Raw genomic sequence first — 115343 nt, 5'->3', positions numbered from 1 at the left:
TTAAATCAACAATGGCTGCTGCTGCTTCTCTTGGCATGAATTCAATAGTTACCGGCAAATGCTGATCTATCACTTCATTTACTCGCCGTTCAATTTCCTGCATTTGTTCGGGGGTAGGAGCTTCCGGTAATTCGTAATCGCATTTACTCTTCTTCCGTTCTATGTGGGCATTCCTCGACCTCGGGCAACCAAACATCCTAACCATAGTCTGGTTTAGAATATGTTCTGTTGTGTGCATAGGAGGATATTCCTGCTTGTTATGTTCGTTCAATTGAATTTCCTGTTCCATAAATAAAATCAACTGTTTCTAATAAAAAAAGAGATTATCAGGAATCTCTTCATTGATTCCCGACAATCTCTTTCTTTCAGTCTTAATAAATTGAATATTTCATTCCTTTATCAATGTATCAAGTCAACACTGCGTTTGATGAAGTTGCTCAAAGCTTCGCCTTTCAGTAAGCCGTTGCTTAATAAGGCTAAGTCAATCAACTGACTAACTTTCTTGTTGCTAGCTGCATATTCGGCAATAATCTTATTGCACTCAACACGCAATTCTGCAATCTTTTTATTTGTATTAGTCATGTCTTCTTTTTCAGCTTCCGTGATTTCCTCTTCTTTTTTACTATTTTGAGTTTCACGCAAATCTGACTGACGAGCTTTCCATCCCTTCATATCGGCCAGAATAGGCTGTAATTTTTCATTACATGCTGATTCTTCACTTGCCAAAATGTCTTTTACTAAGGCGTGATCTGTATTAATTACCAGATTATAGCTATCAGGCATTTCTCCGTAGAAAGACATTCCCGGCTGCATAGCCGACATCTCACGCATACGACGCATATATTCACCTTGTGTCAGTACAACAGGATTAGAATTTTCTCCTAAAGCTTCCAAAGTGACCATAAACTCAGTCTTTTCCAGTTTAGGCAATTGGCTCTTGAAGATTTCCTGCAATGCTTCCCGCTGTTGTTCTTCCAATGAAACTTTTCCGACGTCTTCTTTAGCAATCAAACGGTCGATTGTATCACTATCTACACGAACGAAACGGACTTTATCCAACTTTTGTTCCAACTGGCCAATAGCATGAACATCCAACTGACCATTCATAACCAATACGCTGTATCCTTTATCCTTGGCGGCCTGGATATAACTGTATTGTTCATTCTTATTCGTCGTGTACAAATAAACCAGTGTACCGTCTTTGTCTGTCTGATTGTCTTTAATTAACGTCTTGTATTCATCAAGCGTATAATATTTATCATCAATGTCTTTCAGCAAGGCAAACTTAACTGCACGATCATAGAATTTTTCATCTGTCAACATTCCATACTGAATGAAGAGCTTCAGATAATCCCATTTTTCTTCGAATTGTTTCCGGTCTGTTTTGAAGATTTCTTCCAAGCGATCGGCTACTTTTTTCGTAATATGGCTTGAAATCTTCTTTACATTCTGGTCGCTCTGCAGATAGGAACGTGAAACATTCAATGGGATATCCGGTGAATCGATTACACCATGCAGCAATGTAAGGAATTCAGGTACGATTCCTTCTACAGAATCTGTGACGAATACCTGATTGCAATACAACTGAATCTTGTTCCGGTGTAAATCAATATTACTCTTGATACGTGGGAAGTAAAGAATACCTGTCAGATTAAACGGATAATCCACATTTAAGTGAATCCAGAAAAGCGGTTCGTCTGACATCGGATAAAGTTCCTGATAGAACTTTTTATAATCTTCATCTTTCAAATCAGCCGGTTTACGAACCCAGGCCGGTGTCGTATCATTAATAATATTATCCTCATCGGTATCCACATATTTACCGTCTTTCCATTCCTGTTTTTTACCGAATGCGATAGGAACAGGCAAGAAACGACAGTATTTCTTCAGCAGGTCTGTAATTTTCTGTTGATTCAGAAAATCTTTATTTTCATCATCAATGTACAGAATAATATCAGTACCACGGTCTGCCTTTTCAGTTTCTTCCAAGGTATAAGTAGGAGTACCGTCGCAGCTCCATTTTACAGCTTGTGCGCCTTCTTTATATGACTTGGTAACAATTTCTACCTTCTTTGATACCATGAAAGAGGAGTAGAATCCCAACCCGAAATGACCGATGATTGCTGCTGCATCATTCTTATATTTCTCAACAAATTCTTCAGCACCTGAAAAGGCTATCTGATTGATATATTTATCGATTTCTTCAGCCGTCATACCAATACCTCTATCAGAGATGGTAATCGTCTGATCGTCGAATTTAACACGAACTGTCAGATCACCCATTTCACCTTTGAATTCACCAACTGAGGCCAATGTCTTCAATTTCTGCGTGGCATCGACTGCATTTGAAACGAGTTCACGTAAGAAAATTTCGTGATCACTATACAAGAACTTTTTGATGATCGGGAAGATGTTTTCACTTGTAACCCCGATATTACCATTCTTATTCATATTTATATTTTTTATTGTTATCTGATTAATTTAGCTTGTTTATTCAATCGTGCAAGCCATTAATTTTTCTACAAATTAAGTACCAAAGTCGTTTATAGAGACAAAAAGAAATATTATATGACATTTCTTCAGTTTGTCAATAGAGCTACTGCCAAATTTTCTTATGTAAGACAGGAGCATTAAAAAGGAATCCATAAAATGTAATTGAATACTTTGATCACAAAATAAAAGGAAATAGATAACGAAATAAACGAGAAATAAAAACGATTCTCGTTAGTTCTGTTTCCATAGTACTGCACTTTTACAAATGAAACCCTATTGATTTATAATTACGATTATGTTAAATAGAAAATATATGAAATACCTGTTTGGGTTCTTCCTATTATAATTATACTCAGAATAACTGAATTTACTTACTTCTCTGTGTTGATATTGAAGATGGCTGGAAACAAATATGAACTTGAGTTCCCTTGTTTAATTCTGAATTGATTTTTACACGAGCGCCGAATGATTTTAGAATCCGAACAGATAATGTCAAACCAATGCCTTGTCCTTCAAAACCTCTTGCATTTTTACCCCGATAAAATGGCTGGAAAATACGTTTGATGTCATCTGAAGAAATACCAATTCCTTGATCTTCAATATATACATTGTAACCTTTAGTACGTATTTCGACTTCTTTTCCTTTCGAATATTTGTAAGCGTTGTTGATAATGTTTTGAATAGCAATACCTAATAAATGTGGATTGGCTTCAACAATTACCTCAGGGCCCTCCTTTTTAAAACGAACTGGATCAGTTACTAATGTTTGAAAAAAATCCTGTAAATGAATAGGTTCGATAGCACTATTAATGATTTCTTTGTCTCCTCTAGAAAGAAATAGCAAGTGTTTCATCAGAATAATCATTCGTTGGCTTTCAGACTTAATACGTTCTAAGGCAGATGCATATTCTGCTGGAGTTCGTTCCCGCAACAGCGTTATTTCGCATTCTCCTTGAATGGCTGTCAACGGATTATTCAGTTCATGAGAAGCATTACTAATAAAAGATTTCTCATTTTGATAAGCTTCGTCTATCTGGTTCACTAAACGTCCGGCATATAATTTACCAACTCCATAGACAAGGACAGCTGTTAGTCCAAAGGCTGCAAGCAGTAACCAGCCCATGCGAGCAATAATGTCCGCACCATATTGATTATTGGATCGAATTAAGACGATAAAATTCCCTTCATTATCTGGATAATAAATGGCTACACCATATTGATGTTCTTTTCCTTCAAAATGTACGATATGTTTTGAATACAATTCATTTATGTCTTCGTCCGATAAATAACGGGATAATGACTTTCTAGCCTTAATAATGGAATCTGCATTCAGAATTAACTCCTTAGCAATTGGTAATGCCTGATCATAACGCTTTTGCACCAGATCGTAGCTTGCATCATCCAATTCATCCCGTTCCCAATATTTTTCAGCTGTAGCGATTGCTCGTTCAGCCAGATACGATTCATATACTTTATTAATAGATCGTGCTGTGAGGATATAGAATAATACCACCACGAACACAACCAATCCCATGATAAGCCATGTATATACCCAAACTATCTTGTTTCCTGTTTTCATGCTTCCATCATATAGCCGACTCCTACTACCGTATGAATCAATTTTTTGTCAAAACCTTTATCTATTTTAGAGCGGAGGTAATTGACATATACATCTACGATATTTGTATTGGTATCAAAATTCTTGTCCCAGACTTCCCGCAAGAGCTGCATCCGGCTCAGTGCAGAGCCTTGATTGTGCATAAAGAATTCCAACAACCGGCATTCTTTTACTGTCAGGTCGATCGGCTGTCCGTTCCGATAAGCTCTCCGGGTAGCTGTGTTTAATTGCAGGTCTGCACATTCCAGGATTGCCGCAGAAGGGTGAGGCTCCCTCCTACGCAGCAATGCCCGTAATCTGGCCTGTAATTCGGCAAAACTAAAAGGTTTAGATATATAATCGTCGGCTCCTGCATCCAATCCAGCTACAATGTCATCAGTAGTTCCTAAAGCCGTTACCATAAGGATTGGAGTAACATATCCAAATTTCTGGCGGAACAGCTGGCAAAGTTGCAGGCCATCCATCTGGGGCATGATAATGTCAAGCATCAATAGATCAAATGATTCTTGGCAAATCATACCCCAAGCCTCTTCCCCATTGCTGGCCGTTACGACAGTATAACCGAATTCTTCCAATCCCCTTTTAATGAAGGAAGCAATGTTTATCTCATCTTCTGCCACTAAAATTTTAGCCATATTTCTCGCATTGAATTTTCACAAAATTAAATCATATCAACCGTCTTCACAATTTTCTTTGTTTTAATTTCCCATTTTTATCGAATAGAACCATTCTGTAGACAGCTTCGACCATCAACGGGAATATAAATAAAGTGAAAATGGTTGCTGTCACCAAGCCTCCAATGATGACAATAGCTAGCGGACGTTGACTTTCGGATCCGATACCAGTACTTACAGCTGCTGGCATCAAACCGATAGTTGCCATCATAGCCGTCATCAAGACAGAACGTACCCGGACTTTTACACTCTGGTGAATAGCGTCTTCCAGTTTTAATCCGTTCCACAGGTTTTGCTTAATATCAGAAACAACAATAACTCCATTCTGAATGCAAATACCAAAAAGAGCAATGAATCCAATACCAGCAGAAATGGAAAAATTAAATCCGGTAATTAACAAAGCACCTATTCCTCCAACTGCTGCATAAGGAACATTCAATAAAACCAGACCAGCATCTCTTGAATTTCCAAAAAGAACAAACAGAATAATAAAAATAATAGCTATACTGATAGGAACAACTTGCGCCAATCGTTTACTGGCTCGTTGCTGATTCTCAAAATCGCCGGTCCATTTCAAGGTATAACCCTCAGGGAGAGAAACCTGTTGAGATACTTTCTGTTGAGCTTCTTTTACGGCACTTCCCATATCCCGCCCCCTGACAGAGAATTTCACCGCACAAAAGCGGGTATGATTATCTCTGTATATAATCAACGGTCCGGTGATTGTTTTGATATCGGCCAGTTCTTGGATTGGAATCATTGCCCCATCTTTAGCCGGAACTAAAATTTTACCGATTTCTTCCTCATTTCTTCTGAATTCTTCCGCATAACGAACCATGATGTGAAATTTCCGTTCATCTTCGTATAGCAAAGAAGCACTTTTCCCTCCTATCGCCATTTCAATGATCGACTGAATATCTTCTTTAGCAACGCCATATCTGGCTAAACTGGCTTCGTTTAGTTCAATCCTCAGTTCTGGTTGACCAATATTCCTGATAACGCCCAAGTCTTCAATGCCTTCGACTGTCTGCAATACATTATATATCTTATCCGCCGTTTGCTCCGATTCATATAGATCTTTACCAAATACTTTGACGGCGATGGACCCTTTCACTCCACTGGCTGCTTCTTCAACATTATCGGTTATCGGCTGGGAAAAATTAAAATCTATCCCTGGATATACTTTTAGGTCGTTTTGCAGTTTCTCTATCAGTTCACTCTTGGTAAGCTTGCTTTTCCACTCCTTTTCGGGATAAATATCTACATGAAATTCTATATTGTAGAATCCAGTCGCATCTGTTCCGTCGTTTGGACGCCCGGTTTGTGACAAAACTTTTCTTACTTCATCATATGATAGTAATTTTCCTCGTATTTCGTTGGCTAACTTGACGGATTCCTGTAAAGATATGCTTTGTGGTAAAGTTGCCCGGATATAAATTGAACCTTCATTCAACTGCGGGAGGAATTCTGTTCCTAACCAGGTAAAGCTCCATAAACCCAAAATAGCAACAAGAGTAGCTATTGTTATAACTCGTTTCCGACATCGATGACAGTACTCAAACACGTTTGAAGCGTATTTATTTACGACATTCAAAAACGGATTGTGTTTTTCTCTGACATTTGTCTTTAACAAGATAGATGACAGGAGAGGAACTAAAGTCAGGGTAAAAAGAAGAGCTCCCAATAAAGCAAATCCTAAAGTATAGGCCAGTGGACTGAACATCTTCCCTTCTACTTTCTGGAAAGAAAAAATGGGAATGAGAGCCGTGATGATAATCATTTTGGAGAAGAAAACAGACTTCGCTTGTCTTTTGGCAGTTTTTCTGATGATTCCCATCTTACTCATTACATTGAAAGCCGGCATACCGACTTCCCTCGCTTTCTTGTCAAGCATGACAAAAAGTCCTTCTGTCATGACGACAGCTCCATCGACAATGATACCAAAGTCTATAGCTCCCATTGAGAGCAGATTGGCACTCATCCCCATGACATGCAAACAAATAAACGCAAACAATAATGCCAATGGGATGATAACAGCAACAATAACGGTCGTTCTCCAGTCTGCCATAAAGATCAGAATAACAAAGATGACGAAAACAAGTCCTTCCGTCAGATTCTTCGTAACCGTATGTACAGCCAGGTGTACCAGATCTTCCCGATCGTAGAAAGGAACTATGCGGACATCATCCGGCAGTTCCGATTGTATTTCCTTGATTTTATCTTTTAAGGCATTAATAACCAGTTCTGGATTTTCACCTTTCCGCATGACAACAATTCCTTCTACTACATCATCTTTATCCATGCAGCCAACCTGACCTAAACGTGGCAGGCAAGATTCTTTAACGGTAGCTAAGTGTTTTACTAAAATGGGTGTTCCGTTGATATTCTTTACAACGATATTCTCAATTTCCTTGATATCGTTTATTAATCCAATTCCACGAACAACGTAGGCTTGTGAACTTTTAGTAATAATATCGCCACCTACGTTCAGATTACTTTTGGAAATGGCTTCATACAATTCTAATGTGGAAATCCCGTAACTCATCAGCTGATTGGGATTTACACTAACTTCGAATGTCTTTACTTCTCCTCCGAAACTGACAATATCCGCTACACCAGGAACGGCTCTCAGCTTTCGCTCGATGGTCCAGTCCTGCCATGTCTTCAATTCTCTGACAGAACGTTTGCTACTTTGCAGTGTGTACCGGAAAATTTCCCCTGTCGGTCCATACAGCGGTTGTACTTCTGGAGTTATGCCTTCGGGTAAATCAGCATCATTTAATAGATTATATACCTGCTGCCGTGCAAAGAAATCATCTACATGGTCTTCAAACATTACGTTGACTACAGATAGGCCAAATAAAGTTGAACTACGAATATCCGTTTTCTTCTGCACCGAATTCATGGCAATTTCAATAGGGATCGTTATGAACTTCTCTACTTCTTCGGCACTGCGTCCTGGCCATTGCGTGATGATCGTTACTTTTGTATTCGTCACATCCGGAAAGGCGTCTATGGGAGTATGGGTGAAACTGGCGATACCAATAAGGATACTTAATCCCGTACAAAAGAATATAAAGAATTTATTCTTCAGTGAAAATGTAATTATCTTGTCAATAAATGAATGCATGGTCAAACTATTTTAAAGCATTGTAAACTAAAAGGGAATTATGATTGACCAGAACATCTCCTTGTTCAAGTCCTTTATCTACAAAACATACTGTTTGGTTCTGCTTGTAAATACTTATTTCCCGCTTTTGGAATGATCCTTGTGCAGATACAATAACCACGTATTGATGGCCATTCTCAAAAATGACTGAGGTTGCCGGAATACAGGGTAACATTTGCTCGTCTTCTTGCCGGGTAACATATACATTCGCGAACATACCCGGTTTCAGCAGATATTTTGGATTGTCAAGTTTGATTCGGATGCGCATCGTTTTGCTTTCCTGGTCCAATACTTGGTATATACGATCCACTTCTCCCGCAAATTCCTTATCTTTATAAGTCAAAGTTGTTATTCTGACAGGCTGTTTTTCTTTTACCTTATTAATATCGCTTTCATAAACATCTGCTGTAACCCATACTTTTTCTAAACCTGCAATTGTAAATAGCTCTTCTTCCTGATCTGGCCGGATTGAGCGATTGGCATTGATGTTCCTTTCTGTAATAAAACCAGATACCGGAGCCTTCAGTAAATAATAGGTATCATGATCGGTCGGATACAAATCATACAATTTATGTATTCGTTGTAATTCCGCATTCGCATCCGATAAAGCCTGGCTTGCTTCCAGTCTGTCGCGATCAGAAATCATACCTGATGCGTACATATCTTCTGCCGCCTGCAGATTTCTTTCAGCTACCCGTTTTTGTTGTTCGGCTGCCTGGCGTTCTTTAGACAGTTCAGCGATTTCCTGACTTCGTATTGACGCCAAGACACTACCCTTTTCTACATAATCACCAACTGCGGCATTGACAGTCACCACATTGCCACTTAACATCGAATAGACCGGAGTAACTTTATCCATATCAAAATCTATTCGTCCGTTCAATAATAGTTCCCGTTTTAATGGCTGGCAGAAAACAGTATCTAAGCTAATGACTTGTTTCAAACTATCTGTCAGGCAGAATAATTCACGCTCGCTTTCTTGTTCTTCTTTCCCAGTTTTTGTACACGAAAAGACAAAGGGTAAGACCAACAGGCAAACCCATAAATTCTTATATTCCATAATTTATTTCTTTATTTGTATCCTATTAAAATGAGAAGTCAATAAACGAATACATTGTGATCTGTCACGATATTAATATCTTCTACTGCCAAAAACAGATCTTGCTTGATCTGATTCATCTGCAAGTAGATTTCTTTGTAGCTGTTATAATAATCAATGAATTCCAACAGACTGATATTCCTTTTCAGAAAATTCTGATTGACTCCACGAATTATCTCAGACAGTCTGTCGGTTAGTTCACAATTCGTCTTTTTGTACAGTTCAAGGGCTTTGTCTAAGCGAGAGTAAGTTGAAAATAATTCATTTTCGGCTTCTCTTCTGGCCTGTTCTTCTTGTTTATGAGACTGTTTTACGGCAAATCGTGCAGCTTTTATATTTCCTTGATTTCGATTGAAAATGGGAATGGATACATTCACGCCGATTGCCCAATAGTTATTGATAAAGTTTCCTGCTTTGTCGTACGTCCCTTTTATACTTACTTCGGGGAACGCTAATGATTTCTGAAGTTTCTGGTTTGCTACAGATGTTTGTATCTGGGCTTCAGCCAGCTTGACGTCAGGCCTGACTTGCATGAATTCCAGTAAATCAGAGAAAGGAATATGTTTCAGATCAACAGATGGTAAGAAGGATTCATTCAGGAAAGGAACGAGGGGTTGGTCGGCTGGCATTCCCATCAGGAGCTTAACGGCTGCCTGCAGATCAATAATCTGACTGCTAAGTTCATTCTTATCCTTCTGGAGTGAGAGTAATAACGCTTCCAGTCGAGTTCGCTCAAGTAAGGAAATATTCCCTTGTTCGTGTTGCTGGCCGACTGTTTCAATAACCTTTGCCAACGAGCTGATTTCAGTTTCATAGATCTGTTGCGACTGGATTGCATAGAAAAGACGGATAAAGTCTTTCTTGAGCTCGCTACGCAAAGTTCTAACCACTTCCTCAAACTGATATTGAGCTATCTCTTTATTGGCTTTTTCCAGTTTTATGCGATTGTTGTATTGTCCGGCAATATAAATCAGTTGTTCCAGTTCTACTGCCGTTTGTCCGTCTTTTCCAAAGTCAAAATAACGCCCGTTTAGCCGGTTATAAACATTCTGCTCAAACGAAATTACAGGATTCTCAAACAGTCTGGCCTGGATAATAGCCGCGTCTGCTTTACTGATTTCATAGTGTGCAGCCAGTAATTGCAGATTGTTTGTCATAAAACACTGTTCAGCCTCTTGAAGTGTCACCCGCTGTTGCGTAATCTCTTGTCCGTAAACAGATAGGCAGACTGACGTAAACAGCGATAAAATCATCATCCTTTTCATGCTCTCTTATTCATTTAATGTGCAGCAAAAATAGATGATGCCAGTTACAGTGCCGTCATGAAAGCAATTAGAAAAGGCTTAATGCAAATTAGAAGTTGATTAAAATGCAGTCGTAGATTCTGTTTTTAGTGTTGTGGTTTTGTCAAATAAAAAAGCCCGCCCTTCAAAGAAGAGCAGGCTTTCTGTTATTGAATGATCAATATAAAATTACTTGTTCATTTCTGCTTCGATAGCATCAAACTTATCACCCATATTCAAGTTATAGTAGATACCACGTAAAGCTGTCATGTAATCTCTTTCTTCAGGTTTCATCTGGTGTGCCTTTTCGAAATATGGCATAGCCTGTTCAAACAAAGCTTTAGCTTTAGCTGATTCTTCCTGATACTTCTGAGTATCTGTAATTGAGTTAGCTTCACCCAATTTATTTACACCCTGATTGTAATATACACGACCTAAGTTAGCCAAGATATCCGGATTTTCACCATCCAGTTCTACTGCTTTCTTGAAGTATTCTTCAGCTTTTGCATAATCTTTTACACCTGTTTCGTATACACGGCCCATTACATCATACAGCTGTGCATTGTTCGGGTCTTTCTGAATAGCTGAATTCAGATATTCAATAGCTTGTTCGTTTCTGTTTGAATAGATGTAGTTATTGATCAAGCTCAGCATATAATACTTTTCATCCGGGAATTTTTCCATACCTTCTTTCAAAGTCTTTTCCAGGTTGACAGTATCTTTAGCCTGTTCGTATTCATAGCACAAATACTGGTAAACATCGTTCTGACGATAGTCTGTATTCTTTGCACGTTCCAAAGCTGCAATTGCTTTCTGTGAATCCTTCAACTGAGTAGCGGCTACTGCTGCATAGAACTGAACAGTCATGAAGTTAGAATCGCGGGCAGCTGTCGGAGTATCTTTGAACATTGGATGATCAGAGATTTCCAAATACTGCTGGAAGAAATCATATGCTTTTGGATAATCTTTCTGATCGAAGTAATAAGCACCACCGTTGATGTAATATACATGGTTAGCACTTAAAATGCTCTTAATATCCTTTGTGAACTTCGGTTTGATCTTTCCTTTTTCGTTTGGAAGCTGATCCAACTCATAAGCTTTTTCCAAGTACGGAAGAATGTTTGCTAAAGCCGTGTACATAACCGGTTCGTTCGGCTGGCTACCTAACATTTGTTTTGTTCTTTCCATACTGAACTCCTGATCTTCGATGAAACCAGCTACGTACCATGTCTTTGCCTGATCTTTCGTTTCTGCATTTTCCAGAGCGCCTTTGATCATTGATCTGGCTTCTGCAAAATTAGGATTTGATCCCTTTGCCAAACTCTGTGCTTCACTTACAGCTTTCTTTTGTGCAAACGAAGCTGAAAACGCCATACAAAGTGCTGCTGTCAATAATACTCTTTTCATTGTAAATAAAAGTTTTTAAATAAATATTCTATTTGTTTATCTATCGGTTTTTTGTTATTATTCTTCGGATGAATTGTCTTCTCTTGGCTGAATTATATTTTCATTATTCATTTCAGCCTGTGACTGATCTTTTGCCTCTCCGCTCGCTTTTTCAGCAGCTGCCTGTTCTTCCGAATCAGTCAATACCTTGCATACAGAAGCGATTTCATCATTTCGTTTTCCTAAATTGATCAGACGTACTCCCTGCGTTGCACGACCAATAATACTCAAATCAGATACTTTGGTACGAATCGTAATACCTGACTTATTTATAATCATCAGATCATTCTCATCCGTCACGTTCAAGAAGGCCACTAATTTACCGGTTTTCTCTGTAATATTCAAAGTTTTTACACCTTTTCCTCCTCGATTTGTGATTCGGTAGTCATCAATATGTGAACGTTTGCCGTAACCTTGTTCGGAAACAACCAATGTCGTTTCTTTTTCTTTGTCTTTGATGCAAACCATGCCGACTACTTCATCCATACCATCGTCGTCGAGAGTCATGCCTCGAACACCTGATGCTGTACGTCCCATTTCCCGGACAGCACTTTCATGGAAGCGGATAGCACGACCATTTCTGTTGGCAATCAAGACTTCCCGATCTCCATTTGTCATACAAACCTGAATCAAGCCGTCATCTTCACGCAAGGTAATAGCATTAACACCATTCTGACGTGGACGCGAATAGGCTTCCAAGCAAGTCTTTTTGATGATACCTTTCTTGGTACAGAACAACAGATAATGAGAATTGACGAACTCGGTGTCGGTAGTCAGTTTCTTAACCCGGATAAAGGCCTGTACCTTATCATCTGGTTCAATGTTCAACAGATTCTGGATAGCGCGGCCCTTGGCATTCTTTGTTCCTTCCGGAATCTGATATACCGGCAGCCAGAAACAACGGCCCTTCGAGGTGAAGAACATCATCGTCGCATGCATAGATGCCGGATAAATATATTCGATAAAGTCTTCATCACGTGTTTCTGATCCCTTCACTCCTATGCCACCTCGTCCCTGAGCCTTGAAGTCGGCCAGCGGGGTCCGCTTGATATAGCCCATATGAGAGATGGTAATGATCATCTCATCATCTGCATAGAAATCTTCCGGATTCAGATCTTCCGAAGCATAGATGATGTCTGTCTTACGTTCATCTCCATACTTGTCTTTGATTTCCTGCAATTCGTCTTTGATAATCTTCATACAAAGGTCATCATTCTCGAGGATCTCTTTCAAGTAGGCAATTTGTTTTTCCAATTCTTCGTATTCTGCACGCAGTTTGTCTTGTTCTAGTCCTGTCAGCTGGCGTAAACGCATTTCAACAATGGCTCTAGCCTGACGGTCAGACAAAGAGAAGCGTTCCATTAATCGTTCAATCGCTTCCTGCGGACTTGTCGACGATTTGATGATGGCAATTACTTCATCAATATTGTCGGAAGCAATAATCAACCCTTCCAGGATATGGGCACGCTCTTCGGCTTTTGCCAGATCATACCGTGTACGACGAATTACGACTTCATGACGATGGTCAACAAACGCCTTGATCAGATCTTTCAGGTTCAACAGACGCGGACGTCCATTGACCAGGGCAATGTTATTAACACTGAAAGAAGACTGCAGAGCAGTCATTTTATATAGTTTGTTCAGAACGACCTGGGCATTGGCATCGCGTTTTACATCTACAACGATACGCAGACCGGCACGGCTTGATTCGTCCGTCACATCCGAAATACCGTCAATACGTTTTTCGTTGACCAGATCGGCAATACTTTTTACCAGGTCTGATTTGATAACCTGATAAGGTATTTCTGTAATGATGATCTGTTCGTGATTATTCTCTACTTCAATCTCCGCTTTACCCCGCAGTACGATACGGCCACGTCCGGTCATGAAGGCTTCCTTTACTCCGTCGTAACCGTAAATAGTGGCTCCTGTCGGGAAATCCGGAGCTTTAATGTATTGCATCAAGCCCTCTATATCAATTTCTCCACGAGAATCGATGTAAGCCATACAACCGTCAAGTACTTCAGACAAATTGTGTGTCGGCATATTGGTTGCCATACCTACGGCAATACCCGAAGCTCCGTTTACCAGCAGATTCGGAATACGGGTAGGCAATACAGTCGGTTCCTTCAATGAATCATCAAAGTTCAACTGAAAATCAACTGTATCTTTATCTATATCTCGAAGCATTTCTTCAGCCAGTTTGCTAAGGCGTGCTTCTGTATAACGCATGGCAGCCGGACTATCATTATCCATTGAACCGAAGTTTCCCTGGCCGTCGACCAAAGTATATCGCATAGACCACCATTGAGCCATACGAACCAGAGCTCCGTAAACGGAACTGTCGCCATGCGGATGGTATTTACCTAAAACTTCACCAACAATTCTTGCAGATTTCAGATGTTTTTTATCGGATGTGTTTCCAATCATGTTCATACCATATAATATACGGCGATGAACAGGCTTGAAACCATCACGTACATCAGGAAGAGCACGAGATACAATGACCGACATAGAATAATCTATGTAGGCCGATTTCATTTCTTCCTCAATGTTAATCTTTATAATTCTGTCTTGATCAACCATTTAGTTTTATATTAATTACACTAGATTTTGAATCTATTAAAAAGTGCACTAAAGTAAGGCTTTTCCGCCGATTACGAAAGAAATTCGGCCTAAAAATTATATTTTAACCCATTCTAAAGCTATTTAAAGGATGATGGCATAGTATTTGATAGAAGTATTAGTAACGGTTTGCGGATAAATTTTAAAGAGCCACAAGAGAAAGTTTGCCTAAGAAAGTTTATCTTTGCAATTTGTATATTGGTTTTAGAGAATTGGCAAAACCTGCAATGGACTTGTTTTAATATTTGCCCGCAAAACTAAAGGAGATTTCTTATTATACACCTATATATATTATAAGGATGAAAAATAAATATTCAGAAAGATTGATTGACGTGATTGAATACAGTCGTGAAGAAGCCGGCCGTTTACAGAATACGTATATCGGCCCCGAACACCTGATGCTGGGTATTATTCGCGATGGTTCAGGAAAAGCTTATCAATTGCTGGAGGATTTTCATGTCGATCCGTTTACAATCAAACGGCTGATCGAACAGGAAATCAAGAATACCGTCGATTCTGATTACTCTACCCAGGAAATTACCGTCAGCAAAACGACAGAACGTGTACTGCGGATGAGCGATGCTGAAGCACGTAATCTACACAAAGACCAAACAGATACCGAACATCTGCTGCTTGCCATTGTGCGCGAAGAATATAATGTAGCAGCCCGTATCCTGATGGATGCCGGTATTTCTTATTCTTCGCTTTTCGAGAAGTTGAGAGAAGAATCTGAACCCGATTACATACATACTGACCGTGAACCGAACGACGAAGAACTGATGGAAATCGAAGACGGATATACGGATGATGACGAAGAAGATGAAGATGATAACTTCTCTCGTCGTGACAATCCTCGCTCCTCTTCTTCTGGCAATACGGGTTCTGCTCCGTCGAAATCGCCCAATGATACGCCGGTATTGGATAACTTTGGAACAGATATGACTCGGGCTGCGGCCGAAAACCGTCTGGATCCGATCGTTGGCCGGGAAAAGGAAATCGAACGTCTGGCACAGATCCTGAGCCGCCGCAAGAAGAACAATCCGGTATTGATTGGAGAACCGGGCGTAGGTAAATCTGCCATCGTGGAAGGTTTGGCTATGCGTATCGTGCAACGGAAGGTTTCCCGCATTTTGTTTGACAAGCGGGTTATCAGCCTGGATATGGCGTCTATTGTGGCAGGTACGAAATACCGCGGACAATTTGAGGAACGTATCAAGGCTATTCTAAACGAGCTTTCCAAGAACCCGAATATCATTTTGTTTATCGATGAGATTCATACGATTGTCGGCGCCGGTTCGGCTGCCGGTTCGATGGATGCGGCCAATATGCTGAAACCGGCATTGGCAAGAGGCGAGATTCAGTGCATTGGTGCTACTACGTTGGATGAGTATCGTAAGAACATCGAGAAAGATGGAGCTCTGGAGCGTCGTTTCCAGAAGGTAATTGTAGATCCGACTACCGCAGAAGAGACGTTGCAGATTCTGAACAACATCAAAGACCGGTACGAAGAGCATCACAATGTTTATTATACACCGGAAGCGTTGGCGGCGTGTGTCAAATTGACGGAGCGTTATATTAGCGATCGGAATTTCCCGGATAAGGCCATCGACGCTTTAGACGAAGCCGGTTCGCGTGTGCATATCTCGAACATTACAGTGCCGAAAAGCATTGAAGAGCTGGAAGCCAAGATTGAAGAGACGAAGAATGAAAAGCTGGCTGCGGTGAAATCGCAGAACTTTGAGCTGGCTGCCAGTTTTCGGGATAAGGAAAGACAGTATCTGATGGACTTGGAGTCGGCCAAGGCCAAGTGGGAAAAAGAAATGCAGGAACATCGGGAAACGGTAGATGAAGACAAAGTGGCAGAAGTTGTTGCCATGATGTCTGGTGTACCGGTACAGCGAATTGCTAAAGCCGAAAATGTCCGTCTACTGGAAATGGCGGATATCTTGAAGAGCAAGGTAGTCGGACAAGATGATGCCGTGCATAAGATTGTGAAAGCTATTCAGCGTAACCGTGTCGGACTGAAGGATCCGAACAAGCCGATCGGTACGTTTATGTTCCTCGGACCGACGGGTGTTGGTAAAACACATCTGGCCAAGAAGCTGGCAGAATATCTGTTTGATTCGGCCGATGCGCTGATCCGTATTGATATGAGTGAATACTTGGAGAAGTTTGCCGTGTCACGTCTGATTGGAGCGCCTCCGGGATACGTTGGTTATGAAGAAGGCGGACAATTAACGGAAAAGGTTCGCCGGAAACCGTATTCGGTTGTCTTGCTCGACGAAATAGAGAAGGCACATCCGGACGTATTCAATCTGTTGTTGCAGGTACTCGACGAAGGACGTCTGACAGACAGTTTGGGTCGTCGGATTGATTTCAAGAATACGATCCTGATCATGACCTCCAATATCGGTACGCGCCAGTTGAAAGATTTCGGCCGTGGTGTCGGTTTCAATACACAAATGGCAGGCGAAGTGGACAAAGACTTCTCGAGAGGTGTAATCCATAAAGCCTTGAACAAAGCATTTGCGCCCGAATTCCTGAATCGTATTGATGATATCATCATGTTCGATCAGTTGGATAAAGAGGCCATTTACAAGATTATTGACATCGAACTGAAAGGCTTGTACAAACGTGTGAAAGATTTGGGTTATTCACTCGAGATTACTGATGCAGCCAAAGATTTTGTGGCCTCAAAAGGTTATGATGTACAGTTCGGCGCCCGTCCGCTGAAACGAGCTATCCAGAAATACCTGGAAGACGAGATGGCAGAACTGATCATCCGTTCATCGGTTACAGAAGGTGATACAATGGTAGTCGATTTTGATACAAACGAACAGAAAATTATAACATCTGTGAAGAAGAAATCCGAATAAATTCACTCTTCTTCCGCTATTTCAGATAAAGATAAAAAGGCAAGGCAGGAAAACCTTTCGAAAGAGAGGTTTCCGGTCTTGCCTTTTTTGTTATCGCCTCTTTGTATTTGAATACGCTGTATATGACTTCCAGCACTTATTCCCGTTACTTTTGAATATGATTCTCGTTACTTTTTAATTGTTTGACAACTGTCGAAAAGCTTTATTATATATGTGGAAAAGCTTTTTGACAGTTGTGGTAAAGCTTTTCCATATATGTCAAAAGATTACTTTCCAGTTAGAATTGTATTTAAATCTCCCGAGAATCAATTTCCTTTCTCCCTATTAACATATTCTCCCGTCTCAATTATCCCTTATAAATGATAGGAAACCGAAAAAATGACTATATTTGCAAGTAAACATTTTTAAACTATACCATTCATTTACTAATCTTTTAAGGTAATGAAAAGAGACAACATCATTTTTGACATCATTGAGAAAGAACATCAGCGCCAGCTGAAAGGTATTGAACTGATTGCTTCAGAGAATTTTGTAAGTGATCAAGTAATGCAGGCAATGGGTAGCTGCTTGACAAATAAGTATGCCGAAGGTTATCCCGGTAAGCGTTATTATGGCGGATGCGAGGTCGTTGACCAGAGCGAAACGATTGCGATCGAACGCCTGAAAAAATTATTCCATGCTGAATGGGTGAATGTACAGCCTCACTCAGGAGCTCAGGCCAATGCCGCTGTATTGTTGGCTGTTCTGAAGCCGGGTGATACTTTTATGGGCTTGAACCTGGCACACGGCGGACACCTTTCTCACGGCTCATCAGTAAACAGTTCTGGTATCTTGTATCATCCAGTTGAATATAATGTAAAAGAAGAAACCGGTCGTGTGGATTATGACCAGATGGAAGAAGTGGCTCTGCGCGAAAAACCGAAATTGATCATTGGTGGCGGTTCGGCATACTCACGTGAATGGGATTATAAGCGTATGCGTCAAATCGCCGACGAAGTAGGTGCTTTGCTGATGATTGATATGGCGCATCCGGCAGGTTTGATTGCGGCAGGTTTATTGAATAATCCGTTGGAATATGCTCATATCGTAACGTCTACCACTCACAAGACATTGCGTGGACCTCGCGGTGGTATCATCTTGCTGGGTAAAGACTTCGAAAATCCTTGGGGAAAGAAGACACCGAAGGGCGAAATCAAGAAAATGTCTCAGTTATTGGATTCTGCCGTATTCCCGGGCATTCAGGGAGGACCGCTGGAACATGTTATTGCTGCTAAGGCCGTAGCCTTCGGCGAAGCTTTGGAACCGGAATATAAAGACTACCAGACTCAGGTGAAGAAGAATGCCGCTACTATGGCACAAGCATTCATAGATAAAGGATATAAGATCATTTCGGGTGGTACCGATAACCACAGTATGTTGATCGATCTGCGTACGAAGTTCCCTGATCTGACCGGTAAAGTTGCTGAAAAAGCACTGGTAGCTGCCGACATTACAGTTAATAAGAACATGGTTCCGTTTGACAGCCGTTCTGCTTTCCAGACATCTGGTATCCGTATCGGTACGCCGGCTATTACGACTCGTGGTGCGAAGGAAGAACTGATGGGTGAAATCGTCGAGATGATTGATACTGTTTTAGCAGCACCTGAATGCGACAAGACGATCACAGCCGTTCGCGAAAAGGTAAACAGCATCATGAAAGAATATCCTATTTTTGCTTGGTAATATTCAATCAACTTTTAAATATCTCAAAAAACACAGTAACATGAAGAAGCTTTTAGCAACATTTTGTGCCGGTATGGCCTTATGTTTTTTAGCTTCCTGTGCTGAACCCCAGGGCGAAGTGAAGTCGTACAACCAGGGAATCAACATCATCCCTACTCCACAGAGCCTAGTTCAGCAAGATGGATTCTTCCGTTTGAACAGCCATACGGCTATCACGGCAGTAAGTCCGGAAGCAAAGACAATTGCCGAATTCTTTGCGGCAAAGATGAGAACGTCAACCGGTCTGGACATTCAGGTGGCAGAAAAAGGTAATATCCTGTTGTCGTTAGATTCGTCTCTCGATGTGCCCAACGACGAGGGTTATTCATTGGAAGTATCGAAAGATGCCGTCAAGGTTGTAGCCAAAACGACGCAAGGTCTGTTCTATGGCATGCAGTCATTCCTGCAATTATTGCCGGCCGAGATTGAAAGCCCGTCGAAGGTAAACGGAATAGCCTGGCAAGCTCCTGCTGTCAGCATAAAAGATGCTCCTCGCTTCGGTTACCGTGGTATTATGCTGGACCCTTGCCGTCATTTCATGCCGGTTGAGAATGTCAAGAAATACATTGACGTCCTGTCGTTGTTCAAGATCAACCGTATCCACTGGCATTTGACAGACGACCAGGGTTGGCGTATTGAGATCAAGAAGTATCCGAAACTGACTGAGATCGGTTCGAAGCGTATCGACGGCGAAGGAACCGAATATGGTGGATATTATACGCAGGAAGAAATAAAGGATGTTGTGAAATATGCGGCCGACCATTTCATTACGGTCGTACCCGAACTGGAATTGCCGGGACATGAAATGGCAGCCATTGCGGCTTATCCGAATTTGTCTTGTAAAGGTGAGCCGGGAACTCCGCGTATCATCTGGGGTGTTGAAGATATCGTAATGTGTCCGGGCAAGGAAGACATGTTTACTTTCCTGCAGGATGTGATCGATGAAATGGTTCCTCTTTTCCCAAGTGAATATTTCCATATCGGAGGAGATGAATGTCCGAAGACCAGCTGGAAGAACTGTCCGCTCTGTCAGAAACGTATCAAAGCGGAAGGACTGAAAGCTGACGGAAAACACTCGGCAGAAGAAAAACTGCAGAGCTATGTCATCCAGCGTATGGAAAAATACCTGGAGACTAAAGGGAAAAAGATTATCGGTTGGGATGAAATCCTGGAAGGCGGTCTGGCTCCTTCGGCAACAGTGATGTCATGGCGTGGTGAAGAAGGAGGTATTGCTGCCGCTTTGATGGATCATACCGTTATCATGACTCCGGGTGGAAACGGCATGTACCTGGATGCTTACCAGGGCGATCCGAAGATTGAACCGGTGACGATTGGCGGTTATACGTTGTTGGAAAAGACATACAGCTATAATCCGATACCGGATACATTGGCTGCGATGGGAAAAAGCGATTATATTTTGGGTGTTCAGGGAAATACATGGTCTGAATACATGTATGATGAAGCCAAACGTGATTATATGATTTTCCCACGTATTCTGGCCGTTGCTGAAATCGGTTGGACGAACTTGGACCGGAAAGATTATAAGGACTTCGAACGTCGTATCGAAAACGCTTACGTCCGTCTGGATGGTCATGCGATCAACTACCATATTCCGCTGCCTGAACAGCCGAACGGTTCATGCAACTTCGTCGCATTTACCGACAAGGCTTCGCTGGAATTCAAGACAACCCGCCCGATCAAGATGGTTTATACCTTGGATGGCAGCGAACCGACTCCGGCTTCAACAGCCTACACGGCTCCGATTGAAATCAGCAAAACTACAACCTTGAAGATTGCTTCGGTATTGCCTTCAGGCAAAATGAGTCCGATCCGTACGATTCAGGTAGAAAAGCAGTCGCTGGCTCCTGCCAAGGAAGTCGCTCAAACGACTCCGGGCCTGAATATGGAAGTAACAGATGGCATGTATCTGAATGTAAAGGAACTGGAAGCAGCCAAGAAGGAAACGAAGAAATCGGTTATCAAAGACCTGAAGGAAATCCGTTCGGTGGTTGAAACATCTGAATCGATGCGTGGAGTTAACCAATATGCTGCCGTAGCAACAGGTTATGTAAATATTCCGGAAGATGGTGTTTATTTCATTTCATCTGATTTGGAAGAAGTCTGGATCGACGGCAAGTTGTTGGTTAACAATGGCGGTGAAGTAAAACGCTTCTCCCGTCATGACAATTCAGTTGCTTTGGCAAAGGGATTACATGAAATCAAAGCGGTGTTCTTAGGTCATATCATCGGTGGCTGGCCATCTAACTGGAACGACGGAAGCATCAAGCTCCGCAAGTCGGATGCCGCTGAATTTACAGCGATCACTCCAGAAATGTTATGCCATTGATAATAAGGATATCAATCAGATAACAGAAAGCCGGCCTTTCGGGGCTGGCTTTTTTTATTCATATATTCCATTTTGATAGTCGTGTAAATACTGCGTGAAAGTCTTTCCTGTCTGTTGCTTAAAGAACCGCATCAGATGGCTTGGGTCGGAAAAACAGAAATCATCAGCCAATTGACTGATTGTACGGTCGGAGAACAATAATTCATTCTTCAGTTCCTCAAGCAGGCGCTGTTTTAATAAATGCGTAGCCGAAACGCCAAATTGTGCCATGACGGCCGAATTCAGTGATATACGGCTGATGTGAAGCATATCGGCATATTCCTGAACACGTTGCATCGTATGTATGTGTTGTTCGAGTAAATCCTTATACTGAAACGCATAATTGTTTTTAGGAACTTCCACAGGTAATTGGTAGGCAGTAGCATAAGCACGGTTAATTATCACCAACAGATAATAAAGTACAGACACTATCAGGTTATACGAATCAGCGACAGGATGCAATAATTCCTGTTTTATCTTCCCAAGCAAGCGAATATATTCAGCCTGTTCTCCGGGTGAACAATATAAATATGGAGGTGTATCTGTCTGATAACAGTAAAGTAAACGATAGACAAAGAATTTGTCGGCGATGAATGTGCGCATGAAGTCTTCGCGGAAGATAAGGAATGTATAATCCAACGCAGCTTCATCAACATGCCATTCCTGTTTCTGATGAGGTGAAAGAAGCAGGATCATGTCATCCCGTAAATCAATCTTCCGAAAGTTTAACAGCAAAAAGCCATTTGCCTTGCGGAAGAAAAAGAAGCAGAAGAAATCTGTTCTGAACCGTTTATATTCGGTTAATACGCCACTGATATCCACGCTTTTCCCGGTATTGATATAAAAATCTACTCCGCAATCAGTTTTGCTGAATGGAACGCTGACCAGTTTTTCCGGATTGATAATCTCTTTCATAAATCGACCTTTTTACAAAGGTACTATTTCTCTTTATCAAAAGGGCATATATTCCATAATTTAAGGCATAAAGCAATCAGACCGATCTGTCGAAATTTGCAACTGTAATTATTAAAGATATAATCACAATGGAAAAGGGAACAATGGCTATCCGGTTGATTATTCCTGAAGATGGAGAAATTATTACGCTATGATGGTAGTTAAACAAATAGACGTGCAGAACGTCATGACCAAATCATCGTTGCCTGTCGGTGGTTATTCTGTAAATCCATATGTAGGTTGTCCGCATGCCTGTAAATACTGTTATGCTTCGTTTATGAAGCGGTTTACCGGTCATACAGAACCGTGGGGAACATTCTTAGATGTAAAGAATTGGAAACCCATCACCAATCCGCACCGTTATGACAGACAACGAATTGTCATTGGCTCAGTAACAGATGGCTATAATCCCTACGAAGAAGAATTTCGACGTACTCGCCATTTGCTTGAAGAACTACAAGGTACTAATGCGGAGATCATGATCTGTACAAAATCAGACCTTGTATTACGTGATCTCGACCTGCTTAAACAGTTTCGTAAAGTAACGGTTTCATGGTCGGTCAATACACTTGATGAACAGTTCAGAGCAGATATGGATCAAGCCGTAAGCATAGAACGCAGACTGCGGGCTATGAAGCAAGTATACGATGCAGGTCTTCGTACGGTATGTTTCATATCTCCTATTTTCCCAGGCATCACTGATGTAAAAGCCATCATTGAAGAAGTAAAAGACTATGCAGATTTGATCTGGCTGGAAAATCTGAATCTGCGGGGACAGTTCAAAAAATGTATTATGGAATATATACAAGAGAAATATCCGTCACTATTTACCTTGTATGATGAAATTTATAACCAGAAACGATTGGATTATTGGAAGTCGCTTGAGGCTGAGATTTCAACATATGCGGCGCAGCAAAACTTGCCTTATCGGGTAAATGACTTGCCTTATGGCCGTTCGGAAAAAGGCAAGCCGGTACTGGTTAATTATTTCTATCATGAAAAGATAAAAAGAAACAGAACCTGACAATCTTCGGCCAACGGTAAATAGCAAGCAGCTTTGGTTTAACCCAAACCAGAGGCTTGCTATTTACCGTTTGGTCATATTCCTTGCCGTTATTTTAAAGATAAATCCAAAGTTTTTGCTATATTTGCTTTTGCCCAATTTAGTGATAACATGAAGATATTAATTATAGAAGATGACCCGTCGTTGCAGGAGATCATCAAAAAGTCTTTGGAAAAGGAACGGTATGTTGTCGAGACAGCCGATAATTACCAGGCCGCCTTACTTAAGTTGGATGACTATGACTACGACTGTATTTTGCTCGATATCATGCTTCCCGGAGGAAGCGGCCTGCAAATCCTGGAATCACTGAAGAAAGAAAGGCGGAAAGAGAATGTCATTATCATTTCTGCTAAAGATTCATGGGAAGATAAAGTGGCCGGTCTGGATTTGGGAGCAGATGATTATCTGGCAAAGCCTTTTCATCTGGCAGAACTGAATGCACGGATCAAAAGTGTGATCCGTAGAAATAATCATGGAGGAGAACAGCTGATTACACTAGATAACATAGAAGTCAACCCGTCTACGTTTGAAGTCAAGGTAGATCAACAGCCGGTTGATTTGAGCCGGAAAGAGTATGATATCCTACTCTACTTTATTAACCGCCCGAATCGGTTAATTAATAAACAGACATTGGCGGAATCAGTATGGGGAGATCATATCGACCAGGTTGATAACTTCGACTTTATCTATGCTCAGATCAAGAATCTCCGGAAGAAACTGAAAGAAGCCGGAGCCGGTCCGGAAATCAAAGCTGTTTACGGCATCGGCTACAAATTAATTACGAATAATTGATTATGAAACTTTTCTATCGCGTCATAGGACGTTTATCCGTTGCCTTAATTGTAATCCTGACCATATGGGCTGGATTGTTTTACTTTGCTCTGATGGATGAGGTCAATGACGAAGTTGATGATGCGCTGGAAGATTATTCAGAAGTGATTATTACCCGACATCTGGCTGGAGAAAAGCTGCCATCACATAACAATGGTTCCAACAACCAATACTTCCTCCAGGAAATTGACGAGGCTTATGCGGCTTCTCATCCTCATATTCAATATACCGATTCGATGGTATATATTACAGAAAAGAAAGAAACAGAACCGGCCCGAATCCTGAAAACCATCTTCCAAGACCGGAATGACCAATATTATATGTTGACAGTCTCGACACCGTCTATTGAAAAAGCCGACCTGATTTCGTCTATCTGGTTCTGGATCATGTTCCTGTACGGGGTTTTACTACTTACGATTCTGCTGATCAATGTGCTGGTTTATCGACAGAATATGAAACCTTTGTACAAACTTTTAGACTGGCTGGACACTTATACCTTAGGGAAAAACAACCGCCCGCTGGACAATCCGACTGATGTAACTGAGTTTCGTAAGTTGAATGAGGCTTTGATCCGCAGTACTTCCCATAATGAAGCTATTTATGAGCAGCAGAAACAGTTTATAGGAAATGCTTCCCACGAAATACAAACACCACTGGCGATCTGCCAGAATCGGATTGAAATGTTAATGGATGATGATACGATGTCGGAACGGCAGATGGAAGAATTGAGCAAGGTTTATCAGACACTCGAACATATCTCGAAGCTGAATAAGTCGCTGTTACTGATTTCGAAGATTGAAAACGGACAATTCCCAGAGAGTTCAACGATCCAGATAAATTTGTTAGTGCACAAATACCTGGATGATTTCAAGGAAGTATTCGATTATAAACATATCCATGTAACCATAGAAGAAAGGGCTTCCTTCGAGGTTTATATGAACGACACACTGGCTTCTATTCTTATCACGAATTTATTGAAGAATGCCTTTGTCCATAATGTAAAAGACGGGCAGATTTCTATCCGGATCTCAGCTCATGATTTGATCGTCAGCAATACAGCTGAAAGTGGAGCTTTGGATGAGAACCAAATTTTCACCCGCTTCTATCAGGGAAAGAAGAAAGAACAGTCCACCGGATTAGGTTTGGCCATTGTCGATACGATTTGCCGTTTATATTCCTTTTCTATACATTATTATTATAAGGACGGAAACCATTTCTTTCACTTTTCTACTTGAAAATTGAAGAAAAAGCTGAAAAATTCAAATTCTTTTCAGAATTGGTCTTCATCTTTGTCGTAGAAATTTAATGAAAGTATAAAGGAGGATTCGATATGAAAAGGATATGTATGACTCTCGTGTTAGCTACTACCCTGTTATTACCGGCTTATGCGGATGATGACAAACCAATACAGTTTTCTCAATTACCACAGACTGCACAACAATTCATGAACAAGAATTATGGTGACAAGAAAGTGGCACTTGCCAAAATGGAATCCGATTTCTTCGGAAAGAATTATGATGTCATCTTCGTAAATGGAGATAAAGTTGAATTCGACCGTTCAGGAAATTGGGAAAAGATTAAATGTAAATATAGTGAGGTACCGGCTTCATTGATACCCAATCAGATCCAGACTTATGTTCGGAGTAATTATCCGGATAGTAAGATTATTGAACTGGAAAAAGAAAAAAATACGTATGAAGCCAAACTATCCAATGGTTGGGAACTGAAATTTAATAAGAACTTTGAATTAATTGATTTAGATAAATAAAATATAAGAGAGCTATGAATATCAAGTTATTGACAATGATTGCCGCAACCATGTGCGGAACCTGTTTTGTGAGTTGCGATGATGACTATATGGATGTATCAAATCTTCCAACGGACATTCAAAATGAATTCATGACAATGTATCCGAATGCCAAGGTGGAAGAATGGGAACAAAAGTTGGGTTATTCCGTAGTAGATTTCCGCTTGAATGGATTTGATGCCGAAGCGTGGTTTGGAGCAAATGGCTGGGTAATGACAGAGACCGACATTCCTTACCAGTCACTGCCCGAAGCCGTTAAAAAGGTATTTGAATCGAGCCAATATGCCAGCTGGAGAGTTGAGGACGTTGACAAAGTTGAACGTATTAGTACAGAAACAGTTTATGTGATTGAAGTGGAAAGCGGAGAAAGAGATATTGATCTGTATTACACATCAAGCGGTATTCTGATTAAGGACCAGACTGATCCTGATACTACTGATAATAATCCTTATCTGCCGGAACAGACTCCGACCGATATCGAATCGATGGTAAAAGAAATGTATCCGAATGCGGTTATCATTGAAACAGACCGTGACAATGGAAATATCGAAGTGGATATCATTGATCAGAATATCGGGAAGGAAGTTGTATTCAATTCAGCCAATGAGTGGATTTATACTTCCTGGGATATTCATCCGAACCTGTTGCCGGATGTTATCAAAGCGACACTTACTGCCAGCTATGCGGATTATCGCGTAGATGATGCTGATTTCTATGAAACTCCAACAGGCAACTACTATATGGTTGAAGTAGAAAAAGGGAATAGAGAACAGTATGTCCGGATTGCTGAAAATGGAGAAATACTGCAATAAAAGATATATTTCCACGAACCCTTAGCTTGAATTAATAAAAACCGGGTATTTTAGACTTCAGCTTTCCCTTGAAGAATAAAATCCCGGTTTTCCCATTTAGAAACGATTTAACTCCGAATCGATATTCAAATGTTTTTCTTTTCGTTTTTCCGAGCCGCCAAAGGTATATGTGAAGTTTAACCGGAACATACGTGATTCGCCGTAGCCATAGTTGATGGATTCAAAGCCTCCGAAGTAATTGATACCGTCTCCCCAGTGGTTCGACCAGAAAACATCCGATAAGGAGAGCTTGACAGCGGCTTTTCCCTGACAGAATTTCTTCTGGAAACCGATATCTACAAATCCGGTCGGGTTCATGACTTCCGTTGATCCGCCCAGCCGTTTGGTCAGATACACACCCAATACTTCCGAACGTATGCCCCAGCATAAAGGGAACGAGGTTTGCAAAGAGAAATTTCCGGCCCAGCGTTTTCGCTGATAGTGCCGCTGCACATCAAATTCCATCTGGTTATCCAGGTAATAAGCATTTCCGGAAAGAGTCAGATTCCATCTGGGAAGTAACCGGAGAGCCTGCGAGACCGAGATGCCCCAATAAGATTGCTTACCTAAGTTACGAGGCTCCATCACGATTTTGTCTGAGCCCAATGTATCGGTTACCTGCACTTGATAATCGGTCGTGTGGGAATAAGATACTTCCACCGAAGTCTGGTCGTATTGATATTGCAGACTGATCCGACTGGTCTTCTGAGGTTTCAGGAACGGATTTCCTTTCCAGGTCGATAAGCCATCCAGAGCTTGCTCGATCGGGTTCAAATCCGAATAAACCGGACGGTCGATGCGTCTACCGTAACTCAACGACCAGCATTGCTTATCGTCTGGGCGGAATGTAATACCAGCCGAAGGGAAAAGATCTACATAATCCCGGCGTACATGGCTTTCTTCGTTCGTACTTCCTGTTACCGGCATCAGATGAGCATCCGAATGGGTATATTCGGCACGAAGTCCCACGTTGGCATTCCATTTCTCCCCCAAATGGAAGTCATATAAAAGGTATGCCGCCAGAATAGATTCCAGATAAGAGAAATCGTTGGAAATATCCGTATCCAGCACGTCTTCCTGTGGTAATACTTGGAAATATTGATACGTATTCCGAGAAGAAACATTGGAAAATTTCATACCGCCTAAGATTTCTCCCGGACCGGCAGTTTCTTTATAATGGGTTGACAAGGCATACAGACGGATGTCTCGCCCACCCAACGAACGGTAATTCCCGACGGAATCCAGCTCTCCAGTCGGCGAATAATAAGTATTGGGCTGATAAATACGGGAATTTCCATCAAACCAGCCATAATCCGCATCGAAAGTGAACGTCCGTTCATCTGGTAATTCATACGTATAATTAAAGTTGAAGTTATATCGGGCTGCTTTCTGGTGTTCATACTGGCTTTCTGAAGCGAGTGAATACAAAAGATGACTGCGCATATAATCATCATACACATCGGTGTGCGTATAGATTGAACCCGGACCGAATACAAAATTACCCGTTCCCTGTACACCAACTGTATGATGTTCTGCCAACTGACAATCTGCACCGAGAGTAGCAGCGACTGTATTCCGCTTGTCAGTATCAGTAGACTGGCTGTCAAAGAGTTTTCCGCTCTGTTTTCGTTCACTCCCGTAATACAGATTCGAATGGCCGAAGTTATGACTGTAATTTCCATATATATTCCACTTTCCCGTGGAATAGTTGAATACCGTCTCCAGATTCTGCTTCGGGTTGAACCAATAAGCAGCTCCGATATTCAGCATCATCTGAAAGCCGGCATCTTTTCTTTTCTTCAGTACGATATTCAGAATACCGCCCGAACCGGCCGCATCGTACTGGGCCGATGCATTCGACATGACTTCGATTTGCTTGATATTGGCAGAAGAGGTCGATTTAAGCAAATCTACGATTTCTGCCTGCTGCATATAGGTCGGTTTGCCATTCAGCAGAATCAGAATGCTGCTTCTGCCATTCAGACTGATGGTCTTGCTTTCTTCTTGAATGGAAATTCCCGGCAATTGCTTCAAGACATCGAAGGCATTGGAACCTTGCGCATTGATGCTGTTCTCTACATTGAATACCAATTTACCGGGTTTCTGCTCGAGAACCGGCTGTATCTTCTCTCCGATTACTACAACTTTTTCCAGCACCTGCGATTCTTCTTCCAGGACAATTACGGGGAGTTCATGTTCTTCTTCTGCATTGAATACAGAAGAGAGATAAGGCTTATATCCCAGACAAGTCACAGATAAGCATAAGTTTCCGTGACTACGGGGAAAAGAGAATCTTCCTTCCGCGTCTGTAATAGCCTGGCTAACGGGCTGGCTTTTGGCCGAATCAACCAGGCAGACAAAAGCGGCTTCGATAGCTTGTTGTTGCTTGTTGATGATTTGTCCTGTTATTCCCTCGGCTTTCTTCTTGATGGAGCTGACGCCGAGAGACTGAATGTCTGGTTTATGCTGCTTCTTACGAATGACAATGTGGTTTTGTTTGCGGATATAGGTCAGCGGTAAATCTGCCAAGAGTGAATCTAAGGTCTGTTCGATTGTCGGTTTCCATTCAGTCATTCTTACCTGAAAAGTACTGACATCCTCATACGTAAAGACAAGTGTTTGTCCGTAATGGGTTTCCAATTCCTTCAGTGCTTCGACCAACGAAACACGATCTTCCTGATAATACATCCTGTTGGGATGATCGACTTCCGGCAAAGCTTGTATCCACATACAACTGCCCCACCACAGAATAAGCGAACAACCGATGACTCTTTTCATGATTCCTTCTTTTAAGTTCCACAGAAAAGCATTTTAATCATGCCTTTTATGGTAATACAGGTGAAAGGGAAATCGGGTACCTCGTTATTGCACAAAAATGGTATTTTCTTTCTTTACCAGACGAAATCCACCCAATTCATTCAGGATATCAAGGATATTATCCAGTTCCGATGAACGCTTGCATCTGAAGTGAAGATTACGTGTCATTGCTTCCGGATGAAGAACAGTTACATTGATATTATACCAGCGGCCTAATTCACAGAGAACTTCCGATAAAGGAGTATCATCAAATGAAAAGTATCCGGATGTCCACATCGGACGAGACGTCTCTCCTTTCTCCTGAATGATAACTTTTCCGTCTTCCAGCAAGGAAGCATCGTCACCAGGCTTCATGATTTCCGGATTTTCTGTAGCTTCCGATTCAATAGCCAGACTACCGGTCAGCAGGGTAATATGTATTTGTTCTTGTTCGTAATGGCGGATATTAAAGCTTGTTCCCAATACACAGGCCTTGGCCGTACCTGCCTGCACGACAAACGGGTGTTCTGAATCCTTCCTGACTTCAAAATAGGCTTCACCTTCCAATGTAGTAAGGCGTTTTCCCTTTTGTGTATAACGGAGTCGGCTATGGGCATTTAAGATCACCAGGCTGCTATCGGGCAATATCACCCGAAGATTCTTCCCTAATGGGGTTTCTATAGTATAATGTTCTTTCCCACGATAGGTGTCATCCAGTAAATTCAATTCATCCTGTAGAACAATCTCTTGTGAGCCATCACTTCCTGTCAAGATGCAACCGGGCTCTTGCTTTACTGCTGTAAAAAGATCATAGCTGGTGACTTCTGATTCTGCTGTGAAAGACAGATATCCGGCTACCGCAATGAGAATAACAGCAGCAGCTCCCATCATCGTGTAAAGAATACGTTTCCGGTTTGACCGCTTTCTTTTACGGGAAAAGTCCTTCCACGCCTGATCTGCCGGAAACATCTTTTCTATATCTTGCTCTGTACATATACGTCCGGCTTCCCGTAGCAACTGGCTATCCGAAGTTGACAGGTTTTCTGTTTCCTTTTCCGAAGTTCCCGTTTGATGTTCTCTATCCTTATAATTCTTCTCTTCCATAATTACCCTGATTGTTTGAATTTATTCAGACTTCTGTACCGCTTCCCGTAATACCTTCAAGGCTTTCATGATATGTTTCTTGACAGCATCAGGTGTGATTTGTAATTCCGAAGCTATCTCTTTATAGGTTTTACGATGAAAATAACATTGGCTCAATATATAACGGGTTTTATCCGGTAATTCATTACAGACAGATTCAATCTTTTCCAGTATCCGTTCTCTGTCCTCCCAATCCATTTCTTCCTCCAACAAATCCGATTCCGTGAAAGAAGCTCCATATTGTTGTTGTACTTTCCGATGTTCCAGCAGGTTTAAGCATCTGTTTCTGACAATTGTCATCAGATAGGTATCCGCTGTATCCATCTGAAGCGTATGAAACTTATTCCAAACCGCCTCGAAAGCATCATTTACCACATCCTTCGACTCCTCTATATCATTCAGATATTGATAGGCAAGTCCGCACAGACGGGAATAATTCTTCTTAAACAGTTGCTCGAAGAGGCTTCTTTTGTCCGATTTGTTCAGCATTTATGGAAAGGTATAATAAGAGAAGAAAGTTCCTTGAACAGCATCTACTCTGGTGAGACTGACACACGAACATAGGTGGCCCGAAAGCATCAGCCTTTGTGTATCAGTCTCACCGGAGCGAGTAAGTCTTATTCAGGCAATATCACTTTGAAATCCGGACTTTCGATATGCTGTTTTGCAATGACTTCTTTCATTTGCTGGACAATATCCGGATGTTCGGCAGCCACGTCATGATCTTCATGTAAATCGGTAGCCAGATTATACAAATGCGGCTGACCTTTCTTGACAACCATTTTCCAGTCGCCCATACGGACACCGATTTGATCAGTCTCTTCAAATTCCCAGTAAAGGAAATCATGCTGCTTCTGTCCGGCCTGCCCTAACAAGGTCGGAGCAAAAGAAATGCCATCAAAGTAATCTACCGGCTTTTCTGGATTTGTATATTTCGCTACATAATCCGTTTCTCCTATCAGATCACAGAACGTAGGCATAATGTCGTAGAAGGCACAGATATGATCATTCACTGAACCGGCCTGAACTTTTCCTGGCCAACGGACGATAAACGGTACACGAATACCACCTTCATAACACTGACGCTTCAAGCCTCTCAATTTGCCGTCCCGACCAAAGAATTCCGGATCAGCTCCACCTTCTTCATGAGGCCCGTTGTCACTCGAGAACATAACAATGGTATTCTCGGCCAATCCTTTCTTATCCAGCAATTGCATGATTTCACCTACATAAGTATCCAGACGGGTAATCATGGCAGCGAACTGGGCATGCGTGTGCATAATCGGATTATATCGCGAACCTTCTGAACCCGGATAGGATTTATCGTTCTGGAATTTCTCCATATAATACTGTACAATGGAATCTTGCGGCTGTACCAGTTCGGCATGAGGCAACGTATAAGTCAGGAAGCCGTAGAAAGGTTGTTTCCCATCTTGTTTGTCAATCCATTCCATCGCCTGCTGATGGATCAGATCAGCCGAATATTGGGTACGGTTGCGGTAATCGTCGCCATACATGGCATGTTCAATATTCTGCTCCAGCGGAATACGGATTACAGCTGTATCTCCGGCCGACTTACTATATCGGTTCATGAAGTTCGGATAATATAAATGCGCCTGGAACTGGCAGATATATCCGTAGTATTCATCTATTCCCCGTTTATCCGGTGTTGATTCCGAGCCTTCATAACCGCCGGCCCATTTACCGAACATGCCGGTTGTATAGCCATTGGCCTTCATGATTTCAGGAAGAATGATATGAGCGGTATCATAAGGCATCTGCCCTGTTACCGTATATTCCTTATTCTGTCCGTACATCATTTCACCGCTCCAGTATTCCTTGTTTCCACGGATCTTGCAATGTCCGGTATGTTGTCCGGTCATCAACGAAGCTCTCGATGGAGCACTGACGGGACTTCCGGCATAGGCTTGTGTGAAGAGCATACCTTCCGCAGCCAGACGGTCCAGGTTAGGCGTCTCAATATATTTCTGTCCGTAACAAGCTAAATCACCATATCCCATATCATCACACAGAATGAAGATGATGTTTGGTTTCTGCTGTTCTTCTTTATTAGCCTCTTCCGAAGTATTGGAGTGACATCCTGTGCCTAAGGCCAACATCATGGTGCCGGAAACCAGCACGAGTGAGTTCGTTTTATTCATATATATTTTATTATTAGGAATTGCCTGTTATTTCTTGCCTGTACAAAAATATTCTTATCACAGCAATTGGCAAAATCTTTTCCAGGTAATTTATAAAACAAAACTCCCGAGAATCGATTTCATAAACAACGAGATTTGAAACCGATTCTCGGGAGTTTTATTAATAATGAAAACTAAGCTTCGCGTCCTACTCCTTTTATTCCGGATTTACGACCTTTGTCGCTGCTGTCTTTATGTCCGGAATATCTGCCTGAACCTTTGGATGAATGATCCTTTTTATGATCTTTCCCCTGCTGATATGCCGGTGCTTTCGAGGGTTTGCCAGGTTTACCTGAAGGCTTGACCTCGTGAGCCGGCGGTGCCGGACGGTTTACCTGCGGCCGAGGAGCAGCAGGCTTTCCTGGACGATTCGGCTGGCGGTATGGCGGCTGAGGAGCTGGTTTATGAGGTGGCGGAGGTGGTGTCGGGCGGGAATATTTCCCAGGATACCAACCGTGTGCATCGAAATGGCAAACCCAGTTTCCCTTGGCAAAAGTCCAATCTCCTCTCCAATACGAATCTTCATACCAGTAACAGTTTCTTGTCGGCCGATAATCCGGATAATACGGATTATCATACCAACCGATGTAATCATGAATCCGTCGAGGTGTTTCCCGAATATAATATACATACAACTCGAACTGCCGAGGCGACAAAATCCGTTGTAACTTACGGTCTCTCTCCATGCGCAAGCGGTAAATCACCTGAGCGGAATGATCCCAGTAGCGACAATCCTTCAAGGCTTCATGTTCAATCTTCTTGCCATACGCATGTATGATCTTATGATATTCGTGGGCAGCCCTGGGCGACAAATGCAATGTCTCTTCCATCCACAGACATTCATTACATCTTGGTGCATTCCATTCAAAATGAATCCAGAACTGACTATAAGCTGGTAGACTGAATAGCAGTACCAAAAGTCCTATCCATGTTAATCGTTTCATAGTATACTCTCTTTAAATGTGAATAATATGAATTTCTTTTAGTAATAAGACCTGGCAACTGCCTGAAAGTTTATCGTCCTTTTCTTAATAAATCTTTTGCATTAGCTAAAGATGCTTTCGTCAGTGACGCACCGCTCAGCATCCGGGCCACTTCATTAACCCGTTCTTCATCCGACAGGCGTTTGATCTGCGTAGCTGTACCATCTTCCCTGTCTTCCTTATAAACAAAGTAATGGGCTGTACCTTTCGCTGCAATCTGCGGTAAGTGGGTAATGGCAAAGACCTGCATCTTTGAACCTAAATCCTGCATGATATTTCCCATCTTGTCAGCTATATCACCTGAAACGCCAGTATCTATTTCATCAAATATAATGGTTGGCAATGCCGTGAAACCGGCAATCATAGCTTTGATGCACAACATTAACCGGGAAATTTCACCTCCCGATGCAGTTTGAGCCACAGGTTGTAACTCACCATTCTTATTGGCGGAGAACATGAAGCAGATATCATCCATACCATCTGCTTCCGGTTCCGGACGGGTCGCCATATCCACCTGAAAACGGATATTCGGCATTCCCAACGGAGAAACCATTTTCACCAGTTGTTCTGCTATTGTATTCGCTGCCACTTTCCGCTGGACACTTAATACACCTGCCTGCTGCAATAACTCGGCATGCGAGACCTCCAATTGCTGATTCAAGTCTTCAATCAGCTGGTCGTATGAACTGATCTCACCCAATTGCTTTTCATATTGTTCCTGCAGAGCCAACAGTTCGTCCACACTCGAAACCCGGTGTTTTTGTTCCAACGTATAAATCAGATTCAACCGGTCATTGACCCATTCCAGACGCCCCGGATTAAATTCAATGTCTTCCTTCTGACTGTCTGCTTCAGACGCCAAATCGTTCAGGTCGATATAAGCAGATCGCAGCCGTTCGGCAAATTCTTTGGCTTTCGGATAATAGCGTTCCAATCCGTCGGCCAGCGACAAGGCTTCTTTAATCAATTGAACACTACCCATTTCTTCGCCGTCAAGCAATTCGCTTATCTTATATAACGAACCTTTTATTTCCTCTGCATGAGATAAAGTCTCCTGTTCCTGTTCCAGTTCTTCCTGTTCGCCGGGCGAGAGAGACGCTTCTTTTAACTGATCCAGCTGAAAGCGGATGTAATCTTCATCCTGTTTGCTCTGTTCCGCTTTCTGCAGCAAGGCCTTCAATTCACGTTTTAAACCTTGGTAACGCAAGAATTCTTTTTTATACAGAATCAGCAGAATATCATTCTCGGCCATGACATCCAGCACCCGTAATTGAAAACGGCTGTCGCCCAACAGTAAGTTCTGATGCTGGGAATGAATGTCAATCAGTCGCGTACCCAATTCTTTCAGGATGGAAAGAGAAACGGGTGAATCGTTGACAAAAGCACGGGACTTTCCCGAAGAGAAGAGTTCTCTCCGCAAGATACAACTTGAAGCATCGTACTCCAGATCGTTCTCAAGGAAAAATGGTTCGAGCTGGTATTTGGAAATATCGAATGAAACTTCAATAACACACTTGTCTGCTCCCTTTTTGATGCTTTTCCCGTCAGCTCTCTGTCCTAAAACCAACGATAAAGCTCCGAGAATGATAGATTTCCCGGCACCAGTTTCACCAGTAATGACTGAAAAACCTTTATCAAATTGAATATCCAGGCTGTCGATCAGGACAAAGTTCCGGATAAATAATGAATTCAGCATAGTTCTATTACTTTTGCAATGATTCCAGGCGCTTGGTTTCGGTCGGATATAATTCATACAGTAATTTATATCCTTCCTGTTTTTCCTGTGTAGTCGCCTTTGAATAAATCAGCACCAGTTCATCCAATTTGGCATCCGAAAATACCCGCAAGATCACAGACGTCGGACGGGCGCTTTTTACTTCCTTCAAAGCTGGCAAAGCTTCGATAATAGTGGTTCGTCCCCGATCCGGATTACCGGCCATCTCGTCCAGTCCTTTCCGGTGATACGTGTACCAGAAATTCCGGAATGTTTCAGATGTATTGTCTGTCAGAGCCGTAATCAGTCCGTGGCGGTTGTCATCCTTATCAAAGGCTTTCCAGCCGCTCCATGTACCTTGCGACTGTGCCATATTCACGATCTGCTGGGCTCTGTCAAAATAAGCTTTACCACCCAAAGGCGAAAAGCTGTCGAAGTCGAGTCCTAAGATGACGTAAATGTAAAACATCACCGTCGCAGTCAGATTACTGCTCAACGAGTTCTCATTATATTCCAATTGTTCAAACTGGGCATATTCGAAATCAAGTTCCGTATCCCGATAATTGAATAGTGTTGTCAAATAAGACGAATTATACACTGGCCGGGTGGCCTGTACCTGTATTTCTCCTTTATAACTATTGTCGGATTGCTCACTTAAGATAATAGTCATCGAACAGTCAATCCGTTCGTTGACGGCAAACGTAGCATCCGTCCAACGCCTGTTATTGACATACTCGGTCAGTGCAGTCTGCAAGGTCGTAAAAACCGATTTGTCCGTTCCCTGTATCTTATCACTGTTAATGGTGATGCGGGCATTCAGTTCTCCGTTGGTTGACATTTGCGCTATAGCGGAGACAGAACATATGCCAGCTGCCAACAATCCCAATAGTCTTCTTATTCTCATTTCATTAATGAAACTAACTTATTAATAATATCTACAGCCACTTCCTGCTTACTCTTCAACGGATATTCAGTCAGTGTTCCTTCTTGATCCAGAATAGATATCTTGTTTGTATCACACCGGAAGCCAGCTCCCTGATCACGCAGAGAATTCAAGACGATAAAGTCCAGATTCTTTCTCTTCAATTTGTCGGCTGCGTGATGAACTTCGTCTGATGTCTCCAAGGCAAAACCGACCAATAGTTGGTCTGCCTTCTTTATCTGCCCTAAAGAAGCGGCGATATCCTTATTCGGAACCAGCTTCAGCATCATCTCTCCTGTCGATTCCCGCTTGATCTTTTCTGCAGCAATCATCTCAGGTCTGTAATCTGCCACAGCCGCACTTAAGATGGCTGCGTCGGCCGATGGAAAGACATCCATGGCACATTGGTACATTTCCTCTGCAGATTCGACGGAGATCCGATGGATGGAAGGATGTTTGGTCTGCAACGAAACCGGACCACTCACCAAAAATACTTCTGCCCCACGTGCCGCACACGCTTCAGCCAAAGCATATCCCATCTTTCCCGAAGAGTAATTTCCTATAAAACGGACCGGATCTATCTTTTCATACGTCGGGCCTGCTGTTATTAAGATTTTTTTATCCTTTAATATCTTGGATTCATCAAAGAAAGCCTCTAAAACAGCCACGATTTTGTCCGGTTCTTCCATTCGGCCTTTTCCCACCAGATGACTGGCCAGTTCTCCTTCAGCCGGTTCTATAATGTGATTGCCAAATGAGCGGAGGCGATCCAGATTCTGCTGCGTTGTCGGATGCGCAAACATATCCAAGTCCATGGCCGGAGCAATGAAAACAGGAGCTTTGCAGGACAGATAAGTTGTCACTAACATATTATCTGCTATGCCGTTTGCCATCTTACCAATGGTAGAAGCCGTAGCCGGTGCAATCAACATAGCGTCCGCCCACAATCCCAGATCAACATGGCTGTGCCAGGAACCGTCACGATTGGAAAAGAACTCGCTGATAACCGGATTGCTGCTCAAGGCAGATAGGGTTATCGGCGTTATAAATTCCTTCCCCGCCGGAGTAATGACTACCTGAACTTCCGCTCCCTTTTTGACTAAAGCCCGGATGATATAAGCGGCTTTATAGGCCGCAATACTTCCGGTAATTCCCAAGATGATATGTTTTCCTTTCAGCATACAAATCAGCATTTATTTTGCATTGAAACCACGCAGTTTGATTTCCGTCAGTTTCTGTTTGGTATTTAACGGGAAGTCTCCGTTCATCATCCAGCTATAATAAGCCGGATCCTGCTTGAGCACTTCTTCAACCAGGCGGCCTTTGTACTTACCGAAATTGAATACTTCCTGATTCTTGTCATTATAAACCATCCGGCCGGCAAAATCCACATTGTTGGTGAAGCTCGAGAATTCAGATAAAAATGCTACATCATTCTTCAACTCCGGATAACGGTCCAGCTGGGCTTTCAGAACCTCATAGGTTGCCATCGTATCCGCTGCTGCGGTATGCGCATTCTCAAGTGACTTCTGACAGTAAAACTTATAGGCAGCAGCCAATGTACGCTGTTCCATCTTGTAGAAGATCGTCTGAACATCAATAAACTTCCGCCGTGTCAGATCAATGTCAACACCGGCACGCAGAAATTCCTCTGCCAAAAGCGGAATATCGAAACGATTCGAATTATATCCGGCCAGATCACATCCTTCAATCTGAGCCGCCAACTGCTTGGCAACATTCTTGAACAGCGGACAATCCTTTACATCATCATCCGTAATGCCATGAATAGCCGTTGAAGCCGGTGGAATCGGCATTCCCGGATTGATTCGCATGGTTTTACTCTCTTCTTTTCCGTTGGGGAAAACCTTCACATACGAGATTTCAATGATACGGTCCTTGACTATATCGATTCCGGTTGTTTCCAGATCAAAGAAAACCAGCGGATTTTTCAGGTTCAATTGCATAATATAAAGCTTTAATCATTCAACATCATTGGCATCAGCAATGTCAACAAGTCTTCATTTTCTTCATTCTCTTCCGGGACGATTACGCCTGCACGGGATGGATCAGCCAATTCAAACACAATTGATTCTGAACTGATGTTGCTTAAAATTTCGATCAGATAGGTTGAATTAAAACCGATATTCAGCTCCGGACTGTTATACTGGCAGGGAATGCGTTCTTCGGCCGAAATAGAGAAATCGATATCCTGTCCGAAAATAGTCAGCTCGTTTGTCTGCAAGTGTAATTTGATCAGGCTGCTTGACTGTGAGAATACGGAGACACGTTTCAGGGCTGTCAGGAACGAAACGCGGTCGATCGTCACCTTATACGGGTTTTCTTGTGGAATCACACTGTTATAGTTCGGATAACGTCCTTCAATCAGTCGGCAGACCATCTCGAAGTTGTCACACATAAAATGCGCGTTGTTTTCATCAAACTTAACCATCGTAACACCTTCGTCTTTCGACAGAATGTTTTTGAGCAGATTGGCCGGCTTCTTCGGTAAAATGAAAGCAGCACGCTCATCACTTTTGACAGAAGAATTGCGTAAACGGATTAGCTTACGGCCATCAGAAGCCACAAAAGTCAGATTATCCGGCTGAATATCAAAATAGATACCATTCATCACCGGGCGTAATTCATCATCAGCAGTAGCAAACAGGGAGCGATTGATACCGTTCAACAATACTTTACTGTCCATTGTCAAGGAAATCGCGTTGTCCTTCAGCGGTTTTTGCTGAGGATACAGATCGCCCCGCGCACCGATGAAATTATATTTTCCGTTTTGGAAATAAATAAAGATTTCCAGATTCTCATCATTTATGTCAAATGTCAGTGGCTGTTCCGGCAATTCCTTTAAAGGATCGAGGATATTCTTGGCCGACAATGCAAAAACGCCCGAACCTTGGGCATTCATCACCTGCACGGTGGTTACCAGACGGGTTTCTGAATCGGCTGCGGTAATCGTCAATACATCTCCCTCCAGACGAAAGAGAAAATTGTCCAGTATGGGCAATGAATTTTTGGCAGCAATGACCTTGCTCGCCACTTGCAGGCGGGAAGACAAGGCAGTACTTGAAACATCAAACTTCATAGTATATATGTTTATAATTTACATCCATTTAAGCCGTCGCACAAGCCGTTTCTCCTATGCGACTCAAGATACAAAGTTAAGGATTTATTTGAGAACAAAAAAGAGGCTTTCTCCCTTTTTGCCGGGAAAAAGCCTCTTTTCTTATTTCTTATGCTTCAAGAATTATTTGTTGAAATAATCCTTTACTGCTTCGTTCGGAATCATTTCTTCCTGGAAGATGTAAGCACCGGTTTTCGGAGACTTTACCATCTTAATTACTTTAGAGAAAGTACGTCCATCACCTTTCTTAAATGTTGCAACTGCTTTCTTTGCCATTGTTCAAATCTCCTATTACTTAATTTCTTTATGTAAAGTCATCTTCTTCAGAATCGGATTGTATTTCATCAATTCCAATCTCTGAGTTGTATTCTTTCTGTTTTTAGTAGTGATATAACGAGAAGTACCCGGCATACCGCTGTCTTTGTGTTCAGTACATTCCAGAATAACCTGAACTCTGTTTCCTTTTGCTTTCTTTGCCATTGTTTAAATCCTCCTATTAAGCGTTTAAATAACCCTTTTCAGCAGCCATTTTAATAGCAGCATCCAATCCTAATTTGTTAATTGTACGCAAGCCTGCTGCAGAGATCTTCAGGCTAATCCAGCAATCCTGTTCTACCCAATAGAACTTCTTTGTAAACAGGTTAACATCAAACTTACGTTTCGTTCTTCTCTTAGAGTGAGAAACGTTGTTGCCAACCATTGCTTTTTTTCCGGTAATTTGACAAATTTTAGACATCTCTATCTTCTTTTTATTACATGTAATGATTCGAAAAATAATCTCTACAAAGAAACGGACCTGCACATCTTCTTGTTGACATACAAATCGTATTTCTTTTTCTCAGAAACTTCTTTTCTGAACTAGCATCACGAACAGAGCGGAAGTGTTTTCTTGGATAGCGGTTATTTACCGCTTACGGGGTGCAAAGGTATAAATAAATTTAATATTACTACAACTTATCACTAAAAAAATCGCCAAAAAGAATAAAAAATCAGTCTTTTAGCTTTATTCTGTGGATGGCAGAGAATGATTCAGCTTCGTTAATAGTGCCATTGATAATTATTTACCCTTGGGTTCTTAAACTATTACTTAAATTATTCTCTGCCTGTTTTTCCCTTGCGACTGCACTTACGGCCTTGCATCAGTAAGCATAGATTCCTGTATTTACATCCATCTTCTTTCCGGATGGATCATATACGTTAAGTTGCAGCAGACCGCCGTTGTAATCAAAGTATTGTACTTCGATCGGATGCAGGCCTTTAGCCAAGGCTTTCTGTCCGGATATTTCTGCCGGAGCATGCGGTCCGTCATTGTCAACTACGATTTCATCGTCGATCTTCAGTATACTGCCATCATCCGAAAGCAGATAAAACGTATAAATACCTTCAGCCGGAATATTTATATAGCCTTTGATTACCAGTCCGATGTCGCCCTTTACTTCCGATGGAATCGTAACATCCGATACTTCAAAGGTTGCTTTTGCCGGTATTTTCTGGATGGCAGCACATGAGTCGAAACGTCCTTCGTGCCACATGGCCTGAAGTCCGGTCTTCTGTGGCTGAGCATCAGCATCTGCCGGAGCATATTCCTGTTTTAAATAACGGGTACGGAAAATATCTCCAGCCTTTCCATCCGACTTAAAGGAACGCAGCGTGTAATCGGTGGATTCGCTTATCTTCATCGGTCCTTCGTAAACCGGCGATTCCAAAGTCGGAATTGTCCCGTCTGTGGTATAATGAATTTCGATGCTTGGATCAACGCAGGTAATCCGGACATCCGTTTCTCCTACAAAGGCATTGACGGCATGGAATCCTTCCAAATCCGGTGTGCGGTAATTTACGCCAAGAACATTCAAACGGGCGAACTGACCGATCATACGTTTCTGGAAATCGTCCCAGTAACACATAGCCGGATCGCTCCAGGTCTTTTCAGCCAATGCCATAACCCGCGGGAATGCCATATACTGCAATCGTGCAACCGAAGGAATCCATTCGCACCAGATATTTCCCTGAGCGCCTAAGATCAGACTGCGTTGCTCCTCGCTTAAGGAATCGGGAGCCAAAACGTATTCATAGAGATTTCTGACGGATTTACGATCCTGCTGAACATCCAGGTAGAAATTGGCATTCGGGCAGTAAATAGCCTGGTTGCCCTGAGCCGTAGCTTCGGGAAGCGACTGCGGATGCCAGTTACGCCACCACATAATAGTAGCCGTTTCCGAAAGTCCGCCTTCCAGTATCTCGTCCCAGCCGATCAGGTTCTTACCGTGCTCGTTGAAGAAATGCTCCATGTAATGAACGAACCACGACTGCAGTTCTTCTTCCGTCTTCAGACCTTCATCTTTCATCCGTTTCTGGCAGTCCGGACATTTCTTCCAGTTTGTCTTTTCTACTTCATCGGCACCTAAGTGAATGTATTTGTACGGGAATAAAGGAATGATTTCGGCATACACATTCTTACAGAACTCTAAAGCCGAGTCTTTTCCCGGGCAAACAGGCGATGAAAACGACTTTCCCCAACCGGTCTGCGCAAAGCAGGAAACGCCATTATAGTTGCTGACAGCAGCCAGCATGTGGCCCGGCATATCGATTTCCGGAATCACATCGATACCACGAATACCGGCATATTTGACGATATCCTTGATTTCTTCCTGGGTATAAAAGCCACCGTACAGTGTATCACCCTGGACGATACGCAGTTTCTCGGCCGGAATCTCAAAATCCTTGTTATCTTCCGCCTTCGCCCGGCGCATGCATTCCCGGTCTTGCGAGTTAAACGGCCGCCATGCTCCTTTTTCAGTCAACAGCGGATACTTTTTGATCTCAATACGCCAGCCCTGGTCGTCTGTCAGGTGCCAGTGAAATTTATTCAGCTTATAAAGAGCCATCAGGTCAAGCAATTCCTTCACTTCATCCGGAGAATAGAAATGACGGGAAACGTCGAGCATGACTCCTCTCCAGCTGAAACGGGGTTCGTCGGTGATGGTTACGGCCGGCAAAGCCCAGGTATTGCCCGGAAGTTCCACAGCCGATTCAATTTCAGCCGGGAAAAGTTGGCGAAGTGTCTGGATACCGGCAATAAAGCCACCGTAATTACCCGATGAAATCGTTATATTTTTCTTGCCTACGTGCAGCGAATAACTGCCTTCCTTCGGCGAAAAGCTATCGGCCAGCGACAATTGGATGTCTCCATCCAGCCCTTCCTTAACCGATAAATGATAACCTGTCGAACGGGCCAGCAGCGATGCCAGGTATTCGGCCGCAGGCTTCAGCGAGGGATCAGAAATACCAATCGTCATCCCGTCTGTCAGAAGAAACGAGCCTGATTCCTGGGTGACGGACTTGGGTAATGGAATAATATTGATATCGGCTACCGATGTCTCTTGTGTGCTTGTACACGAAATGTTGGCGAATAACGCACCAGCTATCGTGCAAGCGAAGAAAAGTCTTTTATACATTTTAATTTGTGTTTTAGGTTGTTTGCAAACTTACGGATTAATCTTGGGATAACCTTGTATTTTTAGTGAAAAACATCCAAGATAAATTGAAAATGGTGGTTTAAATTCTTTGTTACCCTACGGGGAAAAGATGCAGAAAATACCGGTAATTCTTTAGTTCACGGCGTGAACTACTTAATCCACGGCGTGAACTAAGTAATTCACGGTGTGAACTAAGTAATCCACGACGTGAACTAAAGAATATCCCGGCAGTTTTCCAACTTTCATTCACGGGCCAGATACTTTTCCGCCAGACAAAAAATACTTTATCCTAAAAATATCGTTATCTTTGTTCCGCACATATAATAATGTATAGAAGATGAAAATACTCTTTTTTGATTTGGAAACGACGGGGATCCGTTATTGGCGGAACGGAATACATCAGATCAGTGGCGAGGTCGTCATTGACGGAGAATGCAAAGAGTCTTTTAATTTCCATGTCCGTCCGAATCCTCAATGTGATGTTGATGAAGAGGCATTGAAAATATGCCACGTAACCAAAGAACAGATTTTCGCCTATCCACCGATGGAAGAGGTTTACAAGCAGTTTGTACAAATGCTTTCCAAATATGTCGATAAATACGACCGGACCGATAAATTCTTCCTGGCCGGTTATAATAATTCTTCGTTCGACAACTACTTCCTGAAAGCCTTTTTTGTACAGAACGGAGACAATTATTTTTATTCCTGGTTTTGGGTCAACTCGATTGATGTGATGGTGCTGGCTACCCAGCATTTGCTGGAAGAACGGCATAAAATGCCCGACTTCAAGCAGGAAACGGTAGCTCGTGCCTTAGGTATCGAGCTGGAAGCCGACAAGCTGCATAATGCTTCGTATGATATTTATTTAACCCGGGAAATTTATAAACGCCTCATTGGATAAGTATGAAACACAAATACTCCAGACTGTTACTCCTCATTCTGTTATTTTTGCCTATAGCTCTATGGGCCCAAGAGAAAGCCTACCCGAAGAATGGCGAAGGAATTGAACTCTTCCTGAAGCGGTTCAACCGGACAGGCAGTTATTATCAGAAAGAGTTTATCCGGCTCAACAAATCAAAATTGGGCAAAAACAATATGCTGATAACGGGTGTCAAATATACGATTCCCCCTTTGAAGGAGAACGAACAACCCGTGAAATCGGAACCGGCATCGAAACGCCGCAAAGGATATGAACCGCTGTTCGGGAAAAACCTGGCTTCCTACAATGTCGAATCCAATGAATTGAAAGGGGCTTGTTTCTATCTGGTCAGCGGACATGGCGGTCCTGATCCGGGAGCCATCGGAAAAATGGGGAACCATGAGCTGCATGAAGATGAATATGCCTACGATATCATCCTGCGTATTGCCCGCAACCTGATGATACGCGGAGCCAAAGTGCATATCATTATCCAGGATTCCAAAGACGGTATCCGCAATGATATGTATCTGAAGAACAGCAAACGGGAGACTTGCATGGGAAAAGCTATTCCGCTCAACCAAGTCAGTCGGCTGAAACAGCGCTGCGCTAAAATCAACCAGCTGAATAAAACGGATAAAGAAACTTACAAAAGAGCACTCTTTATTCATGTCGACAGCCGGAGCCGCAGCAAACAGACGGATGTCTACTTCTACAATACCGGATCAAAAGCCAGCCGGAAGCTGACGAATACGATGAAATCGGTCTTTCAGCGGAAATATGCCCATCATCAGCCGGGAAGAGGTTTCCGCGGAACAGTGAGCAAACGCGACTTGTATGTGTTGCGGAATACGACACCGGTTGCAGCCTTTATCGAGCTGGGAAATATCCAGAACAAGTATGACCAGCAGCGGATTGTGCTGAGCAATAACCGTCAGGCGCTGGCCAACTGGATCAGTGAGGCATTTGTTATTGACTACAAGAACTATAAGAAATAAGAGAATCGAAATCATGAGTAACATTTCACCTTTCGCACGGCCTGTGTATGTCATGCTGAAACCTGTCGGTTCGGTATGCAACCTGGCTTGCGATTACTGTTATTATCTGGAGAAGGACAAACTTTATCCGGATGTAAAGAATCATATTCTGACAGACGAGTTACTGGAAAGGTTCATTCAGCAATATATGGAATGCCAGACGATGCAGGAAGTCCTGTTTACCTGGCATGGCGGAGAAACCCTGATGCGTCCGATCAGCTTCTACCGGAAGGCACTGGCGCTGCAGCAAAAGTATGCCAAAGGCAGAAGAGTTGACAACTGCATTCAGACCAACGGGACGTTGCTGAACGACGAATGGTGCCGTTTCTTCAAGGAAAATCACTTTCTGGTAGGCGTATCCATCGACGGTCCGCAGGAATTCCATGACGAATACCGGAGAAACCGCCAAGGTCAGCCGTCCTTTTACAAGGTCATGAAAGGAATCGAGCTTCTCAAGAAGCACGGTGTGGAGTATAACGGGATGGCGGTGGTGAATGATTATAATGTTGACTATCCATTGGAGTTTTACCAGTTCTTTAAAGAGATAGACTGCCATTATATCCAGTTCGCTCCTATTGTTGAACGATTGGGTTTTCATGCCGACGGAACCAGACTCGCTTCTCCTGAGCAGCAGGACGCTAACATAAAACTCGCTCCTTTCTCGGTCGATGCCGGCAAATGGGGCGATTTCCTGTGTGCCCTGTTCGATGAATGGGTACAAAAAGACGTAGGCAACTTCTTCATCCAGATATTCGACGCGACACTGGCCAACTGGGTTGGCGTGCAACCGGGCGTTTGTTCGATGGCAAAGACCTGCGGACATGCCGGAGTGATGGAATTCAACGGCGACGTATATGCCTGCGACCATTTTGTCTTTCCCGCCTATAAACTCGGAAATATCCGGACACAGACATTGACGGAAATGATGTACAGCCAGAAGCAGCTGCAGTTTGGTGCCGACAAGTACGAAAAACTCCCGCAGGTGTGCAAGCAGTGTGAGTTCTTGTTTGCCTGCAACGGCGAATGCCCGAAAAACCGCTTCCTGCATACAGCCGACGGCGAGCCCGGACTCAATTACTTATGTAAAGGTTATAAGAAATATTTCGCCCACGTGGCTCCATTTATGGATTTCATGAAGAAAGAGCTGCAAGCCCAGCGCCCACCAGCCAACATCATGGATCATGTCAGTATGGAGAACGGACATATAATACTGAAAGCATGATGAAAGAACACAGGCAACAGGCTTCCTGGCAAGCCTGTTCATTGATATTGGGGGGAAAGACCTTTTCTATGGAAACGTATAGGAAAGGTCTTTCCTCTTTACCCGATCATCCTTATCAGGACTTGAAACAGTTTCTGGAAGAATGGTTCGACGAATCTCCTACGCTGCGCGTCTATACGTCCGGTTCTACCGGCACGCCCAAAGAACTGTTCGTCCGGAAAGAACAGATGATGAACAGTGCGCGCATCACCTGCGAAGCCTTGCTGCTTCGAAAGGGAGATAAGGCTTTGCTCTGCATGCCGCTCCGGTATATTGCCGGCAAGATGGTCGTCGTAAGAGCTCTGGTAGCCGGACTGGAACTTATCGTCCGCGAGCCTTCCGGTCATCCGCTGGCCGATGTCAACGAACATCTCCGGTTTGCCGCCATGATTCCACTGCAAGTATTCAATTCGCTGGCAGTACCACAGGAAGCCAGCCGGCTGGAAGACACGGAAATCTTAATCATCGGCGGAGGAGCCATCGACAAACAGCTGGAAGTCGCCTTGCAGAAAATGCAGAATGCGGTGTATTCGACCTACGGAATGACCGAAACACTTTCCCATATTGCGTTGAGAAGACTGAACGGAGCGGAGGCATCCGAGCGGTATAAGCCTTTTCCTTCGGTATCTCTATCCTTATCGGCCGATCACACATTGGTTATTCAAGCCCCACAAGTCTGCGATGAAACCCTTGTGACTAACGATGTCGTCGAGTTGTTCCCGGACGGGACATTCCAGATTATTGGCCGAAAAGATAACATAATCAACAGTGGAGGCATAAAAATTCAAACAGAATGTGTAGAAAAGACACTCCGTTCTATTATTTCTGTTAACTTTGCCCTGACAGCGGTTCCGCATCCCAAGTTTGGAGAAGCATTGGTCCTGCTGGTAGAAAAAGACAGGAACGAGGTGATTCGTCCGGAAGAACTGGCAGAACAGATCCGATCTATTCTGCCCAAATACCAGCAGCCCAAGCAGATTCTTTGGATAGAAGCTCTTCCCCTGACGCAGACCGGCAAGATAAGCCGGGCAGAATGTCGGAAACTTGCTGCAAAACTCGTACATTATTAACTTTTAATTATTAATTGAAAGAGATGAAATATTTACCTATTGTAACGCTCTCTATGCTGTCATTCGCTTCTGTTGCCTGGGCACAGAGCGGTGAAAGCTGTCAGGCTCCGCAAGACCCGACATTAGAGAATCCGGCATTTGCAGGTTATGACTGCATAACTTTGCTGGACAGTACAGCTGTTTCGGTTCAACCGACAGGCTCCGGATCGTTTGCTGTTTACCGTAAGTTTAAAGTACAGACACCGGCCGGTGGTGTGGCTAACCATGTAATCAAATATGATTATGACCCGTTGACGGCTTTTGCCGAATTCAAACAGGCAACCATTTACCGGGCCAATGGCGATGTTGTCAATGTAGATGTTACACAAGCCTGCGATTATGCAGCGCCTGCCCGTGCCATTTACTGGGGAGCCCGTCATATCATGCTGGAACTGGGCCGGCTGGAACCGGGCGATGTGGTTGAATATGAAATCAGCAAGAAAGGATTTACCTATGCTTTGCTGACAGATGCTGAAGACGATGAGTCTCGTTTCATTCCGCCGATGCGCGGACAGTTCTATGATATCGTTCCATTCTGGGTATCTGAACCGACTGTCCGCAAAGTATACAAGCTGAATATCCCGATGGAAAAGGAAATCCAGTTTGAATTCTTCCAGGGAGAATGTGCTTCTTCCATGCACTATGAAGACGGTCGGAAGTCTTATACCTTTGCACTCGAGAATGCTCTTCCGACAAAGCGGGAACCGAACATGGTCGACTTGTTTGATGCTGCTCCCAAGCTCATGCTGTCGTCTACGCCCGAATGGAAAGACAAATCTCTTTGGTTCAACAAGGTGAATGAAGACTATGGAAGCTTTGAACCGATACCGGAAGCCCAGAAGAAGGTAGATGAACTGATCAAGGGTAAGAAAACAGAAATGGAAAAGATCGCCGTCCTGACTCACTGGGTGGCTGATAACATCCGTTATGCCGGTATTTCAATGGGCAAAGGCGAAGGCTATACGTTGCATAACCTGAAGATGAACTACACCGACCGCTGCGGTGTCTGTAAGGATATTGCCGGTACGCTGATCGCCTTCTTGCGTATGGCTGGATTCGAAGCTTATCCTGCCATGACAATGGCTGGCAGCCGGGTAGAGAAGATTCCGGCAGACCATTTCAATCACTGCGTGGCAGTCGTCAAGCTTTCGAACGGCACATATATTCCGCTTGACCCGACGTGGGTTCCATTCGTCCGCGAATTATGGAGCAGCGCCGAGCAACAGCAGAATTATCTGCCCGGCATTCCGGAAGGTTCCGATTTGTGTTTGACTCCGGTTTCTGCTCCCGAGAATCATTATTTCCGGATGAAAGCCAACAACAAGCTGGATGCCAACGGAACCTTGCGTGGCGAACTGATCGTCACAGCCGAAGGACAGTCGGATGCCAGTGTCCGCCGGGTATTTACAACCGGATGGCAAAGCGACTGGAAGAACAGTATGGAAAAACAGCTGCTGGCAGTTTCGCCCAAGGCTAAATTAATCAGCGTCGACTGGGGAAAAGATCCGGCTAATTATCAGGCCGCTCCTATCCGATTGGTTTTCCGTTATGAAATACCCGACTATGCCGTCAAAGGCGAAGATGCGTTATTGATCAAGCCGATGGTCATGAACAACCTTTATAATTCCATCAAAAGCTTCCTGCGGATTGATACAAGTCTGGAAAAACGTGAGTTTGGCTTTAAGGATGCCTGCTCTCGTTTGGTTGAACAAGATGAAACCATCCAGTTGCCGGCCGGATACACGTTGAGCAATGAAGCTAAAAGCGATGCCAAACAAAGCCAGGCAGCCGATTTTGAAGGTTCTCTGAAACAGGAAGGCAATAAAATCGTTCTGCACCAGAAGCTGGCACTCAAGAAACGGGTATATGAAGCATCCGACTGGTGCGGATTCCGGGATGCCGTTAATGGATTCAAATCATACGGAGACTATTTAGTAATCAAGAAATAATTCTAATCAATATAACTATGACTAACTTGATCAATAAAATCATATGTCTTCTTATCGTATTAGGAACAGCCGTCAGTGTTTCTGCGGCTCCCGAAGCCGAATATAAGAAGCTCGTTAAATCATGGGCATTGAATGCCGATGGCAGTCAGGTGTTTCATTATAATATGGAGCTGACCATTTACTCTTACCTGGCTATGCGAAGTTTATATGGAGAATCATTCATTCAATACAATCCGGAATACCAGACATTGAAGATCAATTCTTCGTACACCAAGCAGAAAGACGGAACGATTGTCAAAACTCCCGACAATGCGTTTGTAGAAGTTCTTCCTCGCACGGCTGTTGATGCTCCAGCTTACAATCAGCTGAAAGAAATGGTGGTTGTTCATACGGGTCTGGAATTGGGAACAACAATTTACCTGGATTATACCATTACATCCAAGGCCGGTTATCTGCCGGAGCTAGATATCTTCGAACCGATTCAACAGGCAAGTCCAGTGAAGGAATATTCTCTTTCCGTGACTGTCCCGGTTGACAGAGACTTATCATACAGTCTGGCAAATCCGGAGGTGATGGCTAAAATGAATGTAGAAGAAGGTATGCGCACAATCAGCTGGAACCTGAAGAATGTTAAACCGGCGTCATTGGCTCCTATGCAGCGTATTGAATCTGGAGACATGCAATATCTGGCCTGCTCGACATTCGAGAATAATAAAGAAGCCTTGAATTATCTGTTCGAACAATTTGACCATCCGGAAAGTATGCCGTTGGTTTCTCTGGCTGAAACATTGACGGAAGGGAAAAACACCGATACGGAAAAACTTCAGGCCATTCACAATTTCATTGTCAATGACTTCGCACATAGCCGTCTGTCGCTGAACGAAACCGGATATCGCATTCGTTCGGCAGAAGATGTCATCCGGACTGCTTATGGAACAGACGCCGAACTGATCAACCTGCTGTACGGACTGTTGTCGGCTGCCAAAATAGAGACTAAGGTTTGCGCCGCTTATCCGGTAAAAGATCCTCAGGAATGTTCTATCCTGAAAGCCATTCGCCTCTTTATCCAGGCGAAAGCCGACGGACAGACTTATCTCTTGACTTCCGGCAGTCCGAAGATGAGCGAAATTGGCTGGACAGCCGATTATTGCAACATCCGGGATCTTAAGACTGGAGAAGAAATGGATCTGACTCCTTGTTCACCGGATTTATCTTACGACGTAACGATGAAGCTGACGGACAAAGAAGCTGTATCGACCATCAAAGCCAACATTCCTGCTGCTTTCGTAGCCTATTCAGATTCGAAGGCGACAGCTTTCTCTGAAGGTGATAAAAATGCATCTGTCAGCCAGAAAGGGAATATGATTACAGTTAACTATCAGACAACGGAGAAGGTTGAAACTGTACCGGGTTATTATCTGCTTCGTCTGCCTGATTCTCCGGCAGGTGTTTCCCATCAGCCGTATGCATCTTTCAACAGCACACGCGACTGCAATCTGTTCTTGCCGTATGCGCCCAATGAAACCTATACTTATACCATAGAAGTTCCGGCCAACATGGAATTGAGTACTCCGGTAGCTGAGAAGAACATCTCGAACGCTGCAGGAAACTGTATTCAGACCATCAAGCAGAACGGTAATAAAGTAGAAGTTTCTCGCAGCCTGAAAATCGATTCGAACCTTATCAAGCGCTCAGATTACCCGGCATTCCATACGTTAATGGCAGCTTGGGCAGACATCAACAATACACAGTTATTGTTTAAGCAGAAATAAACACAGTATCTTTGATTAATTAATTGGGAAGGTGTGTCAAAAAGCACACCTTCTTTTTTAGCACAAAGCCCCGACTTTCACAAGCTGGGGCTTTGTTATTACCTAAAGATTTTGTATCTTTAAGCATAAAGATTTACACATATGACAAAGATACATTTTCGTCCATACACTCCCAACCAAACGGTACTTTTTCCGCAAAGAATCGATGAAGATATTGCAGAAAACGATCCTGTACGCATGGTTGACGCTTTGGTTGAAAGCCTGAATCTTGAAGGTTTCAGGAAGTTATACAAAGAATACGGCCGTAGTCCTTACCATCCCAAGATGATGCTAAAGGTTATCTTGTATGCCTATATGAACAATATATACTCCTGCCGGAAAATAGAAAAGCATCTTCGTCGTGATATCCATTACATATGGTTAGCCGGTTATGAGAAACCGGACTTCATTACTATCAACCGTTTCCGTAACCGGGTGAAGAAGGAAATTAACGAAGTGTTTACCCAAACCGTACTTCTGCTTTCATCCAAAGGTTTCATCAGTCTGAATGTGGAATATATTGACGGAACAAAGATTGAGTCCAAGGCCAACAAATATACTTTTGTATGGCGGAAGAGCGTTGAGCGAAACCGTGAACGACTGATGAAGAAAATCAGTGTTTTGTTAAGCCAAATAGATGACGTCATCGCTCAGGAAAAAGCTTCGGAAAACAACGAGGAAATTGAGTTTTCCCCTTCCATGCTGACAGAAATGGCAGGAGAATTACGCAATGCCCTTGAACAGGCTTCAGAACCATCCACGAAAGAGCAGAAATCTGCACTGAGAAAGAAACGCAGGCAGCTGAAAGAACTGGAAGCACATAGAGATAAGCTTCAGGAATACAATAACCATCTGGACAATCTTCAGGACCGCAACTCTTATTCCAAGACAGACAAAGAGGCCACCTTTATGAGAATGAAGGAGGATGCCATGCGCAACGGTCAGACAAAACCCGGATATAATCTTCAGATTGCTACGGAAAATCAATTCATTATCGATTATTCTCTTTTCCCGAATCCGACTGACACCTTGACGATGATTCCCTTCCTGAAGTCCTTTGCCGACAGATACGGCCAGTTGGCTCATACGGTGGTTGCTGATTCCGGTTACGGATCAGAAGAGAATTACCACTTTATGTCGGAAAACGGGATGGAAGCATACGTCAAATACAATTATTTCCACATGGAGCAGCGGCCAAGATTTAAACCGAATCCTTTTAAAGCCGAAAACTTTTTCTACAATGAAGAACAGGATTACTGTGTCTGTCCAATGGGACAAAAGATGCAGAGGGCAGGCACCAGGCATACGAAAACCGAATCCGGATATGTAGTCGAATATGCCAGGTATAGGGCTGTCAGATGCGAAGGATGTCCGTTAAGATGTCTGTGTTTTAAAGCTAAAGGAAACAGGACGATAGAACTGAATCACCGACTCTGGATATACAAACAGAAAGCCCGGGAACTTCTCTGTTCCGAAGAAGGGCTGAAACACAGAGGGCAAAGGTGCATAGAACCGGAAGCTGTATTTGGACAGATAAAATTCAACATGAACTACAAGCGCTTCCGTCATTTTGGAAAGGACAAGGTTCTCATGGACTTTTCCTTCCTGGCCATCGCCTTCAATATAAAAAAGATGTGTACCAAGATGAATAAAGAGGGTATAAATTGGCCAATTAAACACCTTTACGGCCTTATTACCGCTCATTTAAGCTATTGGGAACAAAATAATCGAGATTATCTTCAGAATATCGCTGCCTGAAAAAGTTAACTACGCTCTTATCGTTGATAAAGAAAAGAGGGTGAATCGCGTATTACGACACACCCTCTTTATTTATGATATATTACCACGTCTCACTCTCCAAAAACAGCCTGAAAATGGAACAAGCGGATGGCTTTCTTAATATTTTCCCCTTTTAAATTGCTTATCTGCCAATAAAAACGTTTCTTTGCATACGCAAAAAATGGACAGTAATGAATATTAATCGTAGAGATTTTATCAAATCAGGAGGAATGCTTGTGCTAGGATCATTAGTTGCCCCCTCGTTTCTGGCAAGTTGTACATCACCAGAAGCAGCAAAGGCTGAAGGAATCGCCTTTGGAATGAATCATTTTAAAGTAACAGAGAGTGATTTAAAGAAAGTTTTGGCTGCTGCTCTCGAAAAAGGTGGCGATTATGCCGATTTGTTTTTCGAACACACATTGAACAACGGAATCCAATTGCAAGACGGAGCCGTGAATAATGCACAATCGAATATTGATTTCGGTATGGGTGTCCGCGTATTGTCGGGTGATCAGACCGGATATGCTTATGTGGAAAACATTACACTCGACGAAATGCTGAAGGCAGCTCGTACGGCTGCCCGTATCGCCGATAACAGCAACGCCAATAAAACAATTGCTGCACTGACAGAAGTTAAGCCAAACGGTTCATATTATGATGTTCAAACCCCTTGGGAATCTTTTACCGTGAAAGACAAAATGCCGTATCTGCAAAAACTGAACGACAAGATTTTTGCACTCGACAAACGTGTCCATAAAGTAAGAGCTTTCCTGAGTGATTCAACATCTCATATATTCTTCTGCAACAGCGAAGGACAAATGTATTATGACTATCGACCGATGTGTTCTTTGTCTGCTGTTTGTATTATGGAAGACAACGGCCGGATCGAGAATTCGTATGCATCCCGTTCTTACCGGATGGGAACAGAATTCCTGACAGACGAACTCTTGGATACACTGGCTAAAGAATCGGTAGACAAGACGTCAATCCTGTTCCAGGCTGTCAAGCCTAAAGGTGGAGAAATGCCGGTTGTCATGGGAGCCGGAGGTTCGGGTATTCTGTTGCACGAAGCCATCGGTCATGCGTTTGAAGCCGATTTCAACCGGAAAAAGACTTCTATCTTCTCCGACCTGCTGAATAAGAAAGTTTGTGACGAGCATATCAATGTAGTCGACGATGGAACGATCCGTTTCAACCGTGGTTCCGTTAACATTGATGATGAAGGAACAGAAGGACAGAAGACTTATATTGTACGCGAAGGTATTCTGACCAGTTATCTGCACGACCGGATCAGTGCCAAGCATTATGGAATCCAATCGACTGGTAATGGACGTCGTGAGAACTTCCGCCAGATTCCGATTCCTCGTATGCGTGCTACCTATATGGAAGCAGGCAATGTCACCGAAGAAGAAATCATTGCTTCAGTCAAGAATGGTATCTACGCCAGCAGCTTCACAAACGGACAGGTACAGATTGGTGCCGGCGACTTTACTTTCTTCGTTAAAGACGGCTATCTGATCGAGAACGGGAAACTGACTCAGCCGATCAAAGACATCAACATCATTGGTAACGGTCCGAAAGCACTGGCCGATATCACGATGGTTGGAAACAACTATAAGATGGATGACGGCACTTGGACCTGCGGTAAAGACGGCCAGTCTTGCCCGGTTACTTGTGGTATGCCTTCTGCATTGGTAAGCAAACTGACAGTGGGTGGTGAAAACTAAAGTAGAACAACTCAAAAGTAGAACATCATGATTACAAACGATAATAAGAAACTGGCACAATGGGCCATGGAATATGCCCTGAAGAATGGTTGCCAGGCCTCGAAAGTAAGCTTGTACAGCGGTTCAAGTACTTCTTTCGAAATCAGAGACATGAAAATAGACCGGCTGCATCAGGCTTCAGAGAACTCACTGGTGGTACAGTTGTTCGTCGACGGCCGTTTCGGTTCTTTTTCGACCAACCGTCTTGACAAGCAGGAGCTGGAAAAGTTTATTAAGGACAATATTGACGCAACTCGCTTTCTGGCAGAAGACAAAGACCGGACATTACCGGATGAAAGCCGTTATTATAAAGGCGGAAAACCTGATCTGCAATTAATTGATCCGAATTTCGACAATATTCAGCCGGATGACAAGAAGAATCTGGCCCTGAAGACTTGTGAAGAAATGATGGGAAAAGATGAACGCGTCATTTCTGCTTCAGCTTCCTATGGTGATGAAAAGGATTTTAAGTATATGATCACCAGCAACGGTTTTGAAGGTGAAACATCGGCTTCTTCCTTCAGCCTGGTCGGCAGCGTAAGTATTAAAGGAGAAGGCGAAGCCCGTCCGGAATCTTACTGGTATGATTCGGCTCTTTACTATGACCAGATGATTAAGGAAGGCATCGGAACGAAAGCCCTGGAAAGAGTATTGCGTAAGCTGGGCCAGAAGAAGACAAAGTCCGGCCGTTATGATATGATTGTCGATAACATGAATTCGGCTCGTCTGCTCTCGCCTGTCATGGATGCAATTGATGGTGCTTCTATCCAGCAGAAGAATTCATTCCTGATCGACAAGTTGAATCAGAAAGTTCTGGGCGATAAAGTAACCTTGAAAGACGAACCGCATCTGATCAAGACACCGGGTGCCCGTTATTTCGATAACGAAGGTGTAGCCACTCAGCCGATGTCGATCTTTGAAGGCGGTGTATTGAAGACTTATTTCATCGATACCTATCGTGCCAATAAGATGGGAATTGCTCCAACCATTTCCTCGGCTTCTATCTTGACTATCGATATGGGCGATAAAGACCTGGAAGCATTGATTGCCGGAGTGAATAAAGGCATTCTGGTGACAGGCTTTAATGGTGGAAACTGCAACAGTACAACTGGCGATTTCTCTTACGGTATTGAAGGCTTCCTGATTGAAGGAGGAAAAATGGTTCAGCCTATTTCGGAAATGAACGTGACCGGCAACATGCTGACATTATGGAATCAACTGGTCGAAGTCGGAAATGATCCGCGCCAGTCTTCCAGCTGGAGAATACCAAGCCTGCATTTCGAAGGAATTGATTTCAGTGGACTATAATAAGATGTATTGAAACAAGCCTATATTTTCACCCTCTCTCTATAGATCAGGACTATACGGGAGAGGGTGATTTTTATGCATGAATACTATCTTTTCCCGGCGTTTAAATAGTATTACGGGGAATAACATTCTTAGGGAAAAAATAGGTTCATTTACATATTGGCCGATAGTATTTAACAAATGAAAGTCCGACTTTTGCCAAGTAATTAAACATAAACAATTGCATTATGATTCAAGCTTCATTAAATGATACCAAACGAATTGAGGGCATCAGTCCCCTATTTGCCAAAGCATTTGAATATGTAAAGAATACAGATTTCTCGAAGATGGAAGACGGCCGTCACGACATTGAAGGAGACAACCTGTATGCTAATATCCAGACGCTTAACGGGAAAAACATACAAGACGCTTCTATTGAAATCCATAAGAAATACATCGATATCCAAATCCCGTTATTGGGCGTAGAACAGATCGGCTGGAAACCGACTTGCGATTTGCTGGAAGAGGCTTCGCCCTACAACGAAGAAGAGGACATTGCATTCTATATCGACAAGCCAACTTCTGTCTGCCGCATTTATCCGGGACAGTTTGTTATCTTCTTCCCCGAAGACGGCCATGCTCCCGGTATTGGTGAAGGTATGATTCGTAAAATCGTTCTGAAAGTCAAAATATGAGTACCGTTCATTTTAGAAGAGTAACCGAAGAAGACGTGGTGCCCATTCTAGCAATCTATGCTCCGTATGTAACAGACAGCGCCATCACGTTCGAATATGATGTGCCAAGTGAGGAAGAATTCAGACAAAGGATCCGGACCATCTCAGCCGAATATCCATACTTCGTCTGTGAATCCGACGGTCAGATCATCGGTTATGCCTACGCTCACCGTCACATGGAGCGTGCCGCTTATCAGTGGAATGCCGAGATTTCCATTTATATCCGCCAAGGTTTTACCGGAAAAGGACTGGGAAAAACCATGTGTCAGGCATTGATAGACTTACTTCGTCTGCAAGGCATCCGGAATGTGTTCAGCTGTGTGACGATACCCAACGAGCGAAGCGCTCACTTGCATCATAGCATGGAGTTCTCGACCGAAGGAATTTTCCAAAACGCGGGTTATAAATGTGGAAAATGGCAAACCATTGCCTGGTTTCGGAAAAACATCGCTCCATATACCAATGAGCCGGCACCTTTTTCGCCTATCAGCCGTATCGACCGGCAGCTAATCGATAGCATTTTAGAGAAGAATGCCGCATCACTTCTTCCGCGATAAAACGTAAACGTACATAATCCAAATCCCGAGGTATTTTCTTTAGAACAGAATTATACTTCGGGATTTATTGTTTTCTAACCTATAAGTGAGAACATTATAATATCTTTCATTTGTTATTTTCATTGAGCCTTTATAAATTTGTGAGGAAACCAGATAAACTTAAGCAGAATCAAACTATAATACAATGAAAACAACACATTACTTCATCGGACTCAGCATTTTTCTATTATTAGTATCCTGTATTCAGAATAAAACAAAGAATGGTGATGTAAAAACAATTCTCTTCGAAGATACATACACAGATCTTGCAGAGAAAATAAACTGCCAGTTTATTCCTTTAGAGACGAACGACAGTTGTCTGGTCTCTACTGTTTCGGATATAGTATTCAATTCATCCCGTCTTTATTTGATTGACGGAAAATCAAATTTGGTATTTGCTTTTTCGTTATCCGGAGAATTTATTTCGCAAGTCGGCAATGTTGGTTCAGGTCCTTCCGAATATCAATATCCGGTTAATCTGCATATCGACAAGATTAAGCAGGAATTAATCGTGGCGGATGCGAATACGCCTAAATTGGTATATTATGGTTTAAAGACATTGAAGTATAAACGGCAACTTCGGTCAGACGATTATTTTACCAATTGTGCCTGGTTGCCTAATGGAGATATCATACTTGCAAGTGGCAGTAGTTATGTAACTCCTAAAAGAGAAAGGTTCTATGCGCAGATTACCGACGAGAATTTAAAGCGGAAACAATATGTTTGTCCTTGTTCTTTCGATCCACAATACCGATTGGCAATAGGTTCTGTATTCTATACATTCCAGGATCAAGTATATCTGAATCTTCCTTTCCTTCACTCGGTCTATCAAATAAGCGAAACGACTTGCGAAGAAACTTATGCAATTGAGCTGAAAGGTTTCCAAATGCCTGATCAAAACTGGCTGAAGGCAAACGCCGAAGAAAATTACTTCGCGGCATTAAGCCATTCGGATTATGTTTCTGCCATCCAATGCCAAGAAACCAACCGTTATCTATATATAACCTTTTTGGTCGGAGGCGGTAAGGATTATATAGCTTTCTATGATAAAGAACAGAAAAGCAGCATGATTTATTCGGGTTACGACTTTATAAAAGAGACTTCTTTAAACGGATTGAGTAAAGTGATCACCACTTATAACGATACATTTGTCGCAACAATCAATCCTGATGTATTGAAAGAGAAAGGAACAACCATTGAAGAACTGGCACAACTCAGTCAATCTCTTCCTGCAGAGAGCAATCCTATTTTATGTCTTTTTACCTTTAAATAAGCATGAGTATGAAACAGCACTGGTTTATATCGTTATTTGCTTGCCTATTGCTGACCAGCTGTCAGTCTGATTACCAAACATTATTACTGGATGAGGCGCAACCGCTCCAGGCAACTCTTTTATTTGAGAAAGATTCCAATAACTATATTTATGATATTAAAGCGACGGATACACATCTAGCTATCTTAAACCAGGAGAATGATACGCAACTAACAGTTTATGAAAAAGGGAAATACGATTCTCCTGTGTTTGTTGTAGACCCAGCAACTTATCAAGAAGCAATATTGCGGAAACCACATTTCCGGAAAGAAGTAACTACTGATGAGGTAATCTTATTGGCAGATAATAATTCTCTCTTTTATCGCCTTTCTCCGGAAAACACCAACTGGCAGCTGCAAGCTGAAGATCCATTATTCGATGTATGCAACAGTTTTCAATACAATCGCACCCAAAAAGAGATTTATGCGGTTCCGTTCCGACCAGACTTGCCTTATCCTTTTTATTATTATAATACATCTGAAGGTTACTATTGGGTAGAAGCAGATACTTGCGTCCATCGGCAGCTGGCATATAAACCAGATTGTTATTTATGTGAACTGTGCGTCCATGAAAAAAAGGATCGGGCAGCTATCGCCTATCGGTTCACTAATTATGTTACCTTTTACGATTTGGAAGGAAACATAGAAACGAATATTCGCATAGGTCAGGAACGTATTTATCCTCAACTGAAAGAAACCGGAGCATTGGATACAGAGAATACAACAAAATGTTTGCTGGACGTTTGCGGTACTCCCGATTATTTGTATTGTCTGTATTCAAGATCTGCCGATTACGCAACACCGACCTATCTGATTGCTTTCCACTGGAATGGAAAACCTTATAAAACGTGGCAATTAGATTCGTATATACGGACAATGAGTGTAACCAACGACAACAAGACCTGTTATGTGGTCCGTTCGTTACCCAATAAAGCACAAGCTATTTCCTATTATACATTAAAATAAACATACTCATGAAAAAGATAAGACAAATACTAAGTTATTTCGCGCTTTCAATAAGCCTGATCTGCGCTTCATGCAATACGAATCATGTAGAATCCATTGATTCATCGTCTATTTCCATTGATATAGATAATTGTCAGGACTTGGAAACTCAATCGTTTATTGACAAAATAGAAATTATACCCTTGGAAACTAATGATAATTGCCTTTTAGATCAATACGATCAGGTTGTATATTGTGAAGACCTCAATGCCTATTTAATTATTGACGAGCAACAAACCGTGTCTCTGTTTTCCGAAAACGGAGAATTCATTGCTGATTCCAAGAACTGCCGGGGAAAAGGTCCTAAAGAATATCAGATATTAGCTGATGCCAATTATAATCCATTCACCAAAAGTATTGATATATTAAGTCCCTATGGTACAATATATAGTTACAACACGGATTTCAAGTTTATACGGAAACGCGTACTTAACTCTGATAGCCATCAAACTTATTCAAAAGGTTATCCAATAGGTAAGAATACTTATATACTGCAACCTACTATCTTGAAAGCAAATGATGCTGCATTATATTTTTGTGACTACGAAAAGAATGAGATTATCGCAATAAACAGTTATGAGAAAGATTTTATATGTTCGTTGACTTTAGGATATCCTCCATTCTTCAAGAAAAACGGCGACTTATACTTCTCGCCCAATAACCTCAATTATCACATTTATAAAGTAGACACAAAAGAAAACAAACTGACTCCAGCCATTAATTTCTCAATAGAGAATGGAATGATAAGCAAAGAAGAACTCATAAATCGTTTTGGAAATATGTCAGCCACCCAAACGGATCGCAATACACTTGAGAAAACAATTCAGACATTGAACGATGTAACTACATATTTACTTGGCTCTGAATATCCGATTCCACTTATCAAGCTTTGCAATGATTCTTATTTGTATTTATATATGATGAAAAAAGGAAAAAGGATGACTGTCCTTTATAATCGGACGAACGGAGTTACCCTATTACAAACCGATAAACATAAAAAGCGGTTAAGCTATTGTACCCATCTGGAAGGAAATACTTTAACATCAATCATTCAACCAGAGGAAATAGAGAAATACATCGATACCAATCTTTTGGATGATGTGAATAAAAAAAAATTGCAGGCAGTTCAGGAAGACGATAATCCGATCATTGTAAAATACCAGATAAAGGAATAAAAACTCGTTACCTTTTATATTTTTGACAGCTGTCGAAAAGCTTTAGCATATCTGTCAAAAAGCTTTATGATATATATGAAAAAGCTTTATCACATATATAGAAAAGCTTTACGACTACTATCAAAAGATTAATAGACAACGAGAAAAATTCTTATATTCCCATATAAGAATTTTATAAGAAAAATATAAGGGGTTATTATTTGCTTCTTCGTGAAACAAAACCTAGTTTTGTGAATCAGGCAACATGGAGAACTATTCGAGAAAGTATATAATTCAAACATAAGGATTTTTCTATTATGAGACTGGAACAATCTATACCAATAAAACGAAACAATATGAAGAGACTTTTTGCTTTCATCGCGTTCTTGGCTTGCGCGGCTTGTACAACAAATGATCCGAATCATCTATTGGAATTAGGAGAAGAAACCCCAATTGAAGCCGTTAGTTATCCCAATGAAGTAATTATGGGAAATCCTTTGGACATAAACCTAATAAATAATAAACTATATGTTTTTGTTTATCAAGGAGACTATCCAATTATAATCTTAGATCCGAAAGACGGGCATCTTATTAAAGAATGGGGAGCACGGGGAAACGGACCTGGTGAGTTTGGTGATTATCCTATTCCTTGGGGTAAATACGACAATAAGATATTTATTCATGACGAAAACCGATTCATAGTTCACCAATATAACATTGAAAAGAAAGACAGCTTTTCCAATTTATCGTATATAAAGGACTATGCTTTCAGCAGATTTAAGTATGCTTTTACGCATGGAACTGTTCTTGCAAATGGAAAGGTGGTGGCAAATTCCATTATAAATACGCCGAACCCTCTTATGCTTCTGAATTTACAATTAGACTCTCTGAATAATTTTGGCGGAGTTGTACCTGATCAAAACCGCTATCAAATGGGAATCTTTTCAAGTCTATTGGCATCACACGGTAATGCATTCGTGCAGGCGATGATTAAATTTGGCTACTTGGCTTGTTATGAACAAACCGGAGAAAAAGATGTCACCCTGAAATGGGAATATTATTTACAACCACTCAAATTTGAAGACAATCAGCTGGATAAATCCATGAAAGAGGGTTTCTGTAGCATCAAAATGACGAAGAACTATATCTTTGCCATATATAAAGGTTGTTTACCGACAGATGAAAAACGCATCTTCAACCACATACTCATGTTTAATCATAATGGAAAATTACTGCGTAATTTCCGTGTTACCAACAACGATTCTTTAGGGAAGATAGAAGTCTCGGAAGACGAGAGAACTATTTATGTCTCTTGTTATGAGCCAGAGCCCGCTATCTTGCGTATCGATATATCTGAATATGTTTAAACCCCATTAAAAAAAGACAATGAAAACAGCAATGAAAGCAACTGCTGGTTGGAATTACCAGCAAAGTAAACAAAGTGAAGATTTATCTGAATTGGCATTGGTCAATGTGGAAGCGTTGGCCGTTGGAGAGAAACCTTCTTTATACCATTTATTCCCCTGCCCTTCTTCTTGGGGAAACGAATGTGTATTCTCTGAAAATAGTGAACGTCCTACATATTATAGTCCAACCTATTGTAATTAGTCATGAAAACTTCAATATTTTATTACATCAGTCTATTTCTCTTGATACTCTCATGTAGCCAAGCGAATAAAAAAACGATGCGTGTTGAAAGTGTTGACATCAAGCGGGAGGAAATAAATTTTCCACCCTCGGATGTCCTACAATTAAAATCTTATTACTTAACTTCTTTCAACCAGTCTGGTTCCTTACCAGAATTAATCGGATATAATTACAAAGAACATGCATTAGATTGTATTGACTTAACTTCCAAGCAAATTACCCAGATACCATTACAACCGGAAGGCCCTCAAGCAATCGTCCGGCCTACAGGCATTTATTACCATTCAAAGGACTCTATCTGGTTGTCCGATGAATCTCAAAACGTATTCCTCTTAAACCGCACCGGGGACGTGGTGAAACGCATCGACCTGAAAGCGTACTTAGACGAAGGGGAAGAACTGATCATCCGCACCAATCATACCATGTCAACCATCCATTTAGGATACGACCCCAACCATCAATCTCTACTATGTACTATAAAAGACAAAAGCGTCAAGCCGACCCGTTTCAAAGTAAAAGAGATCAGCCTGTCCAACCAAGAGGTTTCCAGTTTTGATCTATCAGCTTCGGTTGTAGAACCTAACATTGACGAAGGATATGCCAACATGAGCGAACCCAACGTCAGTTTTATCGGAGAAAATATCATCTATAACTATCCCATCGAATCACATATTTATATATTAAATAGGCAAGATGGCAGTCGGAAAACAATCGAAGCCGATAGTGAATATACTCCCAACAAGGCTAATAAATGTTCTTCTAAAACAGACTATTCCGCATGGGTAAAACACGGATTCGAAAACCCGCATTTTTATGATGTGATGTATATTCCTTCTTTAAAAATGTACGTCCGTTTGCATGCGGGACCGATTGATCTGCCCGATGCCAATCATCCAGAAGAAGTCGTCTATAAACGATCCCTTTATGCCATGTTTTTCGATTCGGCTTTTCAATCTTTAGAAGAAACAGTCCTTCCACAAGGAATCTACAATCCTTATACAGGTTGGAGCGTAACTCCATCCGGAATAGCCTTTTTTGTGGACGGCCCGCAAAGTCCTAACGAAACAGACAATCTGGTGATGGAAATCGTAAGTCCCAACTAACTATTCCGGAAAAGCTTCCCTACAAGCTGGTGCGTTTTTGGGTAGATATATGAGAGGTTAAAACAAAAAGGCCTGTGCTATGGTAATTTTTATAGCACAACCTTTAAATAAAATATGTCATCATGAAAAAATACTACTTATTCTTATTACTTCTTTTAGTGCCCATTTGTACATGGTCGCAAGTGAAACAAAGATCTTTATATCGTTTACAAACTATCGCCCCGGGGGAAAAGTGGCCTTTAGAAGGTCCTTCCAGCGAAGCCATCGGACATAAAATCAGACATGTGGTCGATAAAGAAGAAACCAAATACATAATCATGCTGGTTGAATACCTGCAAGGGAAAAGGATAGACGATTCTTTTGGTCCGATGGAGTTAGCTTTCTCAGGTAAAGGAGCCAAAATACGTTGGGAACTGGTTGTTGATACCACCTCTTCTTCATTAACCCGGGTTTTTGCCCTCAAGCCCAATGGCGGATTCTCCCACCGTCAGTGCATGCCCCGAAGTGGAAAACATCTGAATTATGTATATATTCCATACGAACCAACACTTATATACGACCAAGATATTCCGCTTTGCCTAATTTACGAAGAAGACTCCATCCATCCGAAACAAGAGAACTGGATTAAAGCATTCATTGAGAAAAACAAATCCTTGAAAGATTTTCCTTTTTCCCGATTAGAACGATACTTCCTTATTTTTTATCATGCCAATCAGACAAATACCAAATAAAATGAAAAACTATCTGGTTACATTATGTTTATTCGTAGGGTTTACATCCTGCCAACCCAGCTTGAAATATACGGATTCGACGTCTTTGGAATGGAACGACTTCCCTGCTGTTTATCCAGTTCATGGAACGGAAGTGAAACTGGATGAAGAATTATTACGTCCCAGCCGTTGTTATTTTACCGATCAGAAGCTGATCTTAAAAGACGATTCGGAAGACTATCTGTTACATTTCTATGAGGTGGATCATTTCCAGAAAGCAGGAAGTTATTTCACGTTTGGTAACGGACCGGATGAATATTTATGGATAAACAATGTATGGACAGACGATTCTTCTTTGTGGGTGTCTGATCTGCGTAAAAGTGCAGTACATCGGTACAAGCGTTCGGACTTCATCAAAAATATAGCCCCTTCAGAACTGATGGCCGAGAAAGTTGTCAGGCTTCAAGATCCATACAGTTCATTGGTATCTTTACCAGATAGCAGTTTTCTGACATTGGCCGGAGACATCCGTAAGAAAAGAATTTCACATTACGACAAAAACGGAATCTTTCTGGAAACGGCTGGAGAATTCCCGACTTGGCAAGAAGAATTATCTCCATTCGAATTGTTAGAAGGCTTTCGGGCCAATCTAGTACTCAGTCCCGACAAAAAGTCGGTCTTCTTATTCTACATGCAAACAGATTTGATTGAACAATATGACCTGCAAGGCAAGCTATTAAAAAGGATACATGGGCCTGAAAAGTTTTTCCCTGCCGTGAAACAAATGTTGCACGGAACCAATGTACACGTCAGCTCTGTTGCAGGAAAGTCCAGAGACGCATATTTTTCCCCTCTAGCCACAAGCGACAAGATCTATGTCTTATATTCCGGTGAATATTTTAATCCGGAAAAAATGAATTATCTAAAAAGACATCTCTTTGTTTTTGACAAGGACGGAAAACCTGTTTGCCGTTACGAATTGGATCAATCCATATTTTGTTTTACCATAGATGAACAGAATCAAATTTTATATGGAATAAGTGATCAACCCGAATTTCATATCTTGAAATTTGAGTTAGGGCTCAATAAAAAGAGTACAAACTTATAATTATTAACAGATAACGAAACGACTTATGAAATTCATTCAAGTACTATTGATTCTAGGTGTATGGGGAAGTCTGAATGCTTGCCAACATGCCAAAAAGGAAAGTCTAAGTCAATCCATCCAAATCGATTTGGAAAGTGAACAGGTACAAGACAGTCTGGCCTTTTCCTTATTTGTGGATTCAAATGAATGCAACGAGTATAAACGACTGATTCCGATATTAGAGGACGCAAAAGGAGATGAAAATCCAATATTGATAAATATGAAGATTAAACTATAAGTTCATGATGAAAAAGTACATTCTGTTTTTAGCCACTATCTTTGCTCTTTGTTCCTGCCAGAACAGGACGGAAGAAAACCCAGGTAAAGTACAAATCGTATCTATCCAGGACTTCGTAGGAAAAACTCTGGAGTTAAAAGACTTGGGATGTAACGTACAGACAATCCGGTTGCATACCGATACGGCCGGATACATCGGAAACATCAAAGACATTTGTCGTGTGGATTCGTTCTTCTATATATTGGATGAAACGACATTTTCGGTTTCCAAATTCAATCAAGACGGACTTCTGCTTCGCCAGATCTCAACCCAAGGGAACGGCCCCATGGAATATATACAACCCATGTCATTGTGTGCAGACAAAAGCCACGTGTATTTGCTTGATTTGCCCGGTATGTCTATCATTTCATACAACCAAGACTTAAAGGCGGAAGAAGAAATAACGCTTTCTTTCCCTTGCTCAGACTTTATCCGGACAGAGAAAGGTTTCCTGTGTTATAATATGGCACCCACAGATTCTCTCAAGCCCTTGGTACACATCAGTCGGGAGGGAAAAATCATTGACAGCTATTCCATAAACATTTTCCATAGTCAGATGTCTTTAGGAGCTAAAATATTCAGTCAGGATGATCAAGGGAATATATTCATTAATCCTCCTATCACCCAGACCATCTATCGGTGGAATCCGGATTCGGAAACTGTAGAAGAATACATAACCTTCGATTTCGGTTCCAAGAATTATCCCCATGATGCCGAATTGGATATAACTCGTTTGGGAGAATTGCCGTATGCTTTCCCGACATATTTCTTCCACATACAAGAATCCTACCTTTACAGTTTTCTGTATAAGGGCCAATCGTATTATTACCAGAAAACATCTACGGCAGACAAAGCGGGTAGCATCTCCAAACAATTATCTTATCCGTTCTTTCCACGATGGCAAATAGGAAACAGATTAATTGGAACATGCCCCAGCGAATTCCTGCATTTGGGTTCCGAACAAGAAACAGGCGAAGTGTTGTTACTCTTCACCTTTTGAATCAGAAACCAACGAGAATCAATTTTAATTCTCGTTACTTTCAAAAACGATTCTCACTGGTTTCATTTGAGAAAGCGAATATAGCTGTTATCGTTCATAATTTAAAATAAAAATAGATATGAGAAATGTATATTTGGTTTTGATCTTATGTTGTCTGGTGGGTTGTAACCACAAAACAGAAGAAGGAAAGAGTCTTATGGTTACACATGAATCCATCCAGTTGAAGAATGATTATTTAGGCAAACCAGGTCCTATTATTGAGTTAGACAAAAAGATTGTAGGCATTGACTATGAACTCGATTCCTGTCTCTTTTATATAGATATGGAAACAGACAGTCTGTACCGGTTTGGTCCGAGAGGTGTTGGACCCGGTGAATTTATTTATCCGTACACGATACAACATCTGGATAAGAACCATTTCGGCATATTTGACCTTCAAGCCCGAAAATATACCCAAATTCAGATAAAGAATCATCAAATCCACATGGAGACACCCGTACCTGTTGCCAATGATAAAACTAGCCAGTCTTTTGATGTCAAGCAAATCTCAAGCAATTCTTATTTGGGAATAGGTATGTATCCAAAAGAAATGTTCGTCTTTATGGATTCATTAAACAACACGAAAAGTTCATTCTTCGAGTTCCCGTATAAAGATTCAAGCGAAAAAGCACTCAAGAATCGTTTGCGAGCCATGGCTTATCAAGGTCGCCTGGTTCTCAACACAGACAGGAACAGATTAGCATTCACTTCTATATGGGGAGAGATCTTTCATATTTACAAGGTAGAGAAAGACAGTCTCGTTTTATTGAATAAATCAGAAAAAGTTTATCCTAAATATACCGTAGAAGATAGTCAAGATGGATATTCAGCTCCTATGTACGGATCAAACATTGTCGGCTATATTTCTTCTACCGCTAATAACCAATATATATACTTGCTCTATTCAGGCACTAAGTTGGAAGATTATGCCAAAGCCCTAAAAGAATTTGATGCGAGTACAATACACGTATTTAATTGGGAAGGGAAAAAAGTCCAAACATTTACATTAGATATTCCATGTACCAACATTTGTATCAGTTCAGACAGCCAGGTATTATGGGCCATCGCCAATAATCCGGATCCGGAATTAGTTAAATTCAATCTCCCTACAATAGAAAAATAAAGTAAGAATTTCTATCGTTATTCCTTTCCTGCTCCAAACAAATTTGTACTTTAGGGTGTTTATTGAAACGGAATACAAAAGAGATGAATAGGATGAACGAAATGAAACTATATTTGGGTGAGGTATTTTATTTTACAGACTCGCCTTTGCTTTCGGCAGAGAATATCGTATATGAACCCGACAGCGCTTTATGCGTCTGCGATGGATTAGTTGTAGAAGCCGGAACATCGGCTATCCTGCTACAGAAATATCCGAAGGCGGAAGTCGTCGATTATCAGGGTTCCGTCTTGATGCCGGGATTCATCGATGCACATCTTCATTATGTGCAGACCGAAATCACGGGAATGTACGGAAGGCAGTTGCTCGACTGGCTGAACCAATATACGTTTCCGGCCGAAAGAGCCTTTGCCGATACGGATCATTGTCGCGAAATCTCCCACGCATTCCTGAAAGAGCTTTTCCGCAACGGAACGACTACGGCAGTTGCCTTTTCGTCGGTTCATCCGCAATCGGCAGATATTCTGTTTGAAGAAGCTTTCCGATACAATATGTGTATGCTGACGGGGAAAGTCCAAATGGACCAGGAAGCGCCTGAATATCTTTGTGACACGCCGGAGCAAGGAGAAGCCGACGTGCGTGCTCTGATACAGAAATGGCATAGGAAAGGACGAAACAAATATGTCATTACACCTCGCTTCGCTGTCAGTTGTTCTCCGGCCGAGCTGGAAGCCTGCCAGCGGATTCATGCTGATTATCCGGATACGTACATACAGACACATTTATCAGAGAACAAAGGTGAAGTAGATTTCGTCAGGACATTATATCCGGACAGTCCGGATTATCTGTCGGTGTACGAGAAATATGGCTTGCTTACCGACCGGACCTTGCTGGCTCATGCCATTCACCTGAGTGATTCGGAGCGGAAACGTATAGCCAAGGCACAGGCCATCGCCGTACATTGCCCCACATCCAACGGTTTTCTGGGAAGTGGTCTGTATGAAATGGAGAAAGCCAATGAAGCCGGTATGCAAACAGTCATGGGAACGGACATCGGCGCCGGAACTTCTTTCTCGATCTTCCATACATTAGGTGCCGCCTATCAGGTACAACAGTTGAACGGTTATCCGATGTCGGCCTTCGAAGCCTTTTACAAAGCCACTTTGGGCAGTGCGAAAGCCTTGCATCTGGATCAGGAAATCGGAAGTTTTCTGCCGGGAAGGATGGCAGATTTCATCGTGGTGGATTACAATTCTACATTTGCCCAGCTGTATCGCTACGAATACCTGAAGCGGACACAGGCCTGGAATATCGAGAACCTGTTGTTTGGTCTGATGACACATGCCGACGACCGCGCCGTTCGGGCTACCTACATCGCCGGCCAGTGTGTCCATGAGAGATAATCGGGAACTTCATCAGTTATGACCGTTGATCTGTACCGTCTGTACTCCAATCAGGCGGTCATAACGGGTTCCCATCGGACGGAAATAGACATAGATCGTATATTCGTTTTCCGTCTGGTGAAAGTTTCCTTCAATGCTGCCGGTTTGTCCGACGGTTTCACCGGCAGGAACATATAGATACTGATAGTTATAATTCCCCTGTTTCAGCAGAATAGCCTTTTCATATTGGCGCGAATCCGGATTGTATATCATCTCGCTGTTCTCGTCGAATGTGTTCTGTGTGAAGTCTCCGTTCAAATAAACCTTTCCTCCTTTTGCTTCAGGCATTGCCAAGGTGAAATGAACAATGTAATAGTCGGCTTCCGTATTGGCATCATCACATCGGCTGCAGGCCACATAGAAACGCCCGTTCTGATCCTGATCATATTCATACGTTGCCATGCTGCTCGGATAGTCTTTCATCAGATCTACATGATAATATGGGTTGAAGTAAGAAATCTTTTCTACACGCATTCCGTTGTATTTACTCGACAAGAATTCCATTCGGCGATATTCATTGCCTGCTGGGAAAATCAGCTCCCGCAGGTTTTCATAGACGATCCGGTCACTCAAGATACCGCTCGGCATAACTTTCCGGACGGCATTGTCCGGCCGGTTATTCTGCACCACCCGGATTTTCAAGTCAGTCTGCGGATGTACGATATTCAGATTCTTCTTCTGGACCGAGAAATTCACCTGCTGATGCTGCTGATAAGTATCAACCAAAGTATTTCCGGTTACTTCGGCCGTAATGCCTACTTCCGGTTCTACGACCGAGAAACAGGCAATCAGCACCGTTTCCTCCGGATGATCTTCGTGATATACACGAACGGCATAATTGCCTGATAGTTTCAGCTGAATATCATCATTCGGCAATAAGAGCTGATAATTGGTATATTGCGTAGTGGTATTAAAAGAATTGGCAAAATCGTCGATCGTCAGTCCCTGGAAACCCTGCATGTATTCGAGTTCGTTCAGAGATGATTTCTTCCAGTCGGCATCACAATGGATAATGGAATAGGCATAACGCTCGTAATTGGGTGTCAAGTCATCAAAGTTAATCAGTATTTGTTCTCCACTGCCCAACGTAATGACCGGAATCGTAAAGGTCTGATCCGGCTGAACAACCTGCAATGACTTGATTCGTTTCGGCTTGAATATCTGGGTATGATACGTTTCCTGGGCTTCTATTTGCCCCATGCCCACAAACAAAGAACAGATAAATACGGCCAAGCGCGCCCACCGCATATTTCCAATTTTCTTCATATATCTAAATCTCCTTACGTCTGTATTCAATCATAAATCCACTCCAAAATCTACCTGAGCATTACCGGATCTGAATCCACTTATGCGTCTGCAAGCTCAGCCTCCACTCCGGATGCTTCAGGATATAATCCACCACCTCTTCCGTGTTCCGGCACGAACAGGGTTGCAAATAGTATTGTTTAGCCGGTAACTGGCGATACACTTCCACATCTTCTTCACCGGTAAAGACTACTTTTACTTCGTCAATCCGGTCCAATACCACCGGAGCGCCTTTCGGCGAACACGTAACCCAATCTATTCCTGCCGGGACTTTCCGTGTGCCGTTGGTTTCTATGCAAACATATTTTCCCAGCCGGTGCAGTCCGTCTATCAGGGCATCGTCAATCCACAACGAAGGTTCGCCGCCCGTCAGAATAACCATTCGCGCCGGACAAGCTGCAACTTCCGCCCAAATCGCTTCATCGTCCATCCAGCGACCTTCTTCATGCTGCGTATCACAAAACGGACATTTCAGGTTACAGCCCGAGAAACGGATAAACAAAGCCGGTGTACCGGTATGAAATCCTTCGCCCTGCAGGCTGTAGAATATTTCATTAATCTTTCTCATAGATCGCCGTATTACCTTCAGACTCCTGCACTTCCACTTTAAAGCAATGAGGCACCTGCTCGCAAACCCAACGGGCGATGTTTTCAGCCGTCGGATTAAAGGGGAGTACTTCATTCAGGTTCTTATGATCCAACCGGTCTTTTACCAGCTGTTTGATATGGCTGAAATCCGTCACCATGCCGTCTTCGTTCAACTCCTTCGCCCGGCAGTAAATTGTTACAATCCAATTATGCCCATGCAGATTGGTGCACTTACTCGGATAAGAAAGGCACAAACGATGTGCCGCAGATATTTCCAGTCTTTTAATTACGGTGTACATAGGTTCTATTTTGGCTGCAAAGATACACGGATTTGCGGATTCTTGATTCTATCATTTTAATTTTTATATTTTTAAAGTTTAAAGAAATAGTATTCTAAACGAACATTGCATTGAAAAAAAATATATCTTTGCCAATGTGAGAGTGGAGAAATGCCATACGGCATAAAAGAAAGCGTTTTTGCTTTACCCTAGTGATCGAAATCGCCAATTTCAACAGGAGGATAAAAGAGTATGTAGTGATCATTTTGTTTCTGTACATATCAAGGTAAATGGAACTGAACGGTACTTCATCCTCAGTGTACATATCCAACACAGCGTGAGAATATTGTTTCTTCATCTGTTCCTGAAAGGTGTTTCGTGATACCCTGATAACTAACGAGCAAAACAAGTTCCCACGCTTTTCTTTGGTTAAACCTTTCCTATCAAGGGGAACAATAGGAATTTCTCTTTTTATTTTATGGTAAAATTAAAATGTCGGTATGTCATATACCTATTTTGTATTTGCAGTTTACTCCCCAACCTGTTAACCTCATGCAAATACAACGACTCAGAATTAATTGAACGGGTGGATAATCTGGAAAATCGTTTGGCGAAACTGGAAGAACAATGTAAGCAGATTAACGCCAACATCAACTCGTTGAAAACTATCGTAAATGCATTGGAAGATGCTGATCAAATCACATCGGTATCAGAGTTGGTTGAAAACGGGAAGAATGTAGGTTACAAAATTGAGTTTTCAAAGAGTGATCCTATTTACATTTATCACGGGCAAGACGGAACTGACGGATCAGATGGAACTGACGGCTATATTCCACAAATAGGCGTGGAAAAAGATAAAGACGGAATTTATTACTGGACGTTAGATGGTACTTGGCTGACGGACAAAGACGGAAATAAGATCAAGGCAGTCGGTTTGGATGGTAAAAATGGTGAGGCCGGTAAAGATGGTACAGATGGTTCGAATGGCATCAACGGAAGCAATGGTTCTAACGGACGAGATGGTGTGACGCCTAAACTACGAATTAACGAAGGAAATTGGGAAGTGTCCTATAATAATGGTGTGAGCTGGGAAGTACTGGGTTCTGCTACAGGAGGAACAACGCAAAGCCCTATTACTGAAGTTGAAGTAAAAGATAAGTATGTTATCTTTACGTTAAGCTCAGGAAACAAGATCCAAATTCCTCTCTTCAACGGTATTTCCATTACATTTGATGAGACGGAAATAGAAATGGAAGCTGGTAGTAAAATAGATCTGACTTATAAATTGATAGGAAGTGATGATGTAAAAGTTTCTGCTATAGGCGAAGGTGTTCGTACCAGCATTAATCAGAAAAATAAAACATTAACGATTACGACGGATACGAATTTCGAAGGAGGAAAAGTGCTAGTTCATGCTACCGATGGTAATAACGTCGCTACCGTAGAACTAACTATAACGAAGGAAGTGATTACGTATATAGAATATGAGGCAACGGAAAAGATCACGCCTAAAACTGATGCTTTTGGTGGCAATGGCATTCGCCTTTTGGAAAATAAGAGTACATTTTCTGATGGAAAAGGAAAATGGGCTTATAAAGGAGAGGTTACTTATGTTTCTACTTTTGCTTTCGGTAGTAGTTTTACAAAAAATACTACCTTAAAAAGCATTATTTTACCCGAAAGTATTACTGATATAGGTTATGATGAACTTAATCCAACTATAGGAGGAAGTGCATTTGAAAACTGTACTGCTCTAGAAAGTATAGTGATAAAAGGGAACATAACAACAATACGAGTTAAGACGTTCTATGGTTGTTCTTCTTTAAAAAGCATTACTTTACCAGAAAGTTTAATGACAATTAAATATAATGCTTTTTTAAGATGTAAGGCATTGACAGAAATAGTTATTCCTGATGCGGTTACTACAATTGAGAAACAAGTATTCAGCCAATGTAGTGCATTAAAGAAAGTAACTCTTGGTACACAACTTGAATCAATCGGGGAGAACGCATTCAATAGGTGTTTAGCTTTGGAGACAGTGATATGCTCAGATGAAACACCTGCGACATTAGGTCCGGGAGCTTTTCCCGTTTCAGATGGCTGGGACTATACTGCTAATTATAAAATATACGTTCCGGATGTACAACTTGATACATATCGAACTAGTTGGCCTGCTTATTGGGATTCTTCTAATCCTTATAAAAAGACTCAAGTTATCTATGCGATAAGTACTATGCCAACGGAATAAAATAGTTATTGATCCCATACCCACAAAAGGCTGTCTCCATAGAAATAAAGGGACAGCCTTTTTTGTTCCACAGAAAGGAATTATCTACTCCCCTTTTATTCGCTTATTCCACCGAATTTACGTAAGTTTGCACCCAAATTCAGAGAAGTTCTTTACAAGAATGAAGCAAGCGATTATTTTCTTGAAGTTATGGATGATTTCGTTGCTGGTCGGCGGGTTGGTTTCCTGCCAGCAGGAAACGCCGGTGACTTCAGTTATACATATTGATGCGGAAGGCACCATCCAAACCGTCAATCCGGATTTATACGGTATTACATTGGAAGAAATCAATCATGCCATTGATGGAGGTCTGTATGCCGAGATGATACAAAACCGGAGTTTTGAGGATGGAATTCCGCCTTTGAACTGCCCGTATGATGCCCGCCGCCGGGTAATTACGACTCCGAATGGCTATGACATGCCGTTTATGCGTCTTGATTCGCTTCCCGGCTGGAGACCTTTATCCACCAATACATGGATTTATCCGGATACCAAAGAGTTGTTGAATGAGAAGAACAAGCGCTCGCTGGTTGTTTCGATTACCACTTCGGCCCAGAATGGTCGGGGCGGTGTCGTGGCTGAAGGCTATAATGGTCTGGCCATCCAGCAAGGACAGACTTATCAGCTTTCCTTTTACCTGAAAGGTGCCTCGGTCTTACCGAAGAATTTGCACATCGCTTTGGAAGATTCCATCGGGAACCGGGTGTTGAGTGACGTCTTTACGGTCAGTACCCATTATGAATGGAAGAAATACCGGCATACTTTTACGGCTAATGCCACGAGCAATAAGGCAATCCTGACTTTCTCGTCAGACAGCAGTCAGACGTTCTGGCTGGATGTCGTGTCGTTGTTCCCGGAAACCTGGAAAGGCCGCCCCAACGGACAGCGACAGGATATTATGGAAGCCATTGCCAAACTGCAACCTCGCTTCGTGCGTTTTCCCGGAGGTGCTTTCGTAGAAGGATATACAGCAGGGACTTATCCTGTCTGGAAAGAGACGTTGGGTAACATTGCCGAGCGCAAACACTTCTGGAATGTCTGGGGATACGGAACGACCAACGGCACCGGTTATCACGAATACCTGCAGCTGTGCGAAGACCTGGGAGCAGAACCGATCTATGTGATCAACAGTGGTATCACGAATATGAGCCGGCGTCCGCGTTATGAGTCCATTACCGAGATGGATAAGCTGGTACAAGACGCACTGGATGCCATCGGATATGCCAATTATCCGACGGACTCGGTGTTGGGAGCGCTGCGTGCCAAAAATGGTCATCCGCAACCTTTCCACCTGAAATATGTCGAGATCGGGAGCGAGAACTACGGACATGAATATACCAAACGCTTCGAACTGTTCCGAAAAGCCATCAAAGAGAAATGGCCGGAGATCACAGTCATCAGTAACCGCCTGGTCGGCCGTCAGCCACGAAGCGAATGGCATGACACCCATTTCAACGGGAAAAACTCGTTCTTCCTTTCTAACCAGAGCCGTTACGAGACGGTCAAAAGCCGGTATGAATGGGAAAATACCTTCGTGGGTGAATTCGGGAACATGCAGTCGTCGGAAGCACGGACCATGTCGTCGGCCATTGCGGAAGCCTGTTTCCTGGTCGGCATTGAGAATTATCCGGACATGATGTCGCGCATCGCGTATTCTCCCGTATTAGGTAATGCCGATTATACCAAAGAGCGCTGGCCGATGATCCTTTTCAATAACCATCAGATCGTGCTCTCTCCTTCTTATTATATGTGGATGCTGTTCAGCAAATACCGCGGAGACGAGGTGATTCCTTCCCAGGTTGAAACCTATCTGCGCCCGACGATTACTAACGGATTCGCTTCAGTGTATATGTTTGATAACTGCTATGAGATGAATCAGGTAATGATCGATGGGAAACCGGTAGAACAAGGACGGATTCTGGGTGGCAACTGGGGAATTTCTTCCGGCATACTAACACCGGTTCCCAACCGATGGAATTATGTCTTATTAGGCGATTCGACAGCAAGCGACTACGAGTTTACTTCGCATATTCGCCGTACAAAGGGCAGCGAGCTGATCCAGTTCCGTGTCCGCAACAACGGCCGCCTTCGCGAACAGCAGGATTATATCAGTTTTACCCTCGGCGACGGCTACGCCCGGTTATATCACCAGAGCGGCAATGTAACCGACACATTGGCCACTACAGTCAAGCAGCCTCTGGTGAACAATACCGACTACAACGTCCGTATCAGCTGCCGGAAGGATTCAATCTTCTGTTATGTGGATGATGTTCTGGTACAGAAAGCCGGTATGCGTCCTTATCCATCATTGGCTTCGGTGGCTACGCTCGACAAGAAGAACAGCATGCTTTACCTGAAAGTTGTCAATACGACACAGCATGAAGAGAAAGCAGAACTGAATATTCAGGGAATATCGGTGGATGATGCCGTTGATATCATAGAATTAGCTGGCGATCCGGAAACAAGCAATACGTTTGAGAAACCCGACCTGATCAAACCGGTGAAGAAAAAGACAACCTTTACCATCGGTGTGCCCAAAACGTATAAGTTTCCACCTTCTTCCATTACCATCATGAAGTTTAAGGTTGAAAAGTGACCTCTCAATTACCGGAGACAAGCCTGATCCGGACTTATATAAAAAGAGGAATGTTCTGTCGCACGGCAGCGTGTAAACAGATCATTCCTCCTCTGCTATCTTGTAACTCCTTACTTAATCGATCAGATCGGCCACTTCAGCCCGTGCCTCTCTAATCAGATCGGCCGGAGCCAGGCAAACCTGCAGACCGCGTTGCCCGGCACTGACATAAATATGATCGAATCCGGTTGCCGATTCCTGTATATATGTCGGGAAATGCTTCTTCATCCCGATCGGAGAACAACCGCCACGGATATAACCAGTCAGCGGCAATAATTCCTTCACGTGGATCATCTCACAACTCTTGTTGCCGGATACCTTCGCTGCCTTCTTCAGATTCACTTCCGATGCGCCCGGTACTACACAGACAAAATAACCGCTTTTGTCGCCACGCAATACCAGCGTCTTGAACACCTGACTGACATCTTCACCCAACTGGGCTGCCACATGCGTTGCACTCAGATCATTTTCGTCTACTTCATAAGGCACCAATTTATACGCTACCTTGGCCTTGTCGAGCAAACGAGCCACATTCGTCTTGTTTATTTTCTCTTTCATGATTCAACTCCTTTCATGGATAATTGTACCCGTTTCCGGGCTGTATCTATACTTAATACTCTCACTTGTACATGCTGATGAATAGAAACTACTTCCGCCGGATTACTGACGAAGCGGTCTGCCAGTTCCGAGATGTGCACCAGTCCGTTTTCCTTGATTCCTACATCAACAAAGCAACCGAAGTTGGTAATATTCGTCACAATGCCCGGCAGCACCATGCCTTCCTGCAAATCATCGATGGAATGAATATCGGGGTTAAAGCTGAATTCCTGGATCTCGCTGCGCGGATCGCGCCCCGGCTTATCCAATTCCTTCATGATATCCTGCAAGGTCGGCATACCAATCTCATCCGTCTGATACTGTTCCAGACAGATTTGCTGCTTCAGCTCCTTCCGTTTCATCAGCTCACCCACCGTACAGTGCAAGTCTGCCGCCATCTTTTCCACCACCGGATAACTTTCCGGATGAACCGCCGAATGATCCAACGGGTTGCTTCCATTAGGAATACGCAGGAAACCGGCACATTGCTCGAAAGCCTTCTCTCCTAATCGCGGTACCTTCTTCAGGTCTTTCCGGCTGTCAAACGGACCGTTCTCTGCCCGGTACTGTACGATATTCTGTGCCAAGACAGGTCCTAAACCGGAGATGTACGTCAGTAGTTCCTTGCTCGCTGTATTCACATTCACGCCTACCAAGTTCACACAGCTCTCGACCGTCTGATCCAGACTCTTCTTCAGCAACGCCTGATCAACGGCATGCTGGTATTGACCGACGCCGATGCTTTTCGGGTCTATCTTGACCAACTCAGCCAAAGGATCCATCAAACGGCGGCCAATGCTAACAGCACCGCGCACCGTTACGTCGTATTCCGGAAATTCCGCCCGCGCCACGGCCGAAGCCGAATAGACAGAAGCTCCGTCTTCACTGACGACAAAGACCTTGACCGGCCTGGTATATCGGATGTTGGTAATAAACTCTTCCGTCTCGCGGCTGGCAGTTCCGTTACCAATCGAGATAGCATCTATATTATAAGCCTCCACCAGATGCTGGATTTTGATCTCGGCCTTCTTCCGTTCATTCTTGGGCGGATGCGGATAAATCGTCTCGTTGTGTAACAGATTTCCCTGCGCATCCAGGCAAACCACCTTACAGCCGGTGCGATAACCCGGATCAATACCCAAGACTCGCTTCTGCCCTAAAGGCGGAGCCAGCAGTAACTGCCGGAGATTATCGGCAAAGACGCGGATCGCTTCTTCGTCGGCTTTCTGTTTGCTGCTCTTGGCAAACTCCGATTCGATGGAAGGTTTGAGCAAACGCTTATAGGCATCATCAATCGCCAATTGGAATTGTTCCCAGCAGGCGCCATTATTCCGTTTATACTGCCTGTATAAGGATTCGAGGCAGGCATCGTCGGCTGCCGGCGCAATCGAAACCCGCAAGATGCCTTCCTCCTCGCCTCTCCGTACAGCCAGAAGGCGGTGAGACTGACACCGCGAGAGCTTCTCTTCGAACTGGAAGTAGTTCCGGTATTTCGCGCCTTCTTCTTCTTTGCCTTTGATGACTTTCGCCGAGATGACCGCCTGGCGGAAGGCAAAACGCACCTGATTACGCGTCCGCTCGTTCTCGTTTACCCATTCGGCAATGATATCCCGCGCGCCCGACAAAGCTTCTTCTTCGTCTTTCACCTCGCCCTGCACAAAGGCAGGCACGCGTCCCGATAAGAAAGGCTCCTGTTGGGCAGCAATCAGCTTGGCCAACGGTTCCAGTCCTTTCTTCCGTGCCATCTCTGCCCGCGTCACCCGCTTGGGTTTATACGGCAGATAAATATCTTCAATCTCGTTGCTGTCCCACGATGCCTCGATGCGTGCCTTCAGTTCAGGCGTCAGCTTTTCCTGTTTCTCCAGCGCATTCAGGATCGTGTCTTTCCGAGCCTTCAGTTCCGTCAGTTTGTCCAGCTGGTTCTTGATGTCTGTTATCTGTACTTCATTCAGTCCGCCGGTTCTTTCCTTCCGGTAGCGGCTGATAAACGGAATAGTAGCGCCTGACTCCAGCAACCCGATTGTATTCCGTACCTGCGGAAGCGGCAGCTGAAGTGCTTTAGCTATTAAATCCGGATATATTATTTCCATATTGATATGTTTTCAGAATTGACCTGCAAAAGAAACGAAAATCCTGTGGATATGCAAGCCTATAGCCCAATCACTTCGGCATTCATCGCCTTGATCTCATCGGTATGATGCGACGAGAAAACAACAGTCGCCTGTTTTTCCTGCTGCCATGCCACCAGGAAACGGGCAACCAGCTGCCGCAGCTCTGCATCCAGACCATTGAAAGGTTCGTCCAGCAACAGCAATCCGGCCGGGAACATTAACGCCCGTGCCAAAGCAACCCGTTGCTGTTGCCCGTAACTCAAGGCTGCCGGATACATCCCGGCCTGTTCTTCCAGCTGAAAAGCCTTCAGCAGCCGGAGTGCTTCCTGCTCCAAGATTGCCCGATCGTAATAAGCAGAACCACCTAACATAATATTTTCCTTGGCCGTCAGTTGCGGAAGCAGCGTCGGCTCCTGAAACAAATTGGCGGTCTGCTGGGGCAAACCAGTGATTGCTCCACCGGTGGGCTTCAAGGTTGCGTTGAGGAGTTGCAGCAATGTCGTCTTTCCCCGTCCCGACGGAGCCGAAAGCGCATATATCTTTCCGGCTTTCAGGACGATATTCATGTGATGTACTCCATAGGAATAAGAGACATCCGCCAGACTTATATCATGGGGCTGAAGTGAAACAGCCGGCAATACTACCACCGAATGGCGATAGCGCACAGAAGGCTGCCAGTCCGACAAGCGGGAAATCAATTTGTCGGTCAGCCAGCTCAAGACAATTGCCACCAAGGTCCAGGCGATCAGCTCCGGGACATCAATAAAGACCTGTGCTTCTTTCATCCGTTTCCCAATGCCATCCACGCATTGCGACAAGACTTCACCCATAATGATTGCCCGCCAGCCAAAACCCACAGCCGAAGCCAGTCCACTGAAAAGATAGGGTCGCAGTTGCGGATAATCAATCTGAAACAGGCGGTTCCAGGCATGCAGATGGAATTGCCGGGCCAGCATCTTCCAGGAATCCCGCCGGTTCATCAGCCCTTTCAGCAGGTTTTCGGTGAGCAGCGGATACATTGTCAGAAAAGCTATCAGCAAAGGAATCATTTCCGGGTTCAGGAATATCAATGCCAGCAGGATAAAAGAGATGACCGGCACAGAGCGCAGTAGCGACAACCAGGGCATGAACAAGAGCCGTATCGTTTCCGACCGGTTCAACAGAAAGGCCGTTATCGAAGCCGCTGCCAGCGAAAGCAGCAAGCCGGCGCATGCCCTCAGTAATGTTGTCCCTATGCTGACAAGAAATCCGGGCGAACTAACCACACGAAGCAACGCCCACATCAGATCCGGAAACGAAGGAATCAGTTGCGGCTGTGCCATCTGCCACGAAAGCAGCTGCCAGGCAACAGGTATCAACAAGATAGACAGACAAGTCAGTACAGTACGTTTCATACGTCATTCAGGGAATAAAGGTTGAGTCGGGCAACTGGCCTCCCGTCGAACGGGGCTCGTAATGATTCATCAGCTCCAGAAAATGCCGTACTTCCTTGCGGCACTCAGTAGCCGGGACATAGTGAATACGACAACGCTCGATGGTGGCAGGCGAAAGCATCCGGCTACCGAATACACGTCTGTTTTCCAATATACGGATCGCCTCTTCCGGTTTTTCCTGTGCAAAACGGCAGGACTGATCCAGAAGTGTCTGAATGGAATCTTTGAATGTCAGCAGAGATTCCCGACAAACCACCGCCGTCTGCGGAAAGCCATACGACAATGAATCCGGGCGATTCAGGTCTGCCAGAATCCGGAGTGTGGAATCCTGTTCCAATGCCATCGACAGAAACGGCTCGCTCAATACGGCCGTCTGTACTTTATCCGTCTGCAATGACAACAAGACTTCGCGAGCCGTTGCAAACGAATAGTCATACGTATAAGAACCTTTTTGCTCCAGATAATAACGGGCAAGTATGTCGGGCGTCGTCCCGGCACCAAACAAATAGACAGGCGGCACAATACGCTCATGCCCTACCAGATACAAAGTTCCCCAAATCGGGCAGCCCAACAGTGGATAGCGGATTCCTTTATTATACAGGTTGGCGGCCGAAATCATTGGTAAAACCGCTATATCGGCCTCTCCTTTCACCAACAACGCCTGCATCTGTTCGGGCGAATCCAAAACCTTCACCTGCATTTTCCTTCCGTTCAATGCCGGCTCTTTCTCCATCCATTGCGCAAAGGCTATCGCTGACGGACCGCGCAATACCGCCACTTCGTAAATCATTTCAGCCGGTTCTTTCTTAGAATCCAATTTACAACTCCACAAAACGAGCAGTAAAAGGAAGAACCAGCCATATCGGATTTTATGTAACATCGGCTTTTAATCTTTTGAATGCATACAAAATTAATACAATTTATCCGAATATCTGATTTTATCTTTGCCCCTGCTCCTCACATCTTGCCAGGAAAAGCCATATTTCGGGTTGTCATTCTTCCTATTTATAAATGTGACCATGTCTTTTCTTCTACATGTCATCCATTGACAATCCTCGGTAAGATATACTGTATCCTTTGAATTCGCCAGTAGCACGCAGGAAAGTTGCTGCCTTTTGCTCCAGCATATCCATATCTATGTTTACGGCTTTACGTTTTACTTCGAAGAACGTGGCTTCATCGTTCAGTTCATTCTCGGCCACAATGTCAATTTCATTTTCACCTTTGCGGTCCCACCATCCGCCAATCCGTGTATAAGCCTGACGTTCAATCAACACGCGTCTGAAATAGCGTTCAAGCATCACACCACTGAATGTTTCGTAGTCTCGGTTTATAATCGTCTTCAAGCTCTCGTAGTTCTCTATTTCCAGCATATAACTGTACTTGTAGATAAAGCGAAACCAAAACGTAAAGAAATTGTCTTCTATTATATAGCGAACATTCTTAGTGGAATTTCTCGCAAACAGAGGCTGTTTCTTGGCAATAACCTCGTACTCGTTTTCCAGCTTGGTCAGATAACCACCGATTTCCTTACCTACCACGTTTTCTATTTCCGAACGCGAGGTCTTTCCCCTTGCTATAGCAGAGAGAATGGAAAAATAAATTCCATAATCTTTGCCAAACTCCTCAATAAGTATGGATTTGCCTTCTCCCAGAAAAATGGAATCGGCCTTTACAATCTGATCCAACATTTTTTCTTTGGTAGTCGCTCCGGCATCTATAAGCAACTGCACATACTTTGCCACGCCTCCTGTAAAAGAATACAAAGCCAATAAGTCTTCTGCCGTGTAACCGGGATGATACTCCATCAAAATTTCCTTTAGAACGGCTGGTGTAAACGGGCGTACCGTCATAAAACGTGTCTGCCTGTTATACAGTGGTTCCTTTTTGTCTTTGAATATCTTCGTCATCATTGAGTAAATAGAACCACAAACAACCAGGTTTATTCGGGCTTTCGAACTGTACATATCCCAGATACGCTGCATGTCGCTGTAAACAGACTTATTCACGCGGAAGAATTCCTGGAACTCATCAATGAACAGTGTGATAGGTCGTTCTATGGAAAGTTTCATCAGGAACTCAAACACATCGGCAAAATGTTCCGCCCGTCCCATCGTCGGGATTCCCAATTTGTTTTCGATCTCAAGCCGATAGTCTTCGCACAAGTCTCCTTCAGCTTTGCGAGCAACAAAAAAATAGAGAATCGGTTCGTCCTCGTATGCTTTCCACACAAGGAAAGTCTTGCCGATGCGGCGCCGTCCCGTCACAACTGTAAATTGTGCGTTATTTTTTGCCATTCCGCGAATTTCACGCAGAGATGCGATTGCATTTGTTCTATCAAAAAATTTCATAGACTCATTCCTTTCATTCCAAGTTCCGAAATGGCCGTTTCCGAAACAGCCGTTTCGCTACTACAAATATAGTATATTTTCTGTAAAGCAGTTGTTTTTCTTTTTGCCCAAAATCCAAAGAGATATGGAATATATGATCAACGACATATTAGAATGGACTGTTATCTCTATAAATATTAAGTAATAAAATATTTCATTCACTCTTTTTAAGAGCAAGCTGTCCGGTAAAAAATTGACGTTTTATCGATTAACTTCCTATTTATCATTCATTTGACACACAAACAGGCTGTCCATACAACGAATCGTTTATTTTTCTACTTTTGAGTAACGAAATCAGTTAGTATTTTATATTCATAAAAATTACCTGATTCATTTGCTGCTTGTTTTGTTGGCAGCTTGCCGTCATGCCAGAAGAATATTTTAGATGTAGATGAAGAGCAGACGGTGCTTATACGCTTACGTAGAAATTTACTATTAATCAAATGAATAAATTCTTATATCCGGATATAAGAATTTTATAAGAATAATATAAGACATTTTATTTGGTATTTTTTAAAATAATCCATAACATTGCTAACACAAAAATAGAATAACATTCAAAAAAGCATGTAAAAGTAAACATAAATCAAAATACATATACACTTTTTCTTGATAAAAGAAAAATATGAAAAGATTTATTACTTACACACTAACTTATAAAGTTATGAAACGACGAATATTATTATTAATTTCCATATTATCTATGCTTGTTCTCAGCGCCACAAGCGAAACAATGAATAGTGGAGACGAAGTGGTAACATGCGATATGGATAAGACGATACCAACACTCTTTGATGATTGGATTGAAGATATATCTTGTACGATATTGGAAAAAGATTTATTCGATACGTATATGACTATTATCCCGTATAAAGACTTATATTATGTTATGGGGCGCACAATTGCCGGAGTCAAAATTGTCATATTTAAAGATACAGGAGAATATGTAAAAGAGCTCCAATTACAAGATCCTATCGCAACAGAATCAATGACGATTATTCCCGAATTAGAAGAGCTTTGGGTGATAAGTTTCGGCAATATCATACATAAATATAAATTGGATGGAACATTTCTGAAACGAATCAAACTGCCGTTTTCTTGTACAAATATCATTACTGCTGATTTTCCAGATTTTTTAGTCTATTCTGGTGGAGGCAAGGATGAAAAAGGTAGTATTCAGCAACATTTATTTGCATTAACTGATTTCCAAACAATCCATCAGTTATTTATCCCACAATGGGGAACACAATCTAATCCTTATGCGCCTTTCAGTCTGTATGCAAAAGATACTAATACCAAGCGTATTTATGTTTTTCCAAGTAAGATTGATACAATTTATTGTTACTCTTACCTGCAAAAGAAGATGAAGCCTTATTATGCGCTCAATTTCCACGGAGATTTTCTGACCAAAGATAAAGAACCGGCCGGACCTTCGGAAGATAAAGAGATGAATGATATTATTACTCAAAACAAGTATATCTATACTCATACCAGTTTTCAATTGGTCAATAACAAATTAGTATTTAAATTACGAGGGAAAAGAGATAATTTCTATATGATAGATTTAAACAGTAATAAAGTCTATTCTTTTGATAAACTATTTGACCTATTTCAGACATATAGCTATAACCCTTTTTTAGGAGCGAAAGATAATAGCTTGTATATGATTGTTCGAGAACAAGACTTAAACAAGCATTATCAATCGCATACCTGTTCTTATGACAAGTTAAAACAAAGGTTGAAAGCTTTACCAGCAACAAGTAATAAGTGGATTCTGTTAAAAATAAATCTAAAGTAAAAATATCATGAAGAATGTTTTATTTATACAATTAATGATTTGCATATCTTTATGGGCAATATCCTGCTCTAATCCGAAACATACGGATTCGGATATCTTATGGGATCAGGAAAAATTGCCCAAAGAAGATAATCCTTCTTGGACGGAATTGTTCTCCCAATCTTATAAACTGGTTCCATTAGAAACTAATGACACTTGTTTGATAGGACAAATTGATAAAATAAAGAAGTTCAAGAATCACTATTATATAGCCTCTTCTGGCAATTCCCTCTTCCACTTTGACGAACAAGGCAATTTTATATCTGCACTAACTCAAAAAGGAGCTGGCCCAGAAGAGTTCATACGTATTGAAGACTTTGAGGTTTATGAAGTGAATGGGAAAACTGAAATTTGGATTTCAGACAACCAAAGTATAAAATCATTTGATGCTTTCAATGGACAGTTTTTATATAAGAAGAGCTTTCCTTTCACTATCTACAAATTTAAACGGCTGAATAATTCTCATATTTTACTTGTAACCGGACAAAATGAATATATCCTGACACTTGTTGATGAGAATTGTCAAGTCTTGAAACAATATCTAAAAAAAGAAATTCCTTATTTGATGTTCCGTCCGGTGCAGTTTCCTCAATATAATGATTCATATCTTTTTCAATTAGGGCTTGCCAATGAATTTGTCTCGTTTAATCCTCAGACTGAAACATTCAATCAAGGGCATTATACTTCAAACCCCAATTATCTTTCTACGAATGAACTGTTAGAAATGTTTAATAGTAAAGGAACAGACTTTGTCCGAAGTGCCAATCAAATGAATTATCTATGCAATTTTTATGGATTAAAAGACAAAATATGGATACATAGTAATGTTGGAGGAACAAACTATTTGTCCAAAATAGAATCGGGAAAGATGATAACCTCGACACAATTCTCCTATGGAAGCATTCTTGCAACGGCCTTTACCGGAGAAAGTGACGATAGTATCTTGTTATATATTCTTCCAGAACAACAAGAAGAATGTAACCAAGCTCTTTCATTAAATGGAGAACAACTATTAAAGCTAGATGCTAATGACAATCCTTGCCTATTAGAGTTTTTTTAGTATTTGATATGAACTAAACTTGAGATTAATAAAGCACAACCGTTAACATATAATACAAAATACGTCATGAACACATTTAAAACCATCTTCGCTGTTTTATCCAGCGTTTGCCTGCTTTCTTGTCAGGAAACCATTCATAACGACGCGCCCGAAAACATTGAAGTAGATGTTACGAAGACTCAAGACGAAGCGCTGTTCTCCAAATATGAATATATTCCACTGGAAACGTCTGAGAATTGTCTGCTTCCTGCTATGTTGCATAAGATCGTGTCTTGCCATGATACTCTTGTTATACATTCAATCATCCAGAATACTCTTCTGTCATTTAAGAATGATGGATCTTTCATCAGACGTTTTCCTATCGGAAACGGACCAGATGAACTGATCTATCCGGTAGATATCGCACTCGATCCTGAAAACAATACCCTGCAAATATTGGATTCTTACCAGTTCATCAAAGAGTTTTCTTTAGATGGCACACGAATCTGCGAGATAAAAGTGGAAGATCCTTACATGAGAGTAGGAAAATTGAAGAATGAAGTATTGCTGTTTGATGCCAATCTCGGTAAGAAGAATGATTATTACTTTGAGTTTACTGATGGACAGAACAACCTGAAACTTATCAATAAGAAAAAGTATTTCAACGACATCGTATATATTCCCTATTCTACCTTCAGCACAGTTGATGATAATACCGTCTTTTTCTATCATCAGTTTGAGAACGTTGTTTATTCATGGACTCCCAAAGATACAATCGCGACACCAGTATATCAGCTGACTTTCCCGCATGAGAAAAGTATTGCCGACCTTTCGTTGGAAAGCCCGTTGCAAGCAAGAGATTACCAAAAGCTTTATGATGCCAAAGAATATATTTTCGGCATTAAAAGTTTATATGTCACAAACAACCTGTTATTTTTCACGGTTGAAACCGATCAATTGTATTACTGCCTTTACGATAGAGATACAAAGAAGATCCGTATTTGCAACCAATTGCTCGAAGGACTTCCCAATCCGGATGGAATTATAGGAATTGAAGGTAATTATCTTTTATATGCCCTGACTCCAGAACAAATTATTACATATAGCCAGGAAAATCCATTATCGGAGAAAATCTCATCACAGATGAAGGGTATGAAAGAAGATGATAATCCTGTTATCATAAAATGTAAAATGAATTAATCCAGCATTGTATAATAAATAACAAATGCCATGAAACTGATTATCTTATTTGCTATTTGCCTGTCGTTCATACAATGCACAAGCAAGACTTCAGAAGATGAACCTTATACATTTGATAAAGTTCGTCAGATTTCATTGCAAAACATGGAATATCCCGATATTATCGGAATAGGCATGCAGTTGGTACAAATAGACAGCCTGCTTATCATTAATGATTTTCATGGCGATTCCTTGCTGAATGTATATGATCCCGGACGACATACCATCAAGAAAAGATTAATCTCTAAAGGCAGCGGACCGGATGATATGGTTAGTCCATTAGATATCAACTTGTGTAATGATAAGCTTTACATCTTAAGTCGCCCGTTGTTTAAGTTTGCCTACATCCCAAAAGACCAGGTTTTAGCACCGCATCCGCAGATGCACGGGCATACGCAATTGCCACAGATGAGCGATCGTTTCCTGCCGCTCAATGACTCCTTGTTTGTATTTTCAGGTATGTGGAAACAACGATATGCTCTTTACCAGAAGCACAAAGCAGATTCCTTACGGACCTTTGGCGATTATCCTGCGTTTTGGCCGGAAGAAAAAGACATACCGGCTATGGTGAAAGCCATGTTCCATCAATGCGAAATGGTCAAACACCCGAAGAAAAACTTATTCGCATCTGCCTCCAATTATGTATTGGATATCTTCTCGTTCGATCCGACCGGGAAAGAGCTTCCACTTCTGAAGTTCAGAAAGAAGCTGGGGAACTACGAATACACATTCAGTTCCGAAGAGATGATTTCGGCCAAGCGGAAAGAAACTTCTGATCCGCGGGTACTGCGAATCTGCTGCTCAGAGAAGTATCTATATCTGCTCAGGGAAGTAAAAGACAATGAAAACCAGATGGAAATCTGCATTATCGACTGGGAAGGGAAACCGGTTGAACTATTGAAGGCTGATAAGAGAATAACGACGCTCATCATCCATGAAGCCCAGCATAAAGGATTCTGTTTAGCAGATGATCCAGAATGTATGTTGTATTCATTTAAAATTTGATACAGCGTATTTGTTCAGCAATCAACTAGAAGGGAATACCAACAAGATACACTACTAATTTGATCTAACAAAAGACATTCCCAATAATTTTAGATAAATATGAAACAAACAACGGTCTATATACTTCTATTGCTTTTGACTGCCTGCCAATCCAAAGACAAGCTCGACATGGCGTTGGAATACGCAGGCGACAACCGGGCGGAATTGGAAAAAGTACTGGAACACTATCAGGGCGACGAAATGAAATACCGGGCAGCCCGCTTCCTGATCGAGAACATGGTCGGACATTCCGGCCATGATTCAACCGCAGTACAACAATTCCAAGCCATATACGACAAATATGTTGCCATCTCTGAAAAGTATAACTGGAATGTAGCTACTGAATGGCAAAAAGAAATAGACCGGTTTTGGTCGGAAAACAGATACAAAGTTTTACACGTATCTTCTCAAAAAGATATTCGGGTGGTACGAGCAGATTGGCTGATACGAGAAATAGATCGTTCATTCAAAGCCTGGCAGGAAAATGCCTATACACGCAATGCGCCTTTCGAAGATTTCTGCCGTTACATTCTGCCTTACCGTTATGCTGAAGGAATTTGTATTGACAATTGTCGAGATGTATTCTATCAACGTCATGCTCATATATTTAATGATACCACCCGTAGTATCAGCATTGTAATAGATTCGCTACATCAACAGTACAGCGACCAACTATATTGTGATATGGCAGCTGTTGACATGCCTATATATGATGCCAAAACTTTCGAATACATCAAACGAGGTGTATGCGATACGAAAGCTTGGTATAATTGCCTGCAATTATCCGCGCTGGGCATGGCTGTAGCCATTGATTTCGTACCGGCATGGGCAAACCGATCCGGAGCACATACATGGAATAGCTTAATTATTAATGGAGAAACTTATCCATTTGAGCCATTCAATGATTGGGAGAGATGGAAATACAAACAAGTCTATAACAATGAAAGTTTTGACCGGTATTGGGGAAGATTCAGAGCTGCTAAAATTTATCGCAGGACATTTGAATATTATCTGGAAGGCCCGTTGGCAGACCCGAAAGTCAACAGAGAAGATATACCTCCTTTGTTCTTAAATCCTTTTATGCGGGATGTCTCTAATGAGTATTTCAAAACTGTTGATGTTAATATATCATTAAGTCGTCCTATTAAAAAGAATATAAAATATGCTTACCTTTGTATTTATGGAAATCAAGGCTGGATACCCGTGCAATGGGGAAAAATCCGAAAAAATGGGAAAGTTCTTTTTAAAGACATGGGAAAGGATATTGTTTATTTGCCCATGTTTTATCAAAATGGAAATTTATTACCAGCTGGTCCGGCATTTCTTTTAGATAGCAATGGCCAGCAGATAATCTTACAACCGGAAAAAGAGGTTAAGCCCATAACGGTTTCAACCTACACATCATTTTTGCTTCCTGATGAAATTCTAAAATTAGAGGCAATGCTGAAAAACGCGTGCCTGTGTGGAGACAATGATCCGGAATTCAGCCACCCGGATACTTTAGTTTGTCTGCCCAGAAATCAGGAAGCATGGGGTAATGAAATAACAATTAACAACCCGTCACAATATCGATACTTACGGCTTGATTTACCCGCAGATTCTATCGGCTTGTGTGAAATCGCTTTCTACAGTCCAGCTTCAGACGAACCTATTCAACCTACGAAAATAATATCTACAAATCTACATTCAACCAATCTCAAAGAAGATATCAGACAGATAATGGATGGATATTCAGCAACCGGATGGAGAGGAAAAGCAAATCAAAAAGGATTCATCTGTTGGGAATTGCCAAAATCATGTTCTATAGCAAAAATCAAGTACTATCCTTATATCGCTCCTCATTTTATCAGAGGAAAAGAACTCTCTCTACAATATTGGGATAATGCCTGGATAACAGCCGGGACACAACGCTGGGAGAAAGGAACGCTAACATTCAACGACGTGCCGCAAGGTACAATTTACCGTGTACGTACCGAGGGAACGAACGACCGAATATTTACGTATAAAAATGGAATGATACAATGGTACTGAAAAAATGGATACAGAAAGGCATTGACTGGCTGAGCAATCTGATCTTAATCGCTGCCGGGCTGGTTACCCTGTGGCTCTTCCTGCTGGTCTTCGTGTATGCGTCTTTCCGCATACCGACCGACTCGATGGAGCCCACGCTGGTTCCGGGAGATTATGTCTTGGTCAACAAGCTCCTGATCGGGCCGAGGCTGTTCAACCTGACAGAGGCACTCGAAGGGAAGCAGGTTAACATCCGACGCCTGCCCGGATTGCACGACATACAACGCAATGACGTGCTGGTCTTTCATTTTCCCCATCCCCACACGTGGGAAAAGATCGAGATGCACCTCTTCAAATACTATGTCAAACGCTGTATTGCCTTGCCGGGAGACACCCTTTCCATCCGGAACGGTATCTACCAAATCAACGGGAAGGAAGAAAACCTGGGAAATCGGGAAGCGCAACACCACATCGGGCAAATGAAACCGGAAGATTTCCCGGAAGGAACTTACAAGACATTTCCATTCAATGAAAGCAATTGGAACGTGCAAGACTTCGGACCGCTCTATATACCCAAAGCCGGAGCAGAAGTCGGTATGGACCGTTTCAATTTCCTGTTATATAAAAAGGTAGTCGAATGGGAACAAGGGAAAACGCTTTCCTACCGCGACTCGACCGTCTTTTTGGACGGGCATCCCATCTGGACTTACCGTTTCAGAAAGGACTATTATTTCATGGGGGGAGACAACGGCATCAATTCGCAAGACTCCCGTTACTGGGGATTGCTGCCCGAAGAATACATTGTCGGGAAAGTTTGGAAAGTTTGGAAATCGGTCGATCCTTATACAGACCGATTCCGGTGGGACCGTTTTCTGTTAGATGTGAAATAGAATCATAAATTACGACATGAATAGATTAATGAATTATCTCATATTGTTGTTTGTCAGCATGTTTTGCCTAGCACTGGCAGTTACCCCGTTCGTCTCGGCTGACAACTTGGCCGACGGACTGGTCACGGGCCGGGCATTCTGGACTTATTTAGTCGTTTTGCTCGGTTCCGTTTGCCTGCTGGGTTACCTGACCGAACGGAAAAGATTACGTATCACCTGGTTGGATGGTGCCTGGAGCCTGTTCATCGGCTGGGCTTGCCTTTCCTGCTTTTCTGACGGGAATACCCTGTCCGGCAAATGCGCTTTCCTGTTATCATTACTGGTCTTGTGGTTCACCTTGCGCCTCTTGTTTCTTTTCCGTCCCGAAACAAGGGGATTCTTCACCGGACTATGGTTAACAGTCGCCCTTTTGGAAGCCGTCAGTGGCATGGCACAACTATACGGTTTCACGTATTCCCACCATACCCTGTTTAACCTGACCGGCACTTTCTTTAATCCGGGGCCCTATTCTGGATTCCTCGCCATCCTGCTGCCCTGGACTTTACATGTGGCGTTACACAGCCGGAAATTAACAGGGCATTATGCCTGGCTTTGCGTGCTGGTCATCTGCGTTGTATTGCCTGCCGGAAGAAGCCGTTCTGCCTGGATTGCAGCCTTGCTCGGCTCTGCCTGGGTACTGATTAGCTATTACAAAGCCGCCATCATTTCTTATGTACGTCAATATCCCAAACGGATCACGGCCATGCTACTGGCAAGTGTGTTGCTGCTGGCCGGAGGGGCTTATGGCATGTACCATCTCAAGAAAGATTCGGCAGACGGACGCCTGCTGATGTGGAAGGTTTCCGCGCAAATCATCCGGGAACAACAGGGCTTGGGCGTAGGAGTAGGACATTTCCCGGAAGCTTTCGCCGAAGCCCAGGCTAGCTACCTAAAACATGCCTCCAGTCAGGAAAAATGGGTAGCCGGATGCCCTGAATATGCCTTTAACGAATACCTGCAAATTGCAGTAGAATTAGGCATCTTCCCCTTATTGCTCTTCCTAGGGGTAGGTGTCAGTGCTTTCCTTCAGGCTGTTCGGACAAAACAATCCGGGATTGCCGGGGCATTGATTGCCTTTGCCATCTTCGCCTTCTCTTCCTATCCCTTGCAACTTCCGGACTTCTGGATTTTATGGGTCTGCCTGTGTACATTGGCCATCCCGACAGGATATACAGCAGGAAACAACTGGCTTCCTGTCCAACGGATAGGGATGATCGGCATGGCTGTATGCAGCCTGTTCGTATGCACATCGGCGGCAGACCGCTACAAGGCCTACGAACAATGGAACCGGCTCAAGATGTTACACAACAACAAAGCCTACGAAGCTGCCACCGAAGGATACGTCGCACTTTATGACATACTGAAACAGAATCCCAGATACTTGTTCGAAGCTGCCCAGTGCCTCAATCACAGCGAGCGGCAGGAAGAAGGAAGCCAATATCTCCGGCAAGCCGCACGATACAGTTCCGATCCCATGATCCGGTATGTTCTGGCAAAGAACGAACAAGAAGCCGGCAATTATCTCGAAGCAGAAAGACTACTGCTGCACGCGATCGACATATTGCCTGAACGCATTTATCCGTATTACCTGCTGGCCAACCTCTACGCAGAGCCGGATTTCTACCAACCGGATAAACGGCAAGAGATGGCTGATTCGGTCTGGCACAAAAAGCCCAAAGTAGAAAGTCAAGCCATCCGGGAAATGCGGGAGAAAGTGAAAGAATGGCTTAACAAACAAGATAAATAGAAAATTTGTCCATTAACAATTAATATAATTAATATGTATTCAACTGATAATAATCAAACTAGAAAGAAGGTTCATGGCGAAAATGTCTACCTTTATTTTTGCAAGAGACTTTTTCTACCACCTATATTTGCTCGAACCAGAAAAATAGAGAACAAATCATGCGTAATTCAAGATAAAAATAAATATATTTGGAACAACTTAAATGATAATATCATGATGAACTACAAACTGTTGACAATCCCGCTGATGTTGCTATGTGCCGCCTGCGGAAAAGAGAAGAAAGCGAGTGAACTGAATGAGACTTCCGTAGAGACAGTGCTCCCTTCTGAAACCAATGAGGTAACCGCTATTCCTTTGGTAAGATCTGAATTTCACCACGAACTGATCAGTAACGGAAAGATAGAAGCCCGCAATCAGGCGAAACTCTATTTTGAATCGGCTGGCGCCATCGCCCGTATCTATGTCAAAAACGGAGAATCGGTGCGAAAAGGACAGAAACTGGCTGAGCTGGAACCGTTTCGGTTAAAGAACCAGCTGGACATTGCCACCGACGCTCTTGAGAAAGCCAAACTGGAGTTGCAAGATGTATTGATCGGACAAGGATATATGCTGGCTGACTCGGCACGAGTTCCGGCCGACATCCTGAAGCTGGCCAAGGTACAAAGTGGATACGAGCAAGCCTTGGCCTCGTATGAACTGGCCGAATACGAATGGAAACGGTCGGTGCTGACCGCTCCTTTCGACGGGATCGTTGCCAACCTGACGGCCAAAGCCTATAACCAAGCTTCCACTTCCGAAGCTTTCTGTACCATCATCGACAACAGCCAGCTGGAAGCCTCGTTCACCATCCTGGAAAATGAGCTGCCACTTATCCGGATAGGCGACCGCGTGGAAGTACAGCCTTTCGCGGTTTCCGGCCTGAAAGCCACCGGAAGCATTTCTGAGATCAATCCGCTGGTTGACGAAAACGGCATGGTGCAGGTAAAAGCACTGGTGGGCGGATCGGACAAGCTGTTTGAAGGCATGAACGTGCAAGTCAGCATCCAACGCTCGCTGCCCGACCAACTGGTGGTGCCCAAAGAAGCCATCGTGCTCCGTTCCGGCAAGCAGGTATTATTCACCCTGAAAGACAGCAAAGCCATGTGGGTGTATGTACATACCGGACTGGAGAATGCGACCAGCTATACGCTGGTAGATGACGGCGAAGTAAAGGTTGGCGACTCCATCATCACCAGCGGTAACATCAATCTTGCCCACGAATCACCTGTCAAACTCATTGAATAACTGAAGATATGGTCCGCTTTCTGATACAACGTCCTATCGCGGTGCTGATGGCATTCACGGCCTGCTTCATCATCGGACTGGTGACTTACTTCACCATTCCCGTATCGTTGTTGCCCGACATTGCCATCCCGGAAATCACTGTACAGGTTTCCGGCCAAAACACTTCCGCCCGAGAGCTGGAAAACACCTTGGTGAAACCCATCCGCCAGCAGCTTATGCAAGTGGCCGGCCTGAAAGACATCGAGAGTGAAACCCGCGACGGAAACGGAGTGATCCGCCTGAGCTTTGAGTTCGGTACCAATACCGACCTGGCTTTCATCGAAGTCAATGAAAAGATAGATGCTGCCATGAGTACGCTGCCACGCGAAATGGAACGGCCGCGCGTAGTCAAGGCAAGTGCCACCGACATACCGGTCTTTTGTCTGAACCTGACCCTGAAAGGTCCGGACGACGAAACCGCCTTCCTCGACCTGTGCCAGTTTGCCGAGAACGTCATCAAACGCCGCATCGAACAATTGCCCGAAGTGGCCATGGTGGATGTGACCGGTGTCGTTGGCAGGCAACTGCAAATCGTGCCGGACATGAACAAACTGGAGACATCGGGCATCACCTTGCAGGAACTGGAAACGGCATTGGCCAACAACAACATCGAACCGGGCAGTATGACCGTGCGCGACGGCTACTACGAATACAACATCAAGTTCTCGACCCTGCTGCGTACGCTCGACGACGTCCGCCAAATCTATCTGCGTAAGAACAGCCGTATCTTCCAGCTGAAAGACCTGGCCGAAATATCCATCGTGCCGGAAAAGGAAACCGGCGTCTCCATGGCCGACGGGAAACGGGCCGTGACACTGGCCGTCATCAAGCAATCCGACGAGAGCATGGATAAGCTGAAAACTGCCTTGGGCGAAGTGACGGATTACTTTACCGCCATTTATCCCGACATCAACTTCAGCATTACCCGCAACCAGACCGAACTGCTGGATTATACCATTTCCAACCTGAAGCAGAATCTTTCTCTCGGCTTCCTGTTTATCTGTATCGTAGCCGTGCTGTTCCTGGGAGACATCAAGAGTCCGCTGGTGATCGGATTGAGTATGGTTGTCAGCATTGTGACAAGCTTCTCGTTCTTCTACCTCTTCCACATGTCGCTCAACATCATTTCCCTCTCCGGCCTGATCCTGGCGTTGGGTATGATGATCGACAGTTCCATCATCGTAACGGAAAACATCGCCCAGTACCGCGGGCGCGGAGATTCGCTGGAAGAAGCCTGCATCAAAGGAACGTCGGAAGTCATCACGCCGATGCTGAGTTCAACGCTTACGACCATCGCCGTGTTCTTCCCGCTGGTGTTTATGAGCGGTATTGCCGGAGCCATCTTCTACGACCAGGCATTCGCCGTGACCGTCGGTCTGCTGGTCTCCTACTTCACCGGCATCATGCTGTTGCCCGTCTTATACAAACTGGTATATAGCATTCCGGAGATCAATCATCCGCTCTTCAGCTTTAAGTTCAGCAGCCTGGTGAAAGAACATACACTTGATCGCTTCTACGACCGGGGCGTTGACTTTATCTTCAGCCACAAGAAAGCGACGTGGCTCGGGATTATCCTCACCTTCCCGCTTTGTGTCTATTTATTCTATGCCATCCCGAAAAGCCGGATGCCGGAGATCGACCAGAACGAACTCATCGTCCAACTGGAATGGAATGAAAACATCCACCTCGACGAGAACCGAAGCCGCATAGCTTCCCTGATGGAAGAAGCCGAGAAGATCGGAGCCCGCCATACAGCCTATATCGGACAACAACAATTCCTGTTGAACACCGAGCGGGAACTCTCGGTCTCGGAAGCCGAATTGTACTTCAGGACAGAGAAGACCGACCAGATCCAGCCGTTGCAGCAAGTCATCAGTCAGTGGATTGGCCGGCATTATCCGATGGCTGTCGTATCCTTCGCTCCGCCGGAAACCGTCTTTGAGAAACTCTTCGATACCGGAGAAGCCGACATCGTAGCCGAACTCTATAGCCGGAACAAGGAAGTCACGCCCGAAGCCGGACAAATCCAGGCTTTGGAGAAAGACATCGAGCAAGCCGGAGGCATGGCACCGGTGGGCGTTGCCTTCGACAACCAGCTGAATATCTCCATCGACAACCAGAAACTGTTGCTGTATCACGTGGATTATGCCGACGTGTACCGGGCACTGAAGACGGCATTCAAGGAGAACGAGATTGCCACGCTTCGCTCCTATCAGCAATACCTGCCCATTACACTGGTGGGCAACGATGCTTCGATCGAATCGGTATTGCAGCGGACCCTGATCCGGACGAATGCCTCTTCGGGCGACGGGAAAACGGAACAAGTCTCTTATGTTCCGCTGCGGACCTTGGTATCCGTCACACCCGGCGAAGACCTGAAGACCTTGACGGCCGGAAAGAACGGAGAATTCATCCCGTTCCGCTTCTACGACGTGGACAATGCGGAAGAACTGATGGCGAACATCCGTTCCGTAATCCGTGCGGACGAACACTATCAGGCAGACTGGGACTTGGACTTCGCGGGAAGTTTCTTCTCCAACCAGCAGATGCTGAACGAGCTGGTGGTGATTCTGTTCATCTCCATTCTGCTGATGTACTTCATCCTGGCAGCCCAGTTCGAGAGTTTCCTGCAACCGCTGATCGTCCTGTCGGAAATCCCGATCGACGTGGCCGCTTCGTTGCTCGTCTTGTGGATCTGCGGCCATACGCTGAACCTGATGAGTGCCATCGGTATCGTAGTCACTTGCGGTATCATCATCAACGACTCCATCCTGAAGCTGGATGCCATCAACGAACTGCGCAAAGACGGCATGCCGCTGATAGAAGCCATCCACGAAGCCGGACGGCGCCGCCTGCGCCCTATCATCATGACTTCGCTGACAACGATCTTCGGTATGGTTCCGCTGCTTTTCTCATTCGACCTGGGCAGTGAGTTACAGAAACCTCTGTCGATTGCCATGATCGCCGCCATGCTGGTCGGAACGGCCGTCAGCCTGTTTGTCGTGCCGCTTGTTTACTGGTATATCTATCGAAAACAAACCCTTCCCGCCAAGCAGGAAGCCTAAAACATACAGACATCATGAAAACGAACATACATTTCTTTTGGATCGGGCTGTTGCTTCTCCTCACACAAGGCATGACAGCCCAGCCGATGGTTCTATCTCTGGAGAAAACCATCCAGTTGGCAGCCGACAGTTCGCTGGAGGCTTTCCGCAGCAAGAATCTCTATCTGACCGGTTACTGGGAATTCCGTAACTACAAGGCCGAACGCCTGCCCAGTCTGACACTGAACCTGACGCCGGCCCAATACTACCGCGACATCACCAAGCGATACGACTCGGAAGCCGACATCGACGTCTATCGCAAGCAACAGTCATTCTATGCCGGAGGAAGCCTGAACCTGAAACAGAACTTCGACTGGCTGGGCGGTAGCTTCTACATTGATTCCGACTTAGGCTATATGCGTTACTTCGGCGAGAACACCTACAACCAGTTCACCTCCGTGCCGGTCCGCATCGGCTATAGTCAGGATCTGGTCGGCTACAATGCTTTCCGCTGGGAACGCAAGATCGAGCCGCTGAAATACGAAAAGGTAAAGAAAGAATTCCTATACAACATGGAAAGCATCAGCGAGCAGGCGACCACTTACTTCTTTGCCCTGGCCATGGCACAGGTGGAATACGACATGGCCAAAGAGAATGTGGCAAATACCGATACGCTCTATCGCACCGGACAAGAACGGCACAAGATAGCCGCCATCAGTCAGGAAGACCTGCTCACCCTGAAGCTGGACGCGGTCAATGCCAAGAATACACTGAAGAATGCCGAGATTGCCCTGAAGCGTGCCATGTTCAGCCTGGCTTCGTACCTGAACTTCGAGAAGAGCGAGGAAATCCGCCTGCGGTTGCCTTCCCGTCCGCGCGACCTGCATATTTCGGTAGAAGAAGCCTTGACGCTGGCCCGCGAGAACAACCCCGAATTTCTGGAGATGAAGCAAAGCATCCTGGAAGCAGAACAGGAAGTAGACCGCACAAAGAAAGAAGCCATGTTCAACGCGTCGGTGAATGCCAGCATCGGATTCAACCAGGTATCGTCGAAGTTCCGGGATGTCTATAAAGATCCGTTGCAACAGGATATCGTCGCCATCTCTCTTTCCATCCCGCTGGTGGACTGGGGCGTCCGCAAAGGGAAGCACAACATCGCCAAGAGCAACCTGAGCATAGCCCAGACCACGGCACAGCAGAAAGAGATCAGCGTGGAAGAAGACGTCATCATGACCGTGGGCGACTTCAACATCCAGCAAAACCTGATCAGCAGTGCGGAAGAAGCCTTGGACATTGCCCTGATGGCCTATCAGAAGACCAAGCAGCGCTTCCTGATAGGGAAAGCCGACATCAACAGCATGACGCTCTCGCTGAACCGGCAACAGGAAGCCCAGCGCAACTATATCACCGCCTTGCAGAACTATTGGCTGAGTTACTACAAGATCCGGAAGCTGACCTTGCATGATTTCGAGACAGGTGTTTCTTTGTCGAATGAATTTGATTACGAACATGAGCTATAAATCTTCCCTATCGGCTTTTACCATCATCGTCGCCTTCGTCTGCCTGGCGTTGGCGGGACTGGCTTTCCTGCCGCTCCTGCCGGTCAAGCTCTCGCCTTCGCGTACCTTGCCCCGGCTGACTATTTCCTTCAACATGCCGGGAAACTCGTCGCGGGTGATCGAGATGGAAGTGACCTCGCGCCTGGAAGCCATGCTCTCGCGCATTAAAGGTGTGGAAGAGATTTCTTCTACTTCCGGCAACGGCTGGGGACGCATCACCATCGAACTGGACAAGCACACCGATGTGGATGCCGCCCGCTTCGAAGCCTCGACCATCGTCCGCCAGACCTGGCCCGACTTGCCCGACGGCGTCACGTATCCGACCCTGCAAATGAGCCGGCCCGACGACAAAGAGTCAACACCGTTCCTGATTTATACCCTCAATGCGGCGGCCACGCCGATATTCATCCAGCGGTATGCCGAGAACCAGATCAAACCGCACCTGAGCTCCATTCAGGGCATCTATCGGATTCAGGTCAGCGGAGCGACTCCGATGGAATGGCGACTGGAATACGACAGCCGGCAGCTTTCTGAACTGGGCATCACCGTGCAGGATATTCAGGGAGCCATCTCGACCTATTACCAGAAAGAATTCCTGGGCATCGCCAACCTGTCGAACGATCCGGACGAAAAGCACTGGATGCGTCTGGCACTGATCCCGCAACATGCGGAAGAAGGATTCGACCCGACAAAGATCTCGGTCAAGTCTCCGCAAGGGAAACTGCTCCGCCTGGACCAGCTCTTGCAAGTAACCCGGCAGGAAGAAGAACCGCAAAGCTATTATCGCATCAACGGACTGAATTCCATCTATCTTTCCATCTGGGCAGAAGAGACGGCCAACCAGTTGCAGCTGGCCCAACAGATCAAGGAGGAAATGGGAAACATCCAGCAAAACCTTCCGGCCGGATACGAAATACATACCAGCTATGACGCCACGGAATACATCCAGGAAGAACTGGATAAGATCTATGTGCGCACCGGACTGACCATTCTGATCCTGCTGCTCTTCGTTCTCGTGATCACCCGGAATTTCCGTTACCTGGTTCTGATTGTCATCAGCCTGAGTATAAACCTGTGCATCGCCGTGATCTTCTATTATCTGTTCGGACTGGAAATGCAGTTGTATTCGCTGGCCGGAATCACCATCTCGCTGAGCCTTGTCATCGACAACACCATCGTGATGACCGATCATATCCGGAGGCGGCACGACCTGAAAGCCTTTCTTTCCATCCTGGCAGCCACGCTGACCACCATCGGCGCCTTGGCAATCATCTTCTTCCTCGACGAACGCATCCGGTTGAACTTGCAGGACTTTGCCGCCGTCGTGATCATCAACCTGGCTGTCTCGCTGGCAATAGCTCTTTTCCTGGTGCCCGCTCTGATCGAGAAGATGCAGCTTACATCCACACACCGCACGCAACGCCGGTTCCATCCGTCGTGGCTCACGTATGCCGTCCTTTACTTCAACCGGTTTTACCGCTGGCAGATCCGGCTGCTGTGCCAATGGAAGAAACTTACCTGTGCCGTGCTGGTGCTGGCATTCGGCTTGCCTGTCTTTCTCTTGCCGGAGAAAATCGAGTACGACGACAAGAAATGGTATTCGCATACCGACTCCTTGTGTATCGACACCTATAATTCGCTGGTGCAGAAAGACGTGTGGAAGGAGAAAATCAAGCCTGCGCTCAACAAAGGACTGGGCGGCACGCTGCGCCTCTTCGTCGAGAAAGTATATGAAGGCAGTTACTTCACCCGCAACGACGAGACTGTGCTCAGCATCTCGGCTTCCATGCCCAGTGGTACTACGCTCGAGCAGATGAATACGCTGGTAAGCCGGATGGAAGCCTTCTTGAGCACCTATAAAGAGATCCGCCAGTTCCAGACAAACATCTATAATGCGAAGCAGGCAAGCATCAGCGTCTATTTCACCCGCGAGGCGGAACGGAGCGGTTTTCCTTATGCCCTCAAGAGCCAGGTCATCAGCAAGGCCCTTCAATTAGGCGGCGGAAGCTGGAATGTCTGGGGACTGATGGACCAGGGCTTCAGCAACGACGTGCGGGAGAATGCCGGCTCATACCGCATCGAGATGTACGGCTACAACTACGACGAGCTGTATGCCTGGGCGGAAAAGCTGAAGGAGAAGCTCCTCACCTACCGCCGTATCAAGGAAGTACTGATTAACTCGGAATATTCCTGGTGGAAAGATGATTATCAGGAATTCTACTTCAACCTGAACAAAGCCCGGATGGCGCAAGAAGCCATTCAGCCGATCGAGCTGTTCGCCTCGGTCAATCCGGTTTTCGGGAAGAATATCTATGCCGGAACCATCCTGGTCGATAATGAAATGGAAAGTCTGCGTCTCTCTTCCCGCCAATCCGGCGAATATGATATCTGGAACATGCAGTTCCTGCCCCAGCGCATCGGCGGCAAATACTTCAAGCTCTCTGATCTGGCCACTGTCGAGAAAGGTCAGATGCCGCAGCAGATTGCCAAGATTAACCAGCAGTATCGCCTCTGTTTGCAATACGAATACATCGGGTCGAGCAACCAGGGACAGAAAATCCAGAAGAACATCGTCAAGGACTTCCAGAAGATCTTGCCCATGGGCTACACGGCCAAGGTGGAAAGCAGCTACTGGACGTGGGGAAACGACGACAACAAGCAATATCTGCTGTTGTTCCTGATCATCGTCATCATCTTCTTCACCACGAGCATCCTCTTCAACTCGCTGAAGCAGCCGTTGGCGATCCTCTTCGTCATCCCGATTTCCTACATCGGCGTCTTCCTCACCTTCTACTGGTTCAAGCTGAACTTCGACCAGGGCGGATTTGCCTCTTTCGTCCTGCTGTGCGGCATCACGGTCAATGCCAGTATCTATATTCTGAACGAGTACAACCAGATTCGCGAGCGTTTCCCGCGGATGCGGCCCATCCGTGCCTATCAGAAAGCCTGGAATGCCAAGATCACACCGATCTTCCTGACCGTCATCTCGACGATCCTGGGTTTTATCCCGTTCATGATCGGCGACGAGAAAGAAGCCTTCTGGTTTCCGCTGGCAGCCGGAACGATCGGCGGACTCATCATGTCGATAATCGGCATCTATCTTTATCTGCCTGTTTTCGTTCTCAGGCGGGAAAAGCAGAAGCCGGCTTGTAAAGCTTGAAAACTTTGCTTATTTTTGATGCGATAAAATCATTTTACCAACAAAAGCTAATCTATGGCAGACGATAAGAAGATTATTTTCTCGATGGTCGGAGTGAGCAAAGTCTATCCTCCGCAAAAACAGGTATTGAAAAACATATACCTTTCCTTTTTCTACGGAGCCAAAATCGGAATCATCGGATTAAACGGTTCAGGAAAATCAACCCTGTTGAAAATCATTGCCGGACTCGACAAGGATTATCAGGGAGAAGTGGTTTTCTCGCCCGGTTATTCCGTCGGATATCTGGAACAGGACCCGCATCTGGAACCGGGAAAGACAGTAAAGGAAGTCGTACAGGAAGGTGTACAGGAGATCGTTGATATCTTAAAGGAATACGAGGAAGTCAACGAACGGTTCGGCGATCCGGAAGTGCTGGAAGATCCGGACAAGATGGACGCGCTTATTGCCCGCCAGGCTGAACTGCAAGACAAGATCGACGCGACAGATGCCTGGAACCTCGATACCAAACTCGAACGGGCCATGGACGCTTTGCGCTGTCCGCCCGAAGATCAGCTTGTTGATACGTTATCGGGAGGCGAACGCCGCCGTGTAGCGCTTTGCCGTCTGCTTCTGCAGCAACCCGATGTGTTGTTGCTCGACGAGCCGACCAACCACCTCGATGCCGAATCTATCGACTGGCTGGAACAGCACCTGCAGCAATACGCCGGCACGGTGATTTGTATCACCCACGACCGCTACTTCCTCGACCACGTGGCCGGCTGGATTCTGGAATTAGACCGCGGCGAAGGCATTCCCTGGAAAGGAAACTATTCTTCGTGGCTGGAACAGAAGACCAAACGCATGGCACAGGAAGAAAAGCAGGCCAGCAAACGACGCAAGACACTCGAACGCGAGCTGGAATGGATCAATATGGCTCCCAAAGCTCGCCAGGCCAAAGGAAAGGCGCGCCTGAACTCGTATGAGAAGTTGCTGAACGAAGACCAGAAAGAACGCGAAGCCAAGCTGGAAATCTTCATCCCGAACGGTCCGCGCCTGGGCAACAAGGTCATCGAAGCCCATCATGTTGCCAAGGCCTTTGGCGACAAGCTGCTGTTCGATGATCTCAACTTCACCCTGCCGCCGAATGGCATTGTTGGTGTCATTGGTCCGAACGGCGCCGGAAAGACAACCCTGTTCAAGCTCATCATGGGACAGGAACAAGTTGATAACGGCTCTTTCGAAGTAGGCGACACCGTGCGCATCGGTTATGCCGACCAGACGCATAAAGACATCGATCCGAAGAAATCGGTCTATCAGGTTGTATCCGGAGGCAACGAGTTTATCCGCGTCGGAGGAAAGGAAATCAATGCCCGCGCTTATCTGTCGAAATTCAATTTCGCCGGAGCCGACCAGGAAAAGCTGTGCGGCGTGCTGTCGGGCGGAGAACGGAACCGCCTGCATCTGGCTCTTACCCTGAAAGCCGAAGCCAACGTCTTGCTGCTCGACGAGCCGACCAACGACATCGACGTCAATACGCTGAGAGCCCTGGAAGAAGGATTGGAAAACTTTGCCGGCTGTGCCGTCGTCGTATCGCACGACCGCTGGTTCCTCGACCGCATCTGTACGCACATCCTTTCCTTCGAAGGAAACTCAAATGTGGTATTCTACGAAGGAAGTTATTCTGAATACGAAGAATACAAACGCAAGCAGTCGGGGTACGAAGAGCCCAAACGCGTTCGCTATCGTAAGTTAATAGCCGATTAATCCATAACAAACATAACGATATAGAACCATGAAAAGAAAATTAGCAATTTTAGGCATTGCAGGCATTTCCCTGATGGGAAGTCTGACTGTGCAGGCTCAGAAAACTGAAAAATTATTCAACGGCAAGAATTTGTCGAACTGGGAATTCATCGTCGACAAAAACTCAACTCCGGCAGAACAGGTCTTTTCCGTTAAAGATGGCCTCATTCAGATCGCCGGTCAGCCTTTTGGTTACATGTACACCAAGCAGAAATACAGTAACTACAAACTGCATGTGGAATGGAGATGGCCCGACGGCAAAGAAGCCAACAGCGGTATCTTCCTGCTGATCGAAGACTTGAAGAGTCCGTTCCCGAACGGAATCGAATGCCAGCTGCATGCCGGCGATGCAGGCGACTTTGTCTTGTTGGGTGGATCCGACCTGGCTGAATACCAGAACAAACCAGGACAGCCTCGCCCGGCCTTTCCTGTTGTTAAGAAACATACCCAATCAAGCGAAGTGAAAGCTGGAGAATGGAACGAAGCCAACATCTTCGTCAAAGACGGTGTGATCACGGTATATGTTAATGGCGTATATCAAAATACCGGAACAAACAAGGTGAAAGAAGGTCATATCGGCTTGCAAAGCGAAGGCGGCCCGATCCAGTTCCGCAATGTCACATTGACTCCATGGGAATAAACAATATGCGGGAGAGAAGTCTGATTGCACCATGATCAACTTCTCTCCTACCAATAATGCGCTGATAAATAAGGAGTTTGTTTTATACTTACGCAATAGCGACAAAAAAAGCGGGATAAATATTTGTATATTCAAATAAAATGCCTACCTTTGCAACGCATTTGAAAAGGATGGTCAGGTAGCTCAGCTGGATAGAGCAACAGCCTTCTAAGCTGTGGGTCCTGGGTTCGAATCCCAGCCCGATCACGTCATACGGAAGAATTTAAGTTACTGATTATTAGCTTATTTTCTTCCGTTTTTTCTTTCAAGAAATTCTCCGCAAATAGATTAAAAAAAGGATATTTTGTCCAGTTTTGGACATTTCCACTTGTCTTTTACTTATCCTAAAGTTTTTTAATATATAGCCGCCAGTTCATCTGCCCAGCTCGGAAGTCATACGCAACTGAAGTTTTCAGCTATAAGGATTTTCCGGTTGCACGCCACACTCCTTGCATCCTTCCAGATAACTATCGATTCCTTCTTCAAAATCCTTACACAATTCATCCACAGACTTTCCCTCATAAAGGATAGTGGCTTTTCGTAATCCCTGCACTTTGCCAAATAAGCAGTCGTCCTCTTTGCTATATTCTACAGAACCTTTATATCCTTTATATTCCAAAAATTCCATATCTACTATTGTTGTTTATACTTTCCCATTAATCCATTCTTTCGTATATGGATCTTTGAACTTTAGGGTAAACTCACCCTGCAATACTTCCACTGGAGTGATGTTCTTTTCCTCGCATGACTCCAGATAAAACGCTATAGCTTCCTGCATATTTTTCTCTATTTCCTCCATGATTTACTTTATTTTCATTACAACCCCAACATAGCAGCCGGTTGAATGTTTAGAACCAGACACAACAATCGCGCCACCTTCCATGTCGGTTCAGAGCGTCCGGACCATGAAAGAGGCGGTGATCCTTGGCCTTTGTGGGGGAACACCGCCTCTCTAATCTAAAAAATATCTCAACTTCAGCCTACTTTACGGCTTTCATCACCCTTAAATATACAAATACCTGTATCGTGCGAAACTCGACCTAATACGATCCATTTATGGATTCCTTTTTCATTAGCCCATTTACTATAATCTCGCTGTATAATGAAAGAATTCATCTTTACTGCAGGAGATGTTGCCCAAACAGAATCTGGAATAATAGACGATGATGCAAACTTATCTGCCTCTTTTTCCTTCGAAGAATAATCTTGACCATCTATATTTATCATTTCATCATTATCCTCATTCAAATGAAGCAACACATGGCCTAATTCGTGCATAGTATCAAATGCAACATGATCTATCATATTATAACGCATCGTAATAATAATTGACGGAACTCCTTTTTCTAAAAAACAATAACCATTAATGGATGCTCTATCTACTTTGGGAACAACACAAAACTTTATACCATAATCAGACATTACCGCCTGTACTCGGTTTATAACATTAATATTCTCATTAAATATACGAACTAACTTACTCGTGAGTTCCTTGATTTTTCCTTTATCATATCTTCCAGATGCAGTCATTTTTCTAGCACTATACTTAGCCAAAAGAACCCATGTAGCAATCATACGGTCATCTGTTCCCGTTCTCTCAGACTTTCTAAAGAATGAATGTGTATAATTCATTTCCATACGTGCTGCACAAGGCAAAGACAACATATCTTTCAATAAGGATAATGTATAAACAAACCCTTTTTTTTTATCTATGCCCAACCTTGAAATTGCCGTTTTTATATCGAATGATTTGTTATAATCTTCCAATTCATTCTGTGCCATTATTTCTTGTATGCCTCGTTCCTCTATAACTTTTTTATCATACTCGTAAGAGGCCTGCATTTTTACCAATGTACGGGCAGGAATACCTAACACCTCCTCAATTTTATCAGCTATTGATGAAATGCTTCTTTTCCCTTTTAATATATCACTCAAATGAGATTTTTGGATGTGAAGCATTTCGGCAAACTTCGTTTGAGATATTTTTCTTTCGGCCATCTCGTTTTTAACAATAGCTCCAGGAGGAACTGCCATAAACGGAGTCAATCTTTCATTTTTTGTTTCCATAATGCTTTTCATTTATTTCTATGACAACGATAGTAATTCCATCTTCTGTTTCTTTGAATAAAAGCCTTTCTACCCTATTCGGAATAATCCTAACTGAGCTAAGACCTATATGTTTCAATTTTTCATAATGAAGATAGCTAATTAATTTTAGGTTATCAGTGTTTTCCTCATCTTGAAGGATATTGAATAAACCAATCAAATTTGTTAAGAATTTACTATCCTTAGATAGCTTCTTATATTCTCCGCTTTTTCCTTTTTCAATAAGGTCTTTTACACCTTCGCCTTTTTTCCCATCGAAGTATATTTTCATAGCAATCCAGATCATTGATGGAGCAAAGATACAGAAAAGTTACCATATTTTGGTAACTTTATTGTGTAATTTTTCATATTACTTCAACTGTTCTCATATCAAACACTCTGCACTATATTAGCGTCAATATTCAGTTTCTGACAAAGCCTTTTGATTCAGCCCCATTTCATGCATACGGAGTTTGAGAACATCAACAAGTGATGGTTCTCACAAAGCGAAATGTTCTTCTGAATAGTCAGCAACGAGGTTAGAAAGTAATTCCAACTCTATGCTATTAGGGTCATCAAGAGGGGTTTCATCCGTAACTAATGGAAGTAATTCCTCAACCCTTTTCACTGCCCAATCATATTGAGCTTTTGTTTCAATCTTTGTCATAAGCTTAAATTTTTGAACAATCCCCTATTTATACAACACCATCTTCCGACACCGGTCTTTTCGATACGAAAGATGCAGAAATCGTTTCCGCCGATAGACAATGGCCTGATCGAATGGCAGATCGCTCTCAAGCAAGACTTGCAACAATTGTTCCGGGCCCGATGCACAGTAACAATCGGCAGCCTCGCCTTTTGTATGCTGGCTTGTGGGAACGCCGCCCACCAGGCGGTTTACTTCCTGATTCCGAAAACCGCTAGTGATGGCAATGGCTTCGCCTACTCGTTCCCGAAGTGGCTGCAACAAATGATCTACTAACTGCCCGATGGCCTCGCGCTGTTCGGCGTCGGGTTCATTCAATATTCCCCGTTCAATAGCCATTTGGCTATGGGTAAATTCGTCCAACGTAAAATTTTTTGATAGTTTCATGATTAATGTTTGATTTTGGAATGATTAGGCTTCCTAAATTTGTACTTCTATCTTCAACTTACCGCCCAACCCTTTTTCTACGATGTCAAAAAGGGTTTTGAGCGTCATATTGCTTCCATCATTCTCTATTTTAGAGATGAAAGAACGTTTCTTGTCTATGCGTTCAGCCAACTCAGACTGGGTTAGCTTCTGTTTTTCCCGTGCCTCACGGATTTTCACCCCTATGCGAAGGGCTTCCAGTTCTCTTTCCAGGCTATCTCTTTCTGGGGTGCCGACTTTCCCGTAATACTGGTCTTTTATCTGATCCAATGATTTTGTATTCATTTTCTTGCCTCCTTTTCTTTTTCTTCATAATATTCGGTCATCAGCCGTACTGCTCTAACGATCTCTTCTGCGGGTGTCTTCTGCGTCTTTTTCTGGAAACCGCTCAATAAAACTACCAGCCTGTTGCCGTCAAAGAAACAAAATATCCGGAAGATATTGTTGCCCAACTGCACGCGTATTTCAAATAGCCCGTCAGTTCCTTCTATGTACTTCAGATAAGTCGCAGGAATCCGTTCTATCTGCTCGATAATATCCAAAACTTTAATGATTTTTGTCCTTACTTTTGGAGTCTGCTCCTTGAAAAAATCATCAAAGTAGGATTTATAAGTGATGACTTCTCTTATTTTGTTCATAGTGCAAAGGTAATTTATAAATGACATTTTATCAAATGAAAAAGATATTATTCTGCTTCACGCCTCCACCGTTAAACCGATCCAATCGATAATTGATAATTGACGATTGAGAATTGAAAATTATAGGATATGGACAATTTTATCCGTAAAACCGACCTTGCGACGGTAGAGGCGTAGCGTTGCTGCGCCTCATTCCAATGCCACAGGATATAATGGCGAAAAATATCATAAAATTGTCCGTTATTTTGTTGATTGCCATTTTATTACAAAATTCCGGTTTGAGGCGCAGCAGCGCTACGCCTCTACAGTCATTTTCAATTTTCAATTTTCCATTTTCAATTGTTTTGCGCCTCTACAGTCATTTTCAATTTTCAACTCTCCATTTTCAATTGATGAAAGTCCGTGCCTAATTAATTTTCAATTCTCCATTTTCAATTTTCAATTTTAGAAGTTTTCAATTTTCCGTTTATACTTATAGTCCACCCCGAATAAAGCGCCTGCAAAGGTGGATGTCTCGCCAAAGGCAACTAATACCGATGGATCAATTTCTCCTTGTGGCGGTATCCAAAAGCCTAAGAATAACAGGGTTATTCCGGATAGGCACAGCAGGGTAGCAATGATTAATTGTAGTTTCATATTGTTTTCAAATATTTATCCATTTTCCCCCTGTAGAGACGTGGCGTGCCGCGTCTCATAATATACACCGCATTTCATAATACACGCCGCATTTCATATATGGATGTATATTGAAAAACATGGCGCGTTCAATATACATGATACATGCGGATGGTATGCCATATATGAGGAAGACGCGGCACGCCACACTAGTGTCCCAAGAAAAAATTAACAGTCTATTTTTCCTCTATAAACCGAGGAGTAAACTATCAAAATGTCAATTAACATCATCGAAGAGTGAAGGCCAAAGATAAGATTGATTGGCTTCTTCTTTTACGGAGTCTTCATATCGATCTAATACCTCTTTAAGTGGTTGCCTTTCAAAAAGAGATACACTCAAAACTCTCAATAGTTCGTAAGTTGTTCCTTTAAAACTATACAGTGCTTTAGCCAAAGCAACCAGGCAATAAGCGCTAACAGCTACATAAATCTGTATACTTACGGCATTGGCGGAAGTCCCATAAAATCGGGTAACATATAAATGTTGTTTTATCCATCTGAAAAACAGTTCTATGTTCCAGCGGTTTCTATAAGACTCTGCTATGGTCATGGCCGGTAGTTGAAAATTGTTTGTGAGAAAATCCAATACCTCATTTCGTTCCATACTGTAATATTGAACTAACCTTAAATTTCCCGGATAACCTTTTCTAGCCCATCTGTTGGAAAAAGAAATTTCCTTGTCTCCGTATATAGGAGCTACTGCAGCTGTCAGCTCTTTAATCACTGAATAAGACATTCCACGTTTCCTCCTCACTACAAAATAGGCAGAAATAGAATCGATCTCTTTCATACTGGCCGTTTTGATATAGGCTTTATCGAATACATACCTCCTTTACGGTATGGATAATTTTCCATGAACGTCTGATCCCGCTCTTCATGACCGGTTATAAGGCATAGAACTGGTACTTCACGTAAAATATCATATAGCGTATGAAGTTTTATCCCGCCACGTCCTCTTTGGGGAACACTCCAATTAAATTTAGTCAGATCCAAATATACCGAAGAGGAATCTACAGCAAACAAGCCTGCCAGATTAAAACCATCAGACAGGGTAAACAATTCTTTTTCTTCTGTTCCTACCTGAGACAGAGTGATATTCATTACCTTTTGTGCAAAATCTCTGTATATGGAAACTTCACGTGTGGCATTTGCATGCGAGAGATTGTTACGAGATATATTTTTCCCCATACCTAAGCGATAGAGTTTATCCTTGTGAGCACGTAAGCTACTTTCTATATCCCGTAAACTTTCACGTCCGGTCAACTGTGCCCACAACATCACTAGAAAATGGTTCCAACAACTGTATGTCTTCATATAACTATTCCCTTCATATTTTTTTACTAGATACTCAAAATGATCCCGAGGTAAGAGTGAACATAGCTGATTAAAAATGTAAGCAACTTGAGCCATATCTGTAGCAATTTGTTATTGCTGTTAAGATAGACGCAAGAAATCAATTTTAAAATCCTCCGACTGTTTTTTTCACTGTAAATACATATTTATTAGCTCCTTATAAGCTATTGTTAATTTTTTCTTGGGACACTAGTGCGGCACGCCACGTCTCTACAAGGGTTAATTGTTAATTTTCAATTTTCAATTCTCAATTCTCAATTCTCAATTGATCTACGGTTCCCCCAAATGACGAAAAACTAATTCTACCTGGCGCGGGGTGAACACCCGTTGCCCTTCTTTGTATCCGGTTTCGGCCAATTCGTTTTTCAAGGATTCGTTCCGGTCAATCCAGCGCTTTAAATTCGTGGTAGCAGCCTTCGGCGTGCTGTTCGCGAAGTACATAGCTGCTAATTCTTTTGTGTATAATGCTTGTGTTTTCATATACACAAATATAATCATTATCAATAGATTAAACAAATTTATCCGGTGTTTTACGCTTCTCAGGGCGATTTATTTTTTATCCAGATCAGGCCGATCAATACAAATAATCCAAGTAATAAAACAGCTCCAGTTATTTGTCCTTTCCAACCGACATCCCGCTCCTGGTGCACCACCTCGTTTTGTCGTTCCTGCTGCCATTGGTTGATCTGGTTCTCGTACTGATACACCAATTGCATCAGACTGTCGCAACGGGATTCGACAAACAGGGTGTCGTGCACCAGCCGGACCGAAACATGGGCTTGTCCGCTACTCTGGTGAAAGGCGGCTGCCGGTGGCAAGTCTTGCAATGCTGTTACCGGGATTGCCAGATTTGCTTCACTCATCGGAACAACCTGCGTTTGCAGGGTTTCCCGAAAAGACTGCTGCCCCCAATCCGCCTTCTGTTGGTTTACTACGCTTTCTTTGCTGGCTTCACACGCCGTCAGTGCTAATGTGCACATCCAAATGGAAATCATATTCGTTTTCATCATGCTGTTAATTATTTGTTGTTGTTTGATGCAAAGGTAAAACGTCCGATTTTGGCATTGTGGATGTGTGTGGATGTGTGTGGATCAATGTGGACGAATGGGGATGAAAAGGGATCAATGTGGATGAACGCGGATGAAATCCCGCGGGATTCCTCCCCGATTTCCTGCCGACCTTTTCCCAAAAAGACGCCGGCTTTTTCTTAAAAGACGCCGGGAAATCATCAAAAGACGCCGGATATTTCCTCTTCTTTCTTTACCTTATTTTATTTAATATATAAATAGGTAATTAACCAAATAAACATGAACTAAATAAATCGATATTAGGCTTAAAATACCATGAAACATGAATAAATGGCTAATTAATATGCTATTTTATTTGTTAAAAAGAAAAGTATTAATTACATTTGTCATGTTGATTCATGAATAAACAAAGTGATTGTATTAATGTTTTTAGCAACAATTTTAAGTAATAAAGATGAAAACAAATAAAGAAAGCAATGCCTTGGCATTGCAACCTATGGAAAATTTACAGAGTGCCTTGAATCTGTCTGTTACGACAAACGCCGAACTAAAGAAACGGGGTGAGGAAATTTTGAATAGCGTAAATTTGAGCACCAAATCTGACGTGAAAGAAGTTGCGGTTGAGCTGTCTGAATTTGTGCAGGAGTGTAAAGATGAGGTAGTGCGGATGCGCTCGCTCAGAAAGCCTTATACTGATAGGCTACTGGCGTTGCAGAAAAAATTTACGTCGCTTGAGAGTGAGATCGATCCGCTTAAACCGGGCTCGATTGCTCATGTTTGCCAAAGCCGTCTGCGTGAATTGCTCCGCCAGGAATGGGAACGGAACAAACAGGTAAAAGAACAGTTGCAGACGAATTACGAACGCCAGCTGAAGCGGATTGACAAACGGAAGGTGTCTGACGAGAAGAAAGAAGAAGCCCGTTTGAATGCCCGTAAAAAGCTGTTGGAAGAAGAACGTAAGTTGTCTGATATTCAGGTGCAAAAACTCCCCGTTCCCAATGATCCGTTAGGTTTTATCGAACTCTTCAAATTCTGGTGGGATCAGAAAGGTCAGTATTTACCCCAGGAAGATATGGAGCGTTTCTTCAAACTCCCGCTCACCTTCGCGCGTCAGCAGGCGCAAAAAGGGGTTTTTGTTGATAGCCAATATGTTGAATATCAAGAAACGCCATCGTCGTTTAATTGACGATTGCCCGTTCTTTTTGGCTTGATCCCCAAACTGTGTACGTACTTTTGCTTTGATGCCAACGTGCATGTTCTTTCTGGCTTAACCCAAACGTGTACGTACTTTTGCCTTGATGCAAAAGTACCAAAAAATCAAGGCTGCGTCTGCTGAGCTACTCCGTCACTTCGTTACGCTGTGCGCGCCGCAAACTCGCCTTCGGCTCAAACAGCGACGCTCCGGCCGCTCCACTTCGTTCCTACGCTTAACGCTCACCAGAACGAGGCCGGTCCTTCAATTGACGATTGATAATTGAGAATTGAAATGAATAATCGACAATAGCCAATTGTTGCGGCCTAACGGAGGAGGCGTGAAGCGGTCGACCGAGCGAAGCGTTAAAAAATCTCGGCTGTTTGAGCCGAAGGCGAGTTTTCCGAGATTTTAGCGCAGCGACCGAGACCGTAGCCTCCGCAGTGTGAGCCTTGACCTTTTGGTACTTTTGGGTCAAGCCAAAAGTACAAGTACGATCTTGTAAAAAAAACGGATAAAAAACAAATTAAAACTTTTAAGAACTTAAAAAATCAGATTATTATGAATACCGAGAAGAAATTCATGCTGATCTCAATACGTGATAACAAATTGAAAGTCAAGGTAGATCAGTACAACCCGGAAAATAATGATGCTTTTCAAAACACCTATATGAATGATGCGCCCATTCATGAAGAATTAGGTCTTGCCATGCAAAACTTGCTTTTCCATGTAGAGCAACTCACCCATAGTAAAATACCCGGTTTATGCGTCGACGGCTTCTACCGTCAGCCCAGCGGCAATTCGGAAATTATCAATATCTATGCCGGTTTCCGGACGGAAACCACGTGTCCGATCAATCTGGCGGTGCGTGTCAATACCGGCAAAGACTCGTATGAGTGGCTGGAGCGTCTGATGGAAGACTTGTCATTCTGCGAACGCGAAGCCTTGCTGTATATCACGAAAGGAAAGCGGTTTGAATCGGATTCGTTCATCACGGTACAGGCGAATTAAATGGACGACGAGGTGCGTGACCGGCTTTTGCCCGGTTGTCTGATAGAAACGGCGGCAGCCCGCTGTTTCTTCAACTTAGTGAGCGGTGAACATAATTCACGAGATTACCAATATTCCCGAAAAACGGAATTCGGTTATTTCTGGGACTCCTATCTTGAAAAATGGATCATGTTCGATAACCGCATGGGTACATTCTTCGTAAGCATCTGTAATACATCGGATGAAGCCTTTAATTTATTAATAGATGGAGAAGAACTTTTCACCCCTTGAACGGGAAATCTATAACCTGACAGGTCTGGAAACCAAGCGCGAATACCGTTTTCACCCCACGCGCGAATGGCGTTTTGACTTTGCCATACCGGCAGCTCACGTAGCCATCGAAGTGGAAGGCGGCGTTTGGAACGGCGGGCGTCATTTCCGCCCGGAAGGTTATTTGCGGGATATGGAAAAGTATAACGAGGCAGCCGCTTGCGGCTGGCTTGTTATACGCACCATTCCGTCCGAATTATTGCGGGTAAAGACGATCCAGCAGATAGTCAGAGCTTGCAGAAAGAAATTGACTACCGTCAGTTTGTAATTATAATCAATTAATAATCAATAATAAAAAGAAAAAACATGGCACTCGCTATAAAGGGATTACAATATTTCCCTCTCGATGTAAACTTTTTTGAGAACAACAAAATAGCAATTATAATCAGCGATTACGGATTGGAAGCCACCGCAGTGGTTCTTAAACTGTTTTCCCAGATTTACAAATCCGGTTATTATATGGATTGGAACGAAAAGATAGGAAAAATATTCTCTGCCTCTTTCCACACTAAATATTCGTATGCAACCATAATGAATCTGGTCAATTCGTTGGTAGAAGAAGATATTTTCAATAAAAAAATGTATGAAGAGTATCACATTTTGACGTCTGAAAAAATTCAAAATTGCTACTTCTCAGCCACTGTTCGGCGGAAAAAACAGAAAATCTCGAATCCTGAATATTTGTTAATTGCAGACATGATATCGAGTTCAACTACCCCAAAAGAGCATTTGAACGACAATTCTGTCGACAAAAATCCAAAAATTGCATGCAATTTTCAACAAAGTAAAGTAGATAAAAGTAAAGTAGATAAAAGTAAAGGAAAGGAAAGTATAAATAATCACACACACATCGCGCGCGAGAGCGAAAAAATTCGATCACTAAAAGCCGAATGGGATCAGTGGAAGATGGAAATGCTGAATGATGAAGATTGGTGCGCTACACTGGTTCGATACAGCGGAAAAGGTATTTTGATACTCAATAACGCTTATCAAATTATGAAATGCTTCGATGATTACGTTATTTTGCGATCCAGCGAAAATACTATTCAGACAAAAAAAGATTACCAGTCCGGACTTTTTGGCTGGTGGCGATATAACAATTGGGAAACCGATTTGCAAATCCTGACCGGCGCAAAAGCTGCTATGATAGAAAACAAATGTTCCGCGCCGCGAACAACACAAAAAACATCCAAAATAGAAGAAGCGATGGCTGTTGCCGAACGTGCTTCTGAAATGGCTTATCAATTAATGCAACAAAACCCGTTATGAATTTAGATATATTTACCAACAAGATGCGGATGGCGTTTCAAACGCCCCGCATTACTGATATTATGCCCAAAGATCTAACAGACTTTGCAAGTGCTCAGATTATACAATGTTACATCATAGTCGGTTAC

At 43.3% G+C, this 115343-nt stretch carries 97 protein-coding genes, 1 tRNA gene and 2 pseudogenes (2 of these 100 running past the window's edge); 53 read left to right on the top strand and 47 right to left on the bottom strand.

Annotated features, from left to right (window positions below):
• The 9 genes from NEE14_RS03140 to gyrA all read right to left on the bottom strand — a co-directional run.
• A protein-coding gene (locus NEE14_RS03140) for a hypothetical protein (RefSeq protein ID WP_251966387.1) crosses the window boundary here: on the bottom strand, window positions 1-289 show its 5' portion. The gene continues 176 nt to the left of window position 1, outside the view; 289 of the gene's 465 nt are visible here — the first part of the coding sequence; the start codon lies at window positions 287-289; its stop codon lies off the left edge, out of view.
• Window positions 290-399: 110 nt separating this feature from the next.
• Window positions 400-2451: a molecular chaperone HtpG gene (gene htpG / locus NEE14_RS03135; RefSeq protein ID WP_251966386.1), complete on the bottom strand. Its 2052-nt coding sequence runs from the start codon at window positions 2449-2451 to the stop codon at window positions 400-402.
• A 409-nt stretch (window positions 2452-2860) separates the two neighbouring features.
• The gene (locus NEE14_RS03130; protein ID WP_251966385.1) at window positions 2861-4072 is read right to left on the bottom strand and encodes a sensor histidine kinase; all 1212 of its coding nucleotides are present in this window, start codon (window positions 4070-4072) and stop codon (window positions 2861-2863) included.
• Window positions 4069-4746, bottom strand: coding sequence for a response regulator transcription factor (locus NEE14_RS03125; protein ID WP_251966384.1), 678 nt, complete (start codon window positions 4744-4746; stop codon window positions 4069-4071). The genes NEE14_RS03130 and NEE14_RS03125 overlap by 4 nt, the downstream gene beginning before the upstream one ends.
• 46 nt (window positions 4747-4792) lie before the next feature.
• Window positions 4793-7915 (bottom strand): efflux RND transporter permease subunit, encoded by a 3123-nt coding sequence (locus NEE14_RS03120; RefSeq protein WP_251966383.1) that lies wholly within the window; start codon window positions 7913-7915, stop codon window positions 4793-4795.
• Between the two features lie 7 nt (window positions 7916-7922).
• On the bottom strand, window positions 7923-9014 hold the full coding sequence (locus NEE14_RS03115) for an efflux RND transporter periplasmic adaptor subunit (protein WP_251966382.1): 1092 nt from the start codon (window positions 9012-9014) through the stop codon (window positions 7923-7925).
• Between the two features lie 38 nt (window positions 9015-9052).
• Window positions 9053-10318 carry a TolC family protein gene (locus NEE14_RS03110; RefSeq protein ID WP_251966381.1) on the bottom strand — a complete coding sequence of 422 codons (1266 nt, stop codon included), beginning with the start codon at window positions 10316-10318 and terminating at the stop codon, window positions 9053-9055.
• Between the two features lie 207 nt (window positions 10319-10525).
• Window positions 10526-11743 carry a tetratricopeptide repeat protein gene (locus tag NEE14_RS03105; RefSeq protein ID WP_251966380.1) on the bottom strand — a complete coding sequence of 406 codons (1218 nt, stop codon included), beginning with the start codon at window positions 11741-11743 and terminating at the stop codon, window positions 10526-10528.
• 57 nt (window positions 11744-11800) lie between these two features.
• Window positions 11801-14368 (bottom strand): DNA gyrase subunit A, encoded by a 2568-nt coding sequence (gyrA, locus tag NEE14_RS03100; protein ID WP_251966379.1) that lies wholly within the window; start codon window positions 14366-14368, stop codon window positions 11801-11803.
• Between the two features lie 338 nt (window positions 14369-14706).
• On the opposite strand from gyrA, the gene NEE14_RS03095 reads away from it, so the two are divergent.
• The 3 genes from NEE14_RS03095 to NEE14_RS03085 all read left to right on the top strand — a co-directional run bounded on the left by NEE14_RS03095 (window position 14707) and on the right by NEE14_RS03085 (window position 21391).
• Complete coding sequence (locus tag NEE14_RS03095; RefSeq protein ID WP_251966378.1) at window positions 14707-17283, top strand: ATP-dependent Clp protease ATP-binding subunit; 2577 nt, start codon at window positions 14707-14709, stop codon at window positions 17281-17283.
• 441 nt (window positions 17284-17724) lie between these two features.
• Complete coding sequence (glyA, locus tag NEE14_RS03090) at window positions 17725-19005, top strand: serine hydroxymethyltransferase (protein WP_251966377.1); 1281 nt, start codon at window positions 17725-17727, stop codon at window positions 19003-19005.
• A gap of 40 nt (window positions 19006-19045) precedes the next feature.
• Window positions 19046-21391, top strand: coding sequence for a family 20 glycosylhydrolase (locus NEE14_RS03085; RefSeq protein ID WP_251966376.1), 2346 nt, complete (start codon window positions 19046-19048; stop codon window positions 21389-21391).
• Between the two features lie 54 nt (window positions 21392-21445).
• Here the strand turns inward: NEE14_RS03085 and NEE14_RS03080 are convergent, their stop codons facing one another.
• Window positions 21446-22345, bottom strand: a complete 900-nt coding sequence (locus NEE14_RS03080; RefSeq protein WP_251966375.1) for a helix-turn-helix domain-containing protein — start codon at window positions 22343-22345, stop codon at window positions 21446-21448.
• A 190-nt stretch (window positions 22346-22535) separates the two neighbouring features.
• Here NEE14_RS03080 and NEE14_RS03075 point away from each other — a divergent pair, with 190 nt between their 5' ends.
• The 5 genes from NEE14_RS03075 to NEE14_RS03055 all read left to right on the top strand — a co-directional run bounded on the left by NEE14_RS03075 (window position 22536) and on the right by NEE14_RS03055 (window position 26897).
• Window positions 22536-23408, top strand: a complete 873-nt coding sequence (locus NEE14_RS03075) for a radical SAM mobile pair protein B (protein ID WP_251966374.1) — start codon at window positions 22536-22538, stop codon at window positions 23406-23408.
• Between the two features lie 150 nt (window positions 23409-23558).
• On the top strand, window positions 23559-24239 hold the full coding sequence (locus tag NEE14_RS03070) for a response regulator transcription factor (protein WP_251966373.1): 681 nt from the start codon (window positions 23559-23561) through the stop codon (window positions 24237-24239).
• Between the two features lie 2 nt (window positions 24240-24241).
• Complete coding sequence (locus tag NEE14_RS03065; RefSeq protein ID WP_251966372.1) at window positions 24242-25513, top strand: sensor histidine kinase; 1272 nt, start codon at window positions 24242-24244, stop codon at window positions 25511-25513.
• Between the two features lie 95 nt (window positions 25514-25608).
• Entirely contained in the window at window positions 25609-26046 is a 438-nt protein-coding gene (locus NEE14_RS03060; RefSeq protein ID WP_251966371.1) for a PepSY-like domain-containing protein, read from the top strand.
• A gap of 14 nt (window positions 26047-26060) precedes the next feature.
• A complete protein-coding gene (locus NEE14_RS03055; RefSeq protein WP_251966370.1) occupies window positions 26061-26897 on the top strand; it encodes a PepSY-like domain-containing protein in 837 nt (278 codons plus the stop codon).
• 96 nt (window positions 26898-26993) lie between these two features.
• Here the strand turns inward: NEE14_RS03055 and NEE14_RS03050 are convergent, their stop codons facing one another.
• The 14 genes from NEE14_RS03050 to NEE14_RS02985 form a co-directional block, all read right to left on the bottom strand.
• Window positions 26994-29714: an outer membrane beta-barrel family protein gene (locus NEE14_RS03050; protein ID WP_251966369.1), complete on the bottom strand. Its 2721-nt coding sequence runs from the start codon at window positions 29712-29714 to the stop codon at window positions 26994-26996.
• Between the two features lie 84 nt (window positions 29715-29798).
• On the bottom strand, window positions 29799-30836 hold the full coding sequence (locus NEE14_RS03045; protein ID WP_251966368.1) for a FecR family protein: 1038 nt from the start codon (window positions 30834-30836) through the stop codon (window positions 29799-29801).
• Window positions 30837-30857: 21 nt separating this feature from the next.
• Complete coding sequence (locus NEE14_RS03040) at window positions 30858-31364, bottom strand: RNA polymerase sigma-70 factor (protein WP_251966367.1); 507 nt, start codon at window positions 31362-31364, stop codon at window positions 30858-30860.
• 128 nt (window positions 31365-31492) lie between these two features.
• On the bottom strand, window positions 31493-33037 hold the full coding sequence (locus tag NEE14_RS03035; protein WP_422394671.1) for an arylsulfatase: 1545 nt from the start codon (window positions 33035-33037) through the stop codon (window positions 31493-31495).
• Between the two features lie 173 nt (window positions 33038-33210).
• Window positions 33211-34020, bottom strand: coding sequence for a hypothetical protein (locus tag NEE14_RS03030; protein ID WP_251966366.1), 810 nt, complete (start codon window positions 34018-34020; stop codon window positions 33211-33213).
• Window positions 34021-34090: 70 nt separating this feature from the next.
• Window positions 34091-35755 (bottom strand): DNA repair protein RecN, encoded by a 1665-nt coding sequence (recN, locus tag NEE14_RS03025; protein WP_251966365.1) that lies wholly within the window; start codon window positions 35753-35755, stop codon window positions 34091-34093.
• 7 nt (window positions 35756-35762) lie between these two features.
• Complete coding sequence (locus NEE14_RS03020; protein WP_251966564.1) at window positions 35763-36611, bottom strand: DUF4835 family protein; 849 nt, start codon at window positions 36609-36611, stop codon at window positions 35763-35765.
• Between the two features lie 62 nt (window positions 36612-36673).
• Window positions 36674-37876, bottom strand: coding sequence for a bifunctional phosphopantothenoylcysteine decarboxylase/phosphopantothenate--cysteine ligase CoaBC (coaBC, locus tag NEE14_RS03015; RefSeq protein WP_251966364.1), 1203 nt, complete (start codon window positions 37874-37876; stop codon window positions 36674-36676).
• Window positions 37877-37888: 12 nt separating this feature from the next.
• Window positions 37889-38659, bottom strand: a complete 771-nt coding sequence (locus tag NEE14_RS03010) for a 3'-5' exonuclease (protein ID WP_251966363.1) — start codon at window positions 38657-38659, stop codon at window positions 37889-37891.
• A gap of 11 nt (window positions 38660-38670) precedes the next feature.
• A complete protein-coding gene (gene dnaN / locus NEE14_RS03005) occupies window positions 38671-39792 on the bottom strand; it encodes a DNA polymerase III subunit beta (RefSeq protein ID WP_251966362.1) in 1122 nt (373 codons plus the stop codon).
• Window positions 39793-39954: 162 nt separating this feature from the next.
• On the bottom strand, window positions 39955-40107 hold the full coding sequence (locus NEE14_RS03000) for a DUF4295 domain-containing protein (RefSeq protein ID WP_251966361.1): 153 nt from the start codon (window positions 40105-40107) through the stop codon (window positions 39955-39957).
• 15 nt (window positions 40108-40122) lie between these two features.
• A complete protein-coding gene (gene rpmG, locus NEE14_RS02995) occupies window positions 40123-40311 on the bottom strand; it encodes a 50S ribosomal protein L33 (RefSeq protein ID WP_005638127.1) in 189 nt (62 codons plus the stop codon).
• Window positions 40312-40327: 16 nt separating this feature from the next.
• Window positions 40328-40567, bottom strand: coding sequence for a 50S ribosomal protein L28 (gene rpmB / locus NEE14_RS02990; protein ID WP_022457269.1), 240 nt, complete (start codon window positions 40565-40567; stop codon window positions 40328-40330).
• A gap of 403 nt (window positions 40568-40970) precedes the next feature.
• Window positions 40971-43286: a family 20 glycosylhydrolase gene (locus NEE14_RS02985; protein ID WP_251966360.1), complete on the bottom strand. Its 2316-nt coding sequence runs from the start codon at window positions 43284-43286 to the stop codon at window positions 40971-40973.
• A gap of 358 nt (window positions 43287-43644) precedes the next feature.
• Between NEE14_RS02985 and NEE14_RS02980 the strand changes: the two genes are divergently transcribed.
• From NEE14_RS02980 to guaD, 23 genes are all read left to right on the top strand, one after another.
• Window positions 43645-44208, top strand: a complete 564-nt coding sequence (locus NEE14_RS02980; protein ID WP_251966359.1) for a 3'-5' exonuclease — start codon at window positions 43645-43647, stop codon at window positions 44206-44208.
• A 2-nt stretch (window positions 44209-44210) separates the two neighbouring features.
• The gene (locus tag NEE14_RS02975; RefSeq protein WP_251966358.1) at window positions 44211-45221 is read left to right on the top strand and encodes an N-acetylmuramoyl-L-alanine amidase family protein; all 1011 of its coding nucleotides are present in this window, start codon (window positions 44211-44213) and stop codon (window positions 45219-45221) included.
• A gap of 13 nt (window positions 45222-45234) precedes the next feature.
• Entirely contained in the window at window positions 45235-46482 is a 1248-nt protein-coding gene (locus tag NEE14_RS02970; protein ID WP_251966357.1) for an anaerobic sulfatase-maturation protein, read from the top strand.
• The gene (locus tag NEE14_RS02965) at window positions 46479-47591 is read left to right on the top strand and encodes an AMP-binding protein (RefSeq protein ID WP_422394669.1); all 1113 of its coding nucleotides are present in this window, start codon (window positions 46479-46481) and stop codon (window positions 47589-47591) included. The genes NEE14_RS02970 and NEE14_RS02965 overlap by 4 nt, the downstream gene beginning before the upstream one ends.
• Window positions 47592-47614: 23 nt before the next feature.
• The gene (locus NEE14_RS02960; protein WP_251966356.1) at window positions 47615-49579 is read left to right on the top strand and encodes a DUF3857 domain-containing protein; all 1965 of its coding nucleotides are present in this window, start codon (window positions 47615-47617) and stop codon (window positions 49577-49579) included.
• A gap of 17 nt (window positions 49580-49596) precedes the next feature.
• Window positions 49597-51351, top strand: coding sequence for a DUF3857 domain-containing protein (locus tag NEE14_RS02955; RefSeq protein WP_251966355.1), 1755 nt, complete (start codon window positions 49597-49599; stop codon window positions 51349-51351).
• A gap of 141 nt (window positions 51352-51492) precedes the next feature.
• Window positions 51493-53148: an IS1182 family transposase gene (locus tag NEE14_RS02950; RefSeq protein ID WP_338578715.1), complete on the top strand. Its 1656-nt coding sequence runs from the start codon at window positions 51493-51495 to the stop codon at window positions 53146-53148.
• A gap of 212 nt (window positions 53149-53360) precedes the next feature.
• Complete coding sequence (locus NEE14_RS02945; RefSeq protein WP_251967435.1) at window positions 53361-54896, top strand: TldD/PmbA family protein; 1536 nt, start codon at window positions 53361-53363, stop codon at window positions 54894-54896.
• Window positions 54897-54923: 27 nt separating this feature from the next.
• The gene (locus NEE14_RS02940; protein WP_251967434.1) at window positions 54924-56243 is read left to right on the top strand and encodes a TldD/PmbA family protein; all 1320 of its coding nucleotides are present in this window, start codon (window positions 54924-54926) and stop codon (window positions 56241-56243) included.
• Between the two features lie 227 nt (window positions 56244-56470).
• Window positions 56471-56917 (top strand): YhcH/YjgK/YiaL family protein, encoded by a 447-nt coding sequence (locus NEE14_RS02935; RefSeq protein ID WP_251967433.1) that lies wholly within the window; start codon window positions 56471-56473, stop codon window positions 56915-56917.
• Window positions 56914-57513 carry a GNAT family N-acetyltransferase gene (locus tag NEE14_RS02930; protein WP_251967432.1) on the top strand — a complete coding sequence of 200 codons (600 nt, stop codon included), beginning with the start codon at window positions 56914-56916 and terminating at the stop codon, window positions 57511-57513. The genes NEE14_RS02935 and NEE14_RS02930 overlap by 4 nt, the downstream gene beginning before the upstream one ends.
• A 184-nt stretch (window positions 57514-57697) precedes the next feature.
• Window positions 57698-58825, top strand: a complete 1128-nt coding sequence (locus NEE14_RS02925) for a 6-bladed beta-propeller (RefSeq protein ID WP_251967431.1) — start codon at window positions 57698-57700, stop codon at window positions 58823-58825.
• An 8-nt stretch (window positions 58826-58833) separates the two neighbouring features.
• Entirely contained in the window at window positions 58834-59829 is a 996-nt protein-coding gene (locus NEE14_RS02920; protein WP_251967430.1) for a hypothetical protein, read from the top strand.
• Between the two features lie 8 nt (window positions 59830-59837).
• Complete coding sequence (locus NEE14_RS02915; RefSeq protein WP_251967429.1) at window positions 59838-61043, top strand: 6-bladed beta-propeller; 1206 nt, start codon at window positions 59838-59840, stop codon at window positions 61041-61043.
• A 335-nt stretch (window positions 61044-61378) separates the two neighbouring features.
• Window positions 61379-62389: a hypothetical protein gene (locus NEE14_RS02910; protein WP_251967428.1), complete on the top strand. Its 1011-nt coding sequence runs from the start codon at window positions 61379-61381 to the stop codon at window positions 62387-62389.
• 19 nt (window positions 62390-62408) lie between these two features.
• Window positions 62409-62630 (top strand): NVEALA domain-containing protein, encoded by a 222-nt coding sequence (locus tag NEE14_RS02905; RefSeq protein ID WP_251967427.1) that lies wholly within the window; start codon window positions 62409-62411, stop codon window positions 62628-62630.
• Window positions 62631-62707: 77 nt separating this feature from the next.
• Window positions 62708-63772 (top strand): DUF4221 family protein, encoded by a 1065-nt coding sequence (locus NEE14_RS02900; protein WP_251967426.1) that lies wholly within the window; start codon window positions 62708-62710, stop codon window positions 63770-63772.
• Window positions 63773-63894: 122 nt separating this feature from the next.
• Window positions 63895-64503 carry a hypothetical protein gene (locus NEE14_RS02895; protein ID WP_251967425.1) on the top strand — a complete coding sequence of 203 codons (609 nt, stop codon included), beginning with the start codon at window positions 63895-63897 and terminating at the stop codon, window positions 64501-64503.
• Between the two features lies 1 nt (window position 64504).
• Window positions 64505-65590 (top strand): BF3164 family lipoprotein, encoded by a 1086-nt coding sequence (locus tag NEE14_RS02890; RefSeq protein WP_251967424.1) that lies wholly within the window; start codon window positions 64505-64507, stop codon window positions 65588-65590.
• 25 nt (window positions 65591-65615) lie between these two features.
• The gene (locus NEE14_RS02885) at window positions 65616-65867 is read left to right on the top strand and encodes a hypothetical protein (protein WP_251967423.1); all 252 of its coding nucleotides are present in this window, start codon (window positions 65616-65618) and stop codon (window positions 65865-65867) included.
• 4 nt (window positions 65868-65871) lie between these two features.
• Window positions 65872-66906: a 6-bladed beta-propeller gene (locus NEE14_RS02880; protein WP_251967422.1), complete on the top strand. Its 1035-nt coding sequence runs from the start codon at window positions 65872-65874 to the stop codon at window positions 66904-66906.
• Between the two features lie 118 nt (window positions 66907-67024).
• Window positions 67025-68068: a BF3164 family lipoprotein gene (locus NEE14_RS02875; RefSeq protein WP_251967421.1), complete on the top strand. Its 1044-nt coding sequence runs from the start codon at window positions 67025-67027 to the stop codon at window positions 68066-68068.
• A 92-nt stretch (window positions 68069-68160) separates the two neighbouring features.
• Window positions 68161-69468: a guanine deaminase gene (gene guaD, locus NEE14_RS02870; RefSeq protein WP_251967420.1), complete on the top strand. Its 1308-nt coding sequence runs from the start codon at window positions 68161-68163 to the stop codon at window positions 69466-69468.
• A gap of 12 nt (window positions 69469-69480) precedes the next feature.
• On the opposite strand, the gene NEE14_RS02865 is transcribed toward guaD, so the two are convergent.
• From NEE14_RS02865 to queD, 3 genes are all read right to left on the bottom strand, one after another.
• Window positions 69481-70707 (bottom strand): DUF5103 domain-containing protein, encoded by a 1227-nt coding sequence (locus NEE14_RS02865; protein ID WP_251967442.1) that lies wholly within the window; start codon window positions 70705-70707, stop codon window positions 69481-69483.
• Window positions 70708-70834: 127 nt separating this feature from the next.
• Entirely contained in the window at window positions 70835-71380 is a 546-nt protein-coding gene (locus NEE14_RS02860) for a 7-carboxy-7-deazaguanine synthase QueE (protein WP_251967419.1), read from the bottom strand.
• Window positions 71367-71699 (bottom strand): 6-carboxytetrahydropterin synthase QueD, encoded by a 333-nt coding sequence (gene queD / locus NEE14_RS02855; protein ID WP_251967418.1) that lies wholly within the window; start codon window positions 71697-71699, stop codon window positions 71367-71369. Before queD ends, NEE14_RS02860 begins: the two co-directional genes overlap by 14 nt.
• A 565-nt stretch (window positions 71700-72264) precedes the next feature.
• Here queD and NEE14_RS02850 point away from each other — a divergent pair.
• Window positions 72265-73926 carry a leucine-rich repeat protein gene (locus NEE14_RS02850; RefSeq protein WP_251967417.1) on the top strand — a complete coding sequence of 554 codons (1662 nt, stop codon included), beginning with the start codon at window positions 72265-72267 and terminating at the stop codon, window positions 73924-73926.
• A gap of 160 nt (window positions 73927-74086) precedes the next feature.
• A complete protein-coding gene (locus NEE14_RS02845; RefSeq protein WP_251967416.1) occupies window positions 74087-76561 on the top strand; it encodes an alpha-L-arabinofuranosidase C-terminal domain-containing protein in 2475 nt (824 codons plus the stop codon).
• A gap of 114 nt (window positions 76562-76675) precedes the next feature.
• Here the strand turns inward: NEE14_RS02845 and ybaK are convergent, their stop codons facing one another.
• The 5 genes from ybaK to NEE14_RS02820 all read right to left on the bottom strand — a co-directional run bounded on the left by ybaK (window position 76676) and on the right by NEE14_RS02820 (window position 83092).
• Complete coding sequence (gene ybaK / locus NEE14_RS02840) at window positions 76676-77158, bottom strand: Cys-tRNA(Pro) deacylase (protein ID WP_251967415.1); 483 nt, start codon at window positions 77156-77158, stop codon at window positions 76676-76678.
• The gene (locus NEE14_RS02835; RefSeq protein ID WP_251967414.1) at window positions 77155-79287 is read right to left on the bottom strand and encodes a Tex family protein; all 2133 of its coding nucleotides are present in this window, start codon (window positions 79285-79287) and stop codon (window positions 77155-77157) included. The genes ybaK and NEE14_RS02835 overlap by 4 nt, the downstream gene beginning before the upstream one ends.
• A gap of 59 nt (window positions 79288-79346) precedes the next feature.
• Entirely contained in the window at window positions 79347-80702 is a 1356-nt protein-coding gene (locus NEE14_RS02830) for an ATP-binding cassette domain-containing protein (protein ID WP_251967413.1), read from the bottom strand.
• A 7-nt stretch (window positions 80703-80709) separates the two neighbouring features.
• Window positions 80710-81621 carry an ABC transporter substrate-binding protein gene (locus NEE14_RS02825; protein WP_251967412.1) on the bottom strand — a complete coding sequence of 304 codons (912 nt, stop codon included), beginning with the start codon at window positions 81619-81621 and terminating at the stop codon, window positions 80710-80712.
• A 151-nt stretch (window positions 81622-81772) separates the two neighbouring features.
• Complete coding sequence (locus tag NEE14_RS02820) at window positions 81773-83092, bottom strand: ATP-binding protein (RefSeq protein WP_251967411.1); 1320 nt, start codon at window positions 83090-83092, stop codon at window positions 81773-81775.
• Window positions 83093-83795: 703 nt separating this feature from the next.
• On the opposite strand from NEE14_RS02820, the gene NEE14_RS02815 reads away from it, so the two are divergent.
• The 14 genes from NEE14_RS02815 (at window position 83796) to NEE14_RS02750 (ending at window position 104730) form a co-directional block, all read left to right on the top strand.
• Window positions 83796-84929 (top strand): 6-bladed beta-propeller, encoded by a 1134-nt coding sequence (locus tag NEE14_RS02815; protein WP_251967410.1) that lies wholly within the window; start codon window positions 83796-83798, stop codon window positions 84927-84929.
• A gap of 7 nt (window positions 84930-84936) precedes the next feature.
• Window positions 84937-86028, top strand: a complete 1092-nt coding sequence (locus NEE14_RS02810; protein ID WP_251967409.1) for a 6-bladed beta-propeller — start codon at window positions 84937-84939, stop codon at window positions 86026-86028.
• A 66-nt stretch (window positions 86029-86094) separates the two neighbouring features.
• The gene (locus NEE14_RS02805) at window positions 86095-87207 is read left to right on the top strand and encodes a 6-bladed beta-propeller (protein WP_251967408.1); all 1113 of its coding nucleotides are present in this window, start codon (window positions 86095-86097) and stop codon (window positions 87205-87207) included.
• Window positions 87208-87237: 30 nt separating this feature from the next.
• A complete protein-coding gene (locus tag NEE14_RS02800) occupies window positions 87238-88251 on the top strand; it encodes a BF3164 family lipoprotein (RefSeq protein ID WP_251967407.1) in 1014 nt (337 codons plus the stop codon).
• Window positions 88252-88350: 99 nt separating this feature from the next.
• Window positions 88351-90321: a hypothetical protein gene (locus tag NEE14_RS02795; protein WP_251967406.1), complete on the top strand. Its 1971-nt coding sequence runs from the start codon at window positions 88351-88353 to the stop codon at window positions 90319-90321.
• Window positions 90312-91190 carry a signal peptidase I gene (gene lepB / locus NEE14_RS02790; RefSeq protein ID WP_251967405.1) on the top strand — a complete coding sequence of 293 codons (879 nt, stop codon included), beginning with the start codon at window positions 90312-90314 and terminating at the stop codon, window positions 91188-91190. Before NEE14_RS02795 ends, lepB begins: the two co-directional genes overlap by 10 nt.
• A gap of 28 nt (window positions 91191-91218) precedes the next feature.
• On the top strand, window positions 91219-92976 hold the full coding sequence (locus tag NEE14_RS02785) for an O-antigen ligase family protein (RefSeq protein WP_338578777.1): 1758 nt from the start codon (window positions 91219-91221) through the stop codon (window positions 92974-92976).
• A gap of 213 nt (window positions 92977-93189) precedes the next feature.
• Window positions 93190-94260, top strand: a complete 1071-nt coding sequence (locus NEE14_RS02780) for an efflux RND transporter periplasmic adaptor subunit (protein ID WP_251967403.1) — start codon at window positions 93190-93192, stop codon at window positions 94258-94260.
• 8 nt (window positions 94261-94268) lie between these two features.
• Window positions 94269-97364 carry an efflux RND transporter permease subunit gene (locus tag NEE14_RS02775; RefSeq protein WP_251967402.1) on the top strand — a complete coding sequence of 1032 codons (3096 nt, stop codon included), beginning with the start codon at window positions 94269-94271 and terminating at the stop codon, window positions 97362-97364.
• 14 nt (window positions 97365-97378) lie between these two features.
• Window positions 97379-98863 carry a TolC family protein gene (locus NEE14_RS02770; RefSeq protein WP_422394668.1) on the top strand — a complete coding sequence of 495 codons (1485 nt, stop codon included), beginning with the start codon at window positions 97379-97381 and terminating at the stop codon, window positions 98861-98863.
• Complete coding sequence (locus tag NEE14_RS02765; protein WP_251967401.1) at window positions 98853-102062, top strand: efflux RND transporter permease subunit; 3210 nt, start codon at window positions 98853-98855, stop codon at window positions 102060-102062. Before NEE14_RS02770 ends, NEE14_RS02765 begins: the two co-directional genes overlap by 11 nt.
• A gap of 54 nt (window positions 102063-102116) precedes the next feature.
• Window positions 102117-103805 (top strand): energy-dependent translational throttle protein EttA, encoded by a 1689-nt coding sequence (gene ettA, locus NEE14_RS02760; protein WP_251967400.1) that lies wholly within the window; start codon window positions 102117-102119, stop codon window positions 103803-103805.
• A gap of 73 nt (window positions 103806-103878) precedes the next feature.
• The gene (locus tag NEE14_RS02755; RefSeq protein WP_422394694.1) at window positions 103879-104484 is read left to right on the top strand and encodes a 3-keto-disaccharide hydrolase; all 606 of its coding nucleotides are present in this window, start codon (window positions 103879-103881) and stop codon (window positions 104482-104484) included.
• Between the two features lie 172 nt (window positions 104485-104656).
• A tRNA-Arg gene (locus NEE14_RS02750) sits at window positions 104657-104730 on the top strand.
• A gap of 205 nt (window positions 104731-104935) precedes the next feature.
• Here NEE14_RS02750 and NEE14_RS02745 read toward each other — a convergent pair.
• From NEE14_RS02745 to NEE14_RS02680, 15 genes and pseudogenes are all read right to left on the bottom strand, one after another.
• A complete protein-coding gene (locus tag NEE14_RS02745; RefSeq protein ID WP_251967398.1) occupies window positions 104936-105151 on the bottom strand; it encodes a hypothetical protein in 216 nt (71 codons plus the stop codon).
• Between the two features lie 15 nt (window positions 105152-105166).
• On the bottom strand, window positions 105167-105322 hold the full coding sequence (locus tag NEE14_RS02740; RefSeq protein WP_251967397.1) for a hypothetical protein: 156 nt from the start codon (window positions 105320-105322) through the stop codon (window positions 105167-105169).
• Between the two features lie 17 nt (window positions 105323-105339).
• A pseudogene (locus NEE14_RS02735) lies at window positions 105340-105426 on the bottom strand (transcriptional regulator); the annotation flags it as partial.
• 72 nt (window positions 105427-105498) lie between these two features.
• Window positions 105499-106590, bottom strand: a complete 1092-nt coding sequence (locus NEE14_RS02730; protein WP_251967396.1) for a helix-turn-helix domain-containing protein — start codon at window positions 106588-106590, stop codon at window positions 105499-105501.
• Window positions 106574-106900 (bottom strand): hypothetical protein, encoded by a 327-nt coding sequence (locus tag NEE14_RS02725; protein ID WP_251967395.1) that lies wholly within the window; start codon window positions 106898-106900, stop codon window positions 106574-106576. Before NEE14_RS02725 ends, NEE14_RS02730 begins: the two co-directional genes overlap by 17 nt.
• 11 nt (window positions 106901-106911) lie before the next feature.
• Window positions 106912-106977 carry a stage V sporulation protein M gene (locus NEE14_RS15840; RefSeq protein WP_422394693.1) on the bottom strand — a complete coding sequence of 22 codons (66 nt, stop codon included), beginning with the start codon at window positions 106975-106977 and terminating at the stop codon, window positions 106912-106914.
• A gap of 58 nt (window positions 106978-107035) precedes the next feature.
• Window positions 107036-107275 (bottom strand): annotated as a pseudogene (locus tag NEE14_RS02720) (transcriptional regulator); the annotation flags it as partial.
• A 24-nt stretch (window positions 107276-107299) separates the two neighbouring features.
• Entirely contained in the window at window positions 107300-107701 is a 402-nt protein-coding gene (locus tag NEE14_RS02715; RefSeq protein WP_251967394.1) for a D-Ala-D-Ala carboxypeptidase family metallohydrolase, read from the bottom strand.
• A 33-nt stretch (window positions 107702-107734) separates the two neighbouring features.
• Window positions 107735-108025, bottom strand: coding sequence for a helix-turn-helix domain-containing protein (locus NEE14_RS02710; protein WP_251967393.1), 291 nt, complete (start codon window positions 108023-108025; stop codon window positions 107735-107737).
• A complete protein-coding gene (locus tag NEE14_RS02705; RefSeq protein WP_251967392.1) occupies window positions 108022-108378 on the bottom strand; it encodes a type II toxin-antitoxin system RelE/ParE family toxin in 357 nt (118 codons plus the stop codon). Before NEE14_RS02705 ends, NEE14_RS02710 begins: the two co-directional genes overlap by 4 nt.
• A gap of 444 nt (window positions 108379-108822) precedes the next feature.
• The gene (locus NEE14_RS02700) at window positions 108823-109014 is read right to left on the bottom strand and encodes a hypothetical protein (RefSeq protein ID WP_251967391.1); all 192 of its coding nucleotides are present in this window, start codon (window positions 109012-109014) and stop codon (window positions 108823-108825) included.
• A 256-nt stretch (window positions 109015-109270) separates the two neighbouring features.
• On the bottom strand, window positions 109271-109843 hold the full coding sequence (locus NEE14_RS02695) for a transposase (protein WP_251967390.1): 573 nt from the start codon (window positions 109841-109843) through the stop codon (window positions 109271-109273).
• Window positions 109840-110463 (bottom strand): DUF4372 domain-containing protein, encoded by a 624-nt coding sequence (locus tag NEE14_RS02690; RefSeq protein ID WP_251967389.1) that lies wholly within the window; start codon window positions 110461-110463, stop codon window positions 109840-109842. The genes NEE14_RS02695 and NEE14_RS02690 overlap by 4 nt, the downstream gene beginning before the upstream one ends.
• Before the next feature lie 213 nt (window positions 110464-110676).
• Window positions 110677-110886, bottom strand: a complete 210-nt coding sequence (locus tag NEE14_RS02685) for a DUF4248 domain-containing protein (protein WP_251967388.1) — start codon at window positions 110884-110886, stop codon at window positions 110677-110679.
• A 59-nt stretch (window positions 110887-110945) separates the two neighbouring features.
• Complete coding sequence (locus NEE14_RS02680; RefSeq protein ID WP_251967387.1) at window positions 110946-111416, bottom strand: hypothetical protein; 471 nt, start codon at window positions 111414-111416, stop codon at window positions 110946-110948.
• Between the two features lie 472 nt (window positions 111417-111888).
• Here NEE14_RS02680 and NEE14_RS02675 point away from each other — a divergent pair, with 472 nt between their 5' ends.
• The 6 genes from NEE14_RS02675 to NEE14_RS02650 all read left to right on the top strand — a co-directional run.
• Window positions 111889-112620, top strand: coding sequence for a hypothetical protein (locus NEE14_RS02675; protein ID WP_251967386.1), 732 nt, complete (start codon window positions 111889-111891; stop codon window positions 112618-112620).
• Between the two features lie 567 nt (window positions 112621-113187).
• A complete protein-coding gene (locus tag NEE14_RS02670) occupies window positions 113188-113637 on the top strand; it encodes a hypothetical protein (RefSeq protein WP_251968796.1) in 450 nt (149 codons plus the stop codon).
• The gene (locus NEE14_RS02665; protein WP_251968797.1) at window positions 113638-113907 is read left to right on the top strand and encodes a hypothetical protein; all 270 of its coding nucleotides are present in this window, start codon (window positions 113638-113640) and stop codon (window positions 113905-113907) included.
• Entirely contained in the window at window positions 113882-114214 is a 333-nt protein-coding gene (locus tag NEE14_RS02660; RefSeq protein WP_251968798.1) for an endonuclease domain-containing protein, read from the top strand. The genes NEE14_RS02665 and NEE14_RS02660 overlap by 26 nt, the downstream gene beginning before the upstream one ends.
• Window positions 114215-114252: 38 nt before the next feature.
• On the top strand, window positions 114253-115215 hold the full coding sequence (locus NEE14_RS02655; protein ID WP_338578776.1) for a DUF4373 domain-containing protein: 963 nt from the start codon (window positions 114253-114255) through the stop codon (window positions 115213-115215).
• Window positions 115212-115343, top strand: the beginning of a protein-coding gene (locus NEE14_RS02650; protein ID WP_338578775.1) for a hypothetical protein. It continues 564 nt past the right edge of the window; only the first 132 of its 696 coding nucleotides appear in the window; it begins with the start codon at window positions 115212-115214; its stop codon lies beyond the right edge, outside the window. The genes NEE14_RS02655 and NEE14_RS02650 overlap by 4 nt, the downstream gene beginning before the upstream one ends.

It is taken from the genome of Parabacteroides sp. AD58 (assembly GCF_023744375.2).
Lineage (GTDB): Bacteria > Bacteroidota > Bacteroidia > Bacteroidales > Tannerellaceae > Parabacteroides > Parabacteroides absconsus.
Note: the sequence above shows the minus strand (reverse complement) of the source record. Positions and strands in the feature narration are given on the sequence as shown.

What these genes read in the sequence shown, in the direction of transcription:
- htpG (WP_251966386.1), bottom strand. Translation starts at nt 2,451, where the DNA reads ATGAATAAGAATGGTAATATCGGGGTTACAAGTGAAAACATCTTCCCG.
- NEE14_RS03130 (WP_251966385.1), bottom strand. Translation starts at nt 4,072, where the DNA reads ATGAAAACAGGAAACAAGATAGTTTGGGTATATACATGGCTTATCATG.
- NEE14_RS03125 (WP_251966384.1), bottom strand. Translation starts at nt 4,746, where the DNA reads ATGGCTAAAATTTTAGTGGCAGAAGATGAGATAAACATTGCTTCCTTC.
- NEE14_RS03120 (WP_251966383.1), bottom strand. Translation starts at nt 7,915, where the DNA reads ATGCATTCATTTATTGACAAGATAATTACATTTTCACTGAAGAATAAA.
- NEE14_RS03115 (WP_251966382.1), bottom strand. Translation starts at nt 9,014, where the DNA reads ATGGAATATAAGAATTTATGGGTTTGCCTGTTGGTCTTACCCTTTGTC.
- NEE14_RS03110 (WP_251966381.1), bottom strand. Translation starts at nt 10,318, where the DNA reads ATGAAAAGGATGATGATTTTATCGCTGTTTACGTCAGTCTGCCTATCT.
- NEE14_RS03105 (WP_251966380.1), bottom strand. Translation starts at nt 11,743, where the DNA reads ATGAAAAGAGTATTATTGACAGCAGCACTTTGTATGGCGTTTTCAGCT.
- gyrA (WP_251966379.1), bottom strand. Translation starts at nt 14,368, where the DNA reads ATGGTTGATCAAGACAGAATTATAAAGATTAACATTGAGGAAGAAATG.
- NEE14_RS03095 (WP_251966378.1), top strand. Translation starts at nt 14,707, where the DNA reads ATGAAAAATAAATATTCAGAAAGATTGATTGACGTGATTGAATACAGT.
- glyA (WP_251966377.1), top strand. Translation starts at nt 17,725, where the DNA reads ATGAAAAGAGACAACATCATTTTTGACATCATTGAGAAAGAACATCAG.
- NEE14_RS03085 (WP_251966376.1), top strand. Translation starts at nt 19,046, where the DNA reads ATGAAGAAGCTTTTAGCAACATTTTGTGCCGGTATGGCCTTATGTTTT.
- NEE14_RS03080 (WP_251966375.1), bottom strand. Translation starts at nt 22,345, where the DNA reads ATGAAAGAGATTATCAATCCGGAAAAACTGGTCAGCGTTCCATTCAGC.
- NEE14_RS03075 (WP_251966374.1), top strand. Translation starts at nt 22,536, where the DNA reads ATGATGGTAGTTAAACAAATAGACGTGCAGAACGTCATGACCAAATCA.
- NEE14_RS03070 (WP_251966373.1), top strand. Translation starts at nt 23,559, where the DNA reads ATGAAGATATTAATTATAGAAGATGACCCGTCGTTGCAGGAGATCATC.
- NEE14_RS03065 (WP_251966372.1), top strand. Translation starts at nt 24,242, where the DNA reads ATGAAACTTTTCTATCGCGTCATAGGACGTTTATCCGTTGCCTTAATT.
- NEE14_RS03060 (WP_251966371.1), top strand. Translation starts at nt 25,609, where the DNA reads ATGAAAAGGATATGTATGACTCTCGTGTTAGCTACTACCCTGTTATTA.
- NEE14_RS03055 (WP_251966370.1), top strand. Translation starts at nt 26,061, where the DNA reads ATGAATATCAAGTTATTGACAATGATTGCCGCAACCATGTGCGGAACC.
- NEE14_RS03050 (WP_251966369.1), bottom strand. Translation starts at nt 29,714, where the DNA reads ATGAAAAGAGTCATCGGTTGTTCGCTTATTCTGTGGTGGGGCAGTTGT.
- NEE14_RS03045 (WP_251966368.1), bottom strand. Translation starts at nt 30,836, where the DNA reads ATGGAAGAGAAGAATTATAAGGATAGAGAACATCAAACGGGAACTTCG.
- NEE14_RS03040 (WP_251966367.1), bottom strand. Translation starts at nt 31,364, where the DNA reads ATGCTGAACAAATCGGACAAAAGAAGCCTCTTCGAGCAACTGTTTAAG.
- NEE14_RS03035 (WP_422394671.1), bottom strand. Translation starts at nt 33,037, where the DNA reads ATGAATAAAACGAACTCACTCGTGCTGGTTTCCGGCACCATGATGTTG.
- NEE14_RS03030 (WP_251966366.1), bottom strand. Translation starts at nt 34,020, where the DNA reads ATGAAACGATTAACATGGATAGGACTTTTGGTACTGCTATTCAGTCTA.
- recN (WP_251966365.1), bottom strand. Translation starts at nt 35,755, where the DNA reads ATGCTGAATTCATTATTTATCCGGAACTTTGTCCTGATCGACAGCCTG.
- NEE14_RS03020 (WP_251966564.1), bottom strand. Translation starts at nt 36,611, where the DNA reads ATGTCAACCAACGGAGAACTGAATGCCCGCATCACCATTAACAGTGAT.
- coaBC (WP_251966364.1), bottom strand. Translation starts at nt 37,876, where the DNA reads ATGCTGAAAGGAAAACATATCATCTTGGGAATTACCGGAAGTATTGCG.
- NEE14_RS03010 (WP_251966363.1), bottom strand. Translation starts at nt 38,659, where the DNA reads ATGCAATTGAACCTGAAAAATCCGCTGGTTTTCTTTGATCTGGAAACA.
- dnaN (WP_251966362.1), bottom strand. Translation starts at nt 39,792, where the DNA reads ATGAAGTTTGATGTTTCAAGTACTGCCTTGTCTTCCCGCCTGCAAGTG.
- NEE14_RS03000 (WP_251966361.1), bottom strand. Translation starts at nt 40,107, where the DNA reads ATGGCAAAGAAAGCAGTTGCAACATTTAAGAAAGGTGATGGACGTACT.
- rpmG (WP_005638127.1), bottom strand. Translation starts at nt 40,311, where the DNA reads ATGGCAAAGAAAGCAAAAGGAAACAGAGTTCAGGTTATTCTGGAATGT.
- rpmB (WP_022457269.1), bottom strand. Translation starts at nt 40,567, where the DNA reads ATGTCTAAAATTTGTCAAATTACCGGAAAAAAAGCAATGGTTGGCAAC.
- NEE14_RS02985 (WP_251966360.1), bottom strand. Translation starts at nt 43,286, where the DNA reads ATGTATAAAAGACTTTTCTTCGCTTGCACGATAGCTGGTGCGTTATTC.
- NEE14_RS02980 (WP_251966359.1), top strand. Translation starts at nt 43,645, where the DNA reads ATGAAAATACTCTTTTTTGATTTGGAAACGACGGGGATCCGTTATTGG.
- NEE14_RS02975 (WP_251966358.1), top strand. Translation starts at nt 44,211, where the DNA reads ATGAAACACAAATACTCCAGACTGTTACTCCTCATTCTGTTATTTTTG.
- NEE14_RS02970 (WP_251966357.1), top strand. Translation starts at nt 45,235, where the DNA reads ATGAGTAACATTTCACCTTTCGCACGGCCTGTGTATGTCATGCTGAAA.
- NEE14_RS02965 (WP_422394669.1), top strand. Translation starts at nt 46,479, where the DNA reads ATGATGAAAGAACACAGGCAACAGGCTTCCTGGCAAGCCTGTTCATTG.
- NEE14_RS02960 (WP_251966356.1), top strand. Translation starts at nt 47,615, where the DNA reads ATGAAATATTTACCTATTGTAACGCTCTCTATGCTGTCATTCGCTTCT.
- NEE14_RS02955 (WP_251966355.1), top strand. Translation starts at nt 49,597, where the DNA reads ATGACTAACTTGATCAATAAAATCATATGTCTTCTTATCGTATTAGGA.
- NEE14_RS02950 (WP_338578715.1), top strand. Translation starts at nt 51,493, where the DNA reads ATGACAAAGATACATTTTCGTCCATACACTCCCAACCAAACGGTACTT.
- NEE14_RS02945 (WP_251967435.1), top strand. Translation starts at nt 53,361, where the DNA reads ATGAATATTAATCGTAGAGATTTTATCAAATCAGGAGGAATGCTTGTG.
- NEE14_RS02940 (WP_251967434.1), top strand. Translation starts at nt 54,924, where the DNA reads ATGATTACAAACGATAATAAGAAACTGGCACAATGGGCCATGGAATAT.
- NEE14_RS02935 (WP_251967433.1), top strand. Translation starts at nt 56,471, where the DNA reads ATGATTCAAGCTTCATTAAATGATACCAAACGAATTGAGGGCATCAGT.
- NEE14_RS02930 (WP_251967432.1), top strand. Translation starts at nt 56,914, where the DNA reads ATGAGTACCGTTCATTTTAGAAGAGTAACCGAAGAAGACGTGGTGCCC.
- NEE14_RS02925 (WP_251967431.1), top strand. Translation starts at nt 57,698, where the DNA reads ATGAAAACAACACATTACTTCATCGGACTCAGCATTTTTCTATTATTA.
- NEE14_RS02920 (WP_251967430.1), top strand. Translation starts at nt 58,834, where the DNA reads ATGAAACAGCACTGGTTTATATCGTTATTTGCTTGCCTATTGCTGACC.
- NEE14_RS02915 (WP_251967429.1), top strand. Translation starts at nt 59,838, where the DNA reads ATGAAAAAGATAAGACAAATACTAAGTTATTTCGCGCTTTCAATAAGC.
- NEE14_RS02910 (WP_251967428.1), top strand. Translation starts at nt 61,379, where the DNA reads ATGAAGAGACTTTTTGCTTTCATCGCGTTCTTGGCTTGCGCGGCTTGT.
- NEE14_RS02905 (WP_251967427.1), top strand. Translation starts at nt 62,409, where the DNA reads ATGAAAACAGCAATGAAAGCAACTGCTGGTTGGAATTACCAGCAAAGT.
- NEE14_RS02900 (WP_251967426.1), top strand. Translation starts at nt 62,708, where the DNA reads ATGCGTGTTGAAAGTGTTGACATCAAGCGGGAGGAAATAAATTTTCCA.
- NEE14_RS02895 (WP_251967425.1), top strand. Translation starts at nt 63,895, where the DNA reads ATGAAAAAATACTACTTATTCTTATTACTTCTTTTAGTGCCCATTTGT.
- NEE14_RS02890 (WP_251967424.1), top strand. Translation starts at nt 64,505, where the DNA reads ATGAAAAACTATCTGGTTACATTATGTTTATTCGTAGGGTTTACATCC.
- NEE14_RS02885 (WP_251967423.1), top strand. Translation starts at nt 65,616, where the DNA reads ATGAAATTCATTCAAGTACTATTGATTCTAGGTGTATGGGGAAGTCTG.
- NEE14_RS02880 (WP_251967422.1), top strand. Translation starts at nt 65,872, where the DNA reads ATGATGAAAAAGTACATTCTGTTTTTAGCCACTATCTTTGCTCTTTGT.
- NEE14_RS02875 (WP_251967421.1), top strand. Translation starts at nt 67,025, where the DNA reads ATGAGAAATGTATATTTGGTTTTGATCTTATGTTGTCTGGTGGGTTGT.
- guaD (WP_251967420.1), top strand. Translation starts at nt 68,161, where the DNA reads ATGAACGAAATGAAACTATATTTGGGTGAGGTATTTTATTTTACAGAC.
- NEE14_RS02865 (WP_251967442.1), bottom strand. Translation starts at nt 70,707, where the DNA reads ATGGGGCAAATAGAAGCCCAGGAAACGTATCATACCCAGATATTCAAG.
- NEE14_RS02860 (WP_251967419.1), bottom strand. Translation starts at nt 71,380, where the DNA reads ATGAGAAAGATTAATGAAATATTCTACAGCCTGCAGGGCGAAGGATTT.
- queD (WP_251967418.1), bottom strand. Translation starts at nt 71,699, where the DNA reads ATGTACACCGTAATTAAAAGACTGGAAATATCTGCGGCACATCGTTTG.
- NEE14_RS02845 (WP_251967416.1), top strand. Translation starts at nt 74,087, where the DNA reads ATGAAGCAAGCGATTATTTTCTTGAAGTTATGGATGATTTCGTTGCTG.
- ybaK (WP_251967415.1), bottom strand. Translation starts at nt 77,158, where the DNA reads ATGAAAGAGAAAATAAACAAGACGAATGTGGCTCGTTTGCTCGACAAG.
- NEE14_RS02835 (WP_251967414.1), bottom strand. Translation starts at nt 79,287, where the DNA reads ATGGAAATAATATATCCGGATTTAATAGCTAAAGCACTTCAGCTGCCG.
- NEE14_RS02830 (WP_251967413.1), bottom strand. Translation starts at nt 80,702, where the DNA reads ATGAAACGTACTGTACTGACTTGTCTGTCTATCTTGTTGATACCTGTT.
- NEE14_RS02825 (WP_251967412.1), bottom strand. Translation starts at nt 81,621, where the DNA reads ATGTTACATAAAATCCGATATGGCTGGTTCTTCCTTTTACTGCTCGTT.
- NEE14_RS02820 (WP_251967411.1), bottom strand. Translation starts at nt 83,092, where the DNA reads ATGAAATTTTTTGATAGAACAAATGCAATCGCATCTCTGCGTGAAATT.
- NEE14_RS02815 (WP_251967410.1), top strand. Translation starts at nt 83,796, where the DNA reads ATGAAACGACGAATATTATTATTAATTTCCATATTATCTATGCTTGTT.
- NEE14_RS02810 (WP_251967409.1), top strand. Translation starts at nt 84,937, where the DNA reads ATGAAGAATGTTTTATTTATACAATTAATGATTTGCATATCTTTATGG.
- NEE14_RS02805 (WP_251967408.1), top strand. Translation starts at nt 86,095, where the DNA reads ATGAACACATTTAAAACCATCTTCGCTGTTTTATCCAGCGTTTGCCTG.
- NEE14_RS02800 (WP_251967407.1), top strand. Translation starts at nt 87,238, where the DNA reads ATGAAACTGATTATCTTATTTGCTATTTGCCTGTCGTTCATACAATGC.
- NEE14_RS02795 (WP_251967406.1), top strand. Translation starts at nt 88,351, where the DNA reads ATGAAACAAACAACGGTCTATATACTTCTATTGCTTTTGACTGCCTGC.
- lepB (WP_251967405.1), top strand. Translation starts at nt 90,312, where the DNA reads ATGGTACTGAAAAAATGGATACAGAAAGGCATTGACTGGCTGAGCAAT.
- NEE14_RS02785 (WP_338578777.1), top strand. Translation starts at nt 91,219, where the DNA reads ATGAATTATCTCATATTGTTGTTTGTCAGCATGTTTTGCCTAGCACTG.
- NEE14_RS02780 (WP_251967403.1), top strand. Translation starts at nt 93,190, where the DNA reads ATGATGAACTACAAACTGTTGACAATCCCGCTGATGTTGCTATGTGCC.
- NEE14_RS02775 (WP_251967402.1), top strand. Translation starts at nt 94,269, where the DNA reads ATGGTCCGCTTTCTGATACAACGTCCTATCGCGGTGCTGATGGCATTC.
- NEE14_RS02770 (WP_422394668.1), top strand. Translation starts at nt 97,379, where the DNA reads ATGAAAACGAACATACATTTCTTTTGGATCGGGCTGTTGCTTCTCCTC.
- NEE14_RS02765 (WP_251967401.1), top strand. Translation starts at nt 98,853, where the DNA reads ATGAGCTATAAATCTTCCCTATCGGCTTTTACCATCATCGTCGCCTTC.
- ettA (WP_251967400.1), top strand. Translation starts at nt 102,117, where the DNA reads ATGGCAGACGATAAGAAGATTATTTTCTCGATGGTCGGAGTGAGCAAA.
- NEE14_RS02755 (WP_422394694.1), top strand. Translation starts at nt 103,879, where the DNA reads ATGGGAAGTCTGACTGTGCAGGCTCAGAAAACTGAAAAATTATTCAAC.
- NEE14_RS02745 (WP_251967398.1), bottom strand. Translation starts at nt 105,151, where the DNA reads ATGGAATTTTTGGAATATAAAGGATATAAAGGTTCTGTAGAATATAGC.
- NEE14_RS02740 (WP_251967397.1), bottom strand. Translation starts at nt 105,322, where the DNA reads ATGGAGGAAATAGAGAAAAATATGCAGGAAGCTATAGCGTTTTATCTG.
- NEE14_RS02730 (WP_251967396.1), bottom strand. Translation starts at nt 106,590, where the DNA reads ATGGAAACAAAAAATGAAAGATTGACTCCGTTTATGGCAGTTCCTCCT.
- NEE14_RS02725 (WP_251967395.1), bottom strand. Translation starts at nt 106,900, where the DNA reads ATGAAAATATACTTCGATGGGAAAAAAGGCGAAGGTGTAAAAGACCTT.
- NEE14_RS02715 (WP_251967394.1), bottom strand. Translation starts at nt 107,701, where the DNA reads ATGAAACTATCAAAAAATTTTACGTTGGACGAATTTACCCATAGCCAA.
- NEE14_RS02710 (WP_251967393.1), bottom strand. Translation starts at nt 108,025, where the DNA reads ATGAATACAAAATCATTGGATCAGATAAAAGACCAGTATTACGGGAAA.
- NEE14_RS02705 (WP_251967392.1), bottom strand. Translation starts at nt 108,378, where the DNA reads ATGAACAAAATAAGAGAAGTCATCACTTATAAATCCTACTTTGATGAT.
- NEE14_RS02700 (WP_251967391.1), bottom strand. Translation starts at nt 109,014, where the DNA reads ATGAAACTACAATTAATCATTGCTACCCTGCTGTGCCTATCCGGAATA.
- NEE14_RS02695 (WP_251967390.1), bottom strand. Translation starts at nt 109,843, where the DNA reads ATGAAAGAGATCGATTCTATTTCTGCCTATTTTGTAGTGAGGAGGAAA.
- NEE14_RS02690 (WP_251967389.1), bottom strand. Translation starts at nt 110,463, where the DNA reads ATGGCTCAAGTTGCTTACATTTTTAATCAGCTATGTTCACTCTTACCT.
- NEE14_RS02685 (WP_251967388.1), bottom strand. Translation starts at nt 110,886, where the DNA reads ATGAAAACACAAGCATTATACACAAAAGAATTAGCAGCTATGTACTTC.
- NEE14_RS02680 (WP_251967387.1), bottom strand. Translation starts at nt 111,416, where the DNA reads ATGATGAAAACGAATATGATTTCCATTTGGATGTGCACATTAGCACTG.
- NEE14_RS02675 (WP_251967386.1), top strand. Translation starts at nt 111,889, where the DNA reads ATGAAAACAAATAAAGAAAGCAATGCCTTGGCATTGCAACCTATGGAA.
- NEE14_RS02670 (WP_251968796.1), top strand. Translation starts at nt 113,188, where the DNA reads ATGAATACCGAGAAGAAATTCATGCTGATCTCAATACGTGATAACAAA.
- NEE14_RS02665 (WP_251968797.1), top strand. Translation starts at nt 113,638, where the DNA reads ATGGACGACGAGGTGCGTGACCGGCTTTTGCCCGGTTGTCTGATAGAA.
- NEE14_RS02660 (WP_251968798.1), top strand. Translation starts at nt 113,882, where the DNA reads ATGGAGAAGAACTTTTCACCCCTTGAACGGGAAATCTATAACCTGACA.
- NEE14_RS02655 (WP_338578776.1), top strand. Translation starts at nt 114,253, where the DNA reads ATGGCACTCGCTATAAAGGGATTACAATATTTCCCTCTCGATGTAAAC.